Genomic DNA, 115,343 nt, shown 5'->3' with positions numbered 1-115,343 from the left:
GAGGTTCCTCACCCTGGCGCTGGTAATGAGTTCCTGGCCTTTCAGCACTCCTCCCAAAAGCAGGCCGATAATCACCAGCACGATGGCGATCTCAATCAGAGTAAAACCGCTTTGTTTTCTTATCATTGTCAAGCTCCTTGAGTGCAAGAAGGTTATATCCATATTGCAAATTGAGTTTACCGCTTTTTTGTGCCAAGTCGAAAGACACTCTATTGCATCATCGGCGGCTGCTCAAACATAAGGGGTTGCGGCAACCGGCATCGGCACCGGCACCGGCGGCCAAGAAAAGAGATTAACGCATCGGCTCAATCAGTTTCCGGTTGTTGTTTTTGGGGCTGTTGACTAGCTTGCTGACCGGCCACGCGCGCAACTTAGGCGCACGCCCCGAGCTGATAAGACTCATTAGTCCATCAACATTCTGGTAAGTGGGATCGAGCCATTCGCTGTAATCGTCTGGCTTGAGGATCGCCGGCATGCGGTTATGAACCTCGGCCATGAACTCGTTGGGTTCGGTGGTGAGGATGGTGCAGGTGTAAACCGGATCACCGCCGTCTTTTGGCTGCCAGGCGTCCCATAAACCGGCAAACGCGAACGTTTCGCCGCCGGCGAGGGCAATATAATGTGGCATCTTCCCGGTGGGCGTTTGCTTCCACTCATAGAAACCATCAGCCGCGATAAGGCAGCGCTTCGACTTGAAGCTTGAGCGGAACATAGGCAGTTGGTGTGCGGTCTCCGCCCGGGCGTTGATAGGCCGTGTCGTGAGCTTGGCAGGGTCCGCCCAGTGAGGCAGCAAACCCCAGGACATGACCATGAGCACTCGCGCGGAACTATCAATGCAGGTGCCCACGACTGCTGGCTGGCTGGGCGCAATGTTATAGCTTGGAGTGAATGATGGTAGTGGACGGGAGCGATCGGCGTCGACGCCGAAGGCCTTGGCCGCTTGGTCGATAGAGTGGTGGTAGTCGAAGCGGCCGCACATGGAATTCGCTACCCTCTAGGAAGACGACTGTCGCAACCGTAGCGTCCCAACCAAAAGCAGTGAGTGGACCACCCAATTGGCAAGTCCCAGATTGAACAGTTCGGGGTGCGCAAGACCGTGGGCTATATGATTCCGAAGGTTGATGCCGCGTGGATCGCTGTAAAGAGCGCGAAGATGGAATCGAAAGTCCTTTGGAACGCGCGTTTGGAAGACATCGTGGCCGAGAGCTTCTTCCAGTTGCTCAAGCGCGAGCGCATTCGCCGGCGAATCTATGCTGACCGCGAAGAAGCCAAGCGAGATATCTTTGATTACATCGAGATGTTCTACAACCCGAAGCGCCTTCACAGTTATGCAGACGGCCTTTCTCCGGTACAGTTCGAACAGCAGTATTTCAACCGGCTCAGAAGTGTCTATTGAAGCCAGGGCGATTCATAGTTCGCTAAGCATCATTGAGGGTTTAGCTCAACGTAAAAAAACCGACTCACCCTTGGATTTTCGATACAAAAGGTAACTATGCAAGAACCAACCTAAAAGAAATCCAATTATCAATGTGAAAAATATCAACAACGCACTCGACATTGAGACTTTCCAGAATAGAAAGCCAATCTCAACTACAGCGAAATTTTGAGCGATAAATACCACCGCCAGGCTTGTGAGAATAAGTATCAGTGTTAATTTTAAATTCATCTTTCAAGCCTCTCAAACGGACTGTTAAAAGCTTCTGAGGTTGCAGATGGTCTTGGGCAGCGTCACCTGCTAATACTTCACTTGAATTTGGAATGGGCGTCAGCTACGCCAGTCTTAAGGTCCTCCCAGATTTTGTCAGCAGTTTCTTTGACCTGCTCCCATGCTTCGCCACTGGCCTTCCCCAGCTCCTTCATTTTTTCAGACGCCGCACGCTGTTTGGCACGCAACTCATGAAGTTCCTCGGCACGCTTGACCTTCATGTCAGCTCCCGCGTTCTCCACTTTGGCTTCCAACAAATTAATTTGGGCGCTCCATTCTTTCAGTTGCGCCGCCATTTTTTGTTTATATGCGTCTTGAATTTCCATGGTCTACTCCGTAAGCGGTTGGCTACAACTCAATCTCCTCTGATCGACTTTAGCACCAGCCGGTCTTCAACCTCTTTTACGCCAGCCACCGCACCCGCCAGTGCTTTGGCCCTATCGCTACTCGGCAGCGAATCGACCGATCCGCTTAATGTCACCACACCTTTTACGGTATCAACACTGATTTGCAGCGTCTTGAGACCGGGCTCGGCAAAAATGGCTGCTTTGACCTTGGTCGTAATCGCAGCATCATCGATGGCCACACCGGCTTTCTCGCCTTGCTCGCCCAGTTTTTCACCGACTTTATCGGACGCTTCACCTATTTTCTTGCCGGCTTCATCAGCCATCTGGTCTATCTTTTTACCTACGGTCTCGGCAGGCCCCGGCTTGTCGCATGCGGTAAGCCCAACAACGAATAGCATCGAAATACCGATTAATTTGAAATTCTCTAAAACTTTCATTTTGGTTCCCTTTCCAAGCTCATTCATATCGCCGAAAAATAAATCCGCAATTGATTGACAGATCAAATGAAGAACGTCATACGACCCCCTGAAGCAGATGGCCGGAGGGTCGTCCGACGACGAGCCGATCCCTTCCTGCGCCATCCATCGATGCGCGAATTGTGTTCCCCCTGAAATCGGCGTTCTGTGCGTTGGCGTACATACGGCGCATGACTTTTAAATCTAGACTTGCATTCGCGTGGGGCTGCAGGCCGTCGATTTGGCGCAGAATGGATCGAGTGAGCTGCCGTGCCGCAGCGGGGTTTTTCTCGGCGACGTAATCAATAGTCGTGCTTTGAGCCACAGAACCCCCTTATTTACAACTTTGTACAATCTAAAAAGGATTGTACCAGTCCCCTGTCTGTCGTCAGCATGTTTTCTGGGTCACCCGAGTCGCTGCTTGGGGAAGTGACCCGAGTCGGCACCCGGCAATGCGGTTTGTTTTCTAGTGTTGCCTGGCTAGTTTGCGAATCAGCGCTCGCGCCCCGCCTCGTGCAGGGTTTTTTGCACGGGCGAGAGCAAATACTCCAGTATGGTGCGGTCGCCCAGATTGATTTCAGCGCTGACCTGCATGCCCGGACTGATTTTGTATTTGGCCCCGTCCCGTTCCAGATAAGGCGTTTTCAGCGATACCAGTGTGCGATAGCCGGAAGGGACTGGTCCTTGATCATCCATGCCCGTGTTTTTTCTATCGGATTGAGCACGGGGAGTTTCGCTCGCATCCGGGCTGACTTGCAATACTTCTCCTTCCACCATGCCGTATTTCTGGAAAGGATAGCTCGCGAACTTCAATTTCACCGGCTGCCTGGGTTTGACAAACCCGGCGTCGAGATTGGTGACCCACACTTCGGCCTGCATAAGGTCTTTAACCGGGACCAGGGTCATGAGCACGGTACCGGGCTGTACCACGGTGCCCAAGGTGTGAGTCGACAAATCCTTGATGATCCCATCCTGCGGCGCTTTGAGTTCCAATAAGCTGTATTTGTGCTCCTGCTTGGCCCAGTCTTGCTTCAACTTCTGGTATTGCCCATCGGCCTCCACCCGCTCGTTTTCCAACTGCTGGCGATAGTTCGAGGTGATCTGAGCGATGTGTTTTTCCGATTGTGTGATGGTTGCTTTAAGGCTTTGGATGGTATAAGCCTGGGCCCGCAAGTCCTGCTCGTGCGAGATGGAAACGCTCATGCCGATCATAAAGCTTTTTCCATTTTTTGTAGTGTTCAAGCGGGATTTCAACTTTGGTTTCCTTCTCTCCTTTTTCTATTTTGCAGTTTTTTGCCTCAAATTCGTCCAACTGGTCTTTCAACAATTTACCTGTGTTTTGGAGTAAGACCATTGCGGCCGGAAGCGTATCCACAAGACTATCTATGTGCCTGGTAAATAAGTGCACTTCGTTCTCAATAGATGCTTCGAGTTTTGATTTTTCGCTCATAAAAGACAATAAGATATCGGGGTCGTATTATTTCTCGGATTAGTAGGGTTAAGTCTTGTATCTTGACTCCCCCATCTCTGCTTTGATCACTTTGCTCGCAAGCAATGCCGCGCGCATGAACATCGTGAATGCGCTGCGGTCGGCGTAATCCTCATCGGCAATTCGACACCGACTTGTTTTTCCTTTTAGGCCAGCAACAGACAACGGTATGTTTCGCTTTGGTGTAATCTCTATGAAGAATTGACTCCGCCATTCCGGGTTGTTTGTAAAGAATCGTCTGGACTGGCGCGCTAGAGAATAGCGCACCCAATACACGTTACCAATAAATCCACCGACGAGACCCGCTACCTGCCCCGCAGCGAAGCGTGACTACATTTTCACTGTATTATCAACAACGCGCAACAGAACATCAATGAAACCACAGACACGCATTGCATCTTCCCTCGAAAAACTGTTGATAATATGGTGATGCGTTTTATTACGGAATGCCGGAACAATACCGCGGATGATTTGAGTAAATCCTCTCTGGTCATCGGGGTCATTGCTTGCCACGTGTAAAACAGTTTTCGATAAATCTTCGTTAAACGCAAAATTTACAAGTGATTCTCCGACCAGTTTTTTATTTGGCTGTGCTTTCTTCCTAATCCGATCTTCAAGTACAAGCGTTGCTTGATTGATCGGCCTATCAAATTTGGAAGGGGCGAGAAGAATATCGCCGCATCTATCTCTTAATTCATTATCTTGGATAAGATACTCAATCGCCAATTTTAATTGGGCTCGTTTGCTCCTTATCGGTGCGGTCTTTTTTGTTAGTTTGCTTACATTATTAGTTATTCGAACACCCGGGGCAAAAATGGTTGGTAATGCGTCCCTAATCTCAGCCTGTTTTGTAGCTTCTAGACTTCGTTGGTACGTTGAAGTACCTATCCCGTATTCTTTCGCAAGGATTATTAAAGCCGCTTCAGCAGAAACGCCGAGCTTTGCAGCCTTTCTGCTCACCATGCTGTTTACTGCGATAATGTTCTTCTTGCCAATTTTCTTGGCAACCTTTGACATGATCTTTTCATCGAGAATACGAGGACGGGCCATACTATTTTCTGCGTTTTGGGGTTAAAAGAGTTCTGACACTTTGGACTGGTGCACCGAGTATCTCCGCAATATCTTTTGCATCAAGCCCCATATCGGCAAGATAACGAGCTAGTTCGCCTACGCCCCGCTTTCGTTTTCCTGTTCCTGTTCCAATAAACTCCTTGTCGCTAAGTAGCTGACGCAAGGAAAGAGAGATAAGCACATTGAGTTTTTTTGAGATTTCGGAAAGTGATTTTTCGCTCATAACTCTACTTTTCTTTCTTTACTCCTTGCAACATCTTTACGACCGCCGCCTTAGCAACATGAATGTGCTTTCCAATCACCTCGCGCGAGACACCCTTTTTGGAGAGTTCCAGAACAAGTAGGTGTTGCAGAAGCCTGATCACGGTATCGAGCTTCTTTTCGATGGTTTGGTTATTGTCCTTAGTCATCAGGTATGTTTGCTAATCTTCTTAAAATGTCTAACGATGCGATTCACGCGGTGAATGTCCACACCGACGATTTCCCGTATTTGGTGTTGAGTCAGTCCGGCGAGGCCAAGTTTCACGATCAAGATATCGCGTAATAATTCCTCTACGGTCTGCTCTTTCTTCTGCTTTTCTTTTACCATACTATTCCGATTGCTTTCGGTTCTTTCGGATTCCCGAAAGCTCCTTGTTAATGTAAGTATTGGTTCGACCTACTATCCCGGCGATTTCGGCAGGTTTAATACCCAAATCGTCCAAAGTCTCTATTTGCTGCCGTAGGGTAAGTGATTGCTCGACTTTTCGCCGGAGAAGCAAGGCAACTATTACCCTCAAAAGCTTATTTGTTGATTCTAACGTGTTTTTGTCCATATTTTACGAGCCATATAGCATTATAGTTACACATCAATAATATTTAAAAGTAATTAAAAAGTCATATTATATATTATAATTATGATGTTATATATTACCATTTTTTATATCTTATTGATCAATATATACCAGTTCCTGCATCCTGTCAATTCACAAAAGCCCGCCGTCTGGCGGGCTTTTGTGAATGGTGCCCTAGCTCGCTATTTCAAATATCTTTTTCACCGAAGCCGTCCATAGTGATGTGATGCGCGCTTTCTGATCCAACTTTTCGGAGAGCTTTCGGGCAAACTGACCCACTGCTGGTTCGGCGGTTGCTTGCATTGCGGCACCCCCGCCTATACCATGACATGCCGCTTTCCCCAAACCGCTTGATCGTTCATTAAATTGCAAAACCGAAACTCCGCGTATCCCGCGCTCGCTCTCGTCGTGCTCGGCATCATCTGGGGCTACAACTGGGTGGTGATGAAAAAGGTGCTGGAATATTGCGGGCCGTTTGATTTTGCCGCGCTGCGCACTTTTTTCGGCGCGCTGTGCTTGTTTGCGGTGCTGGCGTGGATGAAAAAACCGCTGCGCCCTACCGCGCTCAAAACGACCCTGCTCCTGGGACTTTTGCAAACCAGCATTTTCACCGCGCTGGTGATGTGGGCGCTGGTTGCAGGCGGCGCAGGCAAGACCGCGGTGCTCACCTACGCCATGCCGTTCTGGCTTTTGGTTATCGCGTGGCCGTTTCTGGGCGAGCGCATTCACGGCGTACAGTGGCTCGCCGTAATACTCGCCTTCGCGGGATTGGGCTTGATTCTCGAGCCGTGGCGCGCGCACGGCAGCCTGGCGAGCAACCTGATTGCGACCAGCGCCGGTATCGTGTGGGCATTTGCTGCCGTTGTCGCCAAGAAACTGCGCGGCCGGGTTCAGGTGGATTTACTTTCGCTCACCGCCTGGCAAATGCTGCTCGGGGGCGCGGTATTGGTGGCGGTAACCTTATTTATACCGCAGCGGCCGCTCGCGTTCACACCTTATTTCTGGGGCGCGCTCGCGTACAACGCAATACTCGCCACCGGACTTGCGTGGCTGCTCTGGCTTTATGTGTTGAACCGCATGCAGGCCGGCGTCGCGGGTTTGGCCGTGCTCGCGGTGCCGGTCATTGGCGTGCTTTCGGCGTGGCTTGAAATCGGCGAACAGCCACAACCGCTCGAAATCACCGGCATGCTGTTGATCGGCGTTGCGCTCGCCTTGCTTGGATTCCTCGGCATGCGCGAGCGCCGGGTCGAACCCGAACTCGCTCAGGAGTGATTCCCTCACCCCTTCGACTAGCCTGTCCTGAGCCCGTTTGCCCTTCGACTAGCTCAGGGCGAACGGGTCAAAGGGCTCAGGGCGAACGGCTATACGGCGGACATATGAGACTGCCGAGGCATGCCCGTGGGTGCAGAGTATAATTAAGGTCATGTCAGTCGCTACTGCTCAATCCACTTCCGTGCGTGCTTCTTTAGCCGCTGAACTGCGGCGTTTTTTGCCCGCAGCAGCAGTGCTCGACGCCGCTGAGGACCTGAAGCCTTACGAGTGCGACGGGCTTACCGCCTACCGCCAGTTGCCGATGCTGGCGGTGCTGCCTGAAAACGAGGAACAGGTGCAGCGCGTTTTGCGCGTGTGCCACCAACATAAAGTTCCGGTGGTGGCACGCGGCGCGGGCACCGGGCTTTCAGGCGGCGCGCTGCCGCTCGGCGACGGCGTGCTGCTTCCGCTTACCAAATTCATGCGCATCCTGGAAATCGATCCGGCCGCGCGCACCATGCGCGTGCAGCCGGGGGTGCGCAATCTTGCCATTTCCGAAGCGGCCGCGCCCTATGGACTTTATTACGCGCCCGATCCTTCCAGCCAGATCGCGTGCAGCATCGGCGGCAACGTCGCCGAGAATTCCGGCGGCGTGCATTGCCTGAAATACGGTCTCACCGTGCACAATATTCTGAAACTGCGCGTACTCACCAGCGAAGGCGAGCTTTTGGAAATCGGCAGCGCTGCGCTGGACTCGCCGGGCTACGATTTGCTGGCGCTGATGACCGGCTCCGAAGGCATGCTTGGGGTGATTACCGAAATCACGGTGAAACTCCTGCCGCTGCCGGAGCGCGCGCAAGTGGTATTGGCGGCATTTGACGATATCGGCAAAGCGGGAGAGGCGGTCGCCAGCATCATCGCAGCGGGCATCATTCCCGCCGGGCTGGAAATGATGGACAAGCGCATGACCCAGGCGGTGGAGCCATATGCCAACGCCGGTTATCCTCTGGATGCGGAAGTTATTCTGCTGTGCGAATCGGATGGCTGCGCCGAAGAAGTAGAGGATGAAATCCTGCGCGTGCAAGAGGTCATGCAACAAAGCGGCGCAGCCGAAATCCGCGTCTCCCGGAACGACAGCGAGCGCAACAAATTCTGGGCCGGGCGCAAGGCGGCGTTCTCCGCGGTGGGACGCATTTCGCCGGATTACTACTGCATGGACGGCACCATTCCGCGGAAACAGCTTGCACGGGTGCTGCGCGCCATCGGCGACATGGAAAATAAATACGGCCTGCGCTGCGCCAACGTGTTTCATGCAGGCGACGGCAATTTGCACCCGCTCATCATGTTTGACGCCAACCAGCCGGATGAATTGCGCCGCACCGAAGAGTTCGGCGGGGAGATTCTTGAACTGTGCATTGAAGTCGGCGGCACCATCACCGGCGAGCACGGCGTCGGCGTTGAAAAAATCAAGCAGATGTGCATCCAATTCCAAGCCAACGAACTGGAAATTTTCCACGGGGTGAAGCGCGCGTTCGATGAGCCCGGCCTGCTCAACCCGGGCAAGGCGGTGCCCACGCTGCACCGCTGCGCCGAATTCGGCCGCATGCACGTGCACCGCGGGCAGGAAAAATTCCCCGAACTGCCGAGATTCTAGTTGAGGGTTGAGAGTTGAGGGTTCAGAGTTAAGATTCCAGTATCATACCGGCCTCTTGCGTCCGTCTTTTTACTCTTAACCCCGAACACTGAACACTTAACCTGCATATTTTTCATGCAACAAATCATCAACCAATTCACCGATACGATCCGCACAGCTATCGCAAGCAAGATGCCTCTACGCATCCGCGGCGGCGGCAGCAAGGATTTTTACGGCGGCAAGCCACAAGGCGAAATTCTCGACACCACCGCTTATCGCGGCATCGTTGACTACGAGCCGACGGAACTGGTCATCACTGCGCGCTGCGGCATGCCACTCGCGGAAATCGCAGCGGCACTGCAACAACACGGACAGATGCTGGCATTCGAGCCGCCGCATTTCGGAAATCATGCCACGCTCGGCGGCTGCATCGCCGCCGGGCTTTCCGGCCCGCGCCGCGCCGCAAGCGGCGCCGTGCGCGATTTCGTGCTCGGTGTAAGAATTCTGGATGGGCGCGGCCACGATTTGCGCTTCGGCGGGCAGGTGATGAAAAATGTCGCGGGTTACGATGTGTCGCGTCTCATGACCGGCTCGCTCGGCACATTGGGACTGATTCTTGAAGTTTCGCTGAAAGTACTGCCGCTGCCAAAAACCGAGGCGACGCTGCGCTTCGAGTTGGCGGAGGACCAGGCCATCCGGATGCTAAACCAATGGGCCGGCAAGCCGCTGCCGATTTCAGCCAGCGCCTACACCGGCGGCGAGCTGGGCTTACGCCTCTCGGGCGCGGCGACGGCGGTTGAATCGGCGTGCGGGAAACTTGGCGGCGAGCGCATTGAAACTGAGCAAGCCCGCCGGTTCTGGACCGGGATTCGCGAGCAAACCGATCCCTTCTTTGAAAGCGGCGCGCCGCTGTGGCGGCTTTCCATAAAATCCACCACGCCGCCGCTGAATCTGCCCGGCGAACAACTGATTGAATGGGGCGGGAGCTTGCGCTGGCTCAAAAGCGCCGCCGACGCGCAACCGATACGCGGCGCCGCGGCAAAAGCCGGCGGCCACGCCACGTTGTTCCGCGCCGCCGACAAAAGCGCGGGCGTGTTTCATCCGCTCCCGCCGGCGCTGCTCAAAGTGCACAAAAAACTCAAGCAAACTTTCGATCCGGCGGGCATTTTCAATCCCGGCCGGCTGTATCCGGAACTTTAGAACCTCTCTCAATGCAAACCAGTCTCGCAGAATTCATCAGAGACACGCCTCAAGGCAGGGAAGCGGATTCCATTCTGCGCGCCTGCGTGCATTGCGGTTTCTGCAACGCCACCTGCCCCACCTACCAATTGCTGGGCGATGAGCTCGACGGTCCGCGCGGGCGCATTTATCTCATCAAACAGATGCTCGAAGGCGCCGCGCCCACCGAAAAAACCCGGCTGCATCTCGACCGTTGTCTGACGTGCCGCGCCTGCGAGACTACCTGTCCCTCCGGCGTGCGCTACGGGCGGCTTGCCGACATCGGCCGCGACCTGGTGGAAAAGCGCGTGGCGCGCGGTTTCATCGACGGCGCGATACGCACACTGCTACGGACCGTGTTGCCGAATCCGGCCTTATTCAATCCGCTACTGAAACTGGGCCAACTCGCGCGCCCGCTGCTACCCGAAAAAATACGCCGCAAAATTCCCCGAGCCGCGCAACCGACAAGGTGGCCGGCCGCACAGCACGCGCGCAGAATGTTGCTGCTTGAAGGCTGCGTGCAACCCGCGCTGGCGCCCAATATCAACGCCGCAACCGCCCGGGTGCTCGACCGGCTCGGCATTTCGCTTGCGCGCGCGCCAGGATGCTGCGGCGCCATCACCTATCATCTCAATTATCAGAAACAAGGATTGGCAATCATGCGCCGCAATATTGACGCCTGGTGGCCGCAAATCGAGAAAGGCGCGGAAGCGCTGGTAATCAACGCCAGCGGCTGCGGCGCGACAGTGAAAGAATACGGGCATCTGCTAAAAGATGACGCCGCCTACGCGGCAAAAGCACAGTGCATTTCCGCCCTGGCAAAAGACGTGAGCGAAATCATCGTTGGCAACAAAGACAGAATCGCCGCGCAGACGAAAAAAAGCGGCGTTAACACCAGGCTCGCTTTCCATGCGCCCTGCACCTTGCAGCACGCGCTGGAAATCCACGGCGTGGTGGAACCGCTGCTCGCAGATCTGGGTTTTGAGCTGGCTGACGTGCCCGATGCGCATTTGTGCTGCGGCTCGGCGGGAACGTATTCGCTGTTGCAGCCTGAGTTGTCGCGGAAACTGCTTGCCAACAAAATCGCCGCGCTGGAATCGGGCAAACCGAAGGAAATTCTCACCGCAAATATCGGCTGCCTCGCGCATTTGCAAAGCGCGACCGACTTGCCGGTGAGACATTGGATTGAAGCGCTGGACGAATTGCTCGCGGTCCGTTCACCCTGAACGACCGGCGGTAATCGCGCGGCGCACGCCGGCGAGCGGCGCTTCATCATTGAAAGTCACGCTGCGGCCCTGCACTTCCACCCCGAGGCTGCGCCACAGCTCGGATAACGGCGTGTCCACCGGCGTTGAGCGCATGCGCTCATACAGCTCGGTGAGCACCGGCGCGCCGGTCGCCGCATCGCCGATTTTAAAAGCGCGGCGCAAGTCCCAGCTTGCCTCGATGCTGCCGCCGGCGGCGACTATCGCGCGCAACGCGTCCTGCAGGCCGTGGCGATTTTGCGTGCGCTTACGGATTTCGATGTCGGCAAGCAGGCAGAACAACGCGCCGCCCCAATAAGTGCGTCCCCAGGTCGGCGTGAAGTCCAGCCCGCGATCCCCCGTTTGCGGCAGGCCGTAAGGTAAACCGCGCACCAAATCGCCCCAGACTTTTTCCGCGCTCAATTGCCCCGCTTTGGCGCGGGCGATCGGTTCGACGTAAGTGGCTATGCCCTCCTCGATCCAGTGATGGGGATTATCCATCGAGGGAAAAGCCAGGTGCACCAGTTCATGCACCAACATCCAGTCTTTCTCCAGATCCGCTTCCGTTGCAGAACGGCCGAGAGAGATTCTCACCCGCGCGCGAGGATGGCCGAAGGATTTGCCTGATTGCACGCCGCTGCCAGCGACGGGAACAATGGTGATTTGCGCCTCGCGCACCGGAAAGCGCCCGTAGTAACCGGCGACGGCATGCGCCGATTTGGAAACCCAGTCGAACACCTTGGATTGCGGCAGATCCAGCTCACCCGGCGTGAAAATCACATTCAGCGTGCCGCCGGCGACCTCAAGCCTGGCGGTATCGGGAATATCCGCCGCCTGCAGCGGTCCAGAAGCAAGGCTGGACAGCAGGGCCATCAGCGCGGGAAAAGCAAATGTTTTTGTCATCCGGTGGCCTGGCTCAAGGATTTTGTATTCCTGGCAGCAGGTTCGACTGCGGCAGCGCCCATGAATTCACCGGCGCCCGGGCCGGCCTCCATGATTTTCATGCTGCCGCGCGCTGACTTAAAAGCGCCCAAGCCACATGCTCTCTGACCAGCGGCGAGGGGTGATCACGGCGGCGCTCGAGCGCGGCGATTGCCGCCGCTGAAGCCGGCGCGTTGCCGAGTCCTACGGCGAGATTTCTCAGCCAGCGCTCATAGCCGATGCGATGAATGGCGCTGCCCGCGAGTTTGGCGTGGAATTCCTCTTCGCTCCAGCCAAACAGCTCAACCAATTCGGCGTCATCCAAGCCGTGGCGCACCTTGAAATCCGGCTCGCCTGAAGGTTTGGCGTACTTGTTCCAGGGGCAGACCAATTGACAGTCGTCGCAGCCGTACACGCGATTCCCCATGAGCGGGCGCAATTCTTCGGGAATGCTGCCTTGGTGCTCGATGGTGAGATAGGAAATGCAGCGCCGCGCGTCGAGCTGATACGGCGCGGTAATCGCCTGCGTCGGGCAAATGTCCATGCATTTCTGGCAGGTACCGCAATGATCCGGTTGCGGCGCATCCGCCGGCAGCGGCAGATCGGTGTAAATCTCGCCGAGAAAAAACCACGAGCCGGTCTCGCGCGTGAGCAGCAGCGTATGTTTGCCGCGCCAGCCCAAACCCGCTTTGCGCGCGAGTTCCACCTCCATCACCGGCGCGCTGTCGGTAAACACGCGGCAGCGGTAATCGCCCGCGTGTTCGCGAATCTTGTCCACCAGCTGCTGCAAGCGCGAGCGTAGTACTTTATGGTAATCGCGCCCCACGGCGTAGCGGGAGATGTAGGCTTTGTTGCCCTGCTCAAGCACCTCCCAGCTGTCGCGCGCGTCTGGCGGCTGGTAATTCAAGCGCACGGAAATCACGCGCTGCGTGCCGGGCAAAAGCTCCGCCGGGCGGCTGCGTTTCACCCCGTGTTTTGCCATATAATCCATGTCGCCGTGGCTGCCCGCCGCCAGCCATTCCTGGAGCCGCCGTTCCGCTTCGCCGAGATCAACTCCGGCAATGCCGACTTCCTGGAAGCCGAGCGCTTTTCCCCATGACTTGATCGCCGCGGCGAGCTTGGCAAACTCATCCGTCGACCTATGACTGAAAGTGGAATCGTGCATAAGCCTCATCATAACCAGCCGGACACAAAAATCATACGCTACCTCGCCGACGAGCAGGCCACCCGCGCACTCGGCGTGCAACTTGCGCCGCTGATTACACCGGGATTGAAAGTTTATTTCTGCGGCGAGCTCGGCTCGGGCAAAACCACGCTGGTGCGGGGGCTGCTGGGAGGCCTGGGCTACCGCGGCAAGGTCAAAAGCCCGACGTATTTACTGGTTGAACTTTATGCTATTTCTAGGTTAAACTTATATCACTTTGATTTTTATCGGTTCGAACTTGCGGAAGAATGGCAGGATGCAGGATTCCGCGAACATTTCGACAGCCAGGCCGTCTGTCTTGTGGAATGGCCGGAAAAAGCTGCGGGCCTGCTTCCCGTCCCCGATATCAAAATCAGCTTACGAATAGAAAGCGCGGGCCGCGCTGTCACGATTGAAGGAGTCACCGAGACCGGCAGAGAATGTTTAAAGCTTCTACAAGGTGCATGACCCGATACGCCTCCCGCGAGGCCTTCTCCACGATTTTTACTCTGTTTTTTTCTCTGGCCTTCGTTTCCGGCGCGCACGCGGCAATCGAAATCGGCTCTGCGCGCATATGGCCGTCGCAGGACTACACGCGGCTCACCCTCGAATCGAAAGAGCCGATCGCGCATAAACTTTTCACCATCAAGAACCCCGAGCGGCTGGTGCTCGATCTAGAAAACGTCGAGTTCAATACCGCGCTGGAAAATATCTCCGCCAAGATTGCGCCTTCCGATCCTTACATCAAGCAGGTGCGCGTGGGGCGCTTCAAGCCGGGCGTGGTGCGTCTGGTCCTCGATCTGAAAACCGAGGTCAAGCCGCAGGTATTCATTCTGAAACCGGTCGCCGAATACGGCCACCGGCTGGTGCTCGACATTTATCCAGCGCAGCCGGTTGATCCGCTGCTGGCGCTGGCGCTGAAGCAGGAGAACAAGCTGGGGGCACTGAACGACAATGCGGCGTCCGCGCAAAATGCAGATGGGCCTTCCGCATCGTTCGAGCCCGCTGCTCAGGCCAAGAACGAAGAACCGAGGCCTGCTAAAGGCAAGCAGGAGAAAAAACCGCACCAGGAAGTGGCGCGGCTCATTACCATCGCGATTGACCCCGGGCACGGCGGCGAAGATCCGGGGGCCCGCGGCCGCGGCGGCACGCGCGAGAAAAACGTGACGCTGGCTATCGCGCGCAAAGTCAAGGCTAAAGTGGACGAGGAGCCGAATATGCGCGGAGTGCTGATCCGCGACAGCGATTACTTTATCGAGTTGCAAGAACGGGTGCGGAAGGCACAAAAAATAAAAGCCGACTTATTTATTTCGATCCACGCCGATGCCTACAACAAGCCGCATGCGCGCGGCTCATCGGTATTTGCGCTTTCCGAGCGCGGCGCAACCTCCGCCGCCGCACGCTGGCTCGCCAACAAAGAGAATGAGTCGGATTTGATCGGCGGGGTCAATCTCGATGTCCGCGATCCTTATCTTAAGCAGACTTTACTCGACCTGGCACAAACCGCCACCATTAACGACAGCGTGAAGCTCGGCAAGGCCGTGCTTTCCGAACTGGGCAGCGTCAACAACCTGCACCGGCACTCGGTGGAACAGGCCGGATTCGCCGTGCTGAAAGCGCCGGATATTCCCTCGATCCTGGTGGAAACCGCATTCATCAGCAACCCTGAAGAAGAGATTAGACTCAAAGAAGAAAGCTACCAGAACAAAATCGCCGACGCGATTGTCGGCGGCATCAAACGCTATTTCGCCAAAAACCCACCGCTTGCGAAATCCAAGGTCGCGCAGAATTAAAGCGGCCGGGGGCTAAATTTCAGCAGTACAGACGACTCTCTGACACCTGACGAGAGCCTATCCCCGCAGTTTTGTGAACTGCTTCATACCTTTCCCTTCAAGCTGAATCGCAGATAAACGTTGGTCGGCCTAGATAAACGTTTGTCTGCAATAAGTTATTGTATTTAAAAGAAAAACATTGAAGGCGACCCTCCCTGGCACAGCGGTTGCTGCGTATAAGGGCAAGAGCAATCAGTAAGTGATTTCGATGCGCTTAACGGAAAGGAGGTGTGCCATGTTGGCGAAATTGAATCCTGTGTATGCAAACATCGCGGTGGCGCTGATTATTTCGGTGCTGGCTTTCAGGCTCGGCGGCTTAGCCGGGCACACTGAATACCGGTTACCCGCAGCCACCCAGTCCGAATGCTCCCGCTGATTCAACCACGGGGCAATGAGTAGCTAGGTTTCCTCCTAAAGCAGGGCGGGTCGTGAAAAAGTTGTAAAGGGGACCTCCCGTCCTGCTCTTTTTTTACAGCGCCTTGACGATATCCTCGACTACTTTCTTCGCGTCGCCGAACACCATCATAGTTTTGTCCATGTAGAAAAGCTCGTTGTCGAGCCCGGCGTAACCCGCCGCCATCGAACGCTTGTTAACCAGAACCGTGCGCGCCTTGTATGCTTCGAGAATCGGCATGCCGAAAATCGGGCTGCCCGGAGTTTTCGCCGCCGGATTCACCACGTCGTTGGCACCGAGAATCAGCGCCACGTCGGTAGTGCTGAACTCGTTGTTGATGTCTTCCATTTCGAACACCTGATCATAAGGCACTTCCGCTTCCGCCAGGAGCACGTTCATGTGTCCCGGCATGCGCCCCGCCACCGGGTGAATCGCATAGCGCACTTTCACGCCTTTCTGCTGCAGCTTCTCGGCCATTTCCTTCACCGCATGCTGGGCGCGCGCCACCGCCAAGCCATACCCCGGCACGATGACGACCGATTCGGCGTTGGACATGAGGAATGCGGCGTCATCCGGGCTGCCTGATTTCACCGTCTTCTGCGCGCCTCCCGCGATGGCCGTGCCTTCCGCCGCGCCAAAGCCGCCCAGGATAACGCTGAAGAAGGAGCGGTTCATCGCCTTGCACATGATATAGGACAGAATCGCGCCGGATGAGCCCACCAGCGAGCCGGCGATAATCAACATCGAGTTGTTAAGGGAGAAACCAATACCCGCCGCCGCCCAGCCCGAATACGAGTTCAGCATAGAGATCACCACCGGCATGTCGGCACCGCCGATCGGGATGATGATAAGCACGCCGAGCACGAAAGCGATCGCGGTCATGATCACGAACGGCGTCCAGGTTTTCTCCTCTGCCATGAAAAATACGACACCGAAACCGATCATGACGATTGCAAGCAGCAGATTTAGCCAGTGCTGGCCCTTGAACACCACTGGTGCCGAGGAAAAGAGGCGAAAGTGCTTGCCCAGACCCGCCAGCTTGCCGAAGGCAATCACTGAGCCGGAGAACGTGATCGCGCCGACGAAGGTGCCGATGAAGAGCTCCAGCCGGTTGCCGCGCGGCAGCGGCACTTCGATGTTGAACGCCGCCGGATTATTGACTGCGGCAATCGCGATCAGCACCGCCGCCAGACCCACCAGCGAGTGCATCGCGGCGACCAGTTGGGGCATCTGCGTCATCTGCACTCGTCGCGCGACGACGGCACCCACTGTGCCGCCCACGGCAATCGCCAGCACGATCAGCGACACGCTCCTGGTAATGGCAAGCGTGATCAAAACCGCCAAAGCCATGCCGATGATGCCGAACAAGTTGCCGCGCCGCGCCGCAACCGGCGAGGACAAGCCTTTCAGCGCGAATATGAAAAATACCGAGGCGACAAGATACGAGAGGGCGACTTGATTCACGTTCATGACGGGTTTTCCCTTATTCGCCTTTGGTTCCCATCTTGTGCATTTTCTTTTTAAACATCTCCAGCATGCGTTGCGTCACCAGAAAGCCGCCGAAGACATTGACCGCCGCGAGTGACACCGCAATAAAACCGATGATGGAACCGAAGTCCATTTCGGTGGGGCCGGCGGCGAGGATCGCGCCGACGATAATCACGCCGGAAATCGCGTTGGTCACGCTCATCAGCGGCGTATGCAAGGCGGGGGTCACGTTCCACACCACGTGATAGCCGACGAACACCGCCAGCACGAACACCGTGAGATTAATAATGGTGTGGTCAATCATGGCTGCTCCTTGAGAGCGTTGAGAGTTAAGAGTTAAGAGTTGAGTGCAAAACCAGCTTCCTATCCCTTACCCTCAACTCTGAACACTCAACTATCAACTTTTCTTTAACACTTCGCCATTCATACACATCAGCGTGCCGGCGATGATTTCATCTTCGCGGTTGAGGTTGAGGTTTCCGCTCTTCTTGTCCACCAGCAGGTCGAAAAAGTTGAGCAAATTGCGCGCATAAAGTGCGCTCGAGTCCGCCGCCACCCGTGCCGGAAGGTTGGTATGGCCGACGAGGGTGACGCCATGCTTGTCCACGACCTGGTCCTTTTCGGTCAGCGGACAGTTACCGCCTTGTTCCGCCGCCATGTCGATAATCACCGAGCCCGGCTTCATCGTCTTGACCATGTCCTCGGTGACCAGCACCGGCGCCAGGCGGCCGGGAATTAACGCGGTGGTGATGACGATGTCCGCCTGCTTGATGCGCTCAGCAGTCAGAGCCGCCTGGCGTTTCTTGTAGTCCTCGCCCATTTCGCGCGCGTAGCCGCCCGCGCCCTTGGCGAGTTCTTTCTCCTCTTCGGTAAGCGGCACTTCGATAAACTTAGCGCCCAGCGACTCGACCTGCTCCTTGGTTTCGGGCCGCACGTCGGTGGCTTCGACCACCGCGCCCAGGCGCTTCGCCGTCGCAATGGCCTGCAGTCCCGCCACGCCCACTCCCATCACGATCACGCGCGCCGCTTTGACCGTGCCGGCGGCAGTCATCATCATGGGAAACATCTTCTGGTAATGGTTCGCGGCGACCAAGACCGCCTTGTAACCGCCGATGTTGGCCTGCGACGACAGCACATCCATGCTCTGAGCGCGGGTGATGCGCGGCAGCGCTTCCATGGCGAACGCAGTCACGCCCTGCTTCGCCAGCGCCTCGATGCCTTCCTTGTGGTGAGGATTCAAAAGCCCGATCAGGATCGTGCCTTTTTTAATTTGCGCAAGCTCACCGGCATCGGGGTTGCGTACCTTGAGGATGATTTCCGACAAGCTGTAGAGTTCTTGCGCGCCGGCAGCAATGGTCGCACCCGCCGCCTGGTATTCCGAGTCGGGCACGCTCGCCGCGACACCGGCGCCGGACTGCACCAGAATCTTGTGATGCCCCCCGGCCAGCATTTTCTTGACGGTCTCAGGCGTTCCGGCCACACGCTGCTCGCCGGCCCGCGTCTCCGCGGGAATGCCGATATGCATTAATCAACCTCCCCAATGTTCATTTTTCGCGAAGCGTGGATTATAAGCGAAAAAAGGTATACTGCGCTTGTTTACCCCCCTTCTCCGTTTCATGTCGGCCATCCGTGTTTTACCCGAGTTGCTGATTAACCAGATCGCCGCCGGCGAAGTGGTGGAACGCCCCGCTTCGGCGCTCAAAGAATTGCTGGAAAACAGCCTCGACGCCGGCGCCGGCGAAATCACGGTGCAGCTGGACCGTGGCGGAATCAAATCGCTTAAAGTGCTGGATAACGGCAGCGGCATCGCCAGGGAAGATTTGCCACTGGCTCTCGCCCGCCACGCCACCAGCAAAATCACCTCGCTCGAAGATCTGGAGCGCGTGGCGAGCCTGGGCTTCCGCGGCGAGGCGCTTGCCAGCATCGTCGCCGTCTCAAGATTGGAATTGATCAGCCGCACGGCAAAAGACAAACATGCCTGGAAAATCGAGTGCGCAGGCGGCGCCATCCAAAAACCCGCGCCTGCCGCGCTGAGTCAAGGCACCGGCGTCGAAGTCCAGGACCTTTATTTCAATACGCCGGCGCGGCGCAAATTCCTCAAAACCGACGCCACCGAATTCGCCCATTGCGAAGAAGTATTCAAGCGCATCGCGCTAAGCCGCTTTGAGACCGCTTTCAGTCTGCACCACAATGCCCGTGCGCAATGGCATCTCGCGGCGCAGGACGCGCCAGACCGCATCAAGGCCGTGCTGGGAGAAAACTTCGCCGATGCTTCGGTTTGGGTGGACGAGCAGTCGGGTTTATTGCGTCTTTGGGGATTAGCGGGGCTTCCCGCTTATTCCAGGGGCACGCGCGAGTCGCAGTATTTTTACGTCAACCGCCGCTTCGTGCGCGACAAGCTGATTGCGCACGCTGTCCGCGAAGCCTATCAGGATATTCTGCATCACGACCGGCATCCGGCGTTCGTGCTGTTCCTGGAAATCGATCCGGCTCTGGTCGACGTGAACGTGCACCCGACCAAGATCGAGGTGCGTTTTCGCGATTCGCGCGCGGTGCACCAGTTTGTGTATCACGTGCTCAACAAGGCGCTTTCGCCCTCGGTGATTCAGCATGATGCTTCGCGCGCGGCACCCGGCAACCCCTTCACCGCGCCAACCTACGCCACGCAATCCGCGATGCCGCTCGGCGCAGCGCAGCCGGCGGTATTTTATCAAACCCTGTTCGGCGCGCAACCCAAAACGCCAAGCGGCGCGCCTGGCGAACCGCAACAGGAAATCCCGCCGCTGGGCTTTGCTTTGGCGCAATTGCAGGGCATATACATTCTTGCGCAAAACGACAAAGGATTGGTGGTTGTGGACATGCACGCTGCTCATGAGCGCATCGTGTACGAAAAGCTGAAAAGCGCGCTGGATAATGGCGCAACCGCCATGCAACCGTTGCTGATACCAGTCACATTCAACTCCGACAAGCTGGATGTGGCTACCGCTGAAGAACACCAGGCCGCGTTGCGCGAGTTGGGATTTGAAATCGCGGCGCTGGGCCCGAATGCCTTGGCCGTGCGCGCTGTGCCTGCCGCGCTCAAGGACGCGGATGCGGCGGAACTGGCGCGGGCGGTGCTCAAAGATATCCGCGAATACGGCGCAAGCCGCGTGCTGACCGAGCGGCGCAATGAATTGCTGGCGACGATAGCCTGCCACGGCGCGGTGTGCGCCAACCGCATTTTGAGCCTCGCCGAAATGAATGCATTGCTGCGCGAGATGGAGGCCACCGAGCGCGCCAGCCAGTGCAATCACGGCCGGCCGACATGGTATCAATTCAGCATCGCGGATCTCGACAAGCTATTCATGCGCGGGCAATGAGTTCGGGGTTGAGAGTTGAGAGTTCAGAGTTCGGGGTTCAGGGTTCAGAGTTCAGGGTTGAGAGTTTCGATTTTAGTGTTAAGGAGATTGGCGGCATTAAGGACATGATGCAAAACACCCTCAACCCTAAACCCTCAACTCTCAACATGGAGAAATGGCCGCCGGCCATTTTGCTGATAGGTCCCACCGCCAGCGGCAAGACCACGGTGGCGCTGGAGCTGATGAAAAAATTTCCATGCGAAATCATCAGCGTGGATTCGGCGCAAATTTACCGCGGCATGGATATCGGCACGGCGAAACCCGATGCCGGAACTCTGGGCCGCGTTCCGCACCATCTCATCGACATTCTCGAACCCACCGAGCGCTATTCGGCGGCGCAATTCCGCGAAGATGCGCTCAAGCTGATGCGGGAAATCTGCGCGCGCGGCCGAATACCGCTTTTGGTGGGCGGCACCATGCTCTATTTCAAGGCGCTGCGCGAAGGCCTGAGCGAATTGCCGCCGGCTGACCCAGCAATGCGCGCGGTGATCGACGCCATGGCGGATGCAAGCGGCTGGCCGGCGCTGCACCAGAAGCTGTCGCGCCTCGATCCCATAACCGCGGCGCGGCTCGAGCCCACGGATGCGCAGCGCATCCAGCGCGCGCTGGAAATCTGCTATATCACCGGCAAGCCAATGTCGCGAGTGCTGGGACAAAGCGAAATCGCCGCACTGCCCTATCGCGTGACTGCAATCGGCTTTACACCGGGCGACCGCGCGGTCTTGCATCAGCGGATTGGCGAGCGCTTCGGACGCATGCTCGCCAACGGTTTAATCGGGGAAGTGGAATCGCTGCGCAGCCGCTATGATTTGAACCGCTGGCTGCCTTCGATGCGCTGTGTCGGCTACCGCCAGGTATGGCAATATCTGGATGGGGAATTCGACCAGCAGCAGATGCGGGAAAAAGGAGTGGCGGCCACCCGCCAGCTTGCCAAGCGCCAGCTTACCTGGCTGCGTTCCATGGCGGAAGTGAAAACCTTCGATTGTCTGACTGCAAACCTGCCGCAAAAGGTGGAAACTTACCTGGAAACAATACTGGAGCAGAAATAGACTTCCCGAATCTGATGTTTTACGACTCGAAGAACGGCACTAAACGCAGCGCGCCGACCTCTAATCCGCCCGATACTTGAACGACAGCGTCACCCGCGCGCGGTAGGCCATCACTTTGCCGTCCTCGACCTTCATGTCGAGCTTGGTGATTTCGGCCACGCGCAAGTCGTGCAAGGTGCGCGCCGCGGTCTGCACCGCGCGCTTCGCCGCGTCTTCCCAGGAAATCTTGCTGCTGCCGACAATTTCGACAATCTTGTAAATGCCATCACCTGCGCTTTTCTTCGCCATGGTGTCTCCCCTCATTATTAACTAGCGCCCATTTCCATCATAGACCACAAGGAACCTCTGAGCATGTGCGCCCTAATCAGAGGTTCCCTGGTTTTCACCCCCTGCCGGTGACGCGCGCGCGGGCGTTGCCTTGAGCAAAAGTCATTTTCACTTCGTCGTCAAGCCGGACTTGCGCGCTGTCACGCACGATTTCGTCTTGCGCCGTCTGCACCATGCTGTAGCCGCGCTCCAGCACCGATTGCGGGTTGAGCTGAGCCAGCTGCGCCTTGAAGCTTTGTAGTCGCGCCAGGGCCGCTTCCAGATTGCGCGCGCCGGCGAGCTTGAGGCGCTGCGCCAGGTCACGCTGCTTTTGGACGAATAGCGAAGTATCGGGGACTTGCAGCTTTTGCATGAGCTCGCGCAGGCGCCAGCGGCGGTTGTCCGCCTGCCGCCACCAGGCACTTTTCAAGCGCAGCAATAATTGCCCCAGATGGATTTGCTGGTTTTGCAGGCGTGCGGCGGGGTGCTGCAGCCGGTGCGAAAGATAATCAAGCTGCTGCATGCGCGCTTCCAGGAGGCGTTTCATCAAGCGCTGCAGGCGCTTGTGGAACAGCCCCAGGGCCGCCACAAGCTCGACGCGGTTGGGACTTACCAGTTCCGCCGCGGCGGTAGGCGTGGGCGCGCGCCGGTCGGCGACAAAATCGGCAATGGTGAAATCGGTCTCATGCCCCACCCCGCTGACAATAGGAATAGGGCAGGCGGCGATGGCGCGCGCCACGATTTCTTCATTAAAGGCCCACAAGTCCTCGATGCTGCCCCCGCCGCGGCAAACAATCAGCACATCGCATTCGGCGCGACGTCCCGCCAAACGCAGCGCTTCCACGATTTTTTGCCCTGCCCCCTCGCCCTGCACCGGTACGGGATAAATAATGACGGGAATGCCCGGCATGCGCCGGCGCAGCGTCGTCAGCACGTCGCGCAACCCCGCCGCTTGCGGCGAGGTAATGACGCCGATGGCGCGCGGGAACGGCGGCAAAGGTTTTTTACGCGAGGACTCAAACAGTCCTTCCGTTTCGAGCTTCGCTTTCAGCTTCTCGAACGCTTCATACAGCGCGCCCAGACCCGAGCGGCGCATGGTTTCGACGTTGAGCTGAAATTCGCCGCGCGCCTCATACAGCGTCACCAGCGCGTGCACTTCCACCTGCATGCCGTTTTCCGGCTTCCAGTCGAGGTGCTGGGTTTTTTGCTTGAACATCACGCAGCGCACCTGCGCTTCCTTGTCTTTGAGTGAGAAATAACAATGGCCGGACGCGGCGCGGGTGAAGTTGGAAATTTCGCCGGCAACCCAAAGCAATGGAAAACCCTGCTCGAGCAGGTCGCGCGCGCGGCGGTTAAGCTCGGCCACCGAAATGACGGCGGGACGCGGCGCAATTTCCATTTGTGGAGACATGCGGGAATTGTACTTGATGGCTCAAAACAATTTCGGATCGCGTGGAATCCCGCACCGTTATTAGGGGGTCCAAAAAACTCACCGACTGGCACGGGATTCGAGACGACACCGCCTGAAATCCCGCGCCAGACAAGGCTTTTCGCGGGCGGGTTCATCCACAAACAGGAAAAACGCGCGATTTTTCTCGGGCTCACGCCGTTACTCCCCGGCAAGGTTTATATAATATCTTGATTATTATTAGTATTTCATTAGTCTAAAATTTAATCGGCAAGCAAAAATCCTTTGCGCAAAGGCCATTTAGCTTGGCTTTTTATAAGCTATGCACAACGTTATCCACAGAGAATGTGGAAAAATAAAAAGCGCTTTCTCGCGTCGTCGCTTTAATTGCCGAAAAAAAGTCCTTTTGGCGCGAGCCCTTGCTGAAAAATCGCATGCAAGCTAAAGTTACAACTTTTGTTGAGGGGGTAATTTCCTAAGTGCTCCACATTATCGACGCAGCCGGCTGGCCGATTTGGCTCATCATCATCGCTTCCATCATCGCCCTCGGAATCATTGTCGAACGCGCCTGGTCATTGCGGCGCGACCTCGTCGCCCCCCGCGCGCTCCTGCCGAATGTCGTAAACGATTACCAGCAAAACGGCGTCAACGACGACCTGCTGAAACGCCTTGAACAGGGCCCGCTCCTGGGCCAGATCTTCGCCGCAGGTTTGAAAAACATCAGAAGCCCGCGCGAAGTGGTGAAGGAATCCCTGGACGAAGCCGGCCACGCCGCGGCGCATGAGCTCGAGCGCTTCCTCACCAGCCTCGGCACCATCGCCACCATCAGCCCGCTCCTGGGCCTGTTCGGCACGGTGATCGGCATGATCGAAATCTTCGGCTCGCAGGCCCCCACCGGCAGCAACCCGGTGCAACTCGCCCACGGCATTTCGATTGCCCTCTATAACACGGCATTCGGCATTATGGTGGCGATTCCCAGCATGATTTTCTACCGCTATTACCGCTCCAAGGTGGAAACACTGATGGTGGAAATGGAAATGCAGGCCTTGAAACTGATCGAGATCGTCCACGGCGAGCGGCTAGGCTGATCTCATGAATTTCCTCCGCGGCTATCTGAAAGAGGAGCTGGAAATCAATCTGGTGCCGCTGATTGACGTGCTGCTGGTGATTCTGATTTTCCTGATGGTCAGCACCACCTATTCCAAGTTCACCGAATTGCAAATCAACCTGCCGCAGGCGGATGCCGAAAAGCAGCAGGAGCACCCGAACCAAATCAACATCGGAGTGGACGCCAGCGGCCGTTACATGATTGAAAAGACGCCGCTCAACACCACCAGTCCCGAAGTATTGAGCGAGGCCATGCGCAAGGCCGCGGGCAACCTCAACGACCCGGTGATTGTCATCAACGCCGATGCCAGCGCCACTCACAAAGCGGTCATCTTGATAATGGAAGCGGCGCGCCTGGCTGGCTACAGCCATATCACGTTCACCGCCGAGCGCAGATCGAAATAGGAGACTGAGGGCCCGAGTCTGGCAAAAGCAGCTCTCGAATTCCCAACCCCAAGCCTCCAATCCCCAGTCCCTCGCACATGCGCCGGATAGAACAATACTGGTACCGATTGACTTTCCTGAACTTGCTGCTGCTGCCATTCGCCTTGCTGTTTGCGATTGGCGTAAGCCTGCGCCGCTTTCTTTACTTGATTCACGCCCTGCCCAGCAGCAGGCTTCCAGTCCCCGTGGTGATTATCGGCAACATCACCATGGGCGGCACCGGCAAAACCCCTCTGGTCATCTGGCTCGCAAATTTTCTGCAGGAACAGGGCTGGCGGCCTGGAATCATCAGCCGCGGCTACGGCGGCGCGGCGAAAATCCCGCAGACGGTCAAGCCCGAAAGCGATCCTGTTTCAGTCGGCGATGAGCCGGTGTTGCTCGCGCGACGCTGCCGCTGCCCGGTGTGGATAGGCCGCAACCGCGCTGCCGCGGGCAAAGCCTTACTGGCGGCGCATCCCGAGTGCAATGTGCTGGTTAGCGACGACGGCCTGCAGCACTACCGGCTGCGCCGCGACGTAGAAATCGCAGTAGTGGACGGCGAGCGCAAATTCGGCAATGGTTTGCCGTTGCCCGCGGGGCCGCTGCGCGAGCTGGCCGGCAGGCTGAACTCCGTTGATGCGGTTGTGGTTCATGACGGTGAACAAGAAGCGGGCGCTGAAGCAATACAAAGCTCGTTCACCATGCGCTTTGCGGGGGAAACTTTCTACAATTTGCTGAACCCCGATTTCAAGGCGACCGCTGCCGATTTGCGCGGGAAAAAAACCTACGCGGTAGCGGGGGTCGGCAATCCGCAACGGTTTTTCCGCCAACTGCAAAAACTTGGCCTGACTGTTGCCGCGCGCCCATTTCCCGACCATCATCTTTACCGACCTGAAGATTTGTATGCGCCTGATGCAGAAGCCATCATCATGACCGAGAAAGATGCGGTAAAATGTGGCACATTCGCAGATGAAAAATACTGGGTGCTCGCGGTGGATGTGCAAGTGCCTCGTGAGCTTGGCCTGCGGATTTTGAAAAAACTAAGGATGCGTCATGGACCCCAAACTGCTTGATATCCTGGTCTGCCCCTTGTGCAAAGGGCCGCTCCTCTACAAAAAAGCCGAGCAGGAGTTGATTTGCAAGCCGGATCGACTGGCTTATCCCATCAAGGACGATATTCCGGTGATGCTGGAAGAAGAAGCGCGCAAGCTCCCGCCGGAAGAGGAAGTGTAAAGGCAGTAAACTGTGAACAGTAATCAGTAAACGTTATCCCCGAGCCACTGTTCACCGTTCACTCGTTCACCCGTTCACATGCCGTCATTCGTCGTCATCATCCCCGCGCGCCTGAATTCCATCCGCCTCCCCGGCAAGCCGCTTCTGGATATAGCCGGCAAGCCCATGATTGTGCATGTCGCTGAAAAAGCGGCGGCCAGCGGGGCTGCAAGCGTGTGGATAGCCACGGACCATCAACAAGTGGCGGAAGCGGTGCAGCATAGTGGTTTCAATGCCTGCCTGACCCGCGCCGACCACGCTTCCGGCACCGAACGCATTGCCGAAGTCGCCCGCCAAAAAGCTTTCGCCGACGATGCGATCATCGTCAATGTGCAGGGCGATGAGCCGCTGATTGCCCCCCAGCTGATTCGCGAAGTGGCGCGCGAGCTGCACGACCATCCCGAAGCCCAGGTCGCAACCGCTTGCACCCCGCTTCACAATCGCGGAGAAATGTTCAATCCCAACGTGGTCAAGGTCGCGCTGGATAACCGGGGCTATGCGCTTTATTTCTCGCGCGCGCCCATTCCTTATGCGCGCGACGAATTCGCCAAAAACGAATGGCCGCAAAGTTTGCCGGCGTACCGTCATGTCGGCATCTATGCGTACCGCGCCGGCTTTCTCAAAACCTACGTCGCACTCGAGCCTTCGCCGCTGGAGCAATTCGAGGCGCTGGAGCAATTGCGCGTGCTGTGGCATGGCTATCGTATCGTGGCAAGCGTCACCGCGCACGCCACGGAGGCCGGCGTGGACACACCCCAAGACCTGGAGCGGGTACGCGCGCTGCTGGCGCGCAAATGACGCCCCCGTCCGCGCCGATTCCAGTAAAATCGGAAAAAATCAACCGAGGGGCCTGGAAATCATGAGACTCATTTTGTTGGGTGCGCCCGGCGCGGGCAAAGGCACCCAGGCCACCTATATCGCGCAGAAATACGGCATCCCCCAGATTTCCACCGGCGACATGCTGCGCGCCGCGGTCAAGGCCGGAACCAAGCTGGGCCTGGAAGCGAAAAAATATATGGATTCAGGGGGGCTGGTGCCGGACGAGGTCATCATCGGCCTGGTGAAAGACCGCATCAAGCAGCCCGATTGCGCCAAGGGCTTCCTGTTCGACGGCTTCCCCCGCACCATTCCTCAGGCCGAAGCGATGAAGCAGGCCGGAGTCGAGCTGGATTACGTGGTGGAAATCGACGTGCCCGACGAGGAAATCGTCCGCCGCTTGAGCGGGCGCCGCGTGCACATTGCTTCGAGACGCGTTTACCATGTCTTATTTAATCCGCCCAAAGCCGCGGGCAAGGACGACGCCACCGGCGAAGAGCTGGTGCAGCGCCGGGATGACAAGGAAAAAACCGTGGAAAAACGCCTCGCCGTCTATCATTCGCAAACCGAACAGTTGATTGGCTACTATTCCAAATGGGCGGCGCAGGGCGACAAGCGTGCGCCCAAGTACATGAAAGTCAACGGCATGGGCAAGGTGGAAGCCGTCCGCGACAAGATTTTCGCAGCATTGAAATAAAATTTTGCCGCGGAGAACGCGAAGGACGCTGAGGAAAACCTACTAAGCAAAAATTTAGTTTCCGTGGGACATATTTGTGTAATGAGCGTGCTTAACAATTTGTGTAAGATTTTGAATTCCTCTGCGACCTCTGCGGTTAAAGGCATTTACGAATGAAACCGAAAAACGCTTTTTACGCCCAATCCGGCGGGGTCACCGCCGTCATTAACGCTTCCGCCTGCGGCCTGATTGAAACTGCGCGCAAATACCGCACCAAAATCGGCAAGGTCTACGCCGGCAGGAACGGCATCATCGGCGCACTCACCGAGGACCTGATCGACACCAGCAAGGAGTCTACCGCGGCGATCCGCGCATTGCGGCACACGCCTTCAGGCGCATTCGGCTCCTGCCGTTACAAACTCAAGAGCCTGGAGCAGAACCGCGTGCAATACGAGCGCTTGATAGAAGTGTTCAAGGCGCACAACATCGGTTATTTCTTCTACAACGGCGGCGGCGATTCGGCGGACACCTGCCTCAAAGTCTCGCAGCTTTCGGAAAAACTGGGCTATCCCATTGTCGCGGTACACGTGCCGAAAACCGTGGACAACGATTTGCCGATTACCGACTGCTGCCCGGGATTCGGGTCGGTCGCGAAATACGTGGCCACCAGCATCCGCGAAGCGGGTTTCGACGTCGCCTCGATGGCCAAGACCTCGACCAAGGCGTTCGTGCTGGAAGTGATGGGCAGGCACGCCGGCTGGATTACCGCAGCATGCGGGCTGGCGGCGGAAAAGGAAGGCGATGCGCCGCAGATTCTGCTTTTTCCAGAAATCACTTTCAATGAAGAAAAATTCCTCGCCAGGGTGAAACAATCGGTGGAGCAAAACGGCTACTGCGCCATTGGCGTTTCTGAGGGGCTTAAAAACGCCGAAGGCAAGTTTCTTTCAGAATCGGGACTGCGCGACGCTTTCGGCCACGCGCAACTGGGCGGAGTAGCGCCGGTCATCGCCAATCTGGTCAAGGAAAAACTGGGTTACAAATACCACTGGGCGGTGGCGGATTATCTGCAGCGCGCGGCGCGCCATATCGCTTCCAAAACCGACGTCGAGCAGGCTTATGCGGTAGGCAAGGCGGCAGTGGAGCTCGCGCTCAAAGGCCACAACTCGGTGATGCCCACCATCGTGCGCAAGTCCGGCAAGCCCTACCAATGGACGATTGGCATCGCCAGGCTCGAAGACGTGGCGAACCGGGAAAAAATGATGCCGCGCGACTTCATTACCGAAGACGGCTTCCACATCACCAAAAAATGCCGCGCTTATCTCGAGCCGCTGATCAAGGGCGAAGATTACCCGCCCTACAAAAACGGGCTGCCGGATTACGTGAAACTCAAGAACGCGGCGGTACCGAAAAAACTGCCCGGCGAATTCAAGATTTAGCCTGCTTAGCGGCAGGCGGCGGGGCTTGGCTTTATGGCATACTAGCAAGCTTTTTCGTCAGTTTTTTACTTCAGGGGGAAATCATGACAGGTTGGCTCACCGCTGTGCTGATTTGTGCATTTCTGGCCATTGTTTACGGTGCATATTCCATCAAGTGGATACTGGCGCAGCCGGATGGCAACGACCGCATGCGCGAGATCGCAGGAGCGATCCGGGAAGGTGCGTCCGCCTACCTTAATCGTCAGTACAAGACCATCGGCATGGTCGGCGTCATTCTGTTCTTCGTCATCGGCTTTGTATTGTCGTGGAAAACCGCGTGGGGCTTTTTGATTGGCGCGGTACTCTCCGGCGCGACGGGCTACATCGGCATGAACGTGTCGGTGCGCTGCAACGTGCGCACCGCTGAAGCGGCACGAACCGGCCTCAACGAGGCGCTGACCGTAGCCTTCCGCGGCGGCGCGATTACCGGCCTGTTGGTGGTGGGCCTGGGGCTTCTCGGCGTCGCGGGTTACTACGCGGTTCTCGCCGGCAGCGCCGAGCATGGCACGGAATTGAGCAAAGTCATCTCCCCGCTGGTGGGCCTGGGCTTCGGCGGTTCGCTGATTTCGATTTTCGCGCGTCTTGGCGGCGGTATTTTCACCAAGGGCGCTGACGTCGGTGCTGACCTCGTCGGCAAGGTCGAAGCCGGCATTCCCGAAGACGACCCGCGCAACCCGGCGGTGATTGCCGACAACGTCGGCGACAACGTCGGTGACTGCGCCGGAATGGCGGCCGACCTGTTTGAAACCTATGCCGTGACCATCATCGCCACCATGTTGCTTGGCGCCCTGCTCTTGAGCAAACCCGAAGTCGCGGTTAAAGCGGTCGTTTATCCGCTGGCGCTCGGCGGCTTTTCCATCATCGCTTCCATCATCGGCTGCTTCTTTGTGAAAATCATACCCGGCAAGAAAATCATGAGCGCGCTTTACCGCGGATTGATCGTCGCCGGCGTGATTGCGGTCATCGGCTTTGCCGGGATTACCTGGACGATGATGGGCGACATCGGCGCGCAGTATTCATACCTGAGTCCGATGAGGCTCTTCGGTGCAGCGATTGTGGGTCTGGTTCTCACCGGCTTGATGGTGATGATTACCGAATACTACACCGCGACCGAATTCAAACCGGTGCGGCATGTGGCGCAGGCCTCGACCACCGGCCACGCCACCAACATTATCGCCGGCCTCGGCGTTTCCATGAAAGCGACCGCGCTGCCGGTGCTGGCGGTGTGTCTTTCCATCTGGGCATCCTACGCGATGGCAGGACTTTACGGCATCGCCATTGCCGCGACCTCGATGCTCTCGATGACCGGCATCATTGTGGCGCTCGACGCCTACGGCCCGATTACCGACAACGCCGGCGGCATCGCGCAAATGGCAAAACTGCCCAAGGAAGTGCGTGACATCACCGACCCGCTCGACGCGGTGGGCAACACCACCAAGGCGGTGACCAAGGGTTACGCGATTGGCTCGGCGGGCCTGGCGGCTCTGGTGCTGTTCGCCGACTACACTCATGCGTTGGAAGCCACGCACAAGGCGGTGTCGTTCGATCTTTCCGATCCGGCGGTCATCATCGGCCTCTTCATCGGGGGACTCGTGCCCTACCTCTTCGCCGCAATGGCGATGGAAGCGGTCGGACGCGCCGCCGGCGCGGTGGTGGTCGAAGTGCGCCGCCAGTTCAAGGAAATCAAGGGCATCATGGAAGGCACGGCGAAACCGGATTATTCCCGCGCAGTGGACATGCTGACCCGTGCGGCGATTAAAGAGATGATGATTCCTTCTCTGCTGCCGGTGCTGACGCCGATTGTGGTGGCGCTCGTCATCAACTGGATTATGGGGCCGGGCGCCGGCGTAAAAGCGCTGGGCGGGTTGCTAGTCGGCACCATCGTGACTGGTTTGTTCGTGGCGATTTCCATGACCACCGGCGGCGGCGCGTGGGACAATGCCAAGAAATATATCGAGGACGGCCATCACGGCGGCAAGGGTTCAGATGCACACAAGGCGGCGGTCACCGGCGACACGGTGGGCGATCCTTACAAGGACACCGCCGGTCCTGCGATAAACCCGCTCATTAAAATCATCAATATTGTTGCGCTGCTAATCGTTCCTTTGCTGTAACAAATTGCGCCTAAGCCGCCCCAGCTTTGTTAAAAATTGCTCGCAAATGCTCATTTACTAATCGTGTAAACTCCGCTTTGCTTGCAATTTTTGCCTCGCTGGAACGACTTATTCATCAATTTGCAATTAACTTGACTCGTCTTTCCCCCTCTCCCGCTGGGAGAGGGTCGGGGTGAGGGCGCGCGGGAACCATCTCGCGTAAAATCAGGAGGGTGATCATGAACAAATCCATATTTCTTGTTTTCCTCATGTCGCTTTTGGCCGGCTGCACTACGTTCGCACCTCAGCTGGTGACGGTTAATCCCAATGTCAGCGTAACCGAATCCGCCGCAGGCCTGGGCAAAGTCGTCGCGCTGAAAGTGATTGACGCGCGCGCCGACAAAGCCCTGGGCTACCGCACCACCCGCTCGGACAAGGATTCGGCCATCATCACCAATCAGGATGTTGCCAAGGTCGTGCAGCTGAAAATTTACGACAGCCTGAAAAAGAATGGATTCGACGTGGATACTTTGGATAACGGCCCGCGCGCGCTGAAAGTCGAAATCCGCAATCTCGAATACTCCGTCCCGACCGGTTCCTGGACCGGCGGCATCCGCATCCTCGCCACTCTCAATGTCGTGGTTAAAAACGGCGACACGACTTACGAGAACCTGTATCAGATAACGAACAATGAAAGAGTGGTTATCAAACCGGACCGGGAAAAAAACGAAGCGCTGATTAACAAAACCCTCTCCGACGTGCTGCAAAGATTGCTGCAAGACCAGAAACTAATTGCGTTGCTGGCGAGGTAACGATTTTAGACCCGATTTCTCAGTAGTAGATCAGTTTGATCAAAAGAGGCCGCCGGTAACGCAGCACGTCAGGCGGCACCGTCCAGCAGGCGCTTGCCACCGGCTAGCGGACCCGTGCATCATTGCGCAAACCGTTCGAAAGAAGGGGTCGTGGTGACTTCACGGCGGGCAGAAGTGCATCGCAAAGCGGCTATCCGCGCCGGGCTCAACTACGTCACGGACGGCACCGCCGGCATCCGTCGGCAACGCGCCGGGAAGGGTTGGGTTTTCTACGCCCCGAACGGCGCGCGGATTACGGACCTAGTCGAACAGAAACGAACCAACGCGCTGGCTATCCCACCGTCCTGGACCGACGTATGGATTTGTCAGGATCCCAAGGGGCACATCCAGGCGGCCGCGCGCGACGCGCGAGGGAAAAAACAATACCGCTACCATCCTTCGTATCGCGAAGCGCGTGACCGTTCCAAGTTCCGCCGCATGCTCGAGTTCAGCGAAATCCTCCCGGAAATCCGCGAGCGGGTGGAGCGCGATCTCTGCGCCGGCGACCTGACGCGCCGCCAGATTCTGGCCACCGTGGTGATGCTACTTGACAAGACACTGATCCGCGTGGGCAACGACGAGTACGCCCGCGAAAACCGTTCCTTCGGGCTCACCACGCTGCGCGAGCGGCATGTCGAGATCAAAGGAGCAAAGCTGCGGTTCAGCTTCCGCGGCAAGAGCGGGGTCAACCACACGGTGGCCATCACCGACCGCCGGCTCGCCCGCATCATCCAGCAGTGTCAGGATCTGCCGGGGCAGGAACTGTTCAAATACCTCGACGCAGCCGGCAAGCGCCAGATCATCTCCTCGGACGACGTGAATGCGTATCTGCGCGAAACCACCGGCCGCGACATCACGGCCAAGGACTTCCGCACCTGGGCGGGCACAATGCTGGCCGCCCGGGAGCTATGCACGATGGGGCCTGCAAAGAGCCATCGCGAAGCAGAGCGGAACATGATCCAGGCAGTCGACGCGGTGGCCAAGCGGCTCGGCAACACGCGTGCCGTGTGCCGGAAGTACTATGTGCACCCGGGGCTGGTGCTGGCCTATCTCCAGGGCCTCACCGCCCCACTCTCTTCCACTCCGCTGCCGCACCGCTCCCGCCGCGAGCAGCCCACCGCCGCGCTGCGGCGTGACGAGGTCGCGGTGCTGCAATTCCTCCAAAAGTCACAAGGGGTCAGAGACTAATTCCGATAATTTGCTGAGAAGCACATCGCTTTGCTGGCGAAATAATCTTATGTGATTGACTTGTACGCGCCGATCCCGTTGTGGGATGACAAATCAGGCGTAGAATGGCCCCAATATAATTCCGCTTTTAGGTGATCTATTTCCAGGGAGGCGTTGAAATTCATTCGTATGTAGGCAGGGGGTATCAATATGCAGAGAAATACACTCGGTAGTTCAGTATATGTATTCGCAGCTTTAGCGTTGCTTGTTTCTGGCTGCGCAGGCACCGTTAAGAATATGCGAGAAGTTCCTGCAGAGAGCGTGACGATTGCTCCTGAGGCAGGCAAGGCGATGGTCGTGTTTATGCGGCCATCCGGTTTGGGATTTGCGATTCAATCCAGCGTGTTTGAGATAAAGAACAATAATCCCGCGCTTGTTGGTATTGTTGCAGCCAAAACAAAGGTGGCATACCAATTGGATCCTGGGGAGCACCTATTTATGGTAGTTGGAGAAAGTGCAGATTTCATGAGCGCAAATGTCCTGCCCAATAAAACTTATCATGCGCTTGTTACACCGAGAATAGGCGTATGGAAGGCGCGTTTTTCACTTAAGCCGGTACACAAACAAGAACTGAATACAAGTGAATTTAAAGGATGGCTTGATGAGTGTAAATGGGCAGAAAAAACGACGGCATCAGACAGCTGGGCGCTCGGCAATATGGATAGTATTCAAGCTAAACAAACTGAGTATTATTCAAAGTGGACAGCAAAGCCGGAAATTGAAAGACCAATTCTCTTCAATGAAGATGGCATATGAAAAAGCGTGATATTTTGACATGTCTTTAGGATAAATTAGGGTACGGCTCGGAGACGAATTTACGATAATTTGCTTAGAAACTAATCGCTTTGCAGGCAAAGTCGCAGTTCCAGGCGCCATTCCTCTCTGAACAGCTTTTCCATTTCCCGCCTGAAATGCACCGCCGGACTGTCTTCATTTATAGCTACATCGCTCCAAGTCAACGGTGTCCCTGTGATGATTGGCTTCTTCAGTTTCACGCCGTGTGCAAGACCAATAGGCAAGCCACCAAGCGCAAGTGAATCACGCGCAGGCATGAGCTTGCCGTAAACGGTGTAACCGCCTTCGCCATCCAGAATTTCTCCAGCTTTTATACCGCGCTTGGCCACCGCCACCACGTCGCCGCGAAAATCCCTGGATGCGCCGGTCGGTTCGTTGCGCAAGCCGACCGAAGCAACACTGATTCCTAATTCCAAGCCGATGAGGTGGTAAGGTTTGTACATCGCGGCATAACGTCCGCTGTCGTCAGTCACCAAGCCGTATTCCTTGAAGCAGCGCGCCGCGTAAACGCTGGGCGCTTTGAATACGACATACACACCCCAGCGCAAATCGCGTGCAACCGGCGTGCCGTCGCGCTTGAGGCTTGATACCACTTCCACAATACCGGAGCGCTCCAGCACGCCGCCTTCCGATCTGGGACGCAGTAATTGCGGCAATTCGTCCACGCCGCACGGCGGAAAGCTCAATCCTTGCGGCGCGGGATTGAGTCCGGCGGCATTCGCCACCGCCGCCATTTCAATCGCCGATTTAGTGCCGTCCAGGAACGAGTTGAACATTTGCGCTTTGAAATCGCCGTGCTTCACCATTTCCTCGCTAAAACCGTAATAGCCCCAGACGGTATCAGGCGTGGAAGCATGATATTCAGGCAAATACTTGGTGCCCTTTCCCGCGGCGACGACTTCAAAGCCCGCCGTACGCGCCCAATCCACCAGCTCGCAAATCAGCGCCGGCTGGTCGCCGTAAGCAAGCGAGTAAATAATCCCCGCTGCTTGCGCGCGGCGCGCTAGCAATGGCCCGGCCAAGGCATCGGCTTCGACGTTAACCATGATGATGTGCTTTTTGTGTTCACAGCACGCAAGCACGTGCCGGATGCCAGCGGCAGGATTGCCGGTGGCGTCAATCACGATTTCCAGACCATCGGCGGCAATCAACAGCAGCGAGTCATCGGTGACATGAGTTGTGCCACGCTTCGATGCTTCGGCAAAACTTTTGGCGCCGAACTGCTCATCCGGCCAGCCGGTGCGGCGCAAGGCGTCATGCGCACACGACGGTGCGAGATCGGCGATGGCCATGAGATGGATTCCCGGCGTGCGCCGTGCCTGGGCCAGGAACATCGAGCCGAATTTGCCCGCGCCGATCAATCCGACGCGCAGCAGCTTCCCGGATTCCGCTCGCTGACTCAACAATCGGTACAAATTCATGACGCCATTTTAGCCAATTTGTCAGGCTGCGGCGCTATAATGGCAAAAAACATGAAGGGAGAGGCCGTGATATTTTCCCTCGGCGAGCTCAAAGTCAAATTCGTGGGTGAAGACCATTTCATCGCCGATAACGCCGTCGTGATCGGTACGGTGGTGATGGAGAACAATTCCAGTATCTGGTTCAACGTGGTGGCGCGCGGCGACAACGATGTCCTCACCATCGGCGAAAACTCCAACGTGCAGGACGGGTCGGTGCTGCATACCGACCAGGGCGTGAAGCTCACCATCGGCAAGAATGTCTCGGTCGGCCATCTCGTCATGCTGCACGGCTGTACCATCGGCGACAACAGCCTGATCGGCATCAACTGCGCGATTCTCAACCATGCGGTCATCGGCAAAAATTGCATTATCGGCGCGAACGCCCTGATTCCCGAGGGCAAGGTCATTCCCGACGGCTCAGTGGTCCTGGGCTCGCCGGGCAAAGTGGTGCGCCAGGTAAATCCAGACGAAATCGCAATGATCAAATGGAACGCCGATGACTATGTGAAAAATTTCAAGCGTTTCAAAAAACAGCTCAAACCCGACCCACGATAATTAGAGAGGCCCCCATGCAAAAAAAGGTTCTGACACTGGAAATGGCCAAGCGCATCGCCGCCGCCGCCGAAACCAAGGCCAACGCCAATCAATGGAAAGCGGTGATTGCCGTTGTTGATGACGGCGGGCACCTGGTTTACCTGCAGCGCACCGACGACACGCAGTTCGGCAGCGTGGAAGTGGCCATCGGCAAGGCGTATTCGGCAATCGCATTCAAGCGCCCGACCAAGGGCTGGGAAGAACGGTTGGCCGAAGGACGCCTGGGTTTTCTATCGCTGCCCGGCAAAGCGGTCTTGCTTGAGGGCGGGCTGCCGCTCAGCGCGGAAGGCCAAGTGATCGGCGCGATTGGGGTCTCCGGCGTGCAATCCTCCGAAGACGCTCAGATCGCCGCGGCTGGCGCTGCGGCGTTGTAGTAAGCTTAGGAAATGACCAAGTTCGGCTTTAAAATTCGTACCCGCAGCGGACTGACCGTGGACAACCTGGTCATTCACGGCCGCGACCAGGCGGACGCCGAACGCAAGCTCAACCAGATGTACCTGCGCTGCGAAATTCTGGAGCGCCGAGTGGTTCAGAGGAAAGAAGAAGCGGCGGCTTTCGAGGACATTGTGTCCCTCATCGCCAGCCAGGACAAACCGCACTAAGGGAACCTCTGATTAAGTCCTCCGCGGATTGCGTTGCTGGCAAAATGCGGAAGGATGAGAGGCGCGCGACGAAGGTCGTAGCTCGGACTACGAAGCCGAGGAGGGCCCGCGTAGCGTCGCACCTGCGAAGCTGTGCAGCGAAGCGGGCCAGCGCTCGCCTTCGCGGTCGCACGTACCCGATACTTCACGCTCCGGCGAGCACGACGCAGACGCCGCATTTTGCTGCAACCCGGAGGGACGGCTGCCGCGACACGGTGAGCGAAGCTTGGGGTGCGGGAGCGGTAGCATGAGCGCCCCGTTTAACAGTGATTCTTGCGGCAGCTTGCGCCCCTGCCCGCACCACGCTGCGCGAGTCCGAGTCCGGGGCGCCTTTCCAGGCGGTCTCCTTTGTCGCTCGGCTTGCCAAGGGGAATGGCCATTGGCTGCGCCTCGCTTCGCGCATGGGCTCGCGGAGCGTGGAGCAGGGGCCCCGCGAGAGCGGGGATGCGACCGTGAAGCGAGCCCTATTGCCCCGCCTCCACTGTGCACGTTCCGAGGCACTACGTTTCGGCGGGGCATCCCGGAAAGCCACCGTCGCAACCGCGTGGGACTTAATTAGAGGTTCCGCTACTGCACGAAGCCGCAGGCCATCAGCTCGCACAGCAGCGCGTGATAATCCTGCGCGCCGCGACTTTCCGGTGCGTGAGTAAACACATCCTTGTTGGCCGCGGGGCTTTCGGCGATGCTTACGTTTTCCGAGATGCGTGTCTCGCAAAGCTCCGCGCCGAATTTTTCCCGAACCAGGTTGTAGATAATCCACGACATCTTGCGCCGCGCGTCGAAACGCGTAATCACATAGCGCCGCTCGATGCGTTTTTTGAGCACTTGTTCGAGAGCTTTAAGCGTCTTTTCCACCTGGATCACGCCTTTCACCGCGAGGTAATCCGCGGAAATCGGCACCAGCACGCGGTCGGAAGCAAAAATCGCATTGAGCGACAGCACGCCCAGCATGGGACAGCAGTCAATCAGAATCGGCCGTCCCGTGTTCAGATTTTCCCTGACGATGCCGGTATTGAGACGGTTCAGCGCATTCGGCCCCTTGCCAAACTGGGTGTCCACCTTGGAAAGCTCCACGTGCGAAGGAATGATTTGCCAGCCGGCGCCGGGATTGCGAATCAGCGCGGTTAGCGTGCGCGTATTACGGTAAAAACCGTAAACGCTGTCGTGGCCGGATTCCGCCGCCACGCCGCTGATGACGGAAAGATGCGCCTGCGGGTCGAGGTCTATCGCCAGCGGCTCGCGCCCCTGCCTGGCCAGCGCCGCCGCAAGATTAAGCGTAGTGGTGGTCTTGCCCACCCCGCCTTTCTGGTTGAATACTGCTATTTTTGCCATGGCTGGATAAACCGGATTTTATCCCGGAGAATATAATATCCGCCAGATTTCGCGATTTGGCAAAAGCGTTGTTCACATTTCCAGCCAAGGAGGAAAATCATGCTGCTCAAAGGGGCTTGTCACTGCGGAGCGATGCGTTTCACTGTTGAATCACGCACTCCTTATCCCTACATGCGCTGCTACTGTTCGATCTGCCGCAAGACCGCCGGAGGCGGGGGTTACGCCATCAACATCATGGGCGAAGCAGCCACACTCAAAGTAACCGGCCGGGAACACCTCTCGGTGTACCGGGCACGGATTGAAAATGAAAAGGGCAAGAAAATCCTTAGTTCTGGGCGCAGGTATTTCTGCAGAAAATGCGGTTCCGCATTGTGGCTCGCCGACCCGCGCTGGAAGCGGTGGGTCTACCCCTTCGCTTCCGCCATCGACACGCCGCTGCCGGTTCCGCCTGAACACCAGCACGTTATGCTCGACTCCAAGGCACGCTGGGTGGAAGTGCCGAAACGCACGCGCGACAGGTATTTTCGCGAATTCCCCAGGGAGGCGATCATCGACTGGCACAAGCGGCGCAGCTTGTACGAAACGAAGTGATTAGAGGAACCTCTGATTAAGCCCTACACGTGCGCGACGGTGTGTTTTCCGGGCTCCGGACGCGAAGCGAGGAGCGCCGTTGGGTCCTCCCCAATCAGCGACGAGCGACAAAAGCCCGGCGGTTGGAAAGCGCCCCGGACTCGGTCTAGCGCAGCGTGGTGCGGGAAGGGGCGCAAGCTGCCGCAAGAGACAGCGTTAAACGGGGCGCTCATGCTGCCGCTCCCGCACCCCAAGCTTCGCTTACCGTGTCGCGGCAGCCGTCCCTTCGGGTTGGGGCGATTGAACGGCCGTCTGCAGCAAACCCTCACCCCATCCCTCTCCCGCAAGCGGGAGAGGGGGCGTTCGTTCCTTCTCCCCTCAGGGAGAAGGTTAGGATGAGGGCGGCTCGGGCTTACATTACTACGGAGTAGTGCTGCGCCCTCACGCCTTGCATCCTGCCGTTCCTCGCCCGCAACGCGTCACGCGGAGGACTTAATCAGAGGTTCCTAAGGCTGCATCCAACCCCTGGCGTGGCCAAGCGCTTTTTGCCATCCCGCCAGCAATTGCTGCGCCTCATCACGGCTCATTTTCGGCTCGAAGCTGCGTTCCACTTGCCACTGTGAGGCGATCTCCTGCTGATTTTTCCAGTAATCCACGGCCAGGCCGGCAAGGTAGGCCGCACCGAGGGCGGTGGTTTCTAAAATCTTCGGCCGCACCACCGGCACGCCCAGCACATCCGCCTGGAATTGCATGAGCCTATTGTTCCGCGTCGCCCCGCCGTCCACGCGCAGTCCGGCAAGCTTGATTTGCGAATCGGCCTGCATGGCGTTGAGCACATCGGCGACCTGGTAAGCGATGCTCTCCAGCGCGGCGCGCGCAATGTGCGCGGCGGATGATCCGCGGGTGAGCCCGACGATGACGCCTCGGGCATACGCATCCCAATGCGGGCTGCCCAAACCGACAAATGCCGGCACCAGATAAACACCGCCGTTATCCGCAACGCTTGCCGCCAGCGCTTCCACTTCGCTTGATGATTTGATGATGCCCAGGCCATCGCGCAGCCATTGCACCACGGCGCCGGCGATGAACACGCTGCCTTCCAGCGCGTATTCACTGCGATTTCCCATGCGCCAGGCCACGGTAGTCAAAAGCTTGTTGTGCGAATGAACGGGTTGGGTGCCGGTGTGCATGAGCATGAAACAGCCGGTGCCGTAAGTGTTTTTCACCATTCCCGGCACGGTGCAGCACTGGCCGAAGAGCGCCGCCTGCTGGTCGCCGGCGATGCCGGCAATCGCTATGCGCCCGCCCAGCAAATCAGTCTCGGCCGCAACCCCGCTCGAGCCGCGAACTCCGGGCAGCAAGGAGCGCGGCACGCCGAAAATCGCGAGCAGTTTATCATCCCAATCGCCGGTATGAATGTTGTAGAGCAGCGTGCGCGAGGCATTGCTGGCGTCGGTTACATGCGCCGCGCCGTTCGAGAGCTTCCAGATGAGCCAGCTGTCCACCGTGCCGAAAGCCAGATTGCCTGCCTCCGCTTGTTTGCGGGCATTCGGAACATTTGCAAGAATCCAGTGCATTTTGCTGGCGGAAAAATACGGATCGAGCAAAAGTCCGGTCTTGGCGGAGACCGTCGGCTCAAGCCCCTGCCGTTTCAGTTGGTCACAATATTCGGCAGTGCGGCGGTCCTGCCAGACGATGGCGTTGCAGATTGGATTGCCGGTATGGCGGTCCCAGACTACCGTGGTTTCGCGCTGGTTGGCAATGCCGATGGCCGCGATGTCGGATGCGGCGAGCTTGGCGCGGTTCAAGGCTTCCTTCGCCACATTGATCTGGGTTGACCAGATTTCGTTCGGATCTTGCTCCACCCAGCCGGGTTGCGGGTAATGCTGTGCAAATTCCTTCTGCGCTACGGCCCGGATGACGCCGGCATGATCGAGAACGATGGCGCGGGAACTCGTCGTGCCTTGGTCCAGCGCCAGGATGAAAGACATGGCTTATTTCTGCAGAAACCGGGGATAATCGGTAATCAGGCCGGCGAGATTCAATTTGGCGCAGCGCCGGTGCTCGGCCAAAGTGACCGCGCCGTAAACCCACGAATGCCAGCCTGAAGCCGCCACTTGGTGAAGCAATGTTTCGTCGAGAATATTGTAGTCCCAAACCAGGGTCCGGATTTTCGGCCGATTCTCGGCTGCGTTGAGCAATTCGCGCAACTGCGCAGGGCGTTGCGCGCTGAGCAAGGCGCACTCCACATCGAGTGCCTCGGCGCATTGCAGCACCACATCATGGCGAAACGAACTCAGCAGCAGGCGTCGCGTCTTCTGGTAGCGCCGCAGGATTTTCAGCGCCGCCGGCAGCGCGTCGGGCGTCTTGATTTCTATGTTCCACAGAATATCGCCAAAAGCGTCCAGCGCCTCGTCCAGTGTCGGCACGTCGTGACCGAGAAGCGCTTCCGCCTCACGCCGCGCCAGCTCCGCCACCGGCTGGTCTTTATGGAGCACGCGATCGTGAATCAGCACGGGCAGGCCGTCGCCACTTAAGCGCACGTCGGTTTCTATCCCGTCGAGCTTGAGCTTCACCGCGGCCTCGAAAGCAGCCAGGGTGTTTTCCGGATGAGAACGATGAAAGCCGCGATGCGCCAGGACTAACATGGTATTGTGGACAGGCAATAAATGCTTGAGGCTTGAAAATTTTCCGTTTTATCTTGTATCTTAGCCGAACCCAGGCTGGCTTTGCCCGGTTTTTTCGGCAAGCGTTTTTCCACTGTCAGGGAATCAATAAGCTGCATATAATATGCGAGAAACACCGGCCTTACCCCGGTTGCGACTGCCGGAAACAGCGAACGTAATCTATTTAGAACCAATCAAAGGCATTCTTTATAGGATGGATTTGCGCGAATGGACTTGAAAACCGTCTACACCAAAACCGGCAAGGGCATGCTGGAAACGAAGAACAAATCGCTGCCCACGGACCTCGGCAGTGTTTTGGCGCTGGTCGACGGCAAGTCCAACGTCAAGCACGTCGTCAACAAAGAGGGTAATCTTCCCGAGCCCAAGGTCAAGGAACTCCTGCAAAAGCTCGAAACCGACGGCTATATTCGCGTATTTTCCACCGGCCCGCAAACCATGTTTTCCAGCGCCGTCGACCTCGATTTCACCGCTGGCCTGGTCGTCTCCGAAATCAAAGCCGACGCCTACAACGAAGCCAAGGCACGGCAGGAAGCGCAAAGCAGACCGGGGGGCCCCGCCAAAGCCGAGGATAAAGCCCCCATGGAAACCGAAGCGCGCGTACGTGCCGAAGCGGAAGCCAAAGCCAAGCGCGATGCCGAAGCCAAGGCCAGGGCGGAGGCCGAAGCACGCGCCAAAGCAGAAGCAGACGTCAAAGCCAGAGCTGAAGCAGCAGCGCGTGCCAAGGCGGAAGCGGAGGCTAAAGCCAAGGCCGAAGCGGAAGCCCGCGCCCGTGCCGAAGCGGAAGCCAAGGCCAAACGCGAAGCTGAAGCGAAAGCGCGGGCAGAAGCAGAAGCCAAAGCGCGCAGGGAAGCGGGGGCTAAAGCCAAGGCTGAAGCCGAAGCGCGCGCCAAGCTCGAAGCAGACGTCAAAGCCAAAGCCGAAGCGGCAGCACGTGTCAAGGCGGAAGCGGAGGCTAAAGTCAAGGCGGAAGCGGAAGCGCTGGCAAAAGAGGAAGCGAAAGCTAAGGACGAGATCGAGATCGATTTCAGTGCAATATTTGAGCAACAACCCAAAGCCAAAATCGAGGCGGAGGCTGGAGCCAAAGCGGAATTGAAAGCAAGGGAAGGACCCGAGTCAAGAGCGAGAATCGAAGCGGAAGCGCGCCTGCGCGCCGATATCGAAGCCAGTGTAAAAGCCGAGGAAGCGGCGCGGCAAGCTGAAGAAGAGGAAAAAACCAGTAAAGAAATCCGGGCCAAGGCGGAAGACGCCGATTGGGCCAAGGCGGAGGCGGAAATCCGCGCCAGCATCAAGGAGACGGCAAGGAAAGAAGCGGAAGTCAAACTCGATTTCATCTCCCCGACCGACTCGCCGCGGACCGACTTCCGGAAGGAAAAGGAAGAGGACGACCAAAAAATGAGAAAGGAAGAAGAAAAGCGCAGGGAACAGGAAGCGAAAGAGCGTGCCAGGGCCGAAGAAAAATCACGGAAAGAAGCCGAAGCGCAAGCCAAGCGCGAAGCCAAGGAAAAAGCCAAAGCCGAGGCCGAAGCGGAAAAACAGGCGAAGAGAGCGGAAAAAGCCAGGGCCCGGGCCGCCCGCAAGCCGTTCAACTGGAAGCCGCTGGGAATCGGATTGGTGGTTTTAATTGTGGCGGGCCTCGGCCTGGTGCACGTGGTTCCGCTCAACAACTATATTCCCGGCGTCGAGAAACTCGCGGCTGATACTTTGCATGAACCTGTCACCATCACCAATTTGCGGGTCGCGCTACTGCCTGCTCCCCAAGTCAATCTCGAGGGGGTAACTATCGGCAAGCTCAAAGACGTCAAAATCGATTCGGTGAGCGTGCCTGGACTCGGCTTGGTGTTCGGCGGCGGTCAACTCGACAGCGTGGACGTGCAGACCCTGACCCTCGAGCAGGATTCACTGTCGCGCATCGCCTCCTGGGGCCACGCGCAAGGCGATCAGGCCCTGCGATTTAGCCGGGTGGGGTTCAAAAACGTGCGGCTGGCGCTCAAAAACATTCCGCTTGCGCCGCTAAACGGCGAACTCACTTTCACCGATGACGGCAGGCTACTGAAAGCTTCGGTCAGGACCATGGACAATAAAATCAGCGTGCAAGTCAATGCCAAGCGCGGCGAATTCAAAGTAACGGTCAGCGCCAAGGACTGGCAATTGCCGCTGGGCCCGGAGCTAGAGTTCGAGTACCTGGATGCTCAAGGTACCGCCGGCCAGGACGGCGTGCAATTAAATGATATTGACGCCAAGCTTTACGGCGGCCTGGTTAAAGGCACGGTTGCCCTGAAATGGGACAACGGGTGGAAGTTGAGCGGCGATTTTGACGCAAAAAGAATGGAACTCAAGCCGGTGCTCAATATTTTCGCGCGCAATTTCTCCATGAACGGCACGCTGGATACGCGCGGGACTTACGCCATGCAGGCGCAAATGCCGCAAAAACTGTTCGAGGCGCCGCGCGTTGAAGGCAACTTCACCATCAACAGGGGCTCCATCAACAATATGGATTTAATTCGCGCGCTGCAAGCCCCGAGCCGTGACGGCGTCCGCGGCGGCAAAACCCTGTTCGACGAATTCGCCGGCAAGCTGCAGTTCAGCGACGGCCGCTACAAGTTCAGCGAGATGAAACTGGTCTCGGGGCCGCTAACCGCGGTGGGCAACGCCTACATCTCGCCTGACAAGAAACTCGTCGGGCGCGCCAACGTCGAGATCAAATCCAGGACAACCTACCTGAAGAATTCTTTTGTCGTGTCCGGCAATCTCAACGACCTGGTGTTGTACCCCCAGTAACTCGGCGTTAAGCAATGAGTCCCGCTCTGCCGGCCAGCATGCGTTGCGTGGAAATCCCGGCTTATGGCGGGCCTGAGGCGCTCACGCTCACAAACCGTCCACTGCCGCAACTCCAGGCGGGTGAGGTGCTGGTTAAAGTCGCCGCAGCGGGCGTCAATCGACCCGACATGCTGCAGCGGCAGGGGCATTATCCGCCGCCGCCAGGCGCCTCCGACATTCCCGGCCTGGAAATTGCGGGCGAAATCGTCGGGCTCGATGCCAATATCGCCCAATGGCGAATCGGCGACAAAGTCTGCGCGCTGACCGCGGGCGGCGGCTATGCCGAATACTGCGCGGTCCCCGCTCCACAATGCCTTCCCATCCCCAGAGGCTTGAGTCCGATTGCAGCGGCTTCGCTGCCGGAGACCTTTTTCACAGTCTGGAGCAACGTGTTCGACCGCGCGGGACTCAAGCCCAATGAAACTTTCCTGGTGCAAGGCGGCTCCAGCGGCATCGGCGTCACCGCCATTCAAATGGTACACGCGTTTGGCCATCGTGTTTTCGCCACCGCGGGCAGCCGGGAAAAATGCGCCGCGTGCGAGAAATTGGGCGCGGAACGCGCAATCAATTACCAGACGGAAGATTTTGTGGAAGTGATCAAGAATGCCACCCGGGGCAAAGGCGTGGATGTGATTCTCGACATGGTGGGCGGCGACTACGTGCCGCGCGAGCTGAAAACGCTGGCTGACGACGGGCGCATCGTACTGATTGCCTGGCTGGGCGGCTCGAAGACTACGCTGGATTTGGGCGAAATTCTGCGCCGGCGGCTCACCCTCACCGGCTCGAGCCTGCGTGCGCGCCCAGTCGAAATCAAGGCTGGAATCGCGAGAAGTCTGAAGGAAAAAATCTGGCCGCTGATTGAAGCCGGCAAAATCAAGCCGGTGATTCATGCCACGTTTGCGCTTGAAGAGGCGGCACAAGCGCACGCGCTCATGGAAAGTGGCGCTCACATCGGCAAGATCGTGCTGGTTGTGTGAAGTGAATCTAGGCGTCGTCGGGAACGGTTGGCTTATTTTTTAGTTTCGTCGTCGTCACCCTCGCCGCACAAAGTCTCCGGCGGCTTGCGCTTGAGCATGGACATATCGCCTTTTTCGGCGATGGTCTTGGCAAAGCGGATGTTGCGGTCCACTTCTTCGAGGTAGAGGTTCTGTCCGCCAAAATGGCGCTGCACGTAGCGGCAAGCGCCGCCCAGCGTTTCGTTGAGCCGCTTGCTTGCGACCCGGTAAAAATTGGGGGTTTTGAGCACCAGGTCGTCAGCCGAGGCAAACAGCACCTCCTCGCTGCCGTCTTCTTTGCGCTTCCTTGCCACGCCCCCCAGCACGAATTCCGGATACAGCCGCTCGCGGCATTTTTCCAGATAGCAGCGGTCGGCCATTTGCGCGATGATGTCGGCCGAACCCAGGAGGTTCCCGAGCAGGCGGAAAATCAGGCTTGGCACCTTGATTTGGCTCACGGGGATTTCATAGCCGGTGAAATGCACAAGCTCGGAAGCGACGGGCGCGAGATCCGGCATGCCCAGTTTGGGTAGGTACTGTTTCAGAAACATGCCGCTCCGAGTGACGTGGCGCAGTGTGTATTCCGCGCCGTGCTTGTGGCGGGTGTCTTTCTTGTGGCGGATATAGCCGCAGTCGTGGAACAGCGCGGTGACCAGCCCCAGCCTGAACAGCCGCTCGCCAAACGGTTCGCTGCCGTGCGGGGCACGCTCATAGCCATCCATCAAGCGCGCCATGGCCAGGGTCACCTCAAGCACATGCTGGATGTTGTGATAAGGAGTTTCGCAGCCCAAATATCCGGGGTATTGGCCTTGGTAGAGCCGGGTTAAGTCGGCAAACGCCTGGTCCAGGACTTCGGGAACGGAATCGGGATAGAGTCCGAGGTAAATCCGGCGAATCTCATCATTAACTTCAATGGGATCAGTGGTATTTACCTGGTTGGTGACGTCGAATTCATTGCGTCGCGGCTGCATTTGCTTCACCCGTAGTGTTTCGACCATTACACGCTATCACGCGGCGCTTTTCAATAGCGGGAAATCCCGCGCCTAGCGCGGGTTTCAGAGTCTCACAGCCGGATTCATGCTGTAGACGCCGGTAAGACTCGCCTTGGCCAAAATGTGGCCCGAAATCGCCTTGAACACTTCGGCGCCGGTGAAGTTCCCCTGCACCGGGCATTTGGCAATATCCAGCGCATACAAGGTAAAGATGTAATGGTGCGGGATGGCGTCATTCCACGGCGGACTGGGTCCGTCGTAGCCGAAATAATTGCCGCGCATCTCCTCGTCGCCCTTAACAGGGTGTTGAAAAACTCTCCGGGAGCCGCGTTTGACACGAAAAATGCTCAGATGCAAGGCGCGCGACGAAGGTCGTAGCCAGGACTACGACACCGAGGAGGGCCCGCGTAGCGTCGCACCTGCGAAGCTGTGCAGCGGAGCGGGCCAGCGCTCGCCTTCGCGGTCGCACGTACCCGAGGCTCCACGCTCCGGCGAGCACGACGCAGACGCCGCATCTTGCCGCAACCCGCAGGGACGGAACAATCCGTGCGCATGGCTTTGTTGTTTGTCGCTGGTTTGGCCTCCACCAAACGGCGCTCCTCACGCCTCGTCCTGCACCCGGATTGCAACACCGTCGCAACCGCGTGGGACTTAATCAGAGGTTCCTTAATTTTTGGTTCAAGCCATTATAACAAGCGCCGAATTTGCTATATTACAAAACATGGGAGAACACCTCATGGAAGACCTCGATATCGAAGCGCTAAAAAATCGCATCAACGAGCTGAAAATCCAGCACCGCGACCTGGACGAAGTCATCGCCAGACTGTCGGAGTCGCCTACGGTGGATCAGCTGCAATTGCAGCGCCTGAAAAAGCGCAAATTGCTGCTGAAAGACCAGATTTTCATGCTCGAGGGTTTGCTTACTCCCGATATCCCGGCATAATAACCTTCCCTGCTGCAATCAATTTAGGCCAAGGGTCAAGATGAACGAGGAGGCACGATAATGGCTAAAATCAAAGGCAGTGTTGTAGTAGTAACGGGCGCTTCAAGCGGGAATGGGGCGGCTATTGCGAAAGCGATGGCGAAAGCAGGAGGACGTGTGGCGCTGCTCGCCCGCAGCAAAGATGCTTTGGACAAGGTGGCGGCCGAGATCGCCTCTGCAGGTTCGCAAGCCAAAGTTTACCCGGTGGATTTGGCTGATTCCGGCGCAGTTGCTGCAGTAGCGAAGCGAATTACGCAGGAACTGGGGGCACCGGATATCATTGTCAACAATGCTGGTAGCGGGCGATGGCTCTTCGTTGACGAAACGAGCCCGCGGGAGGCGGTTCAAATGATGGCTGTTCCCTACTTTGCGGCATTTAATGTGACGCACGCATTCCTGCCGGGCATGCTCAAGAGAAACAGCGGGCACATCGTCAATATCAGTTCCGTGGGATCGCGGTTTGTGTGGCCGGGCGCCACCGCCTATCTTGCCGCGCGCTGGGCAGTGCGGGGATTTACTGAGGCGCTGCGCGCGGATTTGGACGGAACCGGTATCGGCGTGACCTTGTACGAGTCGGGTGTAGTGCGCTCGCCTTACTGGGAAAATAATCCAGGGAGCCGCGAACGCGTTCCGAAGATGGGAAATCTGGTTCCGGAATTAACAACCGAACAGGTCGGCCAAGCCATTGTAAAAGGTGTTGAACGCAACAGCCGGTTGATCGTGATACCCTTCATGATGAAAATGACCTACTGGCAGCATGCGGTGTTTCCCCGCGTGGTTCAGTGGCTGATGACCAAGACCGGATATCGCCGCAAACCGGTCTAATTAAACCAATCGTAACCTGCGCATTTCGCTAGCCGCCGCTCAAGGCCTGCAGGATGATTACCTCATCCGAAGCTCGCAGCGGCACATTGAGCGCGCGCACCTGCTCGCCGTTGACGAAGATGCGGACGTGGCGGCGGATCGCGTCCTGCTCGTCTATCATGCGGAAGCGAATGCCGGGGTAGCGCCAGTCGAGATCGGCAAGCAGCGCGGCGAGCGTCGCGCCGGCGGCTTCCACCTTGTTCCGCTCGCCGGTGTAGGAACGCAGCGGGCTGGGGATCAGCACCTTCATCGCCCGAGTTCGGCGGCCTCGACTGCGTAGATGTGCGGCAGGTGGCGAGCGATGCAGGACCACTTCGCTCCTTCATTTCTGCTCGCCCACACGTCGCCGCTCGTCGTGCCAAAGTACACTCCAACGGGATCGTGCGCGTCGGCCGTCATCGCCTGTCGTTTTACCGTGAACCACCCCTGGCTGCGCGGCAGGCCTGCATCCAGCCGCATCCAGGTCTTGCCCGCGTTGCGGGTCACGTAGGCCGCGGGTTTGCCGCCGGGACTGGTGCGCGGCCACACCGAAGTCCCGTCCATGGGGAATACCCACAGCGTGACCGGATCGCGCGGATGCAGCACCAGCGGAAAGCCGATATCGCCGATTTTCTTTGGCATGTTCGCGCCGACGCGCTCCCAGCGGGTCGCGGGGCGCTCCAAGCGGTAGATGCCGCAGTGGTTCTGCTGATAGAGCAAGTCCGGCGCGAGCGGGTGCAGCCGCACGCAATGTGAATCGTGTCCGTACTCCGGATTCGGAATCGGCAGGAAATCAGCGGCGACGCCGGCATTGAGCGGCTTCCAGTTCGCGCCTTTGTCAACGCTTTCAAACACGCCGCCGCTCGACATAGCCAGGTAAAGGTGACGCGAGTCACGCGGGTCAATCTGGATCGAGTGCAGCTTCGGGCCATCGGGCGTGCCGTCCTGCTCACCGCCTGTCCACTTCGCATACATTGAGTGCTCGTTGAATCCCGCCACTGGCGCCCAAGTGTCGCCGCCGTCTTCGCTCCTGAACAAGCCTTGCGGAGAAGTTCCCGCATACCACGCGCCGGGTTCGGTGGCATGGCCGGGGGTGAGCCAGAACACGTGATCCACGATACGCCCCTTCTGTCCCTCGGGCGCCTTGGGGAAAGCGGGCGGTTTGGACGCTTCCTTCCAGTTGCTGCCGAAATCATTGGAGCGGAACAGCGTCGGGCCCAAATGTCCGGTGCGCGCGGCGACGAGCAATGTGCGTCGGTCGCGCGGGTCAAGCACCATGTGGTGCACGATGTGGCCGAAAAACATCGGCCCCGCGACCTTCCACGCGCGCCGGGCCTTGTCGGATTTGAAGATGAAGGCGCCCTTGCGCGTCGCGACAAACAGAGTAACAAGCCCGGTCGCGGGTTTTGGCGTCATAGGTTTTATGGGGGCGGCAGCATTCATAATGTTGGTAAACGAAGTTGAAAGGGAAAAAGCGAGGTTACATTCTCTCACCACTCTGGAAATAATTCGACTCTGAGGATAGCTTATGTCGCAGCCTGCAATGGAAGCAAGGCCGCACGAACTGCCTCGGCAACACGCTGCTCGTTGGCGCTGCCCCGGAGCGCGCGAGTGAGCTCAAGCTGAACGCCTCTATTTGACTGCCCACGGTTGCAGATATTGTTGGGGTCTGTTGCCTGGAAATTATGGCCATCGTTCTGGACGTTGACACCGACCTGTCGAAGCTCTGTGGCCACTTTGTCCTTCAATGTATTGTCGAGCCCGCCGATCAAGACGCGCTCATCATGACCGACACAACCGTGAATGGCGATGACGAATGAGCAGGTTGATAACAGCTCAAGGCACGAAGGCTCGTCAAAGCGACGGCTGGTAATATGTAGCGCCGCATAGTTTCCACGCTTTTTGATGCCTTCGAACAGGTAGAGATTGAAATCCTCTGCGGCGATGGCACGGGCGATCTCGGAAGTGCGTGGTTCGATCTTACCTCCATGCGGGGCAATGACGGCCACCCCCGAGAAGGAGTGCCGAACCACAGTGATCGCAAAGTTTGTTCCCTCGACCTCATGCTCAGCGATCTCGCTATAGCTATGGTAGCGATCAATGTGCATATGCATCACTGTGTGGCATAACCTTCGACATGAGCGGCGGCCGAAGGCCATCCGCTCGATGGAGGGTTAGGGATCAACGCACTGAACATCGCCTCACCAATATGCCTTCAGTATCAATAGCAGTCCAATCAAGACAACAACCCAGAACAAACGATTGATCGCACTGGCGAGGCTGGATGTATTGACAACCACGTGCGGTGGCGCTGGGCCCTCCCCTGGTTCCACTTTTGGGGAAGACTCTAGCCCAAGTGCGTCAAAGGGCGTGGTTTAATCGTAAGGCGTAAGAAGTCCATATGTGCGTGGTTCTTCTTTTCAACCCTCCACTCGAGTTCCTTCCCATCGGGGTCATTGCCGTAGGAAAAACCGTCATCGCCTTTCTGAACATTTATTTCTGTGGATATCCAAAGGTGGATAAGACGTGTTTCCGGCTTCGCTTGCAGCACGCGTAAAAATGTATCGGTAGAGAGTGAAATGTGAATCTCGAAACGGGGTGGAAGTTTTTCAGAGCCTTGCCATTCAGGCGGAAGATAACCAACACGAATATAACAAGGTGTTTCTTCCAACACCTCTTCGGCACCTTCCCTATTGTTAGGTTCGGTTAGCAGCGGCTCCTGCAACTCGTTTCTTGAAATTCGCTGCTCGATGATGGCAACACCGTTAGTGCTGTAGCCGTCATATTCTTCTCCGCAACAGAAGATCTTGAAACGTTCACGAAATCCTTCTGGGCGCTTGATTATGGCGTCGAATCCAAGAGTCCAAGTCTCCGAATCCTTCTTTGCCTCAAGCCAGAGTCTTGGATTTGTAAGCTCAAACGAGAGTCCTGGCACGGGGAGCCCCTAACTTCGTGCTGTGCGGCGGGCTAGCACGGCGCTTGATGAAGCGCGATGCTGGCGCCCGTCGGCACCAACGCAGGGTTAGCTGGCACGCCAGACCTCGTAGGTGTCCTTCTCGCCAAGCAGCCAGGCTCTTCGAAATGGACCATCGATGGCGTCGAACCATGGACGAATTGCGGCAAGAATCCCGTCGTCTGTTGTGACGACTCGACCATTGGTGTAGCAAAGCAGTTCAATGGGCAAGTCCGTCTTGTACTTTTTGTGAAGCTTGCGACGAATGATTTCAATCGACGGATCGGAAGTAGACCCGGTAGCCACCCCGCCGGAACGAAGATGCGCAATGGTCGCGGCGAGGGTTGAATCGCAGATCTCGACGAGCTCGAAGGAAACAGGCCCCTCACCGATAATCTTGCAGAGAATGTCTGGTTCAGACTCACCACCTCGCTTCTCGATGCTTGTGTCATCGATACTCAAACGTGCCTTCTCCGCAAACTCGCGAAACACGGCAAGTTCTACAGCAGTTTTATCTTGTGCGGAGGCCATGGATCAAATGCCAGCTAACGTAAATTATGTGAAAAGATAGATGACGAATTAGATGACAGATTAGATGACATTTTAGGCGACACCGACCGCCCCGACGTCAACTATTACTTTTGTCATACCCTGTCATCCTTTCCCCTGATATATACGTTACGCCGGACAGGAGCTTGATGCAAATTCACCTTAGAACTGCGAGAGGGGCATATGACCGACGCTGACACAGCCGGTTCGTTCGCGGCGTCCGCACGCCCGCATTTTCTCGACGCGACGCGTGAAGCAATTCGTCTGCGGCATTACAGCTACCGGACCGAACAATCCTATTTGCATTGGATAAAACGGTTTATGAAAATAAAGAAAATAAGGGGGCGGCGTCGTATTTCCTATTACTCCAGAAATAATTCGTCTCTGACACCTTTGACTTCGTTTAGACTTCATTACGGAAACACCTTGAGTCCGATTCCATTGAGAGTTCCATGTGCACGGTGGAGGTTGCTTTCAAGAGTATTCCACCAACCGATTCCTGCGGGACGACCATCACGAAAATACTGATAAGCAAACGTTGCAAAATAATCAGCTATCTGTAGCCCAAGGGAGTGCTTTGAATCTCCAAAAGCTAGTTCCACGATGCGCTCGATCTCTAGGACAAACTCGTAATGCTGCTCGTAGAACCAGCTATACCCCGTTATATAGCTTCCCTGCTGAATGAGAGCGCTACTCTGCGCAAGAACACTCTCCTGCAGCCGTGTATTCTGATCGTAAACGCAATATGCGTACGATTGTTTCTCTTCCAAAAACTGATTCAACCTTTCAAATGCAAAACGGAAGGCTAGCAAGTATGGGTCGTCAGGCCAAGTGTATCTGGCAGCATGAGCAGCTTTATCGACAACCACTACAAATGCGCACCCATCATGAGCACGTGGAGCCGAAAGCATTGTATCTCGGACGGCGTTGCGCTCAGTGTTATGTGTCTGCCACCATCCTGTACCGCTAGCTATATCGCGCGCCTTTATCTCGTAATTCTGACCTAGTGGCCGAGGCAATTGCACTAAGTTAAGCCCTGTAACCTTAGCACGTATGTCTTGGTACACAGTCGCTAATCGCGCACCAGGTAAACAAACAGCGCTTAAGGTGTAGTACGGCTGCTGAGCAATTCCATTCCTCCAATCGCCCCGTGTAAAGCCTGCTTCGTCGAGAAAGATGAGCCACATAACAATAAAAGGAATCAGAGTTGCATTTCTCAATTACTGCCAAATGATATCACTTTGACTATTTGGTGTTCGACATTTACTCACGTTTTTCTCCCCACCCTGAAATAAGCTTCGTTTTCGTAATACGCCGCGCGCTCATTCTCTGCGTTCCATCCCGGAACGCCGAGTATGGGAATCGGTGGGAGTTCGGCGGTGCGGTTGAAATGTTGCGGATTGTTAAGATACCCGGCAAGTTTCTGATCGAGCAACTGCAATTGCTGTTCGAGCGCAGCGGCGAAGAAATCCGCGACGACCGGAAAAATTACTCCGCGGCCAGTGACGCCCGTAAAGGGCTGCAATGCTTTCTCATAAATGGCATGGCCGAACAGAAAAAATTTCATGCCGGCAATCACTGCATCGCGGTTAACCCAGAACAGTTCCTTCCATTTAAAATCCACGAGCAATTGCGCAAGCCTCGAATCGCCGCAGACCACAATCACTCCGCCTTCGTCGAAAAGCGTTAACGCGTCCTGCGTTGGCCCACGGTTTTGCTTTCCTTCACTCGTCATTTGTTCCAAGGCAAGAAAATGCCTGCGGTTGAGGGCCGCTTTACTTTTGGGAAAAGTCAGCCACACCAGCACATTGAACAAGTCATGCCAGTTTTCGTTTCGCACCTGCACCTCGCCCTGCAAATAAATCCGCGCTTCGTATTTGCCCTCGGGTTTGCCGGATTTCGAGACTTGTGAGACAAAACGCAGCGGCAGGCCTGCGGCGTTTGTAATTTCCTTGCTCGCAAGCAGGCGCCGGCAATCATCAAGTGTTGGCCAATCGCTGAGCTTCAAAAACGCAAGACCCGCGGGCCTGAGCGGCTCGAACATCGCGGAGCGTTCCAGGAATAATGGATCCCAGCCGACCGCAGCCAAATCAGCTCTCCTTAAGCCGCACGAGACGTTCCGCTTTAGGCAGCTTCGCGATTTCCTTTACCTCCCGGTAAAAGCGCGCGAGATTGCCGTCCTGTCCGGCGAGCAGGCGGTTGAACGCGGGAACAAGCTGGGTGTAGGCGGCGACTGAAGCAAGGTGCGCGTTATTCATGTCTTGCACAAACCAGGGGTCATAGCCGCTGAAACCGCCCCAGGCGGCTTTGAGCTGCGCGTATTCCTGCCGCAACTCGCTGAAAATTTGCCGCTTGCTTTCCCGCTTCTGCGGATCGCTGACCGCCGAGCGGTAGAGTTCATCCAGCCGGCTGCGGTATTTCAGCACCAGCCGGACAAAATCCTTTTTCCTTTGCTGTGCGGCAACAAACGCTGCGCGTTGCTCGCTGGTGCCGTTTTCAGCGAGCCAGCGCGAAACCCCCTCCTGTTCCACTGCAACGGCAAAAGACTCGTTGAACATCGAATCGTCTTTTACATACACCACCTGGTGCGCAAGCTCGTGGAATATCAGGCGCGCCACTTCGGTTTCCGGATGATGAATAAAGGTGCTTAACACGGGATCATCAAACCAGCCGAGCGTGGAATAAGCGGGGACGCCTGCCACAAAAACATCGTAGCCCTGGCTGCGCTGATTTTCGGCAAAGCGCTCCGCTTCACTTTCAGAAAAATAACCGCGGTAGCTGACGCAGCCGGCAATCACGAAGCACCACTCTTTCGGCCTGATCGAAAACTCCGGTGTGGCAAATACGTTCCACAGCACGTAGGGTCGCTGCAAATCGGCATAGAGCCGGTAGCTGCCGTTATCGGGCAGCTTGAGCTCGCGGCTGGCGAACTCGCGGATATCGAGCACGCTTTGCAGCTTGCGCTTTAATTCGGGCGTCACGCTTTGATCGGCTAATAGCGTCTGGATGGATTGTTCTTTTTTCCATATCTCCATCTGCCCGTTCACCGATTGCCAATAAAAACCGAAATTGGCGCACCCGCCTAAAAGCGGCAATAACGGAAGCATCCATTTGAAAGATTTCCTCATCATTGCTCAGTGTCGCCGGAAATAACCGTTGGTGAGAAAAGCGCATACCTGGCTGGCGGCGCGGGAAGAGAACAACATGCCGGAATGGCTCACCCGCATCACAATATGGTCCTTCATTCCGGCGATGCGCGTTTCATTCACCGTCACCACGCCGTCATTGGGGCGCGGCAGACCGGGCGCCAGGAACCGCCCCAGCCCCAGGCCGCGGTCGCCGGCAATCACGCCCAGGTCATAGCGCGCAGGCGCCGCCAGATGCATTTCTCCCACCGGCATGCTGAGTCCCAGCAGCCATTGCCCGAGGCCGGATTTCGCCAGCACCCGCGCGGCATGACTGCCGCCGCAGGGCGTGCCCATCAGCACGATGCGGCCCTCTCGCGAAGCGGCGACTTGTTCCAGCATTTTCAGAACCACCAAGCCGCCCAGGCTGTGGCCGACAAAATGAACTGTAACCGCCGGCAGTATGGCGACGAAATCCGCCAGGCGCGCGGCATTTTGCGCCAGCGTCGCGCGCACCGATGGATAAGAAAAACAGGACACGACGTAACCGCAACGCTCAATGCGATGCGCAAGCGGGCGCATAATCAGGCTGTTCACCCACAAGCCGTGCACCACGACAACTGCCGCCTGATGAGGAGACGACATGCTTTCAGGATGCTTGCTCAAGAAACGGCAGCCATTCCGCGAGCAGCGCTTCCGGCGTTTCCTCGGGTGAGCCGCACGCGTTCATTCAAGGAACTTTTGATTCCAAAGAATTGAAAAAATCCTGCACACCCTTGAACCATATTTGTTCGCTCGCCATCAGCCCGGTATTGTGTCCGCCAAAAATTTCCAGAAACCGCTTTGGCTCATGCGCGGCGGAGTACAGCGCCTCACCCTGGGCGAAGGGCACGATCTCGTCGTCGCGGCTGTGTACGATCAGCACCGGGCAGGAGACCTCCCGCAAATATTCGCGCGTGTCGTATTTAAAACGCGAAAGCAGCCGCACCGGAAACAGCGGATACAATTTCGCCCCGAGCTCGGGGAGCGAAGTAAAGGTTGAAGTGAGGATGAGCGCGCGCGGCTTGACTTGCGCCGCAAGATGCGCCGCGACCGCCCCGCCCAGCGACTCGCCGAATAAAACCACGGAAGCAGGCGCAACCTGCCGCGTTTGCGTCAGATAACGCCACGCCGCTTCGGCGTCCTGATACATGCCCGCCTCCGACAGCTCGCCGCCGCTTTTTCCAAAACCGCGATAATCGAAAATCAGCGTCGAAAAGCCCAGCCGGTTGAACAGGCGCAGATAATCGAGACGATGCGAAATATTGCCGGCGTTGCCGTGGAAAAACAGCACCGCGCCGCGCGGCCCGCGCGCAGGCACCCACCAGGCGTCGAGTTCGGTGTCCGCAACCGCAATTTTCACCGACTCAAACGCCATGCCGGCTTGCACCGGCGTCACGTAATCGTACCTGCCAATTTGCGGAAAAAAGATGAGGCGCGGCTGGAAAAAATAGAGCAGAACGCACAGCGCGCAATACGTCGTGCCGACGACCAGCAGCACATTCCACAGCATGCGCAAGGACAAACTCAAACCAGGCGCAGGCCGGGCATGGTCACATAACCCGGTAGTATCTGGATGCGCTTCATCCAGGCGAGCACCGAGGAATAGGGGTCGAGCGGGATGCCGCCTTCCTCGGCGAGCGCCACATAGGGGTAGCAGGCGAGATCGGCTATTGTCGGCCGCCCAAGCGCCAGCCAATCGTGATTCTGCAACTGCTGGTCAAGCACCTTGAGCGCGTTCTGGCCTGCCGTCTGCGCCTCGTTGAAATCGGCTTTGCGGCCGAATAAAAGAATTGCGCGGGCGCGCGCCAGGCCATAAAGAATTTCGTTTTGCGCCAGCGCCAGCCATTGCATCACTTCCGCCATATCGTGCGCTTCGAGCGGCAGCCATTTTTCGCCGCCGTAGCGGCGCGCCAGATACACCAGAATCGCGGTTGAATCCCAGATGGCCTTGCCGTCCGCTTCCAGCACCGGAATCTGACCGCGTGGGTTGAGCTCGAGAAACTCCGGCCGTTTCTGTTCGCCTTTGGCGGTATTGATGGCCACCGTTTCGTAAGGCAAGCCCAGCATGGAGAGAAACAGGCGGATTTTGTAGCTGTTGCCGGACACGTCCCGGTCGTAGAGCTTCATTGATCTCCTTATTGATGTGATTTTAAATAAACAGCATGAGCACGCCGGTATAGCCGTAAAGACGATTATGCGAGATTTCGCCGTTGGCAAAAAAACCGACCAGCGGAAAATCGCCGAGCCCGTTCTGGATGAGGCGCAGTTCCTCGGAATTGGCGCCGAACATGTTTTCACCGCGCCCGAGGCAGGAAAAATACAGCCCGCCTTTGGGCGGGGCCTCGAGATCGCGCTGAATGTCCTTGAGCATGCGCTGCATGTCCTCGCAAGCCGTGGTGCCGTCGCGGCGGCAGAACATCAGCGGCATTCCAGGTTCCAGCCATTCCCCGATCGCCAGCATCTTTTGGTTGACATCAATGCCGACCAGATTGCGCACCACATAATCGCCGGTGTCCGAGCCTTCGATGGGGAGCCCTACGAAGATGTAGCCGGAGACCCGGTCGAGGTCGCGTGCCAGCACTTCGCCGATATCTTCCTTGAATACATCCAGTGCGGGACGGCCGTCGATGCCGATGATGATGTTGCGCTGGCATTCGCTCACCACATGCCGCGGACCGAGCGGCGAGCAGCCCTGAGTGAGACGCGTGGAGATTGTCACGGCATCGGAAAAAATGACTCCGGACAATCCGCCCTGCACCACTTCGTCGGCGATCTGCACATGGCGGCTGCGCGAACTGGTGAGCCCGCCGACCAGGAACCCGCTTTGCATGGCCTCCGCCACATCCTCGACCAGGGTGGTGATTCCCGGCGTGTGCGGGTCGGCGTGGACAATCGCGAAATGCGCCGCGGAATCGTCGGGCATGATGGGCAAGTCATCCGCACTCGCCGTGACATCGCGGAACACCCGAAACGAGGCTTCCGGCAACTCGGTAAGCATCGCTGCAACCGCCGGTTGATCCAGATACTCCCTGCCCGTGCCACATACGCCCACGCCCACGGTGCCCACCCAGTGTGCAATGCCGGTGTGATTTCTGAAAAAATCCAGAATATGGCCGGCATGCGGCACAAAAAGGTCGGTCACATAGAGAAAGCCGAGGTTCGCGGCAGGCGGTACCCGGCCTATTTGCGTCAGGCAGGCGCGCGAGGCTTCCTGCCATTCTTTGCCTGCGGCGTGGCCGTATTTGAAAGCGCGACCCATAGTCGAAGAATTATCCGCCTGTGTCCATACAACAACAAGGCGCGCCACTATAATGGCTGCATCGCCTACGGAAAAAACAGGAGCACGCATGAATCTTGACCGAGTGGGCCCGGGGCGCGGCATGCCCCACGATTTCAACGTCATCATCGAAATCCCGATGAACGCCGATCCCATCAAGTACGAAGTGGACAAGGAAACCGGCGCGGTTTTCGTTGACCGCTTCATGTCCACCGCGATGCATTATCCGTGCAATTACGGCTACATTCCGCGCACGCTTTCCGCCGACGGCGATCCGGTGGATGTGCTGGTGCTCTCGCCGGTGCCGTTGATCACCGGCGTGGTGGTGCGCTGCCGTCCCGTCGGAATGCTGAAAATGACCGATGAAGCGGGTGACGATGCGAAGTTGCTGGCGGTGCCGATTGATAAGCTGTGCAATCTCTACCGCGCCATCCACTCGCCGCGCGATTTGCCCGAACTCACGCTTTCGCGAATCGCGCATTTCTTCGAGCACTACAAGGACCTTGAACCCGGCAAATGGGTGAAGCTCGCCGGCTGGGTCGGGCCGGAAGAAGCCATAGCGGAGATCCTGGCGGGCGTGCAGCGTTACAACTCCGCCGCCAAGCAAGCCGATGTTCTAGAAAACGGAGCGCCACAGGCAAGGACCAGCCGCCTCGCGCCCGCCCAAAACTTGCCAAAATCGCCGGTTTTCCTTACTCTACTGGCAATTAGCCTCGTTTCAGGCTATAGTTAACCGAGACACCTCAAGTTTTACTTGAAGGAGAGCCCCAAGGAGGACGATCATGAACCGAACCGCCAAGTCACTTGTATCGCTGTTGGTCGCGGTGTTGCTGGCCGCGAGCACCGGCATCGTTTGCGCCGACCAGTATTCGGATACCACCAAGCCCTCGGGTGAAGCCATTGCCGGAGACGTTATTTTCGTAAGGCCGATAGGCCTCGCCGCAACGCTTTTGGGTACCGCCATCTTTCTGGTTTCCCTGCCCTTCAGCATACCCAGCGGCAGTGTCGGAAGCGCGGCGAAATCTCTCATTGCAGAACCGGCGCAATATACTTTTTTACGGCCGCTCGGCCAGACCCAAGCCAAGCCCATCGAGGACGTGCAGCGGCAATAAATAATGCAGCGGTTTTCAATCCGGGAGCCACATCGCGCTCCCGGCCTGTTTCTTGCGCTTGTTGACGGCATAGCCGGCATACAGCACCCCGCCAATCACCAGCGTATAAATTGCCCATACCGCGAGCTTGTGCTGGTTTAGAAACTCCTCCAGCATCGGCTCGTCGCTGAGCATTTTGGCCGCGGTCCAGGCCAGCACCGCAGCGCCAACGTAAATCAGCACCGGATAACGTTCGATCCATTTCAAGATGAGCGTGCTGCCCCATACCACGATGGGCACGCTTACCAACAGCCCGATAATCACCAGCAGGAAACTCCCATGCGCAGCGCCTGCCACGGCCAGCACATTGTCCAGCCCCATCGCCGCGTCGGCAATAATGATGGTTTTCATCGCCCCCCAGAAGCTGCCCGCTGCATGATCAGAATCTTTGCGGCCTTCTTCTGCAGGCACTAGCAGCCGGTAAGCGATCCACACCAGCAATAACCCGCCCGCGAGCAACAACCAGGGGACTTGCAGCAGCCAAACCACCACCACGGTCATCAAGACCCGTACCACGATGGCGCCGGCCGTACCCCAGATGATGGCGCGCTTCTGCAAAGGCCTGGATACGTTGCGCGCGGCGAGCGCGATTACAATAGCATTATCCCCGGCAAGCACCAGGTCAATGATGATGATGGTGATGAGCGCGGAAAAAAACTGCGCGGAGAACAGTTCCATGACGATTACCTCCTCAATATCAGCGATAGTTCCGTCCGCAAACGCTGGGCGGACATGACAAAGGTCTCGCTTGCAACCGTTCTGGTTGCCGGCAAAACCGGGGAGGTAATCCCGTGCTGACGGTTTTGCTGCTGGCGGCGCACGGCCACCTTAAAGCTACTCCCCTTTGCAGGGCGTGCAAATCCTCGCACGGCGGGAACTAAAAAGCAAGGCCCGCTTCGTAGTAATATAATATTTGTCCTGTTTATTCCGGGAGTCTCTTCATGACCTCAGCCGCCACCGCAGCAACCGCTACCAAACAGCTCCTGCTGCGCCACGACACAGACGGCATCACCACGCTCACGCTCAATCGCCCCGAACAATTCAACGCGCTCTCCGGCGCGCTGCTCAACGAACTGCAGGTTGCGCTCGACGGCATTGCCAAGGAGCAATCGGTGCGCGTGGTTGTCATTGCGGGAGCCGGCCCCGCATTTTGCCCGGGTCATGATCTTAAGGAAATGCGCGCCAACCGCAATCCGGGCTTTATCGAAGACCTGTTCAGACGCTGCAGCCGGGTGATGATGACGTTGACTGAAATCCCCCAGCCGGTGATTGCGCGAGTGCACGGCATCGCAACCGCCGCCGGATGTCAATTGGTCGCGGCATGCGATCTGGCCGTTGCCTCGACTGAAGCGCGCTTTGCCACTTCCGGCATCAACGTCGGCCTGTTCTGTTCCACTCCGGGCGTGGCGCTGTCGCGTAATCTGCTGCGCAAGCAGGCTATGGAGATGCTGCTCACCGGTGATTTCATCGACGCGCAGACCGCGCTCATGCGGGGTTTGGTCAACCACGTGGTTGCGCCAGAGCAGCTTGACGCGGAAGTTATGCGTCTGGCGGAAATCATCACATCCAAGCCGCGCTCGGCCATCGCTTTGGGCAAGCAGATGATTTACCAGCAACTGGAAATGAGCCTGGAGCAGGCCTACCAGTACGCAAGCCAGGTCATGACCTGCAATATGATGGATGATGACGCGGCGGAAGGCATCGACGCCTTCATGCAGAAGCGCCTGCCGAAATGGAAAAGCTGATACACCAATGAAGGGCGCGGTTCTGTTGGTTTTGCTCACACCGCTTGCGTGCTTTGCCGGTGGCTCCAATTACGGCATCACGCCAGGAACCAATACCCATTTCGCCGGCAAAGTCACCGAATGGCCGGTGCCGACACCCAAGTTCGCGCGCGATCCCGCGCCTGCGCCCGACGGCAGTATTTTCATCACCGTCATGCACGGCAACAAGATCGCGCGCTTCGATCCAAAAACCCAAACTTTCAAAGAATGGAATTTGCCCAGCGGCGCGCGGCCGCATGGGCTGCTCGTCGATAAAAACGGCATCGTCTGGTACACCGGCAATGGCAACGGCTCAATCGGACGGCTTGATCCGGCGAGCGGCAAAGTCACCGAATTCAAAGCGCCTTCAGGCGGAGATCCGCATACGCTGGTGATCGACGATAAAGGCGTCATTTGGTTCACCGTGCAGAGCGGCAACCGCGTCGGCAGGCTCGACACCCAAACCGGCGCCATCAGCGAATACTGGACTTCGGGTCATCCTTACGGGATTGCGCTCGATAAGGCAGGCAATGTCTGGTTCTGCCAAATCGCCGGAGGCAAACTCGGCAAGCTCGATCCCAAAACCGGCAAGATCAAGGAAATCATTCTCGATGCCGGCTCGCAGCCGCGGCGCATGGCCACGGCGCCCGACGGCTCGCTGTGGGTGACGCTGTTTGGCGCAGGCAAACTGATACGCGTCGATCCGACAACCGACAAAGTGGTGAAGGAATATCCGCTGCCCGCGGGTGAAGACGGCGGGCCTTACGCGGTGACCGTGGACGGCGCGGGCATGGTGTGGGTGGATGAAATCAACACTGACACCGTGGTGCGGCTCGATCCCAAATCCGGCGCGCTGCGCGTGATAGTCCTCCCCTCGAAAAATGTCGGCATCCGCAAAATGATAGTGGATGCGCAGGGAAAACTCTGGTACATGGGCAGCCACAACGGACGGCTGGGCGTCATCGAATAAGCACGCTTTTCCAATTCCAGAAAAGAAAACCACCATGCTGCGCACCACCAACAAGCTGGTATTGCCGTTGTTCATGTTCCTTTGCTGTTTCAGCGCGGCCGCCGGAAACCTGCCGCTCGACAAAATCAAGCTGCCGCCGGGATTTGCAATCAGCGTTTACGCCGAAGTGCCCGGCGCGCGCTCGATGACGCTAGGCGCGAACAGCACGGTGTTCGTCGGCACTTTCCGCGAAGGCAAGATCTACGCCGTCACCACGAAGAAAGGCGAGAACCAGGCGGACAAGGTTTACACCATTGCCGAGAACATGGAAGCGCCGAACGGCGTGGCGTTCCGCAACGGCTCGCTGTACGTCGCGGAAATCGGTCGCATCCTGCGCTACGACAACATCGAGTCCAGCCTGACCCGCCCCGCCAATCCGGTTGTGGTGAACGACAAATTCCCCAAAGATTTTCATCACGGCTGGAAATTCATTGCGTTTGGTCCTGACGGCTGGCTTTATGTGCCGGTAGGTGCGCCGTGCAACAGCTGCAAGCCCGACCCCGACCGCTACGCGCTGATTTCGCGCATCAGACCTGACGGCAGCGGCTATGAAGTGTTCGCGCGCGGCGTGCGCAATTCGGTGGGCTTCGATTGGGACCCGCAAACTAGGGAACTGTGGTTCACCGACAATGGGCGCGACTGGCTGGGTGATGATCTTCCTTCGGACGAACTGAATCATGCGCCGAAAGTGGGAATGCACTTCGGTTTTCCGTATTGCCACCAAGGCGACACTCCCGATCCTGAGTTCGGCGCCAAGCGCAGTTGCAGCGAATTCACTCCCCCGGCAGTCAAACTCGGCCCGCACGTCGCTGCGCTCGGCATGCGATTCTATACTGGTAATCAATTCCCCGCCGAATACCGCAACAGGATTTTCATCGCCCAACATGGCTCGTGGAACCGCAGCCAGAAATCCGGCTACCGCGTGATGATGGTCACGCTCAAAAACAACCAGCCGAAAAAATACGAGGTGTTCGCCGAAGGCTGGCTGCAAGGAGAGAAAAACTGGGGCCGGCCGGTGGACGTATTGGTCATGCCCGACGGCGCGCTGCTGGTTTCCGACGACCAGGCCGGCGTGATTTATCGCATCAGCTATAAAGACGCAAAAAACTAAGGCGGCTCGACCGGACGCGGGATTAACGCAGCGCTTCGATCAGCACCTTGCCTTCGCAACCATTCGGCGGCCGCACGTTCAGAATGTGAGCAAGAGTACGCCCCAAGTCCACTGTCTCGGAACTTCCGTATTTGCCCGCCTTCACCCATTTAGCGCCCATCATCATGAGCGGCACATTGGTGTCATAAGCCCAAGGCGAGCCGTGGGTCGCCGCGTAGGCCAGCGGCTTGGCAAACAGATACCAGTTCGGCTTGTTAATCACCACGATATCGCCGCTCAATTGCTGGTGCCAGGCCAGGTATACCTGTTTGCTCAGCTTGGTATCAGGGGTGTCGCCGTTTTCAAGCTGGGTGCGTGTGTACACGGCTTCCACGCCGGGGTAGTTTCTGAGGAAAACCGCGGCTGCGTTTTCCACGTCAGCGCGCTTCAGGCGTTGCTTGTCCACCAGATCATAATCCACGTACAGGGTGGGGTTCCACCAGGTGGTGATGTATTTGCCTTCGCCGAACTTTTTCGAAAGGGCGGTGTTGGTTTCCTCGATCATCTTCTCCGGATCAATGCGCCCCGCGTCCAGGTTTTTGGAAGCGCTGTATTCGGGGACGTTCATGAAGCCGTGGTCGGCGCTTAGGGTAATGATAACGTTGTCCAGCCCCACCCATTTGTCCATGAACTGGAAGAACTCGGCGAACACCAGGTCCAGCCTCAAGGTGTGATCCTGGGCCTGCTTGCTTTCCGCGCCGAACAGGTGATGCACGTAGTCGTGGCTGGTCCAGCTGATGGCGAGCAAATCCGTCACACCCGCCGGGTTCTTGCCGAGGTTCTCGCCTGCAATCACCGTCTTTACGAAATCGAGCGTCAGCAGGTCGCCGTACGGCGTCCACAACATCGCCTCGTAGTAACTTTTGCCTGGCGCATTCGCCCCACCGCTAATGGGGTGGGGAAACTTGGTTCCCAGGCCCTTGTAATTGGTGGACCAGGGACGGTCATCCGGCGCAGAACGGGCGTAAGCGGCATCCGACAGAAGTGGCGTCCACATTTTGCCGAAGTATTTGTCCTGGGGTTTGCTTTCGTAAAATTTCTTCCACCAGTCGGGGTAATCCCGCATGTAGTAGGTAGAGGTGATAAAGCGGCCAGTCTCCGGGCTGTGCATATAAGCTGTCCCCGCGTGACCCGCGAGCCCGATGGCGCTACGGTCCTTTCCGGAAATCGTGATGACCTTGGACATGCCGTTCTGGTAAATCAGCTCATCGCCCACGGTGGTGACCAGCATATTGCGCGGCGAAGTGCCGGCATGCTTGGGGGTGTTCTCGTCAATGTAATGGTGGTTGGGATCTTCGGTGGAATAGACTCGATCTTTGGTCTTCTTGTCCAACCAATCGTTGCCGATCACCCCGTGCTTATAGGGATGGGCGCAGGACAGCAGCGTGGCATGGCCCACTCCGGTGTAAGTGGTAGCGTGGCTGTAGTGGTTGTCCGAATACCAGGCGCCTTTGTCAATCAGGCGCTTCAAGCCTCCTTCGCTCAACTGATCATAGTATTTGGTAACCTGCTCCTGGGGAAAGCCGTCCACCACCATGAATACGACCAGCTTGGGCGGGGCCTTGCCTGCAGGAGCATCAGCCGCAACACCCGGCCCTGCCGCAATCAGCATAGGACCGAAAAGCAAAGACAGCACAACAAGGGATTTCAGTTTTTTGAATTCGAACATGGCTCTCTCTAAAGTAGTGGGTTGAGGCAGGTTTAGCGGTGCGGGATTTTTTTGATTCTAGTCCGTTGTAAATATTGAGTGAAATAAACTTTGATGATGGATTATGGCATAACTTTAATGGCCAAAATAATTCAGTATCATGTCAAGCATATGTCAGCCTGAGAAATACGAAGTGTTCGCCGAAGGCTGGCTGCAAGCGGCACTTCCCCATACGGTCTAACGGTCCCGACCTCTCAAGACCAACCGTAACACTCGGCTGCTACGCCCCCGGCGCACGATAGGCAACGGACTTCTTGCACGCCGCGTCAATCTCTTCCGGTGTAATAAGAGGAGTGGTTGACACCCGAGCGGCTCCCCTCGAGTTGACCACAAGACTGATCGCCGCGGCAGCGCTCGCATCGGGCACATCCATGATCGCAAAGACGTCAGGCTCGCTAAAAGCGTAGTAGAACGCTTCCAGTTTCCCGCCCAATCCCTGGATCATCTGTGCCACTGCCGCCTTCCGATTTGAACCGCCTTCTTTGAGCAGCCCCTTCGTTCCCTCCAACGTGTATGACGCTTTGATAAGGTACTTGGCCATGGTACACCTCCTGGTTTGACTTCTTCGACATGTTTCTCATTTCCAGCCTCAGACGCCAGGCAAAAAAGTAGTATATAAATCATGATAGTAATCGGCGGCTTGCGGTTCCAGCTTCACTCTGTTACCCGTGCGGCCATAAGCTGCAGCGCAATGTAATCGGTCTTGCCGCTCCCCAGCAGCGGCAGTTCTTTCATATGCACAATCCGGCGCGCCACCGCCAGATCCTGCGCGCCGAGCTCTCTCGCGGCGGAGTGCAGCAGCATGCGGCTCAGCTCCGGATCGGTGGTATAGAGCATTGTGGATTCCCCGCTCTCGACGACATGGATGATGGCGGCGTGTCGGTGTTGCGGCGAGGCTTTGCCGGCGATTTTTTCCACCACTTCCAGAGACACCATTTCCCCCGCCACCTTGGCGAAGCGCTTGATGCGGCCGATGACTGTGACGAACCCATCTTCATCCACTTCTACCACGTCGCCGGTGTTGTACCAGCCGGGGCCGAATTCGGAATGCGTGGGTTGCAACTCGCCCGGCCGCTCCTGCAGGTAATAGCCCAGCATGACATTCGGCCCGCGCACATGCAGCAAGCTGCCATGCCCAATGCCGGGTATTTTCTTTAGACGGAATTCGATTCCCTGCAGGAACCGTCCGACCGCGCCACGACGATAAGCCAGGTTGCTGTTGACCGCCAGCACCGGCGCGCATTCAGTGGCGCCATAGCCTTCCATAATGCGCAATCCGAATTTCTCCAGCCAAGTTCGCGCCACCTCTTCGCTTAATTTCTCCGCGCCGGAAATCACATAGCGCAGAGACTGGAAATCCTTCGGACTCGCAACCTTGGCGTATTCGCCGAGAAAGGTGCTGGTGCCGAACAGAAAAGTGCATTTGCGGCTGCCGGCAATTTCCGGAATAGTGCGATAGTGCAAAGGCGAAATGTAGATGAACACCCGCGTGCCCCCCAGCAGGGGCAGCAGCGCGCAGGCGGTAAGCCCGTAGGAATGGTAAATCGGCAGAGCATTGAGAAACTTGTCGGAGGGCACGACATCGACCACCGCCCTGATTTGCGCGATATTGGAGAGTATCGCCTTGTGGCTCAATGCCACGCCCTTGGGTTTGCCTTCCGAGCCCGAGGTATAAAGCACCACCGCCGGCTCATTAGGATCGCTCGCGCACATCGCCCGGTGCGGCCGCCACAGCGCCCGCAGCAGCCACAGTTTGTCGGCAAGGGTAAATGATTTCCGTACATCTTCCAGATAAACCAGCTTCACGTCATTCAGGCTGGGCACCACGGCGTGCAGTTTGGCCGCTTCCAGAAATTCCCGCGAGGTGATGACGGTCCGGATATTGGCGGCCGTGCACGCGCCGCGGATCGCCTCGATCCCCGAACTGTAGTTGAGCATGGCCGGAATCCGGCGCATGGCACTTAAGCCCAGAAACAGGCAAACGGTGACGATGAGATTGGGCAGCAGCACCCCGACGGTTTCCTGCTCCCTGCTCACGCGGCAGGCAAACCTGCCGAGCGCAAGGCTGGTCTTGAGCAGTTGTCCGTAGGATTGCTCCCCTTTCATGTCTTCGACCACCCGGCGGGCGCGGCCGTGCGTTTTAACCGCGTCAAGAAAAGCCTCGAACAGGGTTTGCGGCGAATCGGAAGTAGGCAGTGAATTTTGCATCAGGACAGCTTTTGAGCGCACGGCCCAGGCGCACCGGTCAGGGCCCGGAACAGAACACGGCAAAGAAGGCGTAGGAAAATCAAGGTTTAAGCCTAGAAGTTTTAAGTATTTTATAACAAATAAGGGGTGGCGGAACCTGGATCGACAGTCGGGGATGGCAAAATGTCCGAGCCGTGATAAAAAAGCAAAATCTATCAATTTGTTAGATTTGCTTTTTCGCGTAATATATTCTTAAATTGAATTTCACGGTTCGAAAAAACAATCGAGAAACAAAGGGGGTAACAAAACCCCCGCATCCTAAATCACTTTTACCGGAGATAAAACCATGGATATGAATGTCCCTCACGCTATGTTGCAGGTCCCCGACTTTATCGATCAGCCGGCTCTTGAAGGCATAGATCTGTCCTTTTCACCACAGCTTCACGTTCACTTTGATAAGGAGCAGCACGCCATGTGGTCGCGCTGGAACCCTGAACCGCGACCGTGCTTCAACCCGCGCTTGCTGGATGGGATCAAGCGTTATTACGACTTTCTGGCGCAGCGCGGCGGGGCCATCCAGGGCGGGCCCGAAGAATCCCCGGTGGAATACGTGGTGCTCGCCTCCGGCACGCCCGGCGTTTTCAATCTGGGCGGTGACCTCGATTTATTCAAGCAACTGATCGAGACGCGCGACCGCGAGGGCCTGTTGAATTACGGACGCGCCTGCGTCGAAGTACTTTACCGCAACTACATGGGCCATGATCTGCACGCCACCACCATTTCGCTGGTGCAGGGTGAATGCCTGGGGGGCGGCTTTGAAGCGGCGCTTTCCAGCGACGTAATCGTCGCCGAGAAAAAAGCGCGCTTCGGCTTCCCGGAAATCTTGTTCAACCTGTTCCCCGGCATGGGGGCCTATTCTTTCCTCAAGCGGCGGGTCGGCCAGAAAGTGACCGAGGAGCTCATCTCCAGTGGTAAAATCTACAGCGCTGATGATATGCTGGCGCTGGGCGTGGTGGATGTTGTTGCGGAGGACGGCCAGGGCGAAGCCGAAATCGCGGCGTTCATCAAGCGCCGGCAGAAAACCCACAACGGTTTCACCGCCCTGTCCCGGGTACGGCGGCGGATAGACCAGATCGACTACGCCGAGCTGCTGGATATCGTCGAGCTGTGGGTGGACAGCGCGTTGCGGCTTAACCTGCGCGATCTTAAGTTGATGCAGCGCCTGGTGTCGCGGCAAAACGGCATCGGCGACTCGCAGCAGATCCATTAAGCACCGTCGCGCCAGCGGAAAACGCCTTCCCGCGGGCATGGAACCTCTGATTAAGTCCATCGCGAATTGCGTTGCTGGCAAAATGCGGATGGATGCAAGGCGCACGACGAAGGTAGTACTCGAAGTACGACACCGAGGAGCGCAACGATGCAGACGCCGCATTTTACCGCAACCCGGAGGGACGGTTGCCGCAACCCGGTAGCTGAAGGCTTGTGTGCGGGAGTGGCAACACGAGCGCCCCGTTTGAGGGTGTTTACTGCGGCAACTTGCGCCCCTACCCGCGCCACGCTGCGCGAGACCGAGTCCGGGGCGCTTATCCGGGCGGTCTGCTTTGTCACTCGGCTTGCCAAGGGGGCCTGGCCATTGGCTGCGCCTCGCTTTGCGTGTGCGCTCGCGTACCGTCGCGCCTCGTAAGCGCGCAGGGGAGCGAGCGCAGCGCCGCCTCCGGGTCGCAAGTCCGAGGCTCCGCCTGCGGCGGCGCTACCTCGGAAAGCCGCCGTCGCAACCGCGTGGGACTTAATCAGAGGTTCCTTCGTTATGGACAAGGGGAGCATGATGGCGGGGAATGACTACACCATTCAGGAAGTCTCAGCCAATCTGGGCATCCCGATTCAGAAGCTGCGCCGCTGGGACGCGCTGGGGGTGCTGGTCGCGCATCGCAGCCACGGGGGGCATCGGCGTTATTCACGCGAGCTGATCGACCGCCTCGCCTCCGCTTCGGCGGTCGCCCATGTTTCCGACAGGCAATCGGGTGAACTCGCGGCGGTGAAGAAAACGCTGCGCGAAAAGCACCGCATCATCCAGTTGTTGCTGGAAAGCGAAAGCCGTTACCGCGACCTGGTGGAAACCTCGCACGACCTGATTTGGGCGACCGACGCCCTGGGCCGCTTCACCTACCTCAACAACGCCGCCCTGGAGGTTTTCGGGCTCAATCCCGAAGCGCTGCTGGGCCGCTGCTTCTTTGATTTCGAGGCGCGGCCGTCGCAGGTTTCCAACCGGCGCTTCTTGGCCACGCTCAAGCGTCACAACGAGGTCAAGAATTACATCACGCACCTGATTACCACTTCTGGTGACGATCGCTGGATCGGCATCAACGCCCGGCTGTTTCATGACGAAGAGGGACGCATCATCGGCATTCGCGGCACGGCGCGCGACATCACCGAGCAGCATCTCGCCGCGCTGCGTATTCAGCACATGTCGCAACACGACATGCTCACCGATCTTCCCAACCGCGCCTGCCTGCAGCAAACGCTGGAAGCCGCGATCCAGTCGGGACAGGTCGGCGCGCTGTTGTTTCTCGATATCGACAACTTCAAATATGTGAACGACAACTTCGGGCACCACGCCGGCGACCAGATGATTGGCGGCATCAGCGGAGCGTTGCGCGAAGTGATGAACGAGTTTGATGGCCAATTGTTTCGCATCGGCGGCGATGAGTTTGCGATTCACCTGCCCGCCGCCTTACGCAAGGCAGCCGTCGGTGTGGCGGAAAAAGCACTAGAATCCGTGCGTTACTACCGGTTCGTGCATGGCGGCAAGCAGCATGTAACCAACATGACCGCCTCGATCGGCATTGCGCTCTATCCGTTCCACGGCAACGATGTCGCCAGTCTGCTTTCCAACGTGGACATCGCCATGTACCAGGCCAAGGACCACGGCCGCAACGGCTACGCCCTGTTCGACCAGGACACGAAGAGCCTACGCAGCACGCACAAGCGCGTGCACTGGGCGAAGAAACTGCGCGATGCGCTGGACGAAGACCGCCTGTTGCTCTACTCCCAGCCGGTAGTGCGCCTGACCGACCGGAAACTCATGCACCAGGAAATCCTGTTGCGAATGCAAGACGAGCAGGGCAAAATCATCCTCCCCGGCGACTTCATTGAAATCGCGGAATCCATCGGGGTGATCCAGGAAATCGACATGCTGGTGGTGAAAAAACTCATTCACTACCTGCAAACCAATCCCGAAAAGGAACAAAAGCGGCGTTATTTCGTCAACCTGTCCCGCGCCAGCATTTCCGATCCGCGCTGGGTCAGGCGTTTCCAGCACATGCTCGGGGCCAACGACATTGTCCCCAGCCAGCTGGTGTTCGAGATCACCGAAACTGCGGCGATGTCGGAAATTGACGTCACGGTGTCCTTCATCCGCGAGCTCAAGGAAATGGGCTGCCGCTTCGCGCTGGATGATTTCGGCTCGGGCTTCAGCTCCTTCTACTACGTCAAGAAATTCGACGTGGATTACCTGAAGATAGACGGCAATTTCGTGCGCGACCTGGTTCACGATGAATCCAACCGCATTTTCGTGAAGGCGCTGAACGACGTGGCCAAGGGCCTGCACAAACAGGTCATCGCCGAATGGGTGGAAAACAAGGAAGTGCTGGACACCTTGATCGAGATGGGCACGCAATACGGGCAAGGCTACTTGTTCCAGCACCCCCTGCCACTGATACAGCCGCCTGTCTCCGAGCTGGATCAGCAACCCAGCGTCGCCTAGCCCGACCGCCTACTCAAAAGAAGGGTGTTATATCGCTCCTCTGTGCAACCGATCAAACCAGAACAAGCCGTTGAGAGTCTTGCCATCGGTGATCTTGCCTTCTTTCACCCAGGCCAGCAGAGTCGCCAAATCCAGCGTCAGCACTTCCAGAAACTCCCCATCATCGAGCTGACGTTCCCGCTGGCTCAAGCCCTGGGCGAGGTAAAATAACTGCTTCTCGTTGGAATAGCCGACGCAGGGGTAGGCGACCCCGAGGCATTGCCAGCGTTGCGCGACATAACCGGTCTCTTCCAGCAGCTCGCGCTTGGCGCATTGCAGCGGGTCTTCGCCGGGATCGAGCTTGCCTGCGGGCAACTCGTAAAAATGCTGCCGCAGCGCATAACGGTATTGCCACTCGATCACCAGATCGCCGTTATCCAGCACCGGGATGATCACCACGGCGCCGGGGTGGATCAGGTACTCGCGCACCGCTTCCTTCCCATCCGGCAAGCGCACCCGGTCTTCCCTTAGTTCGAAAAAGCTGCCGTGATGAACCGTTTTCGATGAAAGTCCGGTTTCACTGAAATCGGGTTCCTGCTTCGGGTAAGTCTTTTTCATGAATGTTTTCGCCACAAATAACGATAAACGAAACCGGGGTAAGCAAAAACCAGGAACAGGCACAGGGTAATGGCGTAAAACTCCCAGCTTTGTTCATGCACATTGCCGGCCCTGGCTTCCAGAAGATAACCCACGCCACCGACAATTAAATATAGCAATAAAACTTCGAGCAGCCGCCAGCCGAAATTCTTTACGCCGGATTTTGGGCGGATGACAAACAGGAGGCGCTCGCTGAAAAAAGGCAGGTTGGCGGCGATGAAAACCAGGAGCAGGAGAAAAACCATGCCTGCATTCACAGCGAGCGGGCAATCGAATTCACGCACAACGCCATGAGCGGTTGCGGCAGCACGCCGAGCACCAGCATGGCGAGCCCGTTGGCGCTGATGAGCAGGCGCGCGTCCGGCTGCGGCAGGATCGGCGCCTGATCCACCGGATCGTCGAAATACATGAGCTTGACGATGCGCAGGTAATAAAACGCGCCGATCAAGGTAAACAGCGCCGCCATCACCACCAGCCATACATAGCCCGCTTCCAGCGCCGCTTCGAACACCGACAGCTTGGCGAAAAAGCCGACGGTCGGCGGCACGCCGGCCATGGAGAACATCAGGAGCAGCATCATCAATGCATACCACGGATTGCGCGCATTCAACCCCTTGAAGTCGTCGAGGTTTTCCGCCTCGAAGCCTTCGCGGGAGAGCTGCAGAATCATGCCGAAAGAGCCCAGGCTCATCAACACATAGACCAGCATGTAGAACATCGCGGAACTGTAGCCGTTGAGGCTGCCGCTTAAAATCCCCAGCAGCATGAAGCCCATGTGCGAAATGGTGGAATAGGCGAGCATGCGCTTGAGATTGCTTTGCGCAATCGCCGTCACGTTGCCAATCGCCATTGACAGCACGGCGAGGATAATCAGCATCCCCTGCCAGTCCACGACCAGTCCCTGCAAGCCGATCACCAGCAGGCGCATCGCGAAGGCGAACGCGGCGAGCTTGGGCGCGGAACCAATGAAAAGCGTAATCGCAGTCGGCGCGCCGTGATAGACGTCGGGTACCCACATGTGGAACGGCACGGCGCCCAGCTTGAAGCCCAGGCCGGCGACGACGAACACCAGTCCGAACACCAGCACCGTCTTCTGCGGCACGCCCGCATGTATCGCTTTCGCCACCTGGGTGATTTCCAGCGAGCCGGTCGCGCCGTAAAGCATGGACATGCCGTAGAGCAGCAGGCCGGAAGCGAGCGCGCCCAGCACAAAATACTTCATCGCCGCCTCGGTCGCCGTGGCCGAATCGCGCTGCAGCGCCACCATCGCATACAGGCTAAGAGACAACAGCTCCAGCCCCAGATACAGAGTGAGGAAATGGTTGGCGGAAATCATCACCATCATCCCCAGCATGGCAAACAGGACCAGCGCGAAAAACTCGCCGCGGAACAAGCCGCGCAAATAAATGTAGGTGCGCGAATAGATAAGCATTACACACACCGATATATACACCATGATCTTGAGCACGTCGGCCAGGTTATCGGCGACAAACATGCGGCTGAAGCTGTAACGGATACCCGGCTCGCTCACGGCAACCGTGGCCACGGCGCAGCCTAACAGGGTGAGCTGCGTCAAATGATAAGTGATGAAACGCCGCTCGTCGCTGAGGCAGAGGTCAATCACCAGAATCAGCGATACCATCGCCAGGAGAAATATCTCCGGGTAGGCGGGCGTCAGATCAGGCACAACAAAATTCATACTAAACCTTTCACCGCAGAGGGCGCAGAGGAAAACAACGCAAATTCAAAAAAACATACAAGAATTTCTCCGCGCTCTCAGCGTTCTCTGCGGTTAATGAACCCAAATTCATAACTTGCTCTGCGCCACGTGCGCGAGCAGGTTGCCCACCGAGGCGTGCATCACTTCAGTGAAAGGCTTGGGATAAACGCCCATCCCCAGCACCGCCAGCGCCAATAAGCCCAGAAACAAAGCCTCGCGCAAGTCGATGTCGGCAAGCGCCTCGACATGGCGGTTCGCCACCGCGCCGAACATCACCCGCTGGTACATCCACAGCGTGTAGGCGGCGCCGAACACCAGCGTGGTCGCGGCCAGCGCCGCATACCAGACATTGACCTTGAGCGAACCTAGGATGACCATGAATTCGCCGACGAAACCGCTGGTCGCCGGCAACCCGGAGTTGGCCATGGCGAACAGCATGAATAAAGACGCAAACACCGGCATCTTGTTCACCACCCCGCCGTAGTCGGCAATCAGGCGCGAATGCATGCGGTCGTAGAGCACGCCGACGCACAAAAACAGCGCGCCGGAGATGAAGCCGTGCGAGAGCATCTGCACCAGCGCGCCTTCCACGCCATAGGCGTTGAAGATGAAAATGCCCAGCGTGACAAAGCCCATGTGCGAAACCGAGGAATAGGCGATGAGTTTTTTTAAGTCCGCCTGCACCAGCGCCACCAGTCCGATGTACACCACGGCAATCAGCGAAAGCGTAATCACGAAACCGGCAAGATAGTGGCTGGCGTCCGGCGCAATCGGCAGCGAAAAGCGCAGGAAGCCGTAACCGCCGACTTTCAGCAGGATGGCGGCGAGAATCACCGAGCCGCCGGTCGGCGCTTCGACGTGCGCATCCGGCAGCCAGGTGTGCACCGGCCACATCGGCACCTTCACCGCGAACGACAGGAAAAACGCAATGAAGAGCAGAATTTGCACGGTAAGCGAAAGCGGCAATTGGTGATAGTCAAGAATGGAAAAGCTGCCCCCGGAAGCGTTGTAGAGATAAATGAACGCCACCAGCATCAGCAGCGAGCCGAGCAAGGTATACAGAAAAAACTTGATGGCCGCGTAAACCCGGTTCGGCCCGCCCCACACGCCGATGATGAGGAACATCGGAATCAGCATCGCCTCGAAGAACACGTAGAACAGCACCGCATCCAGTGCGGAGAACACGCCATTCACCAGCCCGGCTATGATGAGGAACGCCGCCAGGTATTGCGCGACCCGGCTCTCGATCACCCGCCAGGCGGAGATCACGACCAGCAGCGTCATGAAGCTATTCAAGAGGATGAACAGCACCGAAATGCCATCCACGCCAAGATGATAATGCACGTTGAAGCGCGCGATCCAGGGATGCAGTTCAACAAACTGCATGCCGGCTACCGTGAGATCGAATTTGGCATAGAGCGGAAGCGTGACGAGAAAACCCAAAAGCGCGCCGGCGAACGCAATCCAGCGGGCCCTATTCGCATTGCGGTCGCCGCCGGTGGCGAGCACCAGGAGCCCGAACAGAATCGGCAGCCAGATGGCAAGGCTTAACAGCGGGAAACCTAATAGCATCTAGTGTCCGTTCTGCCGGTTAATCAGGGCCGCGCGAACCACATCAAGAGCACGAAAATGCCGATGATCATGGTGAAGGCGTAATGGTAAATGTAGCCCGATTGCAGGCGGCGAATCACGCCGGAAGCCAGCCGCACCACTTTCGCCGTGCCGTTCACGAAGAAACCGTCGATCACCGTGACATCGCCGACTTGCCACAAACCGCCGCCCACGCCGCGCGCGCCGCCGGCAAACAACCATTGGTAAAGCTCGTCGAAGTAGTATTTCCTGTCCAGCAGAGTGTAAATCGCGCTGAAGCGCTCGGCGATTTTCGCGGGCAAATCGGTGCGCAGGATATAGAGGTAATACGCCACGCCTATACCGGCGAGCGCCAGCCAGAACGGCAAGGCCGTGAAGCCATGAAGAATAAAGGCGAGCGCACCGTGATAATGTTCCTTCAAATGTCCCAGAACATCGTGCTCGGGCAGCGCCACAATGGCACTTCCGAAATGCCCGCCGAACAGCATTGGTTCAATATAGGTCCAGCCGGTATAGACCGAGGGAACGGCCAGCGCCACCAGTGGTACCCACACCACCCAGGGCGATTCGTGCAGATGCTCGCACGCATGCCCGTCCATACGTGGCTCGCCGTGGAAGGTCATGAACAGCAGGCGGAACGAATACAGCGCGGTGATGAACACGCCGAGGATGACGGCAAAATAAGCGAAACCCGAACCCGGGATGTGTGAGGCACCCACTGCTTCGATCAGGGCATCCTTGGAAAAAAATCCGGCAAAAGGCGGAATGCCGACCAGCGCCAGCGAGCCGACGACCATGGTCCAGTAGGTAATCGGCATGTATTTCTTCAAGCCCCCCATCTTGCGCATGTCCTGCTCGTGATGCAGGGCGATGATGACCGAGCCCGCAGCGAGGAACAGCAGCGCCTTGAAGAACGCATGTGTCATCAGATGGAAAATGCTCGCAGCGTAGGCGGAAGCGCCCAGCCCCACCGTCATGTAACCCAGCTGCGACAGCGTGGAATACGCCACCACGCGCTTGATGTCGTTCTGCACCAGGCCCAGGAGCGCCATGAACAGCGCAGTGATGCTGCCTATCACTAGCATCACCGACAGCGCGGTTGTCGAAAGTTCGAACAGCGGCGACATGCGCGCCACCATGAAAATGCCCGCGGTCACCATGGTTGCGGCGTGGATCAGCGCGGAAATCGGCGTCGGGCCTTCCATCGAATCCGGCAGCCACACATGAAGCGGGAACTGCGCCGATTTGCCCATGGCACCGACGAACAGCAGGATGCATATCAGGGTCATCACCCGCCACGGCTCGTCGGGAATAATTTCGATAGTTTGGCCGGCCAGCTGCGGCGCCTGCTTGAACACCGTGACGTAATCGAGCGTTCCGAAATAAGCGAGTATCAAAGCAACACCAAGCAGGAACCCGAAATCGCCGACGCGATTCGCCAGGAACGCTTTGAGGCCGGCGAAAATCGCGCTCTCGCGCGTGTACCAGAAACCGATGAGCAGATACGACACCAGCCCCACCGCTTCCCAGCCGAAAAACAACTGCAGGAAGTTATTGGCCATCACCAGCATTAGCATGGAAAAAGTAAACAGCGCGGTATAGCTGAAAAAACGCTGATAGCCGGGGTCGTCGCGCATGTAGCCGATGGTGTAGATATGCACCATGAGCGAAACAAAACTCACCACCGTCATCATGGTCGCGCTGAGTTTGTCGATCAGGAAACCGATTTCAAACGAGGTGCCGCCGGAAGTGAGCCAGGTGTATACAGTCCCGTTGAAGATATTCCCGTGCTCGACGTCCTGATAAATGCTCAGCGAGGCCACGAAGGAAATGGCGACGCCGATAATCGTCACCCAGTGCGCCCCGGCGCGGCCGATGACGCGGCCGAACAGTCCGGCGATGATGCTGCCAACGAGCGGCGCTAGCGGCACGAGGAGATATAAAGTCTGCATTGAAATCATAGTTAAGTGTTGAGTGTTGAGGGTTGAGTGTTGGGTGTAAAAGCAGACTTGCCGTTACCCTCAACTCTTAACACTGAACACCCAACTTTCATTTTCACCCCTTGAGGCGGCCCAAATCGTCGACGTTGATCGTCCGCAGGTTGCGGAACAGCACCATCAGTATCGCCAGGCCAATCGCCGATTCCGCCGCCGCCACCGTAAGGATGAAAAACACGAAAATCTGTCCCGCGATATCGTTGAGATAGTGCGAAAAAGCAATGAAATTCATGTTCACCGCGAGCAGCATCAATTCAATCGCCATCAGCAGGATGATGACGTTCTTGCGGTTCAAAAAAATCCCGACCACGCTGATGGCGAACAAAATCGCGCCGAGCACCAGATAATGCGACAACGAAATCAAGTATTGCCTCCCTTAACTTCTCTTCACCTCATTCATTTCTTCACTTCTTCACGTTTTTCCGCCGCCATTGAAACGATACGGATCCGGTCCTCGCGCCGCACCGCCACCTGCTTTGCCGGATCCAGGTATTTGGTGTCTTTGCGCCGGCGCAGCGTGAGCGCGATAGCGGCGACGATTGCCACCAGCAGAATCACCGCCGCGATTTCGAACGGATAAACGTATTGCGTGTAAAGCAGCCGTCCCAGCTCCTTGGTGTTGCTGTAGCCTGCGGCATGCGGCTCGGGTCCGGGCATCTTGTCCAAGCCGAAATACTTGAGCACCTGCGCCATTAGGTACACCAACACAATGGAGAGCGGCAAGCCGGCATAAAGCCCTTTCCAGAAACCTTCTCGCAGGCGGTCGAGATTGATGTCGAGCATCATCACCACGAACAGGAACAGCACCATTACCGCGCCGACGTAGACCAGCACCAGCGCGATGGCGAGAAATTCCGCCTCCAGCAGCAGCCACAGGCCGGCCGATGTAAAAAACGCCAGCACCAGGAACAAAGCGGAGTGCACCGGGTTGCGCACCGTGATCACGCACAGCGCAGCGGACAGCAGGACCGTCGCCAGAAAATAAAAAACGAAAGTCTGAAATTCCATAAAACCTTTCACCGCAGAGGACGCCGAGGACGCGGAGGACGCGGAGGAGAACCTTGAAAATTTTTAAGCAAAGGAGTCCGCAGAGAAAAACCTGCCGGGATTCGTCTTACTCTCCATGTTCTCTGTGACTTATGCTTTTGTTTTTCCTCCGCGTCCTCAGCGTCCTCCGCGGTAAATTGCTCTTATCTATAGGCCGCATCTTCAGCCCGCGCCTTGGCGATCTGTTCTTCGTACTTGTCTCCCACCGCCATCAGCATTTCCTTGGTGTAGATCAAATCGCCGCGCTTTTCTCCGTGGTATTCGAGCACGTGGGTTTCGACTATCGCATCCACCGGACAGGATTCCTCGCACAGGCCACAGAAAATGCACTTGGTCAAGTCGATGTCGTAGCGCGTGGTGCGGCGCGTGCCATCATCGCGCTGCTCAGATTCGATGGTGATTGCCAGCGCCGGGCACACCGCCTCGCACAGCTTGCAGGCGATGCAGCGCTCTTCGCCGTTGGGATAGCGGCGCAGCGCGTGCAGACCGCGGAAGCGCGGGCTTTGCGGCGTTTTCTCCTCCGGAAACTGCACGGTGATCTTGCGCGCGAACAGATGCCGGCCGGTGAGCCACATGCCTTTCACCAGCTCCAACAGGAGAAACGTGCGAAAGAATTCGACGATGCGTTTCATGATCATCCCCACACCCAGAAGCGTGTCTGCTGCCACGCGCCGATCACGAAAATCCACACCAGCGTGATCGGGATGAACACCTTCCAGCCCAGGCGCATGATCTGGTCGTAGCGGTAGCGCGGGAAGGTGGCGCGGAACCAGAGGAAGCAGAACAGGATAAACAGCACCTTGAACACCAGCCAGAAAATCCCGGGCAACCAGGTAAACGGCGCGAAATTAAACGGCGGCAGCCAGCCGCCGAGGAACATGACGGAGCACAGAGCCGAGACCAGGATCATGTTCGCGTACTCGGCGAGGAAAAACACCGCGAACGCCATGCCGGAATACTCGACGTGGTAGCCGGCGACGATTTCCGATTCGCCTTCCGCCACGTCGAATGGCGCGCGGTTGGTTTCGGCCACGCCGGAAATCAGGTACACCAGGAACAACGGAAACAGCGGAATGAAAAACCAGCTGAAGAGCCCCGCGCCGCTTTGCTGCGCCTTGATGATTTCCGACAAATTCAGACTGTGCGCAGCCATCAGCACACCGACCAGGGCAAAACCCATGGCGATTTCGTAGGAAACGATTTGCGCCGCCGAGCGCATCGCACCGAGAAACGCATACTTGGAATTCGACGCCCAGCCGGCGATGATGACGCCGTACACGCCCATTGAGGTAATCGCCAAGATGTAGAGCAGTCCGGCGTCGATGTTGGCGAGCACCAGTTCGGGCTGAAACGGCACCACCGCCCACGCCGCCAGCGCCGGCATGATGGCCATCACCGGCGCCAGCACGAACAGGAAGCGGCTGGCGCCGCTGGGGATGATGATTTCCTTGGTGAGCAGCTTGAACACATCCGCGATCGGCTGGGCCCACCCACCGAGCCATGGGATTCCAAAGAAAGTCACCCGATTCGGGCCGAGCCGCACCTGCATGTACCCAATCACCTTGCGCTCGGCAAAAGTGAGATACGCCACCGAAAGCAACAGCGGCACCACGATGGCAACGATCAAAGCCAGGGTCTTGGAGAAGGTAAGCGCATACGACCACCACTGCGGTCCGAAGAGTTCCTGCAGGAAGCTCATGCCGCGCGCTCCACGGTAATTTCGCCAAACATCGCGCCGAGATTCGCCGTCAACGGATGCGCACTGGCCACCCGCACGCAGTTTTCGGGCAATTTGTCGTCGCGGCGCGCAACCAACACCGCTATTCCCCGCCCTTGAGCGAGTTTAACCTTATCGCCTTCACGCAAACCCAGCCGCTCAAAGAGTTTTCCGTTGAGCCAGGCTGCGGGCGCAGCCGCATCGCGGGTCTTCTGCAGCGAAGCAGCGCGTCGCGCAATGGCGTCGGCCTGATAAATAGGCACTTCCGCGATCCGCTGCAAACCGCTTGAGCCCGGCGCTTCGATACCGGCAGAAATCGGCCGGCGCAGGCCATTGTTCAGGCGCGAGGGATCCACGCTGCCGTTAGGCAGGACTTCCGCCCGCACCTGCTCGATGCTTTCCTGCTCAAAGCCGGCAAGGCCAAGGAGATTCCCCAGCACGCGCAGCACTTTCCACGCCGGGCGGGTTTCACCCAGCGGCTTCACCGTGCCGCTGAAGCTTTGCGCCCGGCCTTCGGTGTTGATAAAAGTGCCGGCGGTCTCGGTGAAAGGTGCGATCGGCAGCAGCACCTGCGCGTATTCGACCGCCTTGTGCGTGTAAGCGCTCATCGCCACCACCAGTTCGGCCGAGCGCATCGCGGCAAGCGCCTGCTGCGGATCGTGGCAATCGAGCTCAACTTCGGCGTTAAGCAAGAGATAAGCCTTGAGCGGATTGTCCAGCATCGCTTTTGCCGGCTTGCCAGCCCCGTTATCAGGCACCGCGCCGGCGATGTAGCCGCCCAGGCTGTTTGCCGCTTCGCCAAAGAAACCGAATTTCGCGCCGGTAAGCGTTGCCAGCTCTTGAGCAAGCGCATGCAAAGCAGCCGCCTGCGGATGGTGCTGCGCGGTGTTGCCGAGGAATATCGCGACGTTCTTTCCCGAGAGCAGGCTATCTGCGATGCGATGCGCTTCCTGCGAAGGTTGGATTTCCTCAAGCTGCGCCGGGCAGGATGAATTTCTCGCGTCCACCGTCGCTTTCAGCACTTCCGCCAACGCTCGATTCATCATGCCCGGCGCGACAATGATTCGGTTCGCCACCGGCATCAGCAACTCATCGTCCGCCGGATTGATGAGGTTGAGCTGCATGCCGCGCTTCACCGTTTGGCGCAGACGGTGGGCGGTAAGCGGATGGTCCTTGCGCAGCGCGCTGCCGATAACCAGCACGCGGTCGAGTGAATTGAGATCGGCGATTTTCATCCCCAGCCAGGGCGCGCCCTGCCTTGCGTCATCTGCGCTGAAATCGGATTGCCGTAAACGGAAATCCACATTGCCGCTGCCCAGGCCGCGCACCAGCTTCTGCAGCAGATAAAGTTCCTCCAGGGTACTGTGCGCAGTGGCGAGCGCACCTATCGCTTGCGCGCCATGTGAATTTTTAATTTGTTTAATTTTGTTTGCAATGTACTCCAGCGCCGTCTGCCATTCCACTTCTTTCCACTCGCCGTCTTGCTTCAACATCGGCCGGGTCAGGCGCTCCTCCGAATTCAGTCCTTCGTAGGAAAAGCGGTCCCGGTCGGAAAGCCAGCATTCGTTGATTTCCTCGTTCTCGCGCGGCAGCACGCGCATAACCTTATTTTCCTTCACCTGCACGATGAGGTTCGAACCGAAACTGTCGTGCGGGCTCACCGACTTATGGCGCGACAATTCCCAGGCGCGCGCGGTGTAGCGGAAAGGTTTTGAGGTGAGCGCGCCCACCGGGCAGAGATCGATCATGTTGCCCGAGAGCTCCGAGTCCACCGTTTTTTCGACGAAGGGCATGATTTCCACATGTTCGCCGCGCCCCACCATGCCGAGCTCCATGACGCCGGCGATTTCCTGGCCGAAGCGCACACAACGCGTGCAGTGGATGCAGCGCGTCATGTCGGTGGCAATCAGCGGCCCCAGGTTCTTGTTCACCACCACGCGCTTTTCTTCCTGATAACGCGAGGAACTGCCGCCGTAGCCCACCGCGAGATCCTGCAGCGGGCATTCGCCGGCCTGGTCGCAGATCGGGCAGTCGAGCGGATGATTGATCAGCAAAAATTCCATCACGCCCTTCTGCGCATTCACCGCCTCGTCGGAATGAGTAAACACCTTCATGCCGCCGGTGACCGGAGTAGCGCAGGCAGGCAGCGGCTTAGGCGCTTTTTCCACCTGCACCAAACACATGCGGCAGTTGGCGGCGATAGAAAGCTTTCGGTGGTAGCAGAAATACGGAATGAAAATGCCGAGCCGGTTGGCGGCATCCATGATGGTGCTGCCTTCCGTCACTTCGATCTGCTTGCCGTCTATTTCAAGCTGTAACATGACGATCCTAGGCGTATGCGGGAACCAGGCACTGCTTATGCTCGATGTGGTGCTGGAACTCGTCACGGAAATGGGTAATGAAGCTTTTCACCGGCAGCGCGGCGGCATCGCCCAGTGCGCAAATGGTGCGCCCCGCGATGTTGTCGGCGACGTTGAGCAGCAGATCCAGATCTTCCGGCTTTCCCTGGCCGTGCTCGATGCGGTTCACCACCCGGTAGAGCCAGCCGGTGCCTTCGCGGCACGGCGTGCACTGGCCGCAGGATTCTTCGAAATAAAAATAGGAAAAACGGAGCAGCGCCCTCACCATGCACACCGTCTCATCCATGATGATGACCGCGCCCGAGCCCAGCATCGAGCCCGCCTTGACGATGGAATCGTAATCCATGTCGGTGGCGAGCATGATATGCGCGGGCAATACCGGCATCGAAGAGCCGCCGGGAACGCAGGCCTTGAGTTTTCTCCCGTCGCGCACACCGCCCGCCAGCTCGAGCAGTTTCGCAAACGGCGTGCCTAGCGGCACTTCATAGTTGCCCGGGTTGTTCACGTGGCCGGAGACTGAAAAAATCTTGGTGCCGCCGTTATTGGGCTTGCCGGTGCTCAGGAATTTTTCGCCGCCGTTCAAAATAATGTAAGGAACGGCGGCGAAGGTTTCGGTGTTGTTGATGGTGGTGGGTTTCCCGTACAAGCCGAAGCTTGCGGGAAAAGGCGGCTTGAAGCGCGGCAGGCCTTTCTTGCCTTCCAGCGATTCCAGCAACGCGGTCTCTTCGCCGCAGATGTAGGCGCCGTAGCCGTGATGATTGTGAAGCTGGAAGCTGAAATCGGTGCCCAGAATGTTGTCGCCGAGAAAACCCGCACCGCGCGCCTCTTCCACCGCCTCTTCCATGCGCTCGAAGCAATCCCACACTTCGCCGTGCACGTAGTTGTAGCCGGTTTTCACGCCCATCGCGTACGCCGCAATCGCCATGCCCTCGATGAAGATATGCGGGTTGTAGCGCATGATGTCGCGGTCCTTGAAGGTGCCCGGCTCGCCCTCGTCGGAATTGCACACCAGATACTTGACGCCGGAGAAACTTTTCGGCATGAAGCTCCACTTAAGTCCGGTCGGGAAACCCGCGCCGCCGCGTCCGCGCAGCGCGGATTTTTTTACTTCGTTGATGACCTGCTCCGGCGGGATTTTTTCGGACAGTATTTTCTTCAACGCCGAATAGCCGCCGCGCCGGATGTAATCGCCGATGCGCCAGTTCTTGCCATCGAGGCCGGCAAGAATGATCGGATTGACGTGGCGACCGTGCAGGCAGGTCATTTTTTCAGTTCCTGAAGCAACACATCGAGTTTTTCCCGGGTCATGAAGCTGCACATGCGCTTGTTGTTGACGAGCAGCACCGGCGCATCGCCGCAGGCGCCCAGGCACTCGCCCTCTTTCAGCGCAAACTGGCCGTCCGCCGTGGTCTCGTTGAAATCCACTCCGAGTTTATTTTTCAGATAATCCGCCGCGATATTGGCGCCGGAAAGCGTGCAAGGCAGATTGGTGCAAATGGTGATCTTGTATTTGCCGGCGGGCTCCAGGTTGTACATGGTGTAAAACGTCGCCACCTCGTACACCGCAATCGGCGGCATGCTTAAATATTGCGCCACGAAATCCATGGTCTCGGTGGACAGCCACCCTTTCTCGTCCTGCGCGATCGTCAGCGCCGCTATCACCGCCGACTGTTTTCGGTCAGGCGGATATTTGACGATGGCTTGGTCGATTTTGGCGAGCGACTCGGGGCTCAGGATCATGGGCGCGTTCATCGGTCAATTTCCCCAAATACAATGTCCTGGCTCCCTATAATCGCCACCACGTCTGCAATCATGTGGCCTCTTGCCATTTCATCCAGAGCGGCGAGGTGCGGAAAAGCCGGCGCGCGGATTTTCAGGCGGTAAGGCTTGTTGGCGCCGTCGGAAACGAGATAAATGCCGAATTCGCCCTTGGGCGCTTCCACCGCGGCATAGGCCTCGCCTTCGGGCACATGGAAACCCTCGGTGAAGAGCTTAAAATGGTGAATCAGTTCTTCCATGCTCTGCTTCATCTCCAGACGCGAGGGCGGCGCAATCTTGTGGTTGTCGGTGATCACCGGGCCGGAATTTTTTCTAAGCCAGTCGATGCACTGCCTGACGATGCGGTTCGACTGGCGCATTTCCTCGATGCGCACCAGATACCGGTCGTAGCAATCGCCGTTCACGCCCACCGGGATGTCGAATTCCATCCGGTCGTAGACTTCGTAAGGCTGCTTCTTGCGCAAGTCCCACTCCACCCCCGAGCCGCGCAGCATCGGGCCGGTGAAGCCGAGCGCCCTGGCGCGCTCCGGAGACACCACGCCGATGCCGACGGTGCGCTGCTTCCAGATGCGGTTGTCGGTGAGCAGCGTTTCGTATTCGTCCACGTATTGGGGAAAGCGGTTGGTGAAATCCTCGATGAAATCCAGCAGCGAGCCCTGGCGGTTGGTGTTGAGTTTCGCCACCTCCGCAGCACTGTGGATTTTTGAAGCCTGGTATTGCGGCATGCTCTCCGGCAGGTCGCGGTACACGCCGCCCGGACGGTAATAAGCCGCATGCAGGCGCGCCCCGGAAACCGCTTCGTAGCAATCCATCAGGTCCTCGCGCTCGCGAAAAGCATAGAGAAACACCGTCATCGCACCGACATCGAGGGCGTGCGCCCCGAGCCACAGCAGATGGTTGAGAATGCGCGTGATTTCGTCGAACATGACGCGGATGTATTGCGCGCGCAGCGGCACGTCGAGGCCCAGCAGTTTTTCGATAACCATGACGTAGGCATGCTCGTTGCACATCATCGACACGTAGTCGAGCCGGTCCATGTACGGCACCGACTGCAGGTAGGTCTTGTGCTCGACGAGCTTTTCGGTCGCGCGGTGCAGCAGCCCGATATGCGGGTCGGCGCGCTGGATCACCTCGCCGTCAAGCTCCAGCACCAGCCGCAGCACGCCATGCGCCGCCGGGTGCTGCGGCCCAAAATTCATCGTATAGTTTCTAATTTCGGCCATATTCAATGGACCGGATTCATCCCTTTCTGAATCCTTCGGAATCGGCGTAATTCTCCTCGCGCACCACACGCGGCACGTTGTTGCGCGGATCGATCGTCACCGGCTGATAGATCACCCGCTGCAAATCCGGGTCGTAGCGCATTTCCACATTGCCGGAGAGTGGGAAATCCTTGCGGAACGGATGGCCGATAAAGCCGTAATCGGTGAGGATGCGCCGCAAATCGGGATGACCGGTAAAGACCATGCCGAACAAATCAAATGCCTCGCGTTCGTACCAGTTGGCGGAGGGCCACACTGAAATCAGCGAATCGAACACCGGGAACTGATCATCCTCGGCAAACGCTTTAACCCGCAGCCGCCAGTTGTGAGTGAGCGACAGCAGGTGGCACACCACCGCAAAGCGCGGCCCGTTCCACGCGCCATCGCCGTAATCCTGGTAGTCCACGCCGCAGAGGTCGCTTAATTGCTCGAAACGGAGATCCGAATCGTCGCACAGCACGCGTGCCGCGGCCGACCAGTCTACGGGTTTGACGGTAATGGAGATTTCGCCAACCGCTTCGCGCAAATCCATGATGCGTTCACCCAGGGCATTTTTCAGGCATAGCGAGAGGGTTTCGAGGCGGGAGGTCATGAGCGGTCAACCTCAGCGGGCAATCGTGTTGGTGCGCTTTATCTTGTTTTGGAGCTGGATGATTCCGTACAGCAGTGCTTCCGCGGTGGGCGGGCAGCCGGGCACGTAAATGTCAACAGGCACGATGCGGTCGCAGCCGCGCACCACCGAGTACGAATAGTGATAATAGCCACCGCCGTTGGCACAGGAGCCCATGGAAATCACCCAGCGCGGCTCGGCCATCTGGTCGTACACTTTTCTGAGCGCCGGCGCCATCTTGTTGCACAGCGTGCCGGCGACAATCATCACGTCGGACTGGCGCGGACTCGGGCGGAACACGATGCCGAAGCGGTCGAGGTCGTAGCGCGAGGCGCCGGCGTGCATCATTTCCACCGCGCAACAAGCGAGCCCGAAGGTCATCGGCCACAGCGACCCGGTGCGCGTCCAGTTGATGAGGTCATCCAGCTTGGTCGTGACAAAGCCTTTTTCCAGCACGCCCTGTGTATCCATGTTCATTCCCACTCTAACGCACCTTTCATCCACTCATAGATAAAGCCGACCACCAGGATGGCGAGGAAAATCATCATTGAGACAAAACCGAACATTCCGATTTCCTTGAGCACCACCGCCCAGGGAAAAAGAAAGGCGATTTCCAGGTCGAACAGGATAAACAGAATGGCGATGAGGTAATAGCGCACGTCGAACTTCATGCGCGCGTCCTCAAACGCTTCGAATCCGCACTCGTAGGGGGAAAGCTTTTCGCTGTCGGGGCGGTTGGTGCCCAAAAGCCCGGGTTGCGACAGCAACCAGCTGATCATCATCGGAAGCACGCCGACAGCCAGCCCGACCAGAATAAACAGCAAGATTGGAAAATAGTTTTCCAGCATGTTTGCTTCAGGATTGAGGATTCAAGATTCGGGATTCAATCAAAGGAACTCCGCCAATCCAGCCGTTAATTTATGACCTCTAATGTCGCTTCAAGTTCGGAATATCATGATCGGTGCGGTACTTAAACCCTGAATACCCGCTCCCGAATCCTGCATTCGTGGTGCCGATGATGAGACTCGAACTCATACGGCTCTCGCCACCGCCCCCTCAAGACGGCGTGTCTACCAATTCCACCACATCGGCATACATTCAGGGGCTAGGGGTTAGGGGCTAGCTAAAAACCAAAACGTTTCATCCGATGGACGCTTGCCGCTGCTTCCTAATCCCTAACCCCTGATCCCTGACCTTTTCCCTACTTCGGTATGTCCTTGGCCTTGGAATCGCCCTCTGCAGCCGGCGGCGCAGGCTTGCTGGCCGGCGACGCAACCGGTACTTCCTTATGCAGCTCCATCACACCCCTGCTGTCGCCCTTGTGGCTGGAAAGATAAGTCAACCCCAGGCTGGTGACACAAAACACCGCCGCCAGTACCGCCGTGGTGCGGCTCAGGAAATTCGCGGAACCCGTGGCGCCGAAAAGGCTGCCGGAAGCACCGCTGCCAAAAGCCGCTCCGGCATCCGCACCCTTGCCATGCTGCAGCAGCACCAGGCCGATGATGGCGAGTGCGGTAAGCACGTGGACAATCCAAATCAAGGTTTCCAACATTTCCTCCAGCCTCTATTTATTGCGCGACGTCGCAAATCGCCAGAAATTCGTCCGCATTCAGCGAGGCGCCGCCAATTAAACCGCCGTCGATGTCCGGCATGCTAAAAAGCTCCTTGGCATTGCCCGCTTTCACGCTGCCGCCGTACAAAATTAAAAGTTGCTTCGCCACATCCGCGTTTTGTACCGCAATCTTGTTGCGGATGAACGCTTGCACTTCCTGTGCCTGAGCGGGCGTTGCGGTTTTGCCGGTGCCTATTGCCCAAACCGGCTCATACGCCAGCACCGCGGAACCCAGCGCGGCCACTCCGGCAAGTTCCAGCACGGCGTCAAGCTGCGTCGCCACCACCGGTTCCGTTTTTCCGGCTTCGCGCTCGGCGAGCGTCTCGCCCACGCACAAAATCGGAATCAATCCCGCCGCCTGGGCCGCCTTGAATTTACTTGCCGCCAGACGGCTGTCCTCGCCATACAGCGTGCGCCGCTCCGAATGCCCGACAATCACATAGCGGCAGCCGAAATCTTTCAGCATCGCGCCCGATACTTCGCCGGTATAGGCGCCGGAATCAAACGGGCTCAGATTCTGCGCACCCCAGGCGATGCCGCTCTCATGCAGGATGACGCGCGCCTGAAACAGGTAGGGAAACGGCACACACATCGCATACGCCACGTCGCGCGCCGGGTTTAAGCCGGTTACCAAGGCATCGAGCAGGACCTTGTTACTCACAAGGCCGCCGTGCATTTTCCAGTTGCCGGCGACCAGCTTTTGGCGCATCCGTATCCTTGGCGATAAACCTTTCAAATTTTACTCGCGAATGACCCGAGGGTCAATTTTGAGTGGGAAAATCCGCGCCGCAATCAAGCGGATTTAGTATTGAGAGAACAGGAAGGTGGGACTTCATCGGCGGGTGTGAGCATTCCCGCAACGCTTCAAGATAAAAAAGCCAAAAGTTATTTCACTGCGGCTTCGCGAACCGCTTGGGCGATGGTATCGGCCCAGTGCTTGACCTTGTTCTGCGGCTGGCCTTCCACCATTACTCGCACCACCGGCTCGGTGCCGGAAGCGCGCAACAGCACCCGGCCTTCATCGCCGAGATCCGCCTCGGCCCGGTTGAGCGCCGCTTTCACCGGCGGTTGCTCACGGAAATCGAATCCTTTCGCGACTTTGACGTTCACCAGCACTTGCGGATAGAGCACGAGATCACGAGTGAGTTCAGCCAATCCCTTGTCGTAAGCGCGCAAGGCACAGAGCACTTGCAAAGCGGAAATGATGCCGTCGCCGGTGGTGTGCTTGTCGAGGCAGATGATATGGCCGGAATTTTCCCCGCCAAGCTGCCAGCCCTTTTCCAGCAACAGCTCCAGCACATAACGGTCGCCGACGGCGGCGCGGGCAAACGCTACCCGCAGTTTCTCCAGCGCGCGCTGCATGCCGAGATTGGTCATGACCGTTCCCGCCACGCCGCCCTTGAGCGTACCCTGCTGCTGGCGGTGTTTGGCGATGACGAAGAGCAACTGGTCGCCGTCATAGGTTTTGCCGCCGCCGTCGGCCATCAACAGGCGGTCGCCGTCGCCATCGAGCGCGATGCCAAGATCGGCTCGATGTTCCTTGACCGCCTCTAGCAGCGACCCGGGATAAGCGGCGCCGCATTCCTGATTGATGTTCAAGCCGTCCGGCTGGTTGCCAATCGCAATCACGTCGGCGCCGAGTTCGTGAAACACGTGGGACGCAATGTGGTAAGTCGCACCATGCGCGGTGTCCACCACCAGGCGCAGGCCGCGCAGGTCGAGATCGGAGGGAACTGTGCTTTTGCAGAATTCGATGTAACGGCCCGCAGCGTCGTCGATGCGCCTGGCCTTGCCGAGCTGCGCCGAGGCGTTGCAGTTGAGTGGCTTTTCCAGCTCGGTTTCGATGGCCAGCTCGATGTCGTCGGCCAGCTTCAGCCCTGTGCCGGAGAAAAACTTGATGCCGTTATCGTTATACGGATTGTGCGAGGCGGAAATCACGATGCCCGCCGAGAGCCGCAACGCGCGCGTGAGATAGGCGACAGCCGGCGTCGGCATCGGCCCGACCAGCAGCACATCCACGCCCGCCGCGGAAAGGCCGGCTTCGAGGGAAGACTCCAGCATGTAGCCGGAAATACGCGTGTCCTTGCCGATCAGCACCGCGGCGCGCTCCGCAGTGCTTTTGCTCATGCCCGCGATCACCTTGCCCGCCGCGTAGCCCAGGCGCATGACAAAATCCGGGGTGATGGGCGCCTCGCCCACTGTTCCCCTTACGCCGTCGGTGCCGAAATATTTCCTAGCCACAATCGTTTTCCTGATTTGATTGTTATCCGTCCAAAGACAGGTGAATGGTGAATAGTAAACAGCAAACGGTCAACCCCCATCGCCTGCCATTTACTGTTCACTGTTCACCGCCCTATACACCGCAAGCGCATCTTTGGTGGCCTTGACATCGTGCACCCGCACGATCGCCGCGCCTTGGCTCACCGCAAGGATCGCCGCCACCACGCTCACCTGCACCCGGTCGTACACTTCCAGTCCGAGGATTTTTCCCAATAGCGATTTGCGTGACACGCCGATCAACACCGGCACGCCAATCGATTTCAAGCGGCTGATATTCTTCAGCAAGGCCAGATTATGCTCGAGGTTCTTGCCAAAACCGATGCCCGGATCAATGCAGATGCGCTCCCTGGCCACGCCCGCGGCCTCTGCCGCCGCGACCCTTGCCTTAAGAAAATCGGCAACCTCAGTGAGCACATCTTCGTACTGCGGGTTTTGCTGCATGGTCTTGGGCTCGCCCTGCTTGTGCATCAGGCACACGGCGGTGTCGGATGCGGCGACCGATTCCATCGCCCCCGGTGCCAGCAGGGCGTTGACATCATTGATCATGGACGCTCCTGCGGAGATTGCCGCCCGCATCACTTCGGGTTTATAGGTGTCCACGGAGACGGGAACATTAACGCCTTTTAATCCTTCCAGCACCGGCAATACCCGCTGTAATTCCTCATCCAGGTTTACGGGTTCCGCACCCGGACGGGTGGATTCACCGCCGATGTCCAGAATATCCGCGCCCTCCTCGACCAGTTGTTTGGCGTGATTGATGGCGGCCGGTGTCGAGACCAACTTGCCGCCATCGGAAAATGAATCGGGTGTGACGTTGACTATCCCCATGATCAGGGGACGGGAGAGGGACAAACTGAATTTGCCGCACCGGAAAAACATAGGGGTTAAGGACTAGAGGCTAGGGGCTAGAAAATTCGAGCTCAGAGCCTTGCCTATTCCCTAATCCCTGACCCCTGGAATCTCAGGTTTCCCGTGCCGGCTGCTGGGTGGTAGCGGTTCCGCCCGCCGGTGGGATGTCCTGGCTGGGTTGCGGAGGCTGCACCGGTTTAGGCGGCCGCGGCGGGCGGCCTTCCATGATATCGTTGATCTGGTCGGAGTCAATGGTCTCCCATTCCAGGAGGGCTTTCGCCATCGCTTCTACCTTGTCGCGGTTTTCCTCGATCAGTTTGCGCGCCAGCGTATATTGCTGGTCGATGATGCGACGGATTTCGGCATCTACTTTCTGCATCGTCGTTTCGGAAACATTTTTGTGTGTGGTGATGGAACGGCCAAGGAACACCTCGCCCTCGTTCTCGCCGTACACCATCGGGCCCAGGGATTCGCTCATGCCCCAGCGCGTCACCATGTTGCGCGCCATTTCGGTGGCGCGTTCGAAATCGTTGGACGCGCCGGTGGTCATCTGCCCTATGAACACTTCCTCGGCGATGCGTCCGCCGAACAGCACCGAAATATTTTGCAGAATATGCTCGCGGTCTAAGCTGTAACGGTCTTCCTGCGGCAGCTGCATCGTGACCCCAAGAGCGCGGCCACGAGGAATGATGGTGACCTTGTGCACCGGGTCGGTTTTGGGCAAAAGCTTCGCTACCACCGCATGGCCCGATTCGTGGTAAGCGGTATTGCGGCGCTCGTGCTCGGGCATGACCATCGAGCGGCGCTCGGCGCCCATGATGACCTTGTCCTTGGCGCGCTCGAAGTCGTCCATGTCCACCAGGCGCTTGTTGAACCGCGCCGCGAACAGCGCCGCTTCGTTAACCAAGTTGGCCAAGTCGGCGCCGGAAAAACCAGGCGTGCCGCGCGCCAGGATGTCCGCCCTGACGTCGGGGGCAATCGGCACTTTGCGCATGTGCACCAGGAGAATCTTCTCGCGGCCGCGGATGTCGGGAAGCGGCACCACCACCTGCCGGTCAAAGCGGCCGGGGCGCAACAGCGCCGGATCCAACACATCGGGACGGTTGGTCGCTGCAATCACGATCACGCCGACGCCGGTCTCGAACCCGTCCATCTCGACCAGCAGCTGGTTCAGCGTCTGCTCGCGCTCGTCATTGCCGCCGCCCAAGCCCGCGCCACGCTGGCGGCCCACGGCGTCGAGTTCATCGATGAACACGATGCACGGCGCGTGTTTCTTCGCCTGCTCGAACATGTCGCGCACGCGCGCCGCGCCCACGCCGACGAACATTTCCACGAAGTCGGAGCCGGAGATGCTGAAGAAAGGCACCTTGGCTTCACCCGCGATGGCGCGCGCCAGCAAGGTCTTGCCGGTACCGGGGTTGCCCACCATCAAGACGCCCCTCGGAATGCGTCCACCCAGCTTCTGGAACTTGCTTGGATCGCGCAGGAAATCGACGAGTTCGGAGACTTCTTCCTTGGCTTCCTCGCAGCCGGCGACATCGGCGAATGTGACTTGATTATTGCTTTCATCCATCATGCGCGCGCGGCTCTTGCCGAAGGAAAATGCGCCGCCGCGCCCGCCGCCCTGCATCTGGCGCATGAAGAAAATCCACACGCCGATAAGCAGCAGCATCGGGAACCAGGAAACGAAGATGTTCACCAGGAGCGAAGGCTCCTCATCCGGCTTGGCTTCGATAATCACGCCGTTTTTGAGCAAATCGCTCACCAGCCAGGGATCGGAAGGCGAATAGGTGACGAACCGCTTGCCGTCGGTCTTTACCCCTTTCAGGGTGCGGCCTTCGATGGTGACCTTGGCGATGTGGCCCTGTTTCACCTCGTCGATGAATTGCGAATACTCCATCGGCGTTTGCGCCGCTTGCCGCTGGCTGAATTGGTTAAAGACGGTCATCAATACCAGCGCAATCACCAGCCAGATCGCCAGATTTTTGACTAAATTGTTCAAATTCGCTCCTGAAATCCAAAAAATGAAAGTTAGCCAGACCTATTCTATCCCTATTTCCCGTCCAGTGTCAGTCCCTTGGGCCATGGAACCTCTGATTAAATCCCACGCGGTTGCGACGGTGGCTTTCCGGGATGGGGTGCGCGAAGCGAGGCGCTGCCAAGGGTCATCCCCCTTGGCAAGCCGAGCGACAAAGCAGACCCGCCCGGACAAGCCCCGTCCCTCCGGGTTGCGGCAAAATACGGCATCTGCGTCGTTGCGCTCCTCGGCTTCGTAGTCCGGGCTACGACCTTCGTCGCGCGCCTCGCATCCGTCCACATTTTGCCTGCAACGCAATCTGCGGAGGACTTAATCAGAGGTTCCTTAAGCCCTTGCCCAGCAGGTAGATTTCACTCGATCGGTCGCGCGAGGCCTTGGGTTTGCGCGAAACCACCTCTTTGAAGCTGCGGCGCATCGCGGCAACAAATTGCTCAAATGCTTCGCCCTGGAAGAGTTTGACCAGCAGCTTACCTTGCGGTTGCAGCACATTCTCTGCAAATTTCAGCGCCAGTAAGGCCAATTCCACCACGCGCGCCTGGTCGCTGCTTGCCACACCGCTAACATTGGGCGCCATGTCGGAAATTACAAGGTCCGCGGTTTTTCCCTGCAGCCTGCGGCGCAGTTCCTGCAAGACCACCTCTTCGCGAAAATCGCCCTGAATGAAATCCACGCCAGCAACTGGCCGTATTTCCAGCATATCCAGCGCAATCACCCTGCCGCGCGGGCCCACCTTCTCCGCCACCACCTGCGTCCAGCCGCCGGGCGCCGCGCCGAGTTCCACCACGGTCAGGCCCGGCGAGAGCAACTTGTCGCGCGCGTCGATTTCCAGCAGCTTGAAGGCGGCGCGCGAGCGGAAGCCTTTCTGTTTGGCGCGCTTCACGTAAAGGTCATTGACATGCTCGCGCATCCAGGCGCTGCTGGTTTTGGAGCGCTTCATTCGCTAGACTTGCCTGTTGAGGAAATCATGCCAACACTTAATCCCGGTGAACGCCGCTCATTGCGCGCCAAGGCGCACGCACTCAAGCCGGTGGTGATCATCGGCGAAAGCGGTCTTACGCCCGCCGTGATGCGGGAAATCGACCTGAGCCTCAACCACCATGAATTGATCAAGGTCAAGGTTGCGGGAGAAGATCGCGCGCGGCGGGAAAACGCGCTGGAAGAAATTTGCACCAGCCTTAATGCAGCCCCGGTGCAGCACATCGGCAAAATACTCGTCATTTACCGCAAAACACCGGAGGCCAAGCCAGCGAAAAAACCGCGCGCCAAGCCCGGCAAAAGACGCCAAGAGCCGCGAGCACGATAGATAACGGTTCCCTCTAGGGCGCCGCTTTGGGCTGCAGCAGCACCAGCGCCAGCCCCAGCGCGCTTTCCATGAGATAAAGCACGTTGCCCACACCGTGCCAGGTGGCAAAGCGGTCCTTGAACGCGCTTTCCACGATTTCCTTCGCCAGCGACTGCTGTTTCAGGCTTTCCATGACCGGCTGCACGCCGAAGTACCCGATCAGCGTGAGCAGCAGCATCAAGAGCGTAATCCAGAAAAACCATTGCTTGAGCGAATACACCCCCTGCCGGATGACGCGGAACAACAACAAATACGCGCCGCAGGCCATCCCCACATAGGCCACCAGGGTGAACATCCTTGCGGCGAGCGTCCCCGCCAGCGCGCGGTCGTCGAGAAAATAAAAGAGAACAGGCGCAGCGATGTAACCCACCGCCCACAAGGCGCCGACCCAAAGGGTTACTGCTATCCAGTGCAGGCTGTCGGCAAGATCACTCACGGTGGCCCCCTTAAATATATTTCACGTCGAGGATTTCATACTGGCGCACCCCGCCCGGCGCCTGTACTTCCGCCACGTCGCCGGGGTATTTGCCGATTAAAGCGCGCGCAATCGGCGAGCTGATGGAAATCTTGCCGTGCTTGATCTCCGCCTCGTCGTCGCCGACGATCTGGTAAGTCAGGGTGCCCCCGCCGCCCATGTCTTCCAGTTCGACGGTGGCGCCAAACACGCAACATCCGTCCGCATCCAGCAGCGCGGGATCGATGATCTGGGCGTTGGAGAGTTTCGTCTCAAGCTCGACGATGCGCCCCTCGATGAAACTTTGTCTTTCCTTGGCGGCGTGGTATTCGGCGTTTTCGGAAAGGTCACCGTGGGTGCGTGCCTCGGCGATGGCGGCAATCACCGCCGGCCGCTGCACCGTTTTGAGTTGCTGCAACTCGCTGCGAAGCTTTTCGGCCCCGCTCACAGTCAATGGGATTTTGTTCACCGCGATCCGTCGTACCCTCTGTATCAGGAATGCTTTGTTTATCGTCTATTTATAGCGGTATTCAGGGGAAAAATCAAAGAACCTATCGCGCGATCATTTATGAGATAGGTTCTAGCTTCTCAGCGCGCCGCCAGGCCGCGGTGCAGCCCCTGCAGTTCATACGGCCGCATTTCCCGCATGTGCTGAATGCCGGTGCACGCCGCGCGCGCGCCGGCGAGCGTGGTGTAATACGTCACCCGCCGCTGTAGCGCGGCGTGGCGTATCGAATACGAATCATGCACCGCGCGCTTGTCTTCCACGGTGTTGATAATCAGGTCGATTTCACCGTTCTTGATCATATCCACGATGTGCGGCCGGCCTTCTGCGACCTTGTTGACCGGCGTGACCTTGATGCCGGCAGCAGCCAGCGTGGCGGCGGTGCCGCGCGTCGCCACCAGGCTGAAGCCCAGATTCTGCAGGATTTGCGCGATTTCGACGGTGCGCGGCTTGTCGGCGTTTCTCACGCTGATGAACACCCTCCCGGAAGAAGGGAGTTTCTCCCCCGCCGCGATTTGCGATTTCACAAACGCCTCGGCAAAGGTGGCGCCCACGCCCATCACTTCACCGGTGGATTTCATTTCCGGCCCAAGAATACTGTCCACGCCCGGGAATTTGATAAACGGGAACACCGCTTCCTTCACGGAGTAATACGGCGGAATCACTTCTTGCGTCACGCCCTGCTCTTCCAGCGTGCGCCCGACCATGCAGCGCGCCGCGATTTTGGCCAGCGGCAAACCGGTGGCTTTCGACACAAAGGGCACGGTGCGCGAGGCGCGCGGATTGACTTCCAGCACATAAACCGTGTCGCCTTGAATCGCGTATTGCACGTTCATCAGCCCCACCACCTTGAGCGCATGCGCCATCGCCGTCGTTTGCCGGCGCAGTTCGTCCTGCAATGCATTACTCAAACTGAACGGCGGCAGGGAACATGCGGAATCGCCGGAATGCACGCCCGCCTGCTCGATGTGTTCCATGATGCCGCCGATCAGCACCCGCTTGCCATCGCACACCGCATCCACGTCCACTTCGATGGCGTCGGTGAGATAACGATCGAGCAATACCGGCGAATCGTTGGAAACTTTCACCGCTTCGCGCATGTAACGCTCAAGATCGCCTTGTTCGTGCACGATTTCCATGGCGCGCCCGCCCAGCACATAGGACGGCCGCACCACCAGCGGATAGCCGATTTCCTCGGCCAGGCGCAAAGCGTCCTGCGGCGTGCGCGCGGAGCGGTTGGGCGGCTGCTTGAGCTTGAGCTCATTCAGCATTTTCTGGAAGCGCTCGCGGTCTTCCGCGCAGTCAATCATGTCGGGAGACGTGCCGATGATGAGCACGCCGTTCGCTTCGAGATTGCGCGCCAGTTTCAGCGGCGTTTGCCCGCCGTATTGCACGATCACTCCTTCCGGCTTTTCCACGTGCACGATTTCGAGCACGTCTTCCAGCGTCAATGGCTCAAAATACAGGCGGTCGGAGGTATCGTAATCGGTGGAAACGGTTTCAGGGTTGCAGTTGACCATGATGGTCTCAAACCCGTCTTCGCGCAACGCCAGCGCGGCGTGCACGCAGCAATAATCGAACTCGATGCCTTGCCCGATGCGGTTGGGCCCGCCGCCCAGCACCATGATCTTGCGCTTGCTGGTGGGCTGCGCCTCGCATTCCTCTTCGTAAGTGGAATACATGTAGGCGGTGCGCGTGGCGAATTCCGCGGCGCAGGTGTCCACCCGTTTGTATACCGGCCGCACGCCCAGCCGCAAACGTTTTTGCCGCACCGCAGTTTCAGTAGCGTTGAGAAGTCTCGCCAGCCGCGCATCGGAAAAGCCGCTGCGCTTGAGCTCACGCAATTGCTCCGCGCTCAACGCCTCGAGTGTTTTGCCCTTAAGCGCCTGCTCCTGCCGCACCAGATCTTCAATCTGCGCCAGAAACCACGGGTCGATTCGCGTCAAACCGTGCACTTCCTCCATGGTCATGCCGCAGCGAAAAGCGTCGGCCACATACCAGATACGCTCGGGCCCGACATCGCCCAGCTCGTTTTCAATCACGTCGCGCTCGGCGGTTTTTTCATCCAGGCCGTCGGCGCCCGTCTCCAGGCCGCGCAGGGCTTTTTGCAGCGATTCCTGGAAGGTGCGGCCGATCGCCATGACTTCGCCCACCGATTTCATTTGGGTAGTCAAGCGGCTGTCGGCCTGTGGAAATTTCTCAAACGCAAACCGCGGCACTTTGGTCACCACATAATCAATGGACGGCTCGAACGAAGCCGGAGTCGCGCCGCCGGTGATTTCGTTTTTGAGTTCATCCAGCGTGTACCCCACCGCGAGCTTTGCCGCCACCTTGGCAATCGGAAAGCCGGTCGCTTTCGAGGCCAGCGCGCTTGAGCGCGACACGCGCGGGTTCATTTCGATAATCAGCATGCGCCCGTCCCGGGGGTTGACGGCAAACTGCACATTTGAGCCGCCGGTATCCACACCGATTTCGCGCAGCACCCGAATCGAAGCGTCGCGCATGATCTGGTATTCCTTGTCGGTAAGCGTCTGCGCCGGTGCCACCGTAATCGAATCTCCGGTGTGCACGCCCATCGGATCGAGGTTTTCGATGGAGCAGACGATAATGCAGTTGTCTTTTTTGTCGCGCACCACCTCCATCTCGAATTCCTTCCAGCCGATCACCGATTCTTCGATCAAGAGCTCCTTGGTCGGCGAGGCTTCGAGGCCGCGCTCGCAGATGGTGATGAGTTCTTCCCGGTTGTAGGCGATTCCGCCGCCGGTGCCGCCTAAAGTGAACGAAGGGCGGACCACCGTGGGGAACCCCACCATCGCCTGCACTTGCAGCGCTTCTTCCATGCTGTGAGCAATCGCCGAGCGTGGAGACGACAAACCGATCCGGGTCATGGCCAGCTTGAATTTCTCGCGGTCCTCGGCCTTGTCAATCGCTTCGCGCGACGCGCCAATAAATTCCACGCCGTATTTTTCCAAAACACCATGCTTGGCCAGATCGAGCGCGCAGTTCAAAGCGGTCTGTCCGCCCATGGTGGGAAGCAGCGCGTTCGGACGCTCAATGGCGATGATTTTTTCCAGCATCGGCCAGTTGATGGGCTCGATGTAGGTGGCATCCGCTACTTCCGGGTCGGTCATGATGGTCGCCGGATTGGAATTAACCAGAATCACCCGGTAGCCTTCTTCTTTAAGCGCCTTGCACGCCTGCGCCCCGGAATAATCGAACTCGCACGCCTGGCCGATGATGATGGGGCCGGCGCCTATGATCAGGATGCTTTTGATGTCGGTTCTTTTCGGCATCTTTTTAAACCGCCGATAAACGCCGATGAGCGCCGATATCGGACTGAGCGGTTTTCAATCTGCGTTTATTTACGTTCATCTGCGGTTTCAACTTTTTTCTGTTGCATCAACTGGATGAAACGGTCAAACAGCGGGTCCATGTCGTGCGGGCCGGGGCTCGCCTCGGGGTGCCCCTGAAAGCAGAACGCCGGCTTGTCGGTGCGCGCAAGTCCCTGCAGGCTGCCATCGAACAGCGACACATGCGTTGTGCGCATATTAGGCGGAAGCGTGGCAGCGTCCACTGCAAAGCCGTGGTTCTGGGTGGTAATCATCACGCGTCCGGTATCGACTTCGAGTACCGGATGATTGGCGCCGTGGTGGCCGAACTTCATTTTCACCGTCCTGGCGCCGCTGGCGAGCGCCAGCAACTGGTGGCCGAGACAAATCCCGAAAATCGGGATGCCGATATCGAGCAATTCGCGTATGGTGGAAATCGCGTAATCGCAGGGTTCGGGGTCGCCAGGGCCGTTAGAAAGAAAAATTCCGTCGGGCTTGATCGTCATCGCTTCGCGGGCGGGCATTTGCGCCGGCAGCACGGTGATGCGGCAGCCGCGCGTGGCCAGCTTTCTCAATATGTTGTTCTTGATGCCGTAATCGTAGGCGGCGACGTGAAACTTCGGCTGCTCCTGCCTGCTGTAACCCTGGCCGAGCTTCCACTCGCCTTCGTTCCAGGCAAACGGCTGCTTGCAACTCACTTCCTTCGCCAGGTCCATTCCGGCAAGGCCGGGAAACGCGCGCGCGGCTTTAAGCGCTTCCTGCTCGTCGATTTTTCCCGCCATAATGCAGCCGTTTTGCGCACCTTTTTCGCGCAGGATGCGCGTGAGCTTGCGCGTGTCGATATCGGCAATCGCCACCACGTTCTGCTGTTTGAGGTATGCGGGCAGCGTCTGCGCTTCGCGCCAGCTGCTGGAAACCGGCGGCAGATCGCGGATCACCAGACCGCTGGCAAACACGCGGTGTGATTCGGTGTCCTCCGGATTCACGCCGGTGTTGCCGATATGCGGGTAAGTCAGCGTGACAATCTGCTTGCAGTAGGAAGGGTCGGTGAGGATTTCCTGATAGCCGGTCATGGCGGTGTTGAACACCACCTCGCCAACGGCCATGCCTTCGCCGCCGATTGCCGTGCCGCGAAAAATGGTGCCATCGGCGAGCGCGAGGATGGCAGGCTTCCGTTGCGACACAAAAAACTCCGTTTTTGCAGGTGGATACACAAAGCGGGACAGGCTTTGCGCCCATCCCGCTTCTGAAGCCTAAAAATTATACTCTATTAACGACTGGCTATCAACGCAGACGGCTAGCGAAGGCCAAGGACATCCAGCATATCAAAGAGGCCGTTCTTCCTGCTTTTGAGAAAGCGCGCGGCACGCAAAGCGCCCATGGCAAAGGTCGCGCGGCTGGAGGCCTTGTGGGTGATCTCGATGCGCTCACCCAAGCCGGCAAACAGCGCGGTGTGGTCGCCGACGATGTCGCCGCCGCGCACGGTGGCGAAGCCGATGCTGGCGGAGTCGCGCTCGCCGGTTATCCCTTGCCGGCCATAGACCGCGGAGGTCTTGAAATTGCGGCCGAGTGCTTCCGCTACTACTTCACCCAGGCGCAAAGCCGTGCCTGAAGGCGCATCCACCTTGTGGCGGTGATGCGCCTCGATGATTTCCACGTCGTAGTCATCGCCCAGGGCTTTCGCCGCATTTTCGACGAGCTTCAGCATGACATTGACGCCGACACTCATGTTGGGCGCAAACACAATGGCGATGTCCCTGGCGGCTTCGTTCAACTTCTTTTTTTGCGGCTCATTAAAACCCGTCGTGCCGATGACCATGTTCACGCCATTTTTGCGGCAAAGCTGCAGATGCCCGAGCGTGCCTTCGGGACGGGTGAAGTCAACGAACACGTCGGCGCCTTTGAGCGCGCCCGCCACATCGTCGGTGATAAGCACTTGGCTCGGGCTGCCGCAAAACTCGCCGGCGTCCCTTTTTAAATAGGGGCTGCCGGAAATGTCAAACGCGGCATGAAGCCGCAAATCACCCGCTTGCAGCACTGCTTCAATCAGCGCGCGCCCCATCCGGCCGGAACTGCCGGCAATTGCAATCTTCAATTTGGTCATGACGGTTATTGTTCAGAGTTATTTGATATCTGGTTCCCCGCCACTCTTGGTGTCGGTAGGATTTTTGCTACCCAAGCCAATGGCGTCGAGAGTTTTCTGAAAGAAACTACGGTCGTCAGCCGGCTGCGTTCCTCCCGTTTTGGTTAATTCGGGTGTTTCGGTCTTGGTCTGCTCGTCCTTACTCTACGGTTGATTCTTCGCCGGTGCAGAAACCGGCTCTTGTTCCTCGCTGCCTACACCGATCAAGCGCTTAAAGCGCTGCCATGTGGTGCCCTGTGCACCGCTCTTTTCACTTTCGCCGGGCTCAATGTCTTCGGCCACGGCCTTTCTTTCTTTTTCCGTGTCGTCGCCAAACCCGAGAATCTGCTTCACCACCAAATCCTTGAGGTTCATCGTGCTGATCCGGAGAGGCCGGGTTAGCGTTTCCGTGGTGACCGGCGGCGCCGGATCATCACCCACCTTTTCCTTAAAGCCGATCAAGCGCATAAAGCGCTCACCCACGCTGCGCTTGGGCGGCGGGCTGCGATCGGCGTTGATCACCGTGTGGGTAACCGACTCGGCTTCCGGCTCCGGTTGCGCTTCAGGTTTTTCCTCGACTTTCGCCTGCTGCGCTTCGTCGTTTTTACCCCAGCCAAACAATCTCAGGAAACGCTCGCCCACGCTGCGCTTCGGTTCTTCAGGCTGGATTTGCACCACCGTTGCCTTCGGCTTGGCTGCTGCGGCGGGGGCATTCTCCGACGGCGCTTCGGGCTTACTGTCGGCCTTCGGCTCGCCCGCAGCGGGAGGCTGGGGACCGGATTCCGCCGGTGCGAGCGTGACGGTAGCAGGCTTCGGCTCGGTGGAGTCAGGCGTTATCAACTCGACCGGCCTGGTGCCGGCGATTTTGTCGCTCGGCGGGAGCGCCGCGCCTTCGATTTTTTTCAGCTTGTCGCCCTCAAACACCGCCGTGAGTTTGCGCTGCTCGATCAGCTCGCCCGCCTTGTTGAAGCGGTACACATAATCCCAACGGTCACTGTGGAACGGGTCGGAAATCAGCGGTGTGCCCAGAACAAATCGCACCTGGGACTTGGTCATCCCGGGCTTGACCTTTTCCAGCATGTCCTGGGTGACCACGTTGCCCTGCTGCACGTCAATCTTGTGCGGGGTGATCAGAACCGTGGGCGAGCAGGCCGTCAGGAATAAAGCGAGGAATATCAGCCGGAAGCGCATGGAAAAATTACCGCTTAATCCGAAAACGTTATATGATACCTTAGAAATGATATCCCCGTCAGAGCGGAAATCATGAGCTCACCGAGCGATCTCAAGACCATCGGGCTCAAGGCCACGCTGCCTCGCCTCAAAATCCTCAATTTGTTCGAAAACAGCCAAGTACGGCATTTGACCGCGGAAGACGTATATAAAGTTCTCATCGGCGAGGGCATGGACATCGGGCTCGCGACGGTTTATCGCGTGCTGACCCAGTTCGAACAAGCCGGGCTTTTGATTCGCCATCACTTTGAAAGCGGCAAGGCGGTGTTTGAATTAAACCAGGGCGGGCATCACGACCATCTGGTGTGCCTGCAATGCGGGCGAGTGGAAGAGTTTGTCGATCCCGAGATCGAGCGCCGCCAAGTCAAAATTGCGAAAGACCGCGGCTTCACCATTCACGAGCATTCGCTTCACATCTACGCCGACTGCACCAAACCGAACTGCCCGCATAAATCTTGATAGTCCGGCGGCTCACAGGGGATACCAAAAACCTAAACCGCCAAAAATTATTTCGACTCTGACCCCCAATTGTTGCCGCTTCATGCAGTGGCGTGAACTTGTTTGCCTGCAGCCAGCGATATAATGGGAATTGCCCTTCATCAGTGACAGTCTCGCCCACGTGCCGGCTTTTTCTATTCATATCGGTGTTAAGTTGACAGAACCTCTGTTTGACTAGATCGAACATGAAACTGAATCCGCAAGACCTGGAAAAAATCGCCGACCTCACGCTGGAACATTACAACCAGAGTGCCGAAGATTTCCGGGAAGGCACGCATGATCACGATGTCAGCCAGAACATCGAGGCGCTGTTGCAATACATCGAGGGTGAACCGCCGTTCACAATACTCGATTTTGGCTGCGGGCCGGGACGCGACCTCAAGGTGTTTGCCGAACTCGGTCACCTCGCGGTAGGTTTGGAAGGCGCCACGCGCTTCGCCGTAATGGCGCGCGTCCACAGCGGCTGCGAAGTGTGGCAGCAGGATTTCCTCAAGCTCGATCTGCCGGATAACCATTTCGATGGCGTGTTCGCCAACGCCGCGCTGTTTCATGTACCCAGCCTGGAGTTGCCGCGCGTGTTGCTGGAATTGCACGCAACCCTGAAACCGCGCGGTGTGTTGTTCGCCTCGAACCCGCACGGCCATAACCAGGAAGGCTGGAACCGCGGACGCTACGGCGCGTATCATAATCTTGAAACTTGGCGCCGCTATATGTCAGCCGCCGGGTTCGTTGAGCTTACTCACTATTACCGCCCTGCCGGCCTGCCGCGCGAACAGCAGCCCTGGCTGGCGAGTGTCTGGCGCAGGTTGGCATCCTGAAGAACATCACTTCCAATGGGAGTCTCTTGGGGCACTGTCAAGTTAACTTTTGCGGCTAGATCTGGTGGACACCACTCCGAACCGCAAGAGGTTGTAGGCTGAGAACTGATTTCAACTTAAAGTGACACTACCCTGCTGGGCTACACTTCAACAGGGATATGGCCGCGAGGGCGAGGGTGAAGCGCGCAAGCGAACCGGCAATGACGGCACCGCCAAGGAGGCGCACCATGCATATCGCAAATCGAGTCCGGGACTACCTAAACCAGCGCGGAGTTACTTACGACGTGATCGTGCACCCGCAGACGCGATGCAGCCAGGAATCCGCGGCGGCTGCACATGTTCCGGGTGACCGGCTGGTGAAGTCGGTAGTGTTGGAGGACGACAATGGGTATCTCATGGTAGTGTTGCCTTCGACCCGCCGCGTGCGGCTCGGCGTGTTGAGCGCCGAATTGCAGCGCCATCTGCGCCTCGCTACGGAGGCCGATCTCAAGGATCTGTTCGGAGACTGCGAGCTGGGCGCGATTCCGCCGCTCGGACCCGCCTACGGCATGGAGACGGTCTGGGACGAGAGCCTCGAGAATGCCCCGGAGGTCTATGTCGAGGCCGGCGATCACGAAGAGCTGATCCGTATTGACGGCAAGACGTTCCTGGGCCTACTGGGCTCGGCCAGGCACGGCAATTTCAGCGCCCACATTTAGGTCGGAAACTGGGCCAGCATCGAACACACGCGACGCCCCGCACGAGCGACGGCGTGGCGCACTTCGAGTCGACTCGCGCGCGGGGAGCTCCATGGCGAAATCGGGCAAGCACTCATGGATCGAAAACTCAGACGTCTTTTCGCTGTTTCCCTCCCTGGTATGGAAAACCCAGCTTCGAGCCGAGGTGCACCAGCCGATCGACGCGAGCGCACTCGGGCTGCTGCACTCGCTGCGGCAGGGGCTGCCCGAGCTGAAGACCGGCGAAGCCTGGCAGTCGGGCCATGCCCTGCACGGGCGGGAGGAATTGCGTGAGCTTTGCGACTGCGTCAGCCGCGCGGCGGCCAGCGTGCTGCAGTTCCTGAAAATTGGCGATGAAGCGATTGAAATCACGGGCTGCTGGGCGAACCTGTACGCACCGGGCGCTGCGCACCGCGCGCACAGCCACCCAAACAATTACCTGAGCGCCGTGTACTACGTGCGCACCTGGCCCGGCGCGGACACCATCAACTTCCACGACCCGCGTAGCCAGACCGGCGTCATCCGGGCACCGGTCACAGAGCTCACTGGCGCCAACACTGATCAGGTCGTGGTGCGGGTTAGAAACGGCACGCTGCTCGTTTTCCCTTCGTATCTGTACCACTCCGTCGATGCCAACGCCAGCGGCGAGACCCGCGTAAGCGTGAGCTTTAACCTGATGTTTTCCGCGTTCACGGCGGCGTTGAGCAAGCCGTTGTGGGGCGAGGAATGAGGCAGTTTAAATGGGTCAGGTCAAACCAGTGCCGGCTGTGAGCCTGCATCTGCGTTCCTTTATTCAACCTCTGCAGGCGACTACGACGAGAAGGCTATGACTGAAGGAGGCGCGTAGACTCTGCGGCAAGGAGTATCTTAACTGTGAACCATCGGACAAAGGAAGACCCTGTTCGTGGTGCGGAAGCACTCGATCCCCTGGAAGTGGTCATGCAGTACCACCAGGAGACGAAACATCATTTTTCCCGCTATGCGCGCGCGCTCGGCTACCTGGACTGGGCGAATCAGCCGGATCCGTTTCGACGATACGAGGGATCTCCGCTCATTCCCTTACCGCTCCTGAACCCTGACGAGGCGCCGCTCTCGCCGCTCTATCAAGACTTGTATCGCCCTGGAGCAATCGAGAGCGTTCCGGTCACCATCCGCGCTGTTTCGCGCTTTCTTGAATATTCGCTGGCCATTTCGGCTTGGAAGCAGGCCGGTGAAGTCCGCTGGGCGCTTCGAACCAACCCATCGAGCGGCAATCTGCATCCTACCGAAGGTTATTTGCTCATTGACAAAGTCACAGGCCTTTCGCCGTTCCCAGCTCTTTATCACTATGCAGCCAAGGAGCATGCCCTGGAGCTGCGAGCAGAGTTGCCGAAGGAAAGCTTTACGTTGCTAATGAAAGGATTCCCGCCCAACGCTTTTCTTGTTGGCTTTACCTCAGTGAACTGGCGAGAGACCTGGAAGTACGGAGAACGAGCCTTTCGCTACTGTCAACATGACGTGGGGCACGCGATCGGCAGCACTCGCATTGCGGCCCAGACCCTAGGCTGGCGCATGCTGCTGTTGAACGGCCTGGCGGATGACGCGGTTGCCGCCTTGTTGGGGGTAGATCGTCCCGAGGATTTCGAGGGGGCGGAGCGGGAGCACCCTGATTGCCTCGCCGTCGTCTGGCCCGCCGACACGGCGTTGGCGAAGCCATCCGGGGCGGGAGGCGGGCCAATGGCGCGCTCCCCGCAAGCGGCCGGCTTCGCCGGTAACGTGTCCGCGCGCCCTGCCGAGCAAGCTGCCGGTCTTGCCACTGACGGGACAATCTCATTGCCGCTGTCCCTTGCCCCTGATGCCATTCGCGAGTTGACGCGGCATATTTGGTACGGCAAGGCCAACCGGCTAAGTCAAGACAATCCCGTGCAATGGGAGATCCTCAACCAGGTAGAAGTCGCATCGTGGAAGTCGAGTACTGAACCGAGAGTCATCGAACTGAATCAAAGCGCCCCTACGGTAGAGACACCGATCCCTCCGAGTACCCATGCGCCGAGCCTCTACCCGGGCCAGCCAAGGGCTGGACAGGTGATCCGTCAACGGCGAAGTGCGCTTGCGTTCGATGGTAAAACCTCGATTTCAGTCGGCAGCTTCTTCACCATGCTGGCCCGCGTCGTGCCACGAGTTGATCGTGACCTGTGCCAGCGTCCCATGCCCTGGGACGTCCTGCCTTGGGAACCGGCCATTCATCTTGCCCTGTTCGTACATCGCGTAGATGGCCTGACTCCCGGGCTCTACATGCTGGCTCGTGATCCTGCGAAAGTGGATTCGCTCAGACGGGCGATGCACCAACAATTTGCCTGGACCTCACCGCCTGGCTGTCCAGAGGAGGTGCCTTTGTTTCTGCTCGAAGAGGGAGATGCACGGCAATTGGCGGCCCAGATCAGTTGCCATCAGGATATTGCCGGGGATAGCGCGTTTTCCTTGGGGATGATCGCGGAATTTGAATCAAGCCTGCGGCATTACGGAGCCTGGTTTTACCGGAGACTTTTCTGGGAGACAGGGATTATCGGCCAGGTACTTTATTTAGAAGCGGAGGCAGCTAGCGTCCGTGCGACGGGAATCGGCTGTTTTTTCGATGACCCCGTCCATCAGGTGATTGGATTCAAAGACGCGATGTTTCAGTCGCTCTATCACTTCACGACCGGAGGCCATGTCGAGGACCCTCGCCTAACCACCTTGCCGCCTTATAGCCTTGATCATTGAGTGGCTGGCAGGCGATGTGACCAGGAATATTGGGGGCCAGAGTTGAATATTTTTTGCGGAAAAATTGGTCTCTGACCCCATAAAGTTCTTGATGCCGGGGGCAGCCCGGCGGCTGGTAACTTTCTTTTGCGTCGCCAAAAGAAAGTTACCAAAGAAAAGGCGACCCCGGTTCGCCGCCCCTATCGGGGTTCCCTGCACTCCTCAGCCAAACCGGGGCAGTTCGCGACACGGTGAGGAGCATAGCGGAAATAGGGTGCGGGAGCGAGCTGCGCCTGCCGTCCCCGCCCCAAAGCTTCGCTCGCCGAGTCCCGGCAGGTTGGCGCAACTCGCGCTCCGCGCTCAGACAGTGCTCGCTTAAGCGCCCCCGATTCGTCCTCGTCACTTGGCGGCTCGCAGGGGATACCAAAAACCTAAACTGCCGAAAATTATTTCGACTCCCAGCCCAATTGCCCTTCTCCTCTATTCCTATTGAGAATCTACTATAATTTGGTCAATGTAGCCGTAGCCCCCCGTGTTACACAAACGGGGCGAGCTAGAGCTGACAACTGCGCCTTTCGTCAGGTTATTTGGTTGAGCCTGGCCCGATTGTCTGAATCGACGAAGAGCCCAAAGGCGACGAATCTTCGAATCGGGCTCGCTAGTCGTAATGAGGCACGTAGCAAAGGGGGCGACTCGTGAATGAGCAAATTAAGAGGGCGATTCAACGCGGAGAGTTAGCGCTTTTTTTAGGGGCCGGCGCGTCGGCTGGAAGCCGTGATAGCGCTGGTCGTGATTTGCTTTTCGGAGGCGACCTCGCAAGGGAACTGGCTGGCGCGGCGGGCCTCCCATATGCTGGAGAGCTGCTCCGGCATGTTTATGCGGCAGCACAAGCAAAGCTCGGCGATAAACTTCTTAAACTTCTAGAGGAGCGCTATCGGCATTGCACCCCGTCCTCTGAGTATCTAGAGCTAGCCAAATATCCCTGGCCACGCATCTATACGCTCAATATAGACGATGCGCTTGAGAGGGCACTAGCGAAAGCTTCTAGCCAAAACGTCGCAGTAAGGGGTTTGCAAGATAGAGTTGAAGACCAAGATCAATACTTTGAGAGATTGGATGTAGTTAAGCTCAATGGTTGCGTCAACAATTTGCAAGCGGGCGTCATTTTTTCGCCGCAACAGTATGCGCGCACCGCGGCCGCAGCATCGCAATGGTATGAGCAACTAGGCATCGACTTCTTCCGCTATACATTCTTATTTATCGGAACGAAATTGGACGAGTCAATATTCTTCCAGCAGGTGGAAAGATATAGGGATGTTGCGGGTGCGGCTGAGGGGGAGAGCTACTTAGTTGTGCCTTCGGTCTCGGAAATCGAAAGAACTAGTCTCGCGTCGCAGCATGTAATCCATGTGCCGGGTGACGTTGCAGCATTTTGCACTTGGCTTCAAAGCACATTCCCAGTACCTAGTAAGCCGATTGACGTTGCCATCGCGCGCCATCCGCAGCTTGCCACCGTCTTATTCGATGCGAAATCCGATGCGGATCAATACTATTACGCAAATCTGTTCCAGCATGTAGAGCGAATCGATAAGACGCTGCCCGCTCTCCAGCGAACTGATGCTGAGAAACACGCTACTAGAAATTTTTATCTTGGCTTCAAACCTACTTGGTCTGACATTCATGAAGGTGTTCCTGCTGTACTCGCTTCGACGAGAGAGTTTGTTGAAGTCGTCAAGAGAGCGATTGGCAAACAGAAGCTCGTCGTCCTGTATGGCCCGGCAGGATCTGGGAAAAGCACGCTCCTGATGCAAGCGGCTTATCACATCATGAGAAATACGCACACACCTGTATATGCATTAACTCAACCCGCCGATAACCTTGGCGAAATTCTGAATGTGCTAGACAAGGTTCACAATGAGCCATACGTCATATTCACCGACAAATTGGATTCCATTGTTCATGAACTGAACAGCGTTTTAAAGTCTCACAAGCTGCTTCGCGGAACAGTGGTCGGATCGGAACGGCAAAATATTTGGATTGGCCGTACACGTGACATCTTGGGCGAATTCTCCGGCGCACCTTTTAAGGTGTCAGAAATTCATGAGTCGGACGCAGAAGCGATATTGAAAAAAGTAGAACAGTTCGGGCCCTGGCAAAGACTCCGCAAGCTCAGTTCTGCCGATCGAGTGCATGAGCTAGTTGCAAAGGCGAAGCGCCAGCTATTAATCGGCTTACTTGAGACAACACTTGGTGATGGTTTCGAGAAACTAATAGAGGAGGACTACAAGAGGCTCAAGAGCCGGGAGGAGCGTCTTTTCCTCACGGTGGTCGGCCTAGCAACGGTTCACCGATCTTCCATCAAGGAATCACTCGTGTATCGTGCATTGAGAAATCTGGGCATAGTCACAGGCGTGCCGCAACTGCTTCGATTAACTGCCGGAATAACTCTCTACGCTAATGGTGCTTTGTACGCTCGTCATCCTGTGTACGTGCGATACCTTTTTGAACACGTTATTGACCCATCGGAAATCCAAGTTTCAATCAAGGCACTTCTGGGTGCGTTTGGCGCCTATAGAGTGCCGATAGCAAAGTACGCTGCTAAGAATGAGAGATACGTTTTCAAATCTATTCTGAATCATCGCTTTCTCAGAGAAGTGCTTCGAGGTCAAGACGATTTAATCCTAGATGTTTTTAGGTCTTATGAAAAGGTCTTTCAGGAAGACGGATTGTTCTGGCTTCATTATGGCCTAGCGCTGAGAGAGTGTGACGAACAGGATGAGGCGCTTTCTAAGCTTAAAACAGCATACGAAGCATATTCGTCTGTTCAAGCTGAGCACGCGCTCGCGCAGCAGAAACTCATTTTGGGCAGACTCACTGACAGTCGGACCAAGGCGTATGTGATGCTAGATGAGGCGAAAAAAGCATTGGATAGGCTTGATCAAGTACTCGAACTCATTGACGCGTATCCAATCGTTACCCTGTCAGAAGGGCACGTGGCTATTGTTCTAAAGTTTGAAGGAAAGGAACCGGCCCGGACGCTTGCGAAGGACTATTTCGCAGATTTGAATAGGCGGATAAAGGGGGGGCGTGGTGGCGAGAGAATCGATGAATGTGCCAAGAGGTTAATGAAATTCGCTGTGAACCCGTCATTGAATGCCTTGGCAATGAAATAACGATACTTATCGGGTCGCGGCCGACGCGAGTCAGACGTGATCTCATTCGTTGGAAAGGTAAGGCCGAGCGTGCATCGGAAAGGCTTCGGTGGCCGCTGATTATGGGCACTGAGCTAGCGCCACTCTAGCTACCCACTGGTGCTGGTGCCTAGATTTGCCCTAGTCAGGGAGCCAGTTAGAACAGAGCAATGACCTCCCGCCAATGCCCAGATTTGCCCTGGTTGGGGAGCCATGCAAATATAAAAATGGGCACTGATTTTGTGCCCATTTTTGTTTCTGAGTTACTATGCTACAGTAACCTTGCTCTATTTGAGACGCCCGCTTGGCGCACTCAATGGGTCGACCGGATGAGGTGAATAGACTTTTTCAATTAAGAGGAAATAAGAATGAATATTTTTGTGGGCAATTTGTCACGTGAGGTCACCGAAGAGGATTTGCAAAAGGCATTTGAGGCGTTCGGACAAGTCGCATCCGCCGTCGTTATTAAGGACAAGTTCACCAAGGAATCAAAAGGATTTGGGTTTGTAGAGATGCCAGATAAAGCGGGGGCTCAGTCTGCTATCACCGCACTGAATGGCAAGGACTTGAAAGGGCAGACCCTTACCGTCAACGAGGCCCGTCCGCGCTCTGACGGCCGCGGAGGTGGAGGCAAACCAAGGGGTGGCAGGCCGCGTTTCTGATCCATCAACGCGAATCCCCAAGTTGCGCTTGAAGGAGGCCGGTCAGCACGCTTTCATTAAGGAAGTTCCAGACGTTCCCGCCAGTGCCCAGATTTGCCCCGGTCGGGGAGCCGGCACTCAACGCCGGCTATCGACCCGAAGCGGCGCTCCAGGGGAATAAAGCTGCCCTTGCCAGCTTCGATTCCAAATATCCATCCCTGACCGAAGTTTCCTCGTGGGGGCCGCGCTAGGAGGGCATTGACACTATTGCTGAATCAGCATGAAGTTCATGGGGCTTAAGAAAGTCCCCGTTGCAATGCCGGTTCCCATGATCACAAATTTCCCATTTAGCTGATTGACGACCATGACTAGGTTTACCTTTCGCCGCCGCCCGTGTTGGTGGCCTTAACAACGCCAGGGGCGCGCATTCCGCCGGAGCACCTGCAGCAGCTCGCGCCGCTGATGCGCATGATTGCGGTCGAGCGCGGCGAAGACAGGTTCGAGCTGCAGCTGAAATAAAAAGCCCGCTCTACTTCACGCCGCGACGGAAACTGTATCCCTTGTAGCCGAATATCATGCCATCCGGCGTGATCTGCTCCAGCTTGAGACCGGGAACCACGTACTCACCTTCCCGTAGCATCCGGTTGTTGATGCCGACCAGGCGGTCCCCGGGATTGCCGGAATAGACATGAACCGAAATCGTCATTGCCGGAAGCTCCTGCTGGACCGAGAGCGGAAGTTCGGCCATCGATATCACCGTTTGTACGCGCGCGGCATCGGCGGCGGCGCCGACAGGCTGCTCCGGCGCCGGCGCCGCCATTCTCCTTGGCACGGCTGCATCCGCTTCGCGCGGTGTGCCATCAGTCTCCGGCTTCGCGCGCGCGGGCAGTTGCGGCTTCGTCGGAACGAGCGCAGGTGCTGCTTGCGCGGGCGGGGTCGCGTTCTGCAACTGCGGTTCCGGCTTCGGCTGCGGCGCCATTTCAGACGGCGCAGGCGCTGGTTGGCGCGGGGTCGATTCGAGCGGCTTGGCGGCGACAAGCTCCGCTCTGCCAGGCGCCGCCTGCTCCGGTTGCCATGGGCGCAGCCAGCCGATCAGCATGCCCGCGCCGACCAGGACCACCGCGAGCAAGCCGTAAGCTAGAAACGCCGGCTGTTTGGTTGCTACCGCCGTCGCCTGCCCCGCGAGCAGCGTCGGCGCCGCGCCGCGCTGGCGCTGCTGATCGGATTTCCTCAAAGCGTCGAGGATATACGACATGCCTATTGTTCCCCTTGCCCGGGAAGCAATTTCGGCGCCGATTGATCCCCCACGCCGGCGAGGCGCATCACCGTCTGAGGTCCGACGGCGCCGTCTGGAATCAATCCCTGGGCGAGTTGAAACTGTTTCACCTGACGCCCCAGGACGTCATTGAACAGCGGGTCCTTGCTGGTATCGGCAACCTGCCCCTGCGCCTGCGCGAGTTGCCTGATCAGCCATTGCACAGCCGGTCCACGCTCCCCCGCGCGGATATTCTCGCGCGCATCCGGCGGCATGCGCCAGAGCAAAGTGTAGTGCCCCGCCCATTGCGCCGCCAGGGCGCCAAGAGCGACCGTCCTGGTTTCGGCGCCGATGGCGAATGTGGCGGTCTTGTCTGCGAGCGCCACCAGCGCGGCATGGAACTCCTGGCCCTGGTCGTCGTGCATCAGGAGTACCGCGGGCCGGTTCAATCGACGCAGTTCATCCAATCCGCCGCGGGCGCTGCGACAGCGCAAACCCAGGCCTGCCGCCTGGCGGCACGCGTACGCCCCTTTATAGTCCCCGCCCCATGCCCGGAAAAGTGCGGCGTAAGCTATCGCCTTGCTGCGCGAGCGCGGTTCGCCCGCCGGCCATTCCAGCGTGTCCGGCAGCGCCGCTGCCGGCTTGGTCTCCTCCACCGGAGCCTCTTTAGCCGGCCCCGCAGCTATTGTCTGAGCAACGGGTTTTGCAACGGTCGCAGGCACCGTTGCTGTTCCAGTCTCACGCAGCTCCAGCTGATACAGCGTCATCGCCAGCACACCGCCAAGCACCAAAATCAGGATCACCAGCAGAGGCCGCACCAAGCTGCGGCGCTGTGCCTGGTGGAACACTTCGCGCGCTGCTTGCGCGAGCGTCGCGCGATCAACCCGCTCCTTACCTTGCACGTAGGTGCCGAGCAGCGCGCGGTCGCACAGCAGGTTGATGACTCGGGGAACGCCGCCGCTCAAGCGGTACACGCGGCCCATCAAGCCGGCCGGAAACAGCTGCCGCTGCGCGCCCGATATCTCGAGCCGATGCCGCACATAGGCTGCGACTTCCGGCTTGGTCAGCGGCCCCAGGTGATAGCGCGCGACGATGCGCTGGCTGAGCTGCCGCAGCTCCGGCCGCTCCAGCATCAGCGCCAGCTCGGGCTGGCCGAGCAGGATGATCTGCAGCAGCTTGCGCTGGTTCGTTTCCAGATTAGTGAGCAAGCGCATCTGCTCCAGCACGTCGGCCGAGAGATTCTGCGCCTCGTCGATGATCAGCACCGTGTGCCTGCCCTTGGCATGGGCGTCGAGCAGGTAAGCGTTGATGCAATCGACGAACACCTTGATGCTGGCATTGCCGGACGGGTAGGCGATACCGAATTCGACGCAGATGGTCGAGAGCAGTTCCTCCACCGTCAGCTTGGGATTGAAGATATAGGCCACATCGCAGGACGCGGGAATCTGCTGCAGCAGGCAGCGGCATACCGTGGTCTTGCCCGTTCCCACCTCGCCCGTGAGCAGCACGACCCCGCCATCGCCGCTCACGCCATAGAGCAAATGAGCTAGCGCCTCCTGGTGGCGCTGGCTCAGGTAAAGATAGCGCGGGTCCGGCGCAATGGAGAACGGCGCTTCGGCGAGGCCAAAGTAATGTTGGTACATGGAGACCGGGGAGCGAGGCAGATGTCACCATTATAGCGAGCGATAGCGAGCGATAGGAAAACTCATCCGCCCGCTGGGCGCTCGTGGTCTTCGTTGGGCGCGAGTCACGCTTGGGCCGGGCCAGTTCGCGGCAAATCTTGCTCGTCATGGAATGTCTTTAAGGGCGTCCGCGTCGCGCGCAATCGTCGTTATGACGAATGTTGCTCGCGCTGGCCCCGTTCAGGCGATGTCGGTAACCGGGTGGTAGGTGAGCGGCAGGCTGGCGTGCACCGGCCAGGCCTCGGGACCCCGTGGTGGACTGCGTTGCGTCACCTGCGGCGCCCACCGCCCCAGGTCTCGAGGATGCGACGGATGACTCCCGCATCCTCGATTCAAGCGCAATGACGCGCATCGGCCCCTTGCACTTGGGGCATTCCAGGGGATCGGCCGCATAGACTTTGCGGATCAGCCGCGCCCACGTAGTCTTGGCACGGGCAGCGAACTCGGTGCTGGGTTGCTCGCTTGGCGCAGGTGAGCGCGGCACCGGCGTGCGGCGATGCTTCCTTTGCCCGCTCGCCGCGTGCCCGGTTTGAGTACCCGCCGAAGTAGCGAACGAGGTGCTCGTAGCGATCGGGGATGTGCTTGCACAGCAGCGCCAGCCACTCCCGCACCCGGCATCACTTGGAAGTTCCGCTTCAACCCGAGAGGCCTCCTCGAGCGGTAGATCACCGTGCCCGTGGCGTCGTCGTCGGTCATCTTCTCAAGGGACATCGGGGCACGCAGCATGGTGCCGGCGAGTTTCTTTCTCCCTTCGGCATCCTCGGCCGGCACCCTCACCTCGTGGTGCGCTGAGAAGCCGCAATGGCGCCCGCCAAGCCTGCGGCTGCGAAGCCCCTCCGAGAGTGCGTCGTTATTGACCAGAAACTCCAGCACCGCACGCCGAAAGCCCTCTAGCCAAGCAGACTTCCCGGCACCGCCGGCAGCGTGACAAAGCGCCTATCGGGCAGGAATGCTCCGTCGGCGGTGAGCACGTGTACGATTGATCGGACAGAAAGTGTCTGACCAATTCGACCCTAGATCGTATATATATGAGGGGCTGGAAACGACCCGAAGCGGACATTTGTAGGACACTGGAAATGGAGGTTCTGGGTGTCCTTCTGCTTCGCTATTTATCGGCGTGATGTGGGAATGCTTATATAGCTAGCCCTAACGAGTATGATGCGGCAGTTGCGCGCGCAGACTGCCTAACTGCGCTTCGAGTTCGTGAATCCGGTCTAGCAGCGAAACAATCAGGGCCACCTCGTGCGGCTCGAGGTCGAAGCTAATTCGGAGACGGCATGCCGTACGGACGGTCAGTAAACACTTCCCGTTGAAAACCCACGGTGATGAATCTGGATTAATGGGTGTGACGGCACCATAGTCAACGAGTTCGCGTAGCTCTGCTTCCGACAAGCCTGACAGCTCCGCAAGCTCTGCCAATGAGAACTCATGGTCCTCGGTAAGCCATACAGCTTCAGTATGTTCAGCTTTCACTTCTCACCTCCAGTTGAAAGCGCCCGCGCGGATTAAACGTCGAGCCTTCCGCGAGTTGTTTAAACAACTCGCGTTCACGGTCGCTTGTTGCGGTGGGTACAACAATTTGCGCGATGGCGAAGAGATCGCCCTCTCTACCATATGGTTTAGGCAGTCCGCGCCTGGATAGCCGTAACTGCTGTCCGGCATGAGTATTCGGCGGCACTTTTAGACGAACTGGCCCACCCAACGTCGGGACCTCTACGGTCGCGCCCAACACCGCTTCCCACGGCGCCAAGGGTAGATCGAGATACAGATCATGCCCGCTCACACGAAAAAGCGGATGTGGATGTAACGCGATATTAAGGTACAGATCGCCATCGCGACCGCCATTAAGCCCTTTGCCGCCCCTACCGGCCAGGCGCAATCTTTGTCCATCGGTTGCGCCCTTGGGGATGCGCACCTTGAAAGTGCGAGGCACGCGATGAAGGAATCCCTTCTCGTCGTATTCGGGCACTGTCAAATTCAGTTCGACTTCGGTGCCACGATACGCTTCCTCTAACGAGATATGGGCTGTGACTTCGTAATCCTGGCCGGGCATCCGGATTTGAGCAGTCCCTTGTCCTGCGCGATGCCGACCCGCCGCCAGTCCCGCGAAGAGATCCGCCAGATCGACGTCCTCGAATGAGAACTGCGAGTCGCCAAACTGCTTGCCCCAGTCTGGCGGCGGCTGGAAGTCCTGCCCCGGCTGGTAACTGCCAAGCTGGTCGTAGGCTGCACGCTTTTCCGGATTCTTGAGGGTCTCGTAAGCTTCCGCGACCTCCTTGAATTTTTCCTCGCCCTCGGGATCCTTGGAAACGTCCGGGTGATACTTGTGGGCGAGTTTACGATAGGCCTTTTTAATATCCTCGGCGCCGGCGCTTCGTTCGACACCGAGAATGCTGTAGTAGTCTTTATATTTCATCAATGGTGCTCAGAGAGATGGGGAAAAGCTCGAAATCCTTGTGACCTGCCCGATGTTTCGATCCAAGCATTTGAGAATAAATAGTTTACCGCATCGTGCTGATTGCCGATTCGCGATATGGCGGGAATCGTCCCGAAGCAGCTATTCAAATTTTAGCTCAGCGGCGCCCGCGTGGAACTGCCGTGAGCGAGCGCAAAAGCATTCCGACGAGGGGGGATGGCGACCACTGGCAAACGGGCGCACGTGGCGGGCGCATTGGAATCCCTAGTTCGCGTTGAAAAACGGCTAGGGGGCTCCTTTTTTCGGGGCGTCCGCACTGACTCTCTTCACGCTTTGCTTCCTCAGCTTCTTCGCTCGCTTGGCTACCCCCGCGAGG

At 57.8% G+C, this 115,343-nt stretch carries 113 protein-coding genes, 1 tRNA gene and 2 pseudogenes (1 of these 116 running past the window's edge); 45 read left to right on the top strand and 71 right to left on the bottom strand.

The annotated features are described in order from the left end of the window. On the bottom strand, positions 1–126 hold part of the coding region annotated (locus VHE58_11540; protein ID HVS27904.1) for a prepilin-type N-terminal cleavage/methylation domain-containing protein (this coding region is incomplete at its 3' end). 27 nt of the annotated region lie to the left of the window's left edge; 126 of 153 annotated nt are visible. Positions 127–292: 166 nt separating this feature from the next. Next, positions 293–979: an SOS response-associated peptidase gene (locus tag VHE58_11535; protein ID HVS27903.1), complete on the bottom strand. Its 687-nt coding sequence runs from the start codon at positions 977–979 to the stop codon at positions 293–295. 207 nt (positions 980–1,186) lie between these two features. Here VHE58_11535 and VHE58_11530 point away from each other — a divergent pair. Next, positions 1,187–1,396, top strand: a pseudogene (locus tag VHE58_11530) (IS3 family transposase). A gap of 347 nt (positions 1,397–1,743) precedes the next feature. Here VHE58_11530 and VHE58_11525 read toward each other — a convergent pair. The 7 genes from VHE58_11525 to VHE58_11495 form a co-directional block, all read right to left on the bottom strand. Further along, complete coding sequence (locus VHE58_11525; protein HVS27902.1) at positions 1,744–2,031, bottom strand: hypothetical protein; 288 nt, start codon at positions 2,029–2,031, stop codon at positions 1,744–1,746. A 29-nt stretch (positions 2,032–2,060) separates the two neighbouring features. Beyond that, positions 2,061–2,633, bottom strand: coding sequence for a BON domain-containing protein (locus tag VHE58_11520; protein HVS27901.1), 573 nt, complete (start codon positions 2,631–2,633; stop codon positions 2,061–2,063). A 366-nt stretch (positions 2,634–2,999) separates the two neighbouring features. Then, positions 3,000–3,719 (bottom strand): HlyD family efflux transporter periplasmic adaptor subunit, encoded by a 720-nt coding sequence (locus VHE58_11515; GenBank protein HVS27900.1) that lies wholly within the window; start codon positions 3,717–3,719, stop codon positions 3,000–3,002. Then, entirely contained in the window at positions 3,646–3,957 is a 312-nt protein-coding gene (locus tag VHE58_11510) for a hypothetical protein (GenBank protein ID HVS27899.1), read from the bottom strand. The genes VHE58_11515 and VHE58_11510 overlap by 74 nt, the downstream gene beginning before the upstream one ends. A gap of 369 nt (positions 3,958–4,326) precedes the next feature. Next, entirely contained in the window at positions 4,327–5,013 is a 687-nt protein-coding gene (locus VHE58_11505; GenBank protein HVS27898.1) for a TIGR02391 family protein, read from the bottom strand. A 34-nt stretch (positions 5,014–5,047) separates the two neighbouring features. Then, positions 5,048–5,290, bottom strand: a complete 243-nt coding sequence (locus VHE58_11500; protein HVS27897.1) for a hypothetical protein — start codon at positions 5,288–5,290, stop codon at positions 5,048–5,050. A gap of 4 nt (positions 5,291–5,294) precedes the next feature. Then, positions 5,295–5,477 carry a hypothetical protein gene (locus VHE58_11495; GenBank protein HVS27896.1) on the bottom strand — a complete coding sequence of 61 codons (183 nt, stop codon included), beginning with the start codon at positions 5,475–5,477 and terminating at the stop codon, positions 5,295–5,297. Positions 5,478–6,266: 789 nt separating this feature from the next. On the opposite strand from VHE58_11495, the gene VHE58_11490 reads away from it, so the two are divergent. The 4 genes from VHE58_11490 (at position 6,267) to glcF (ending at position 11,228) form a co-directional block, all read left to right on the top strand. Further along, positions 6,267–7,172, top strand: a complete 906-nt coding sequence (locus VHE58_11490) for an EamA family transporter (protein HVS27895.1) — start codon at positions 6,267–6,269, stop codon at positions 7,170–7,172. Between the two features lie 151 nt (positions 7,173–7,323). Next, positions 7,324–8,805 (top strand): FAD-linked oxidase C-terminal domain-containing protein, encoded by a 1,482-nt coding sequence (locus tag VHE58_11485; protein HVS27894.1) that lies wholly within the window; start codon positions 7,324–7,326, stop codon positions 8,803–8,805. A 114-nt stretch (positions 8,806–8,919) separates the two neighbouring features. Further along, on the top strand, positions 8,920–9,984 hold the full coding sequence (glcE, locus tag VHE58_11480) for a glycolate oxidase subunit GlcE (GenBank protein ID HVS27893.1): 1,065 nt from the start codon (positions 8,920–8,922) through the stop codon (positions 9,982–9,984). Between the two features lie 11 nt (positions 9,985–9,995). Continuing rightward, the gene (gene glcF, locus VHE58_11475; protein HVS27892.1) at positions 9,996–11,228 is read left to right on the top strand and encodes a glycolate oxidase subunit GlcF; all 1,233 of its coding nucleotides are present in this window, start codon (positions 9,996–9,998) and stop codon (positions 11,226–11,228) included. Here the strand turns inward: glcF and VHE58_11470 are convergent. Both VHE58_11470 and queG read right to left on the bottom strand, forming a co-directional pair. Next, positions 11,220–12,149 carry a hypothetical protein gene (locus tag VHE58_11470; protein HVS27891.1) on the bottom strand — a complete coding sequence of 310 codons (930 nt, stop codon included), beginning with the start codon at positions 12,147–12,149 and terminating at the stop codon, positions 11,220–11,222. The two genes, glcF and VHE58_11470, sit on opposite strands and share 9 nt — an antisense overlap. 97 nt (positions 12,150–12,246) lie before the next feature. After that, positions 12,247–13,332: a tRNA epoxyqueuosine(34) reductase QueG gene (gene queG / locus VHE58_11465; protein HVS27890.1), complete on the bottom strand. Its 1,086-nt coding sequence runs from the start codon at positions 13,330–13,332 to the stop codon at positions 12,247–12,249. On the opposite strand from queG, the gene tsaE reads away from it, so the two are divergent. The 3 genes from tsaE to VHE58_11450 all read left to right on the top strand — a co-directional run bounded on the left by tsaE (position 13,309) and on the right by VHE58_11450 (position 15,558). Further along, positions 13,309–13,818, top strand: coding sequence for a tRNA (adenosine(37)-N6)-threonylcarbamoyltransferase complex ATPase subunit type 1 TsaE (gene tsaE / locus VHE58_11460; protein ID HVS27889.1), 510 nt, complete (start codon positions 13,309–13,311; stop codon positions 13,816–13,818). The genes queG and tsaE overlap by 24 nt on opposite strands. Continuing rightward, positions 13,815–15,143, top strand: coding sequence for an N-acetylmuramoyl-L-alanine amidase (locus VHE58_11455; protein ID HVS27888.1), 1,329 nt, complete (start codon positions 13,815–13,817; stop codon positions 15,141–15,143). The genes tsaE and VHE58_11455 overlap by 4 nt, the downstream gene beginning before the upstream one ends. A 274-nt stretch (positions 15,144–15,417) precedes the next feature. After that, the gene (locus VHE58_11450; GenBank protein ID HVS27887.1) at positions 15,418–15,558 is read left to right on the top strand and encodes a hypothetical protein; all 141 of its coding nucleotides are present in this window, start codon (positions 15,418–15,420) and stop codon (positions 15,556–15,558) included. A gap of 93 nt (positions 15,559–15,651) precedes the next feature. Here the strand turns inward: VHE58_11450 and VHE58_11445 are convergent, their stop codons facing one another. The 3 genes from VHE58_11445 to VHE58_11435 all read right to left on the bottom strand — a co-directional run bounded on the left by VHE58_11445 (position 15,652) and on the right by VHE58_11435 (position 18,589). After that, a complete protein-coding gene (locus VHE58_11445) occupies positions 15,652–17,046 on the bottom strand; it encodes an NAD(P)(+) transhydrogenase (Re/Si-specific) subunit beta (protein ID HVS27886.1) in 1,395 nt (464 codons plus the stop codon). A gap of 13 nt (positions 17,047–17,059) precedes the next feature. Beyond that, positions 17,060–17,368 carry an NAD(P) transhydrogenase subunit alpha gene (locus VHE58_11440; protein HVS27885.1) on the bottom strand — a complete coding sequence of 103 codons (309 nt, stop codon included), beginning with the start codon at positions 17,366–17,368 and terminating at the stop codon, positions 17,060–17,062. 93 nt (positions 17,369–17,461) lie between these two features. Then, the gene (locus VHE58_11435; protein HVS27884.1) at positions 17,462–18,589 is read right to left on the bottom strand and encodes a Re/Si-specific NAD(P)(+) transhydrogenase subunit alpha; all 1,128 of its coding nucleotides are present in this window, start codon (positions 18,587–18,589) and stop codon (positions 17,462–17,464) included. A 91-nt stretch (positions 18,590–18,680) separates the two neighbouring features. Between VHE58_11435 and mutL the strand changes: the two genes are divergently transcribed. Further along, positions 18,681–20,423: a DNA mismatch repair endonuclease MutL gene (gene mutL / locus VHE58_11430; protein ID HVS27883.1), complete on the top strand. Its 1,743-nt coding sequence runs from the start codon at positions 18,681–18,683 to the stop codon at positions 20,421–20,423. Between the two features lie 107 nt (positions 20,424–20,530). Further along, positions 20,531–21,511, top strand: coding sequence for a tRNA (adenosine(37)-N6)-dimethylallyltransferase MiaA (miaA, locus tag VHE58_11425; GenBank protein ID HVS27882.1), 981 nt, complete (start codon positions 20,531–20,533; stop codon positions 21,509–21,511). Positions 21,512–21,571: 60 nt separating this feature from the next. Here the strand turns inward: miaA and VHE58_11420 are convergent, their stop codons facing one another. Further along, entirely contained in the window at positions 21,572–21,799 is a 228-nt protein-coding gene (locus tag VHE58_11420; protein HVS27881.1) for a dodecin family protein, read from the bottom strand. Positions 21,800–21,893: 94 nt separating this feature from the next. Further along, complete coding sequence (gene xseA, locus VHE58_11415; GenBank protein HVS27880.1) at positions 21,894–23,228, bottom strand: exodeoxyribonuclease VII large subunit; 1,335 nt, start codon at positions 23,226–23,228, stop codon at positions 21,894–21,896. Positions 23,229–23,704: 476 nt separating this feature from the next. On the opposite strand from xseA, the gene VHE58_11410 reads away from it, so the two are divergent. The 11 genes from VHE58_11410 to VHE58_11360 all read left to right on the top strand — a co-directional run bounded on the left by VHE58_11410 (position 23,705) and on the right by VHE58_11360 (position 33,921). Further along, positions 23,705–24,313, top strand: a complete 609-nt coding sequence (locus VHE58_11410; protein ID HVS27879.1) for a MotA/TolQ/ExbB proton channel family protein — start codon at positions 23,705–23,707, stop codon at positions 24,311–24,313. Positions 24,314–24,317: 4 nt separating this feature from the next. Then, positions 24,318–24,737, top strand: coding sequence for a biopolymer transporter ExbD (locus tag VHE58_11405; protein HVS27878.1), 420 nt, complete (start codon positions 24,318–24,320; stop codon positions 24,735–24,737). A gap of 77 nt (positions 24,738–24,814) precedes the next feature. Further along, entirely contained in the window at positions 24,815–25,828 is a 1,014-nt protein-coding gene (lpxK, locus tag VHE58_11400; protein ID HVS27877.1) for a tetraacyldisaccharide 4'-kinase, read from the top strand. Further along, complete coding sequence (locus tag VHE58_11395) at positions 25,809–25,988, top strand: Trm112 family protein (protein HVS27876.1); 180 nt, start codon at positions 25,809–25,811, stop codon at positions 25,986–25,988. The genes lpxK and VHE58_11395 overlap by 20 nt, the downstream gene beginning before the upstream one ends. Before the next feature lie 78 nt (positions 25,989–26,066). Beyond that, the gene (kdsB, locus tag VHE58_11390; protein HVS27875.1) at positions 26,067–26,825 is read left to right on the top strand and encodes a 3-deoxy-manno-octulosonate cytidylyltransferase; all 759 of its coding nucleotides are present in this window, start codon (positions 26,067–26,069) and stop codon (positions 26,823–26,825) included. A 61-nt stretch (positions 26,826–26,886) separates the two neighbouring features. Beyond that, entirely contained in the window at positions 26,887–27,540 is a 654-nt protein-coding gene (adk, locus tag VHE58_11385; protein HVS27874.1) for an adenylate kinase, read from the top strand. 152 nt (positions 27,541–27,692) lie between these two features. Continuing rightward, a complete protein-coding gene (locus tag VHE58_11380) occupies positions 27,693–28,955 on the top strand; it encodes a 6-phosphofructokinase (protein HVS27873.1) in 1,263 nt (420 codons plus the stop codon). An 83-nt stretch (positions 28,956–29,038) separates the two neighbouring features. Continuing rightward, positions 29,039–31,108, top strand: a complete 2,070-nt coding sequence (locus VHE58_11375) for a sodium-translocating pyrophosphatase (GenBank protein HVS27872.1) — start codon at positions 29,039–29,041, stop codon at positions 31,106–31,108. 218 nt (positions 31,109–31,326) lie between these two features. Next, a complete protein-coding gene (locus tag VHE58_11370) occupies positions 31,327–31,899 on the top strand; it encodes a YajG family lipoprotein (protein HVS27871.1) in 573 nt (190 codons plus the stop codon). A 174-nt stretch (positions 31,900–32,073) separates the two neighbouring features. Then, positions 32,074–33,126 carry a DNA topoisomerase IB gene (locus tag VHE58_11365; GenBank protein ID HVS27870.1) on the top strand — a complete coding sequence of 351 codons (1,053 nt, stop codon included), beginning with the start codon at positions 32,074–32,076 and terminating at the stop codon, positions 33,124–33,126. A gap of 189 nt (positions 33,127–33,315) precedes the next feature. Beyond that, on the top strand, positions 33,316–33,921 hold the full coding sequence (locus VHE58_11360) for a hypothetical protein (GenBank protein HVS27869.1): 606 nt from the start codon (positions 33,316–33,318) through the stop codon (positions 33,919–33,921). Between the two features lie 80 nt (positions 33,922–34,001). Here the strand turns inward: VHE58_11360 and VHE58_11355 are convergent, their stop codons facing one another. Next, complete coding sequence (locus VHE58_11355) at positions 34,002–35,381, bottom strand: SAF domain-containing protein (GenBank protein ID HVS27868.1); 1,380 nt, start codon at positions 35,379–35,381, stop codon at positions 34,002–34,004. Between the two features lie 39 nt (positions 35,382–35,420). Between VHE58_11355 and VHE58_11350 the strand changes: the two genes are divergently transcribed. Genes VHE58_11350 through VHE58_11340 form a run of 3 tightly spaced genes read left to right on the top strand, consistent with a single transcriptional unit; the run spans position 35,421 to position 36,616 of the window. After that, positions 35,421–35,975 carry a gamma carbonic anhydrase family protein gene (locus VHE58_11350; GenBank protein HVS27867.1) on the top strand — a complete coding sequence of 185 codons (555 nt, stop codon included), beginning with the start codon at positions 35,421–35,423 and terminating at the stop codon, positions 35,973–35,975. Positions 35,976–35,989: 14 nt separating this feature from the next. After that, positions 35,990–36,388: a heme-binding protein gene (locus VHE58_11345; GenBank protein HVS27866.1), complete on the top strand. Its 399-nt coding sequence runs from the start codon at positions 35,990–35,992 to the stop codon at positions 36,386–36,388. 12 nt (positions 36,389–36,400) lie between these two features. Beyond that, positions 36,401–36,616: a hypothetical protein gene (locus VHE58_11340; protein ID HVS27865.1), complete on the top strand. Its 216-nt coding sequence runs from the start codon at positions 36,401–36,403 to the stop codon at positions 36,614–36,616. A gap of 606 nt (positions 36,617–37,222) precedes the next feature. On the opposite strand, the gene VHE58_11335 is transcribed toward VHE58_11340, so the two are convergent. After that, positions 37,223–37,987, bottom strand: a complete 765-nt coding sequence (locus VHE58_11335; protein HVS27864.1) for a ParA family protein — start codon at positions 37,985–37,987, stop codon at positions 37,223–37,225. A 99-nt stretch (positions 37,988–38,086) separates the two neighbouring features. Here VHE58_11335 and VHE58_11330 point away from each other — a divergent pair, with 99 nt between their 5' ends. Continuing rightward, positions 38,087–38,578 carry a GFA family protein gene (locus tag VHE58_11330; protein HVS27863.1) on the top strand — a complete coding sequence of 164 codons (492 nt, stop codon included), beginning with the start codon at positions 38,087–38,089 and terminating at the stop codon, positions 38,576–38,578. 485 nt (positions 38,579–39,063) lie between these two features. Here the strand turns inward: VHE58_11330 and glpK are convergent, their stop codons facing one another. Both glpK and VHE58_11320 read right to left on the bottom strand, forming a co-directional pair. Then, positions 39,064–40,548, bottom strand: coding sequence for a glycerol kinase GlpK (gene glpK / locus VHE58_11325; GenBank protein HVS27862.1), 1,485 nt, complete (start codon positions 40,546–40,548; stop codon positions 39,064–39,066). 3 nt (positions 40,549–40,551) lie between these two features. Further along, positions 40,552–41,205, bottom strand: coding sequence for a glycerophosphodiester phosphodiesterase (locus VHE58_11320; protein HVS27861.1), 654 nt, complete (start codon positions 41,203–41,205; stop codon positions 40,552–40,554). Between the two features lie 246 nt (positions 41,206–41,451). Between VHE58_11320 and VHE58_11315 the strand changes: the two genes are divergently transcribed. Then, the gene (locus tag VHE58_11315; GenBank protein ID HVS27860.1) at positions 41,452–44,022 is read left to right on the top strand and encodes a hypothetical protein; all 2,571 of its coding nucleotides are present in this window, start codon (positions 41,452–41,454) and stop codon (positions 44,020–44,022) included. Positions 44,023–44,060: 38 nt separating this feature from the next. Further along, positions 44,061–45,038, top strand: coding sequence for an NAD(P)H-quinone oxidoreductase (locus VHE58_11310; GenBank protein ID HVS27859.1), 978 nt, complete (start codon positions 44,061–44,063; stop codon positions 45,036–45,038). 32 nt (positions 45,039–45,070) lie between these two features. Here VHE58_11310 and VHE58_11305 read toward each other — a convergent pair whose 3' ends face one another. Together VHE58_11305 and VHE58_11300 are read right to left on the bottom strand one after the other, a co-directional pair. Then, on the bottom strand, positions 45,071–46,027 hold the full coding sequence (locus tag VHE58_11305; GenBank protein HVS27858.1) for a hypothetical protein: 957 nt from the start codon (positions 46,025–46,027) through the stop codon (positions 45,071–45,073). 84 nt (positions 46,028–46,111) lie between these two features. Next, positions 46,112–46,399, bottom strand: a complete 288-nt coding sequence (locus VHE58_11300; protein ID HVS27857.1) for a YbhB/YbcL family Raf kinase inhibitor-like protein — start codon at positions 46,397–46,399, stop codon at positions 46,112–46,114. 370 nt (positions 46,400–46,769) lie between these two features. Between VHE58_11300 and VHE58_11295 the strand changes: the two genes are divergently transcribed. Then, a complete protein-coding gene (locus VHE58_11295) occupies positions 46,770–46,991 on the top strand; it encodes a DUF465 domain-containing protein (GenBank protein ID HVS27856.1) in 222 nt (73 codons plus the stop codon). Between the two features lie 60 nt (positions 46,992–47,051). After that, positions 47,052–47,855 carry an SDR family NAD(P)-dependent oxidoreductase gene (locus tag VHE58_11290; GenBank protein HVS27855.1) on the top strand — a complete coding sequence of 268 codons (804 nt, stop codon included), beginning with the start codon at positions 47,052–47,054 and terminating at the stop codon, positions 47,853–47,855. 28 nt (positions 47,856–47,883) lie between these two features. Here VHE58_11290 and VHE58_11285 read toward each other — a convergent pair whose 3' ends face one another. From VHE58_11285 to VHE58_11230, 12 genes are all read right to left on the bottom strand, one after another. After that, a complete protein-coding gene (locus VHE58_11285; protein HVS27854.1) occupies positions 47,884–48,144 on the bottom strand; it encodes a MoaD/ThiS family protein in 261 nt (86 codons plus the stop codon). Further along, positions 48,141–49,289 carry a glycosyl hydrolase gene (locus VHE58_11280; GenBank protein ID HVS27853.1) on the bottom strand — a complete coding sequence of 383 codons (1,149 nt, stop codon included), beginning with the start codon at positions 49,287–49,289 and terminating at the stop codon, positions 48,141–48,143. The genes VHE58_11285 and VHE58_11280 overlap by 4 nt, the downstream gene beginning before the upstream one ends. 110 nt (positions 49,290–49,399) lie before the next feature. Further along, positions 49,400–49,981, bottom strand: coding sequence for a poly-gamma-glutamate hydrolase family protein (locus VHE58_11275; GenBank protein ID HVS27852.1), 582 nt, complete (start codon positions 49,979–49,981; stop codon positions 49,400–49,402). Between the two features lie 239 nt (positions 49,982–50,220). Further along, positions 50,221–50,808: a hypothetical protein gene (locus VHE58_11270; GenBank protein HVS27851.1), complete on the bottom strand. Its 588-nt coding sequence runs from the start codon at positions 50,806–50,808 to the stop codon at positions 50,221–50,223. A gap of 87 nt (positions 50,809–50,895) precedes the next feature. Beyond that, on the bottom strand, positions 50,896–51,357 hold the full coding sequence (locus tag VHE58_11265; protein HVS27850.1) for a hypothetical protein: 462 nt from the start codon (positions 51,355–51,357) through the stop codon (positions 50,896–50,898). A 431-nt stretch (positions 51,358–51,788) separates the two neighbouring features. Beyond that, positions 51,789–52,595 carry a DUF3800 domain-containing protein gene (locus tag VHE58_11260; GenBank protein ID HVS27849.1) on the bottom strand — a complete coding sequence of 269 codons (807 nt, stop codon included), beginning with the start codon at positions 52,593–52,595 and terminating at the stop codon, positions 51,789–51,791. Positions 52,596–52,642: 47 nt separating this feature from the next. Then, positions 52,643–53,464, bottom strand: coding sequence for a DUF3025 domain-containing protein (locus tag VHE58_11255; protein HVS27848.1), 822 nt, complete (start codon positions 53,462–53,464; stop codon positions 52,643–52,645). Between the two features lies 1 nt (position 53,465). Then, positions 53,466–54,482 (bottom strand): aminopeptidase, encoded by a 1,017-nt coding sequence (locus tag VHE58_11250; protein HVS27847.1) that lies wholly within the window; start codon positions 54,480–54,482, stop codon positions 53,466–53,468. Positions 54,483–54,509: 27 nt separating this feature from the next. Next, positions 54,510–55,166 (bottom strand): alpha/beta fold hydrolase, encoded by a 657-nt coding sequence (locus tag VHE58_11245; GenBank protein ID HVS27846.1) that lies wholly within the window; start codon positions 55,164–55,166, stop codon positions 54,510–54,512. Between the two features lie 64 nt (positions 55,167–55,230). Further along, a complete protein-coding gene (locus VHE58_11240) occupies positions 55,231–56,052 on the bottom strand; it encodes an alpha/beta hydrolase (GenBank protein HVS27845.1) in 822 nt (273 codons plus the stop codon). Positions 56,053–56,066: 14 nt separating this feature from the next. Continuing rightward, positions 56,067–56,669, bottom strand: a complete 603-nt coding sequence (locus VHE58_11235) for a glutathione S-transferase family protein (GenBank protein HVS27844.1) — start codon at positions 56,667–56,669, stop codon at positions 56,067–56,069. Between the two features lie 22 nt (positions 56,670–56,691). Then, positions 56,692–57,801 (bottom strand): FIST N-terminal domain-containing protein, encoded by a 1,110-nt coding sequence (locus VHE58_11230; GenBank protein HVS27843.1) that lies wholly within the window; start codon positions 57,799–57,801, stop codon positions 56,692–56,694. Positions 57,802–57,889: 88 nt separating this feature from the next. On the opposite strand from VHE58_11230, the pseudogene ppa reads away from it, so the two are divergent. Together ppa and VHE58_11220 are read left to right on the top strand one after the other, a co-directional pair. Continuing rightward, positions 57,890–58,408 (top strand): annotated as a pseudogene (gene ppa, locus VHE58_11225) (inorganic diphosphatase). Between the two features lie 193 nt (positions 58,409–58,601). After that, on the top strand, positions 58,602–58,931 hold the full coding sequence (locus VHE58_11220) for a hypothetical protein (GenBank protein ID HVS27842.1): 330 nt from the start codon (positions 58,602–58,604) through the stop codon (positions 58,929–58,931). 15 nt (positions 58,932–58,946) lie between these two features. Here the strand turns inward: VHE58_11220 and VHE58_11215 are convergent, their stop codons facing one another. Then, positions 58,947–59,648: a TerC family protein gene (locus VHE58_11215; protein HVS27841.1), complete on the bottom strand. Its 702-nt coding sequence runs from the start codon at positions 59,646–59,648 to the stop codon at positions 58,947–58,949. A gap of 263 nt (positions 59,649–59,911) precedes the next feature. Between VHE58_11215 and VHE58_11210 the strand changes: the two genes are divergently transcribed. From VHE58_11210 to VHE58_11200, 3 genes are all read left to right on the top strand, one after another. Then, positions 59,912–60,715, top strand: coding sequence for an enoyl-CoA hydratase (locus VHE58_11210; GenBank protein HVS27840.1), 804 nt, complete (start codon positions 59,912–59,914; stop codon positions 60,713–60,715). A gap of 7 nt (positions 60,716–60,722) precedes the next feature. Continuing rightward, positions 60,723–61,703: a hypothetical protein gene (locus tag VHE58_11205; protein HVS27839.1), complete on the top strand. Its 981-nt coding sequence runs from the start codon at positions 60,723–60,725 to the stop codon at positions 61,701–61,703. 73 nt (positions 61,704–61,776) lie between these two features. Further along, entirely contained in the window at positions 61,777–62,853 is a 1,077-nt protein-coding gene (locus tag VHE58_11200) for a PQQ-dependent sugar dehydrogenase (protein HVS27838.1), read from the top strand. Between the two features lie 22 nt (positions 62,854–62,875). On the opposite strand, the gene VHE58_11195 is transcribed toward VHE58_11200, so the two are convergent. From VHE58_11195 to VHE58_11185, 3 genes are all read right to left on the bottom strand, one after another. Further along, positions 62,876–64,561 (bottom strand): alkaline phosphatase family protein, encoded by a 1,686-nt coding sequence (locus VHE58_11195; GenBank protein ID HVS27837.1) that lies wholly within the window; start codon positions 64,559–64,561, stop codon positions 62,876–62,878. 259 nt (positions 64,562–64,820) lie between these two features. Next, positions 64,821–65,141: a GYD domain-containing protein gene (locus tag VHE58_11190; protein ID HVS27836.1), complete on the bottom strand. Its 321-nt coding sequence runs from the start codon at positions 65,139–65,141 to the stop codon at positions 64,821–64,823. A gap of 113 nt (positions 65,142–65,254) precedes the next feature. Beyond that, positions 65,255–66,808 (bottom strand): AMP-binding protein, encoded by a 1,554-nt coding sequence (locus tag VHE58_11185; protein HVS27835.1) that lies wholly within the window; start codon positions 66,806–66,808, stop codon positions 65,255–65,257. Between the two features lie 325 nt (positions 66,809–67,133). Between VHE58_11185 and VHE58_11180 the strand changes: the two genes are divergently transcribed. Together VHE58_11180 and VHE58_11175 are read left to right on the top strand one after the other, a co-directional pair. After that, entirely contained in the window at positions 67,134–68,057 is a 924-nt protein-coding gene (locus VHE58_11180; GenBank protein HVS27834.1) for a crotonase/enoyl-CoA hydratase family protein, read from the top strand. A gap of 537 nt (positions 68,058–68,594) precedes the next feature. Next, positions 68,595–70,550 carry an EAL domain-containing protein gene (locus VHE58_11175; protein ID HVS27833.1) on the top strand — a complete coding sequence of 652 codons (1,956 nt, stop codon included), beginning with the start codon at positions 68,595–68,597 and terminating at the stop codon, positions 70,548–70,550. A 27-nt stretch (positions 70,551–70,577) separates the two neighbouring features. Here the strand turns inward: VHE58_11175 and VHE58_11170 are convergent, their stop codons facing one another. From VHE58_11170 to VHE58_11060, 23 genes are all read right to left on the bottom strand, one after another. Beyond that, positions 70,578–71,147: an NUDIX hydrolase gene (locus VHE58_11170; GenBank protein ID HVS27832.1), complete on the bottom strand. Its 570-nt coding sequence runs from the start codon at positions 71,145–71,147 to the stop codon at positions 70,578–70,580. Beyond that, positions 71,144–71,431: a DUF2818 family protein gene (locus VHE58_11165; protein ID HVS27831.1), complete on the bottom strand. Its 288-nt coding sequence runs from the start codon at positions 71,429–71,431 to the stop codon at positions 71,144–71,146. Before VHE58_11165 ends, VHE58_11170 begins: the two co-directional genes overlap by 4 nt. An 8-nt stretch (positions 71,432–71,439) precedes the next feature. Further along, positions 71,440–72,885: an NADH-quinone oxidoreductase subunit NuoN gene (nuoN, locus tag VHE58_11160; protein ID HVS27830.1), complete on the bottom strand. Its 1,446-nt coding sequence runs from the start codon at positions 72,883–72,885 to the stop codon at positions 71,440–71,442. Positions 72,886–72,993: 108 nt separating this feature from the next. Next, on the bottom strand, positions 72,994–74,478 hold the full coding sequence (locus VHE58_11155; protein HVS27829.1) for an NADH-quinone oxidoreductase subunit M: 1,485 nt from the start codon (positions 74,476–74,478) through the stop codon (positions 72,994–72,996). Between the two features lie 23 nt (positions 74,479–74,501). Then, positions 74,502–76,448, bottom strand: coding sequence for an NADH-quinone oxidoreductase subunit L (nuoL, locus tag VHE58_11150; GenBank protein HVS27828.1), 1,947 nt, complete (start codon positions 76,446–76,448; stop codon positions 74,502–74,504). Between the two features lie 103 nt (positions 76,449–76,551). After that, positions 76,552–76,857 carry an NADH-quinone oxidoreductase subunit NuoK gene (gene nuoK, locus VHE58_11145; GenBank protein ID HVS27827.1) on the bottom strand — a complete coding sequence of 102 codons (306 nt, stop codon included), beginning with the start codon at positions 76,855–76,857 and terminating at the stop codon, positions 76,552–76,554. Between the two features lie 32 nt (positions 76,858–76,889). Then, positions 76,890–77,501, bottom strand: coding sequence for an NADH-quinone oxidoreductase subunit J (locus tag VHE58_11140; protein ID HVS27826.1), 612 nt, complete (start codon positions 77,499–77,501; stop codon positions 76,890–76,892). A gap of 182 nt (positions 77,502–77,683) precedes the next feature. Then, positions 77,684–78,172, bottom strand: coding sequence for an NADH-quinone oxidoreductase subunit NuoI (nuoI, locus tag VHE58_11135; protein ID HVS27825.1), 489 nt, complete (start codon positions 78,170–78,172; stop codon positions 77,684–77,686). Positions 78,173–78,174: 2 nt separating this feature from the next. Continuing rightward, the gene (nuoH, locus tag VHE58_11130) at positions 78,175–79,239 is read right to left on the bottom strand and encodes an NADH-quinone oxidoreductase subunit NuoH (protein ID HVS27824.1); all 1,065 of its coding nucleotides are present in this window, start codon (positions 79,237–79,239) and stop codon (positions 78,175–78,177) included. Then, positions 79,236–81,578, bottom strand: a complete 2,343-nt coding sequence (gene nuoG / locus VHE58_11125; GenBank protein ID HVS27823.1) for an NADH-quinone oxidoreductase subunit NuoG — start codon at positions 81,576–81,578, stop codon at positions 79,236–79,238. The genes nuoH and nuoG overlap by 4 nt, the downstream gene beginning before the upstream one ends. A gap of 7 nt (positions 81,579–81,585) precedes the next feature. After that, positions 81,586–82,881 carry an NADH-quinone oxidoreductase subunit NuoF gene (nuoF, locus tag VHE58_11120; GenBank protein ID HVS27822.1) on the bottom strand — a complete coding sequence of 432 codons (1,296 nt, stop codon included), beginning with the start codon at positions 82,879–82,881 and terminating at the stop codon, positions 81,586–81,588. Further along, the gene (nuoE, locus tag VHE58_11115; GenBank protein HVS27821.1) at positions 82,878–83,354 is read right to left on the bottom strand and encodes an NADH-quinone oxidoreductase subunit NuoE; all 477 of its coding nucleotides are present in this window, start codon (positions 83,352–83,354) and stop codon (positions 82,878–82,880) included. Before nuoE ends, nuoF begins: the two co-directional genes overlap by 4 nt. 11 nt (positions 83,355–83,365) lie before the next feature. After that, a complete protein-coding gene (locus VHE58_11110; protein HVS27820.1) occupies positions 83,366–84,619 on the bottom strand; it encodes an NADH-quinone oxidoreductase subunit D in 1,254 nt (417 codons plus the stop codon). Between the two features lie 16 nt (positions 84,620–84,635). Next, the gene (locus VHE58_11105) at positions 84,636–85,250 is read right to left on the bottom strand and encodes an NADH-quinone oxidoreductase subunit C (protein HVS27819.1); all 615 of its coding nucleotides are present in this window, start codon (positions 85,248–85,250) and stop codon (positions 84,636–84,638) included. 12 nt (positions 85,251–85,262) lie between these two features. Beyond that, positions 85,263–85,739 carry an NADH-quinone oxidoreductase subunit B family protein gene (locus VHE58_11100; GenBank protein ID HVS27818.1) on the bottom strand — a complete coding sequence of 159 codons (477 nt, stop codon included), beginning with the start codon at positions 85,737–85,739 and terminating at the stop codon, positions 85,263–85,265. 2 nt (positions 85,740–85,741) lie between these two features. Beyond that, positions 85,742–86,116, bottom strand: coding sequence for an NADH-quinone oxidoreductase subunit A (locus VHE58_11095; protein HVS27817.1), 375 nt, complete (start codon positions 86,114–86,116; stop codon positions 85,742–85,744). 159 nt (positions 86,117–86,275) lie between these two features. Further along, positions 86,276–86,360: transfer RNA gene (locus tag VHE58_11090), tRNA-Leu, on the bottom strand. A 109-nt stretch (positions 86,361–86,469) separates the two neighbouring features. After that, a complete protein-coding gene (gene secG / locus VHE58_11085; protein HVS27816.1) occupies positions 86,470–86,820 on the bottom strand; it encodes a preprotein translocase subunit SecG in 351 nt (116 codons plus the stop codon). Between the two features lie 16 nt (positions 86,821–86,836). Beyond that, entirely contained in the window at positions 86,837–87,589 is a 753-nt protein-coding gene (gene tpiA, locus VHE58_11080) for a triose-phosphate isomerase (protein HVS27815.1), read from the bottom strand. Positions 87,590–87,765: 176 nt separating this feature from the next. Next, the gene (gene glmM / locus VHE58_11075; GenBank protein HVS27814.1) at positions 87,766–89,121 is read right to left on the bottom strand and encodes a phosphoglucosamine mutase; all 1,356 of its coding nucleotides are present in this window, start codon (positions 89,119–89,121) and stop codon (positions 87,766–87,768) included. A 90-nt stretch (positions 89,122–89,211) separates the two neighbouring features. Continuing rightward, positions 89,212–90,039, bottom strand: a complete 828-nt coding sequence (gene folP / locus VHE58_11070) for a dihydropteroate synthase (GenBank protein ID HVS27813.1) — start codon at positions 90,037–90,039, stop codon at positions 89,212–89,214. A gap of 82 nt (positions 90,040–90,121) precedes the next feature. Next, complete coding sequence (ftsH, locus tag VHE58_11065; GenBank protein HVS27812.1) at positions 90,122–92,011, bottom strand: ATP-dependent zinc metalloprotease FtsH; 1,890 nt, start codon at positions 92,009–92,011, stop codon at positions 90,122–90,124. 349 nt (positions 92,012–92,360) lie between these two features. After that, positions 92,361–92,984, bottom strand: a complete 624-nt coding sequence (locus VHE58_11060; GenBank protein HVS27811.1) for an RlmE family RNA methyltransferase — start codon at positions 92,982–92,984, stop codon at positions 92,361–92,363. A 27-nt stretch (positions 92,985–93,011) separates the two neighbouring features. On the opposite strand from VHE58_11060, the gene yhbY reads away from it, so the two are divergent. Next, positions 93,012–93,350, top strand: coding sequence for a ribosome assembly RNA-binding protein YhbY (gene yhbY / locus VHE58_11055; protein HVS27810.1), 339 nt, complete (start codon positions 93,012–93,014; stop codon positions 93,348–93,350). Between the two features lie 13 nt (positions 93,351–93,363). Here yhbY and VHE58_11050 read toward each other — a convergent pair whose 3' ends face one another. The 6 genes from VHE58_11050 to VHE58_11025 form a co-directional block, all read right to left on the bottom strand. After that, positions 93,364–93,825, bottom strand: coding sequence for a DUF4149 domain-containing protein (locus VHE58_11050; protein HVS27809.1), 462 nt, complete (start codon positions 93,823–93,825; stop codon positions 93,364–93,366). A gap of 10 nt (positions 93,826–93,835) precedes the next feature. Further along, entirely contained in the window at positions 93,836–94,312 is a 477-nt protein-coding gene (greA, locus tag VHE58_11045; protein HVS27808.1) for a transcription elongation factor GreA, read from the bottom strand. Between the two features lie 119 nt (positions 94,313–94,431). Continuing rightward, complete coding sequence (gene carB / locus VHE58_11040) at positions 94,432–97,641, bottom strand: carbamoyl-phosphate synthase large subunit (GenBank protein HVS27807.1); 3,210 nt, start codon at positions 97,639–97,641, stop codon at positions 94,432–94,434. A 65-nt stretch (positions 97,642–97,706) separates the two neighbouring features. Then, positions 97,707–98,861 (bottom strand): glutamine-hydrolyzing carbamoyl-phosphate synthase small subunit, encoded by a 1,155-nt coding sequence (gene carA, locus VHE58_11035; GenBank protein ID HVS27806.1) that lies wholly within the window; start codon positions 98,859–98,861, stop codon positions 97,707–97,709. Positions 98,862–98,974: 113 nt separating this feature from the next. After that, the gene (dapB, locus tag VHE58_11030) at positions 98,975–99,781 is read right to left on the bottom strand and encodes a 4-hydroxy-tetrahydrodipicolinate reductase (protein ID HVS27805.1); all 807 of its coding nucleotides are present in this window, start codon (positions 99,779–99,781) and stop codon (positions 98,975–98,977) included. 183 nt (positions 99,782–99,964) lie between these two features. Beyond that, positions 99,965–100,990: an outer membrane protein assembly factor BamE gene (locus tag VHE58_11025; protein ID HVS27804.1), complete on the bottom strand. Its 1,026-nt coding sequence runs from the start codon at positions 100,988–100,990 to the stop codon at positions 99,965–99,967. A gap of 72 nt (positions 100,991–101,062) precedes the next feature. Here VHE58_11025 and fur point away from each other — a divergent pair, with 72 nt between their 5' ends. From fur to VHE58_10985, 8 genes are all read left to right on the top strand, one after another. After that, positions 101,063–101,488, top strand: a complete 426-nt coding sequence (gene fur / locus VHE58_11020; protein HVS27803.1) for a ferric iron uptake transcriptional regulator — start codon at positions 101,063–101,065, stop codon at positions 101,486–101,488. 224 nt (positions 101,489–101,712) lie between these two features. Continuing rightward, a complete protein-coding gene (locus VHE58_11015) occupies positions 101,713–102,345 on the top strand; it encodes a class I SAM-dependent methyltransferase (GenBank protein HVS27802.1) in 633 nt (210 codons plus the stop codon). Positions 102,346–102,572: 227 nt separating this feature from the next. After that, the gene (locus VHE58_11010; GenBank protein ID HVS27801.1) at positions 102,573–103,043 is read left to right on the top strand and encodes a YbaK/EbsC family protein; all 471 of its coding nucleotides are present in this window, start codon (positions 102,573–102,575) and stop codon (positions 103,041–103,043) included. 91 nt (positions 103,044–103,134) lie between these two features. Beyond that, positions 103,135–103,791: a 2OG-Fe(II) oxygenase family protein gene (locus tag VHE58_11005; GenBank protein HVS27800.1), complete on the top strand. Its 657-nt coding sequence runs from the start codon at positions 103,135–103,137 to the stop codon at positions 103,789–103,791. 209 nt (positions 103,792–104,000) lie between these two features. Beyond that, positions 104,001–105,803, top strand: coding sequence for a SagB/ThcOx family dehydrogenase (locus VHE58_11000; GenBank protein HVS27799.1), 1,803 nt, complete (start codon positions 104,001–104,003; stop codon positions 105,801–105,803). 674 nt (positions 105,804–106,477) lie between these two features. After that, on the top strand, positions 106,478–108,955 hold the full coding sequence (locus tag VHE58_10995) for an SIR2 family protein (protein ID HVS27798.1): 2,478 nt from the start codon (positions 106,478–106,480) through the stop codon (positions 108,953–108,955). A 386-nt stretch (positions 108,956–109,341) separates the two neighbouring features. After that, positions 109,342–109,635, top strand: a complete 294-nt coding sequence (locus tag VHE58_10990) for an RNA-binding protein (GenBank protein ID HVS27797.1) — start codon at positions 109,342–109,344, stop codon at positions 109,633–109,635. A 372-nt stretch (positions 109,636–110,007) separates the two neighbouring features. Next, positions 110,008–110,133, top strand: coding sequence for a hypothetical protein (locus VHE58_10985; GenBank protein ID HVS27796.1), 126 nt, complete (start codon positions 110,008–110,010; stop codon positions 110,131–110,133). Between the two features lie 10 nt (positions 110,134–110,143). On the opposite strand, the gene VHE58_10980 is transcribed toward VHE58_10985, so the two are convergent. The 4 genes from VHE58_10980 to VHE58_10965 form a co-directional block, all read right to left on the bottom strand. Beyond that, entirely contained in the window at positions 110,144–110,869 is a 726-nt protein-coding gene (locus tag VHE58_10980; protein ID HVS27795.1) for a general secretion pathway protein GspB, read from the bottom strand. Between the two features lie 2 nt (positions 110,870–110,871). Beyond that, on the bottom strand, positions 110,872–112,512 hold the full coding sequence (locus VHE58_10975; protein HVS27794.1) for an AAA family ATPase: 1,641 nt from the start codon (positions 112,510–112,512) through the stop codon (positions 110,872–110,874). A gap of 1,185 nt (positions 112,513–113,697) precedes the next feature. After that, a complete protein-coding gene (locus VHE58_10970; GenBank protein ID HVS27793.1) occupies positions 113,698–114,024 on the bottom strand; it encodes a chaperone modulator CbpM in 327 nt (108 codons plus the stop codon). Next, positions 114,014–114,967 (bottom strand): DnaJ C-terminal domain-containing protein, encoded by a 954-nt coding sequence (locus VHE58_10965; protein HVS27792.1) that lies wholly within the window; start codon positions 114,965–114,967, stop codon positions 114,014–114,016. Before VHE58_10965 ends, VHE58_10970 begins: the two co-directional genes overlap by 11 nt. Between the last annotated feature and the right edge of the window lie 376 nt (positions 114,968–115,343).

The sequence above is a fragment of the Burkholderiales bacterium genome (assembly GCA_035543335.1).
In the GTDB taxonomy this organism is placed as follows: Bacteria; Pseudomonadota; Gammaproteobacteria; order Burkholderiales; family JAHFRG01; genus JAHFRG01.
Note: the sequence above shows the minus strand (reverse complement) of the source record. Positions and strands in the feature narration are given on the sequence as shown.

Coding starts and splice junctions, on each gene's coding strand:
- VHE58_11285 (HVS27854.1), bottom strand. CDS start 48,144: ATGAAGGTGCTGATCCCCAGCCCGCTGCGTTCCTACACCGGCGAGCGG.
- nuoN (HVS27830.1), bottom strand. CDS start 72,885: ATGAATTTTGTTGTGCCTGATCTGACGCCCGCCTACCCGGAGATATTT.
- kdsB (HVS27875.1), top strand. CDS start 26,067: ATGCCGTCATTCGTCGTCATCATCCCCGCGCGCCTGAATTCCATCCGC.
- VHE58_11395 (HVS27876.1), top strand. CDS start 25,809: ATGGACCCCAAACTGCTTGATATCCTGGTCTGCCCCTTGTGCAAAGGG.
- VHE58_11305 (HVS27858.1), bottom strand. CDS start 46,027: ATGCAGCCGCGACGCAATGAATTCGACGTCACCAACCAGGTAAATACC.
- VHE58_11180 (HVS27834.1), top strand. CDS start 67,134: ATGGATATGAATGTCCCTCACGCTATGTTGCAGGTCCCCGACTTTATC.
- VHE58_11165 (HVS27831.1), bottom strand. CDS start 71,431: ATGGTTTTTCTCCTGCTCCTGGTTTTCATCGCCGCCAACCTGCCTTTT.
- folP (HVS27813.1), bottom strand. CDS start 90,039: ATGTTTTTCCGGTGCGGCAAATTCAGTTTGTCCCTCTCCCGTCCCCTG.
- tpiA (HVS27815.1), bottom strand. CDS start 87,589: ATGCGCCAAAAGCTGGTCGCCGGCAACTGGAAAATGCACGGCGGCCTT.
- xseA (HVS27880.1), bottom strand. CDS start 23,228: ATGTCTCCACAAATGGAAATTGCGCCGCGTCCCGCCGTCATTTCGGTG.
- VHE58_11520 (HVS27901.1), bottom strand. CDS start 2,633: ATGGCGCAGGAAGGGATCGGCTCGTCGTCGGACGACCCTCCGGCCATC.
- VHE58_11510 (HVS27899.1), bottom strand. CDS start 3,957: ATGAGCGAAAAATCAAAACTCGAAGCATCTATTGAGAACGAAGTGCAC.
- VHE58_11330 (HVS27863.1), top strand. CDS start 38,087: ATGCTGCTCAAAGGGGCTTGTCACTGCGGAGCGATGCGTTTCACTGTT.
- VHE58_11505 (HVS27898.1), bottom strand. CDS start 5,013: ATGTCAAAGGTTGCCAAGAAAATTGGCAAGAAGAACATTATCGCAGTA.
- secG (HVS27816.1), bottom strand. CDS start 86,820: ATGTTGGAAACCTTGATTTGGATTGTCCACGTGCTTACCGCACTCGCC.
- VHE58_11235 (HVS27844.1), bottom strand. CDS start 56,669: ATGAAGCTCTACGACCGGGACGTGTCCGGCAACAGCTACAAAATCCGC.
- VHE58_11445 (HVS27886.1), bottom strand. CDS start 17,046: ATGAACGTGAATCAAGTCGCCCTCTCGTATCTTGTCGCCTCGGTATTT.
- VHE58_11375 (HVS27872.1), top strand. CDS start 29,039: ATGACAGGTTGGCTCACCGCTGTGCTGATTTGTGCATTTCTGGCCATT.
- VHE58_11350 (HVS27867.1), top strand. CDS start 35,421: ATGGCAAAAAACATGAAGGGAGAGGCCGTGATATTTTCCCTCGGCGAG.
- VHE58_11450 (HVS27887.1), top strand. CDS start 15,418: ATGTTGGCGAAATTGAATCCTGTGTATGCAAACATCGCGGTGGCGCTG.
- VHE58_11405 (HVS27878.1), top strand. CDS start 24,318: ATGAATTTCCTCCGCGGCTATCTGAAAGAGGAGCTGGAAATCAATCTG.
- VHE58_11335 (HVS27864.1), bottom strand. CDS start 37,987: ATGGCAAAAATAGCAGTATTCAACCAGAAAGGCGGGGTGGGCAAGACC.
- VHE58_11155 (HVS27829.1), bottom strand. CDS start 74,478: ATGCTATTAGGTTTCCCGCTGTTAAGCCTTGCCATCTGGCTGCCGATT.
- glpK (HVS27862.1), bottom strand. CDS start 40,548: ATGTCTTTCATCCTGGCGCTGGACCAAGGCACGACGAGTTCCCGCGCC.
- nuoH (HVS27824.1), bottom strand. CDS start 79,239: ATGAGCTTCCTGCAGGAACTCTTCGGACCGCAGTGGTGGTCGTATGCG.
- VHE58_11095 (HVS27817.1), bottom strand. CDS start 86,116: ATGCTGGAAAACTATTTTCCAATCTTGCTGTTTATTCTGGTCGGGCTG.
- VHE58_11535 (HVS27903.1), bottom strand. CDS start 979: ATGTGCGGCCGCTTCGACTACCACCACTCTATCGACCAAGCGGCCAAG.
- VHE58_11485 (HVS27894.1), top strand. CDS start 7,324: ATGTCAGTCGCTACTGCTCAATCCACTTCCGTGCGTGCTTCTTTAGCC.
- dapB (HVS27805.1), bottom strand. CDS start 99,781: ATGACCAAATTGAAGATTGCAATTGCCGGCAGTTCCGGCCGGATGGGG.
- VHE58_11370 (HVS27871.1), top strand. CDS start 31,327: ATGAACAAATCCATATTTCTTGTTTTCCTCATGTCGCTTTTGGCCGGC.
- glcE (HVS27893.1), top strand. CDS start 8,920: ATGCAACAAATCATCAACCAATTCACCGATACGATCCGCACAGCTATC.
- VHE58_10990 (HVS27797.1), top strand. CDS start 109,342: ATGAATATTTTTGTGGGCAATTTGTCACGTGAGGTCACCGAAGAGGAT.
- mutL (HVS27883.1), top strand. CDS start 18,681: ATGTCGGCCATCCGTGTTTTACCCGAGTTGCTGATTAACCAGATCGCC.
- VHE58_11280 (HVS27853.1), bottom strand. CDS start 49,289: ATGACGCCAAAACCCGCGACCGGGCTTGTTACTCTGTTTGTCGCGACG.
- VHE58_11380 (HVS27873.1), top strand. CDS start 27,693: ATGAAACCGAAAAACGCTTTTTACGCCCAATCCGGCGGGGTCACCGCC.
- nuoI (HVS27825.1), bottom strand. CDS start 78,172: ATGAAACGCATCGTCGAATTCTTTCGCACGTTTCTCCTGTTGGAGCTG.
- VHE58_11515 (HVS27900.1), bottom strand. CDS start 3,719: ATGATCGGCATGAGCGTTTCCATCTCGCACGAGCAGGACTTGCGGGCC.
- VHE58_10980 (HVS27795.1), bottom strand. CDS start 110,869: ATGTCGTATATCCTCGACGCTTTGAGGAAATCCGATCAGCAGCGCCAG.
- VHE58_11525 (HVS27902.1), bottom strand. CDS start 2,031: ATGGAAATTCAAGACGCATATAAACAAAAAATGGCGGCGCAACTGAAA.
- VHE58_11320 (HVS27861.1), bottom strand. CDS start 41,205: ATGTTAGTCCTGGCGCATCGCGGCTTTCATCGTTCTCATCCGGAAAAC.
- VHE58_11110 (HVS27820.1), bottom strand. CDS start 84,619: ATGGCCGAAATTAGAAACTATACGATGAATTTTGGGCCGCAGCACCCG.
- VHE58_11440 (HVS27885.1), bottom strand. CDS start 17,368: ATGATTGACCACACCATTATTAATCTCACGGTGTTCGTGCTGGCGGTG.
- VHE58_11310 (HVS27859.1), top strand. CDS start 44,061: ATGCGTTGCGTGGAAATCCCGGCTTATGGCGGGCCTGAGGCGCTCACG.
- VHE58_11140 (HVS27826.1), bottom strand. CDS start 77,501: ATGGAATTTCAGACTTTCGTTTTTTATTTTCTGGCGACGGTCCTGCTG.
- VHE58_11220 (HVS27842.1), top strand. CDS start 58,602: ATGAACCGAACCGCCAAGTCACTTGTATCGCTGTTGGTCGCGGTGTTG.
- VHE58_11015 (HVS27802.1), top strand. CDS start 101,713: ATGAAACTGAATCCGCAAGACCTGGAAAAAATCGCCGACCTCACGCTG.
- VHE58_11205 (HVS27839.1), top strand. CDS start 60,723: ATGAAGGGCGCGGTTCTGTTGGTTTTGCTCACACCGCTTGCGTGCTTT.
- VHE58_10975 (HVS27794.1), bottom strand. CDS start 112,512: ATGTACCAACATTACTTTGGCCTCGCCGAAGCGCCGTTCTCCATTGCG.
- miaA (HVS27882.1), top strand. CDS start 20,531: ATGCAAAACACCCTCAACCCTAAACCCTCAACTCTCAACATGGAGAAA.
- VHE58_11215 (HVS27841.1), bottom strand. CDS start 59,648: ATGGAACTGTTCTCCGCGCAGTTTTTTTCCGCGCTCATCACCATCATC.
- nuoF (HVS27822.1), bottom strand. CDS start 82,881: ATGACCTGCCTGCACGGTCGCCACGTCAATCCGATCATTCTTGCCGGC.
- VHE58_11060 (HVS27811.1), bottom strand. CDS start 92,984: ATGAAGCGCTCCAAAACCAGCAGCGCCTGGATGCGCGAGCATGTCAAT.
- VHE58_11355 (HVS27868.1), bottom strand. CDS start 35,381: ATGAATTTGTACCGATTGTTGAGTCAGCGAGCGGAATCCGGGAAGCTG.
- VHE58_11315 (HVS27860.1), top strand. CDS start 41,452: ATGGACTTGAAAACCGTCTACACCAAAACCGGCAAGGGCATGCTGGAA.
- yhbY (HVS27810.1), top strand. CDS start 93,012: ATGCCAACACTTAATCCCGGTGAACGCCGCTCATTGCGCGCCAAGGCG.
- tsaE (HVS27889.1), top strand. CDS start 13,309: ATGACTGAAAGTGGAATCGTGCATAAGCCTCATCATAACCAGCCGGAC.
- VHE58_11290 (HVS27855.1), top strand. CDS start 47,052: ATGGCTAAAATCAAAGGCAGTGTTGTAGTAGTAACGGGCGCTTCAAGC.
- VHE58_11495 (HVS27896.1), bottom strand. CDS start 5,477: ATGACTAAGGACAATAACCAAACCATCGAAAAGAAGCTCGATACCGTG.
- VHE58_11250 (HVS27847.1), bottom strand. CDS start 54,482: ATGCTTCCGTTATTGCCGCTTTTAGGCGGGTGCGCCAATTTCGGTTTT.
- VHE58_11105 (HVS27819.1), bottom strand. CDS start 85,250: ATGACCTCCCGCCTCGAAACCCTCTCGCTATGCCTGAAAAATGCCCTG.
- VHE58_11345 (HVS27866.1), top strand. CDS start 35,990: ATGCAAAAAAAGGTTCTGACACTGGAAATGGCCAAGCGCATCGCCGCC.
- VHE58_11420 (HVS27881.1), bottom strand. CDS start 21,799: ATGGCGAAGAAAAGCGCAGGTGATGGCATTTACAAGATTGTCGAAATT.
- VHE58_11025 (HVS27804.1), bottom strand. CDS start 100,990: ATGCGCTTCCGGCTGATATTCCTCGCTTTATTCCTGACGGCCTGCTCG.
- adk (HVS27874.1), top strand. CDS start 26,887: ATGAGACTCATTTTGTTGGGTGCGCCCGGCGCGGGCAAAGGCACCCAG.
- nuoG (HVS27823.1), bottom strand. CDS start 81,578: ATGTTACAGCTTGAAATAGACGGCAAGCAGATCGAAGTGACGGAAGGC.
- VHE58_11195 (HVS27837.1), bottom strand. CDS start 64,561: ATGTTCGAATTCAAAAAACTGAAATCCCTTGTTGTGCTGTCTTTGCTT.
- VHE58_11295 (HVS27856.1), top strand. CDS start 46,770: ATGGGAGAACACCTCATGGAAGACCTCGATATCGAAGCGCTAAAAAAT.
- VHE58_11005 (HVS27800.1), top strand. CDS start 103,135: ATGGCGAAATCGGGCAAGCACTCATGGATCGAAAACTCAGACGTCTTT.
- VHE58_11185 (HVS27835.1), bottom strand. CDS start 66,808: ATGCAAAATTCACTGCCTACTTCCGATTCGCCGCAAACCCTGTTCGAG.
- VHE58_11455 (HVS27888.1), top strand. CDS start 13,815: ATGACCCGATACGCCTCCCGCGAGGCCTTCTCCACGATTTTTACTCTG.
- VHE58_11230 (HVS27843.1), bottom strand. CDS start 57,801: ATGGGTCGCGCTTTCAAATACGGCCACGCCGCAGGCAAAGAATGGCAG.
- VHE58_11240 (HVS27845.1), bottom strand. CDS start 56,052: ATGCTGTGGAATGTGCTGCTGGTCGTCGGCACGACGTATTGCGCGCTG.
- VHE58_11500 (HVS27897.1), bottom strand. CDS start 5,290: ATGAGCGAAAAATCACTTTCCGAAATCTCAAAAAAACTCAATGTGCTT.
- VHE58_11000 (HVS27799.1), top strand. CDS start 104,001: ATGCAGTACCACCAGGAGACGAAACATCATTTTTCCCGCTATGCGCGC.
- VHE58_11470 (HVS27891.1), bottom strand. CDS start 12,149: ATGACAAAAACATTTGCTTTTCCCGCGCTGATGGCCCTGCTGTCCAGC.
- carB (HVS27807.1), bottom strand. CDS start 97,641: ATGCCGAAAAGAACCGACATCAAAAGCATCCTGATCATAGGCGCCGGC.
- VHE58_11010 (HVS27801.1), top strand. CDS start 102,573: ATGCATATCGCAAATCGAGTCCGGGACTACCTAAACCAGCGCGGAGTT.
- VHE58_11175 (HVS27833.1), top strand. CDS start 68,595: ATGGACAAGGGGAGCATGATGGCGGGGAATGACTACACCATTCAGGAA.
- VHE58_11275 (HVS27852.1), bottom strand. CDS start 49,981: ATGCACATTGATCGCTACCATAGCTATAGCGAGATCGCTGAGCATGAG.
- VHE58_10965 (HVS27792.1), bottom strand. CDS start 114,967: ATGAAATATAAAGACTACTACAGCATTCTCGGTGTCGAACGAAGCGCC.
- VHE58_11170 (HVS27832.1), bottom strand. CDS start 71,147: ATGAAAAAGACTTACCCGAAGCAGGAACCCGATTTCAGTGAAACCGGA.
- glcF (HVS27892.1), top strand. CDS start 9,996: ATGCAAACCAGTCTCGCAGAATTCATCAGAGACACGCCTCAAGGCAGG.
- VHE58_11340 (HVS27865.1), top strand. CDS start 36,401: ATGACCAAGTTCGGCTTTAAAATTCGTACCCGCAGCGGACTGACCGTG.
- fur (HVS27803.1), top strand. CDS start 101,063: ATGAGCTCACCGAGCGATCTCAAGACCATCGGGCTCAAGGCCACGCTG.
- VHE58_11200 (HVS27838.1), top strand. CDS start 61,777: ATGTTCCTTTGCTGTTTCAGCGCGGCCGCCGGAAACCTGCCGCTCGAC.
- nuoL (HVS27828.1), bottom strand. CDS start 76,448: ATGCAGACTTTATATCTCCTCGTGCCGCTAGCGCCGCTCGTTGGCAGC.
- VHE58_11435 (HVS27884.1), bottom strand. CDS start 18,589: ATGCATATCGGCATTCCCGCGGAGACGCGGGCCGGCGAGCAGCGTGTG.
- VHE58_11360 (HVS27869.1), top strand. CDS start 33,316: ATGCAGAGAAATACACTCGGTAGTTCAGTATATGTATTCGCAGCTTTA.
- queG (HVS27890.1), bottom strand. CDS start 13,332: ATGCACGATTCCACTTTCAGTCATAGGTCGACGGATGAGTTTGCCAAG.
- VHE58_11100 (HVS27818.1), bottom strand. CDS start 85,739: ATGGATACACAGGGCGTGCTGGAAAAAGGCTTTGTCACGACCAAGCTG.
- VHE58_11190 (HVS27836.1), bottom strand. CDS start 65,141: ATGGCCAAGTACCTTATCAAAGCGTCATACACGTTGGAGGGAACGAAG.
- VHE58_11210 (HVS27840.1), top strand. CDS start 59,912: ATGACCTCAGCCGCCACCGCAGCAACCGCTACCAAACAGCTCCTGCTG.
- VHE58_11265 (HVS27850.1), bottom strand. CDS start 51,357: ATGGCCTCCGCACAAGATAAAACTGCTGTAGAACTTGCCGTGTTTCGC.
- lpxK (HVS27877.1), top strand. CDS start 24,815: ATGCGCCGGATAGAACAATACTGGTACCGATTGACTTTCCTGAACTTG.